Genomic DNA, 112,908 nt, shown 5'->3' with positions numbered 1-112,908 from the left:
CGAAGTAGGAATAGGTGCATTCCTTGCGGTCGAGGGTGACGGTGTCGAATTTGTCGTCGGCACGGTAGACCGATTCGGTACCGGCCCCGGTCAACAGGTTCTTCAGTTTCATCTTGACGACGGATGAGTTGCGGCCCGATTTCGAGAATTCGGCCTTTTGCACCACCATCGGGTCTTTGCCTATCATCACGACGTTGCCGGCGCGGAGTTCCTGTGCGATTTTCATGGGTGTGTCCTGCTGCGAGAGCGCTAAGAGTTTGAGAAAACTCGCCATTTTAACTTATTTTCCGCGAATTCCACCAGCTTGCCGGCGAGCGTTCCGGCCAGGCCGAGGCGGCCGCACCAGGCCTGTGCGTGCCGTTCGATCGCCGCCTGGTGCGCGCGCCAGGCGGTCCAGCAGGCTGCCATGCCGGGCGCGTCCGGCATGGCATTCCAGTTCCGCCATATCCCGCTCACCGCGTCCGCCGTCGCGCCGTCCAGGCCCGCCGTGTAACGCGCCAGCAGCGCGTCCAGCTTGTCCCAGTGCGCCCCTTCGGTTTGCGGATAGGCTTGCCACACCACTGGACGGGCCGCCCACTGCGCCCGCACGCAGGAATCTTCGCCCCGCACGAAATTGAGGTCGCAGGCCCACAGCAGGTGGTCATACCGATCCTGGTTCATGAACGGCAGAATGTGTACCTGCAAGGCGCCGCGGCTGCCGGTATCGCCCGCCCGCAAGCCGGGAGCCGCCAGCCAGGCGGCCAGTTGCGGCATCACCCGGCCTTCGGGGACGAGGCAGGTGACCGGATGCGAGTCGGCCGCCCAGGCATCGAGCAGCTCGGGCAACGCCGGGTTCTCGTAGGCGAACAGCGACACCCGCAATTCACCCGCCCGCGGCGCATCCAGTCCAAGTTCGCGCCAGAACGCCGGCATGCCATCCTGCACGAAAGCGGCGCGCCGTTCGGCCAGATCCGCCTCGGCCAGCAGGCCGCCGGTATCCGGCGTGTAACCCGGAAAGAAGAAATACTTGGTCAGCGGCAAGCGCGGGTGCGGCGAAGGCAGGCCATGGTGGGCCGCCACCCAGGGCTCGGCGCTCAGGTATTCGAGATTGATCCAGACCGGCGACGGCGACTGCTCGCTCATGGCGGCCAGATAGGCTTCCGGCAGCGCGCAGCCGAATGCCTCGACCACCACCTCGGCCGGCCGGCTCGCCGCAAACGGCGCCCGCCACGCGCAAACCGTCACGCCCTCGCAGACCTGCCGATCCGCATCCACGACGATGGCCGGCCAGATATGCCGGAACGCGCGCAGATCATCCACCCACAAGCGCACGTCCAGGCCGTGCTCGCCGGCCAGCCCGCGCGCCAGGCGCCAGGCTATGCCGATGTCGCCATAGTTGTCGACGACGTTGCAGAAGATGTCCCAGGTGCGCATGGCGCGCATGCTACCGCATCCCATCAAACGAAGAAGGCTCCGCGCGGAGCCTTCTTCGTGTGTTCCCGGACCGGCTCAGTTCGACTTGCCGGACAGGCAGGATTTCATGAACGCCTTGCGCGCATCGCCCTTCATCTGCTTGCCGGAGGCTTCGGCATTGCAGTCCTTCATGCGCTGCTGCTGGGCCGTAGCCTTGCTTCCCGGCGTTGCGCCACCTGACAGGCAGGATTTCATGAACGACTTGCGCGCATCGCCGGAAAGCTGCTGCTTGCCTGCGTCGGCGTTACAGGATTTCATCCTCTCCTGCTGGGCGGTTTCAGCCCATGCACCCGTGGCCAGCAGTGCGCCCGCCACCAATCCGATCAGCATCATTCTCTTCATCGCGACCCTTTCTTTGGTTGAATGGAAACCACAGTCTAGCCCAGCCCCTTGTTTTTTCTCGCTTTCCACTTGTAAAAACTCATGCGCGGTAGTAAAAAGCCAAAAGTTTGGTTTCAAGAACCGTACAGGTTTGGCATTACCACAGGGCATTACCGGGTAGCGCGCTTGAATTCAGACCGACGGCTAAAACAATCTCGCCGTCCTGTCATCCGCCAGAGTTTACGCCCCACGGGGTGGAGTCATGCTTATCGCGGTTATGTTTGTGGTTGTGTTTATGTTCCGCCAAGGAGGGAGTTGTAATGGCAACAGGTACTGTCAAGTGGTTCAGCGACGCCAAGGGTTTCGGATTCATCACCCCGGATGACGGCGGCGAAGATGTGTTCGCACATTTCTCCGCCATCCAGTCCAACGGTTTCAAGACCCTGAAGGAAGGCCAGAAAGTCAGCTTCGAAGTCAGCCAAGGCCCCAAAGGCAAGCAGGCTTCCAACATCCAGCCGCAAGGTTGAATTGTTGCGCTGAAACAAAAAACCCCGCTTCGGCGGGGTTTTTTGTTGTACGCGCTCCCCGCCTCGGCGGGGCTTTGTTGGCGACACGACGCTTACATCTTCGCGACCATCGCTTCGGCGAATGCCGAGCACTTCACTTCGGTCGCGCCATCCATCAGGCGCGCAAAGTCGTAGGTCACGGTCTTCGCCGCGATGGCCTTTTCCATGCTGGCCACGATCAGGTCGGCCGCCTCGGTCCAGCCCAGGTGGCGCAGCATCATCTCGGCCGACAGGATCAGCGAGCCCGGGTTGACGTAGTCCTTGCCGGCATACTTGGGCGCGGTGCCGTGGGTGGCCTCGAACATCGCCACAGTGTCGGACAGGTTGGCGCCGGGCGCGATGCCGATGCCGCCGACTTCCGCCGCCAGCGCGTCGGAAATGTAGTCGCCGTTGAGGTTGAGCGTGGCGATCACGTCGTATTCGTCGGGGCGCAACAGGATCTGCTGCAGGAAGGCGTCGGCGATCACGTCCTTGATGATGATGCCGTTCGGCAATTCCATCCACGGGCCGTCGCCGATCAATCTGGCGCCGAATTCGCGTGCGGCGAGCTCGTAGCCCCATTTCTTGAAGCCGCCTTCGGTGAACTTCATGATGTTCCCTTTGTGCACCAGGGTCACCGATTTGCGGCCATTGTCGATCGCGTACTGGATCGCCTTGCGGATCAGGCGCTCGGAACCTTCGACCGACACCGGCTTGATGCCGATGGCCGATGACTCAGGGAAGCGGATCTTCTTGACGCCCATTTCCTTCTGCAGGAATTCGATCACTTTCTTCACTTCAGGCGAATTGGCTTCCCATTCGACGCCGGCATAGATGTCCTCGGTATTCTCGCGGAAGATCACCATGTCGACCTTCTCCGGCGCCTTCACCGGGCTGGGCACGCCGGTGAAGTAGCGCACCGGGCGCAGGCAGACATAGAGATCGAGCATCTGGCGCAGCGCGACGTTGAGCGAGCGAATGCCGCCCGAGGTTGGCGTGGTGAGCGGGCCCTTGATCGAGATCACATAGTCCTTCACAGCCTGCACGGTCTCGTCCGGCAGCCACTGGTCGCCGCCGTAGACCTTGACTGCCTTCTCGCCAGCGAATACTTCCATCCAGGCGATCTGCTTCTTGCCGCCGTAGGCCTTGGCCACCGCCGCATCGACCACGCGGCGCATCGCCGGAGTGATGTCGACGCCGGTGCCGTCGCCCTCGATGAAGGGAATGATGGGCGTGTCCGGCACATTCAAGCTGTTGTCGGCGTTGACGGTAATTTTCTTGCCTGCGGCGGGAATCTGGATATGTGTGCTCATAATGTCTCGAAACGATAAAATGGGACTTTGTCCCCACCCGAAGTGTCGCGTCTTATTTTGTTCAACAAGCCCTATGGCGTGCTCAGCCAGTTCACCCCGGAAGGTCGCTGGCAGGGCTTGCGGGATTACCTCGCGCTGCCGGGCGTCTATGCGGCCGGTCGACTGGACGCCGACAGCGAGGGCCTGCTGATTTTAACCGATGATGGCGCGCTCCAGAGCCGCATTGCCGATCCCCGGCACAAGCTGCCCAAAACCTACTGGGTGCAGGTCGAGGGCGCGCCGACGGACGCCGACCTCGACCCCTTGCGCCGCGGCGTCGATCTCGGCGACTTCGTCACCCGCCCGGCCCGGGCGCGCCTCATCGACGAACCCGCCGGCCTGTGGCCGCGCAACCCGCCGATCCGCTTCCGCCAGGCCATCCCCACAAGCTGGATCGAACTCACGATCAGCGAAGGGAAGAACCGCCAGGTGCGGCGGATGACGGCGAAGATCGGCTTCCCGACGCTGCGGCTGATCCGCGCCGCTGTCGGCGAATGGCGCCTGGACGCGCTGCAACCCGGAGAATGGAAAGAGAGCCATGTCTAAGCCAGGCCTGGATACAACGCAGTGGATGCCTCACGTGGTCGCCGCCGCCATCGTCGAACGCGACGGCACATTCCTGCTGGTCGAGGAGCACACGGCCGAAGGCCTGCGTCTCAACCAGCCCGCCGGCCACTGGGAACGCGGCGAAACGCTGATCGAGGCCGTACGCCGCGAAGCGCTGGAGGAAACCGCACATCATGTCGAGCCGACCGCCCTGCTCGGCTGCTACACCACGCACTATCCACTGCGCGACATCACCTATCTGCGCTTTGCCTATGTCTGCGGCGTCACCGGCTTCGATGCCGAACGTCCGCTGGACCACGGCATCGTGCGCGCACTCTGGCTGACGCCGGACGAGCTCGCCGCCCACCCCACGCCGCACCGTAGCCCGCTGGTCATGCGCTGCGTGCGGGATTATCTGGCCGGGCGTCGCTTTCCGCTCGATTTCGTGAGCCACGCATGAGCACGCGCGTTGTCGTCGGCATGTCGGGCGGAGTCGATTCCTCCATCGCGGCCCATCTGCTGAAGCAGCAGGGCTACGACGTGCTCGGCGTCTTCATGAAAAACTGGAACGACGACGACAACACCGAGCAGTGCACCGCGACGCAGGATTTTCTCGACGTGCTGGCGGTGGCCGACGTACTCGGCATCGAGGTCGAGGCGGTCAACTTCGCCGCCGAATACAAAGCACGCGTGTTCAGCTACTTCCTCGCCGAATACCAGGCCGGCCGCACGCCCAATCCCGACGTGCTGTGCAATGCCGAGATCAAGTTCAAGGCCTTCCTCGACGACGCCATCGCGCGCGGCGCCGAGTTCATCGCCACCGGGCACTACGTCGGCAAGGGACAGGATGTGGCCAGCCGCGCCACGCTCTTGCGGGCAGCTGACGCCAACAAGGACCAGAGCTACTTCCTCTATCGTCTGAGCCAGGCGCAGCTCGCCCCTTCCCTGTTTCCGCTGGCGCACCTGCCCAAGCCCGAAGTACGCCGGATCGCCGCGCAGATCGGCCTGCCCAACGCCGCCAAGAAAGACAGCACCGGCATCTGCTTCATCGGCGAGCGCAACTTCCGCGAATTCCTCGAACGCTACCTGCCGCGCGATCCCGGCGACATGAGAACACCCGAAGGCCACGTCGTCGGCCGACATCAGGGCCTGACGTACTACACCCTCGGCCAGCGCCAGGGGCTCGGCATCGGCGGGCAGAAGGACGGCAGCACCGAGCCCTGGTTCGTCGCCGCCAAGGACATGGCGAGCAACACCCTGGTCGTGGTGCAGGGCCACGAGCATCCGCTGCTCAAGCGCTCGACGCTCGCCGCCGGCCAGCTCAACTGGATCAGCGGCGTCGCGCCCGATCCGGCCAAGCCCTACACCGCCAAGACCCGCTATCGCCAGGCCGACTCGCCCTGCCGCATCACCCGGCTCGACGACGACACGCTCGAACTCGCGTTCGACAGCCCGCAATGGGCGGTCACGCCCGGACAGTCCGTCGTGCTCTATGACGGCGAGGTCTGTCTCGGCGGCGGCATCATCATTTGAAGATCACCGTTTCGAGCCTTCTTTTGGTGGTTCGACCAGCGCGCCACGAACGGAATTAACACTGTGCCGTTCGCCCTGAGCCTGTCGAAGGGCCGCCCGAACCCGCTACAATCCACGCATCCCAGATTCCCATTCCATCATGTCGCACGAAGCCCCCGCACCCGCCGCCAACTTCATCCGCAACATCATCGACGAGCAGAACGCCGCTGGGAAATGGGGCGGCCGCGTCGAGACGCGCTTCCCGCCCGAGCCCAACGGCTACCTGCACCTGGGCCACGCCAAGTCGATCTGCCTCAACTTCGGCCTGGCGCGCGACTACGGCGGCGTCTGCCACCTGCGTTTCGACGACACCAACCCGGAAAAGGAAAGCCAGGAATACGTCGATTCCATCGTCGAGTCGGTGAAGTGGCTGGGCTTCGACTGGGGCGCGCACCTCTACTTCGCGTCGAACTACTTCGACACCATGTACGCCTGCGCCGAATACCTGATCAAGTCCGGCCACGCCTACGTCGATTCGCTGTCCGCCGACGACATGCGCGCCTACCGCGGCACGCTCACCGAGCCCGGCAAGGACAGCCCCTACCGCAGCCGCAGCGCGGAAGAGAACCTCGACCTGTTCCGTCGCATGAAGGCCGGCGAATTCCCCGACGGCGCGCACGTGCTGCGCGCCAAGATCGACATGGCCTCGCCCAACATCAACCTGCGTGACCCGGCGATCTATCGGATTAAACGCGCGCATCACCACAACACCGGCGACACCTGGTGCATCTACCCGATGTACACCTACGCCCACCCGATCGAGGACGCGATCGAGCACATCACGCATTCGATCTGCACGCTGGAATTCGAGGACCAGCGCCCGTTCTACGACTGGCTGCTCGACAAGCTCGCCGACGGCGGCTTCTTCACCCGCCCGCTGCCGCAGCAGATCGAATTCGCCCGCCTGAACCTGACCTACGTCGTGCTGTCCAAGCGCAAGCTGATCCAGCTGGTCGAGGAAAAGCACGTCAGCGGCTGGGACGATCCGCGCATGCCGACGTTGGTCGGCGCGCGCCGCCGCGGCTACACCGCGGAAGGCTTCCGCCGCTTCACCGACCAGATCGGCGTGTCGAAGTCCGACGGCTGGATCGACTACAGCGTCTTCGAAGCCAGCCAGCGCGACGTGCTCAACGACAGCGCACATCGTCGCGTCGCCGTGCTCGACCCGGTCAAGCTCGTCATCGACAACTATCCGGAAGGCCAGACCGAAGACTGCTTCGCGCCCAACCATCCGCAGCAGCCCGATCTCGGCAAGCGCGCCGTGCCGTTCTCGAAAGAACTATGGATCGAGCGCGAAGACTTCATGGAAACGCCGTCCAAGGGTTACTTCCGGCTCTTCCCGGGCAACTCGGTACGACTACGCTACGGCTACGTCGTCCAATGCACCGGCTGCGACAAGGACGCCAACGGCACCATCACCGCCGTACACTGCGACTACCTGCCCGACACCAAGTCCGGCACGCCGGGCGCCGACTCGGTCAAGGTCAAGGGCAACATCCACTGGGTGTCCGCCGCGCATGCCTATGAAGCCGAGGTGCGCCTGTACGACCGCCTGTTCACCACCGCGCAGCCGGGCGGCGAAAGCGGCGATTTCCTGAACGATCTGAATGCCGATTCAGTCAAGGTGATCCGCGCACAACTGGAGCCGGCACTGAAAGACGCCGCGCCGGAAGACCGCTTCCAGTTCGAGCGGCACGGCTACTTCGTCGCCGACCGCGTCGATTCGAAAGTGGGCGCGCCGGTGTTCAACCGGACGGTGACCTTGAAGGATTCGTGGGTGAAGGCGGAGAAGTAAAACTTCAGGAGAGAACGTCCGAAGTCACTGGACTGACCCTGACCGTCCGGTAATCGGCCGAAGCAGTCGCTGGAGATTTGGGCCGACTATTTCCGCTATGGGCTTCTGACCGGTCATTCGCAAATCAGTAACGCCGAGTGTCCGCTTCAGATTTCCGCGAATGCGTACTTCCGACCCGAAGCGGCTGATCATGGCGTGCTCATCGACCGTCCGTTGATGTAATAAAACCGGCCATCTGACAATCCGCGCCACTTAACTCCACTTCTGGCGACTGCTAAAAATGGGGGATTACCGCTTGACCTACGGCTTCTGGAAGAACCACATCGCCCCATGGAATCCCAGAAGTGCGTTCAGGCTGCCTTAAGTTTTGAAGTGCAGAGTACATGAACAGTCAGCGTTGACTGGAATCGATCGAAAGGAAGAATCATGAAGCCAAGCATTATTGCCGTGCGCTGAGCGTCGCAGCAACCATGATGAGCATGCCTTCGCATGCAGACGATTCTCGCAAGGAGGCAGGAGACAGTCATCGGATCGACTCAGGCTGCAAGCTGTCTCCAATGACTCAACCATCGGGCAGCCGGGCTATGGCTGGCCCTACTTTGTCGATGCATGCAAAGGCAGAGCAGTCGCGATCGCCCTAGTGGAGACTATTTCTACAGTCACGGGAAAGCCCCCACCCTAGTGTTCAAGGCAACCGGCGCCGACTAGCCCTTCCATCGAGAGGACGTGCCCCGGCAATCCGGGGCACGCCTCTCATGTCAAAAGTTGACCGCTTAGGAAGGTAGGGCGGACCTTCTTAATTGTTACCGGTCCTGGCCTATTGTGTGAGTTCGACGTGGTGCCCGTAAGCTGACAGAAGCGCTAACGTACTGAAAAGGAGTTTTCCATGAAACACCAGCACCGCAAATCGTTTGTCATGCATCCCTCCCTGCGCCGTGGCTTGCTGGCCCTGTCACTGGGCCTGACCGTCATGCCCGCATTGGCCGATGACGATTGCGATGCGCCGGTAGAGCGCTGGCAGTCACGCGAGGCCGTGCGGCAGATGGCAGCCCGACAGGGTTGGCAAATCCAGCGGCTGAAAATCGACGACGGCTGCTACGAAATTCGCGGCACAGACTCACAGGGCCGCATCTTCAAGGCCAAAATCGATCCGGAAACCCTGAAGGTATTGAAGATGAAGCAAGGGGACCGCCAGCGTTCCCGAGAACGCGACCGTGAGCACGCCGCGTCGCAACCAGACGGCGCCGCCGCACCATCGTCCCCATTCACCCCTGGCACCGCACCGCGCGGCCAGATCGATTAATCCCCCACTGGAGTATCACCATGTCCAAACTACTTTTGACCACTGTGGCCGCCGCCTGCGCGCTGGCCATTCCCGCCCTGGCGCACAGCCGCCAGCTCACGCTGACCGCCCAACTCAAGAACTACGGCGGCGACGGTGCCTACCTGGCCGCATACCTGACCAACGCCAAAGGAGCCTATGTGCGCACGCTGTGGGTGGCCGGCGGCAAGGCCAAGTACTACAAGCACCTGTCCGACTGGAATCGCCTCTCAAGCGGTGACACCAAACGCCTCGCCGGCGTGACCGGCGCCAGCGTGGGTGCGGGGCGCACGCTCAAGGTCACGGCCGACCTGGCCGCTGCGCTGATTGACGCGGGCTACGAAATTCGCATTGACGCTGCGGCGGAAGACATGCGCGACAGCCCGTCGGAAGTGCGCGTGCCACTGTCCACCGGCAACGCCGGCAAGCCGCAGGCCGGCAAGCAGTACATCCAGACGCTGACCTTCCAACTGCAGTAAAGGACGCGCACATGGGATGGAAGGCAATCCACCGCTGGCTGGGCCTGACGATTGGTGTGCTGGCCGTGGTACTGGGAATTACCGGCGCCATCTTGGCGTTCGATCCGGTGCAGCAGGCGTGGCAGGCACCCGCCGCGCCGGACGACCTGTCGGTGGCCACGCTGATGGAGCGCGTGACACGCACCGTCCCGGGTGCTGAGGAAATCCGCCACCTGCCCTCGGGTGCCATCGTGGTGTTCGGCTTTGTCGGCGACCAGGCGCAGGCGCACTACGTGGACCCGGCCGATGGTCGCGTGCTGGGTGCTTGGCAGCCTTCGGCACTGCCGCGCTGGGTGAAGAACCTGCACCGCTCGCTGCTCCTGGGCGACGCCGGGCGTTGGGGTGCGGCGGGCATTGCGCTGGCCATAGGGGTGTTGTGCGTCTCGTCCCTCGTACTGCTGCTGCGCCGCATGGGCGGCTGGCGGCGGCTGGCGGCAAGGGTGCGCGGCTCGCTGGCGCAGCGCATCCACGTGGTCACGGGCCGGGTGGTGCTGGCGGTGCTGTGCCTGACGTCGCTCACGGCGCTGACCATGAGCGCCTCGACCCTGGGACTGGTGGCGCTGGACGCCGGGACCGAGCCCGACGTGGTCTCCGTGGCGACCGGCCAGACAGCTCTGCCCGTGGGGCAGCTTTCCATGCTGCAAAACCTCTCCGTGCAGGACTTGCGCAAGCTGAATTTCCCCGACGCTGCCGATCCTGAAGACACCTGGAAGGTGGCCACCAGTCAGGGCGAAGGCTGGATCGACCGCTACTCAGGGAAAACACTGGCCTGGCAGGACGTCACCCTGGCGCAGCGCATCTACGACTGGGCTCTGGTGCTGCACACGGGTGAAGGGGCTTGGCCCTGGGCCGTGGTGCTCGCGCTCGTGGGCGCCAGCGTGCTGTTGTTCTGGCTGTCGGGCGTCTTCATCTGGTGGCAGGCACGCCGCCAGGCGCCGCACATCACGGGCAACAACCCGCTGGCACAGGCCGACGTGCTCATCTTCGTTGCCAGCGAAGGTGGCAGCACGTGGGGCTTTGCCCAAGCGTTGCACGATGCGCTGGGCCACAACGGTCACCGCGTGTACACCGGAGCGCTGGAGCTTTTCCAGACCACGGCCGCCACGCGGCAGGTGTTTGTGCTCGCCGCAACCTATGGCGAGGGCCAGGCCCCGACCCACGCCAGCCACGCCCTGGAGCGCATGGCAAAGCCCAGCGCCAACACCGTGCCGGTGACGGTACTGGGCTTTGGCGACCGACAGTTCCCGGCGTTCTGCGCCTTTGCCGAGGCGCTGGAGAAAACCCTGCGTGCACAGGGCTGGCCCGCGCTTCTGCCACTGGAATGCATCCACCAGCAATCGAGCCAGCAGTTCGCTCGCTGGGGTCAGGCCTTGGCGCAGGCGCTCGGCGAACCCCTGGTGCTGGAGCATGTGCCGCGCATGCCGCCCACCACTGTGCTCACGCTCGTGACGCGCCAGGACTATCCGGGGCTCGTCGACCAGCCCACAGCGATCCTGCGCTTTGCGTGGCCCGCGCAGAGCGGTAGGGAGCGCCTGCATGGGCACGGTCTGGCGCACTTTGCAGCAGGCGACCTCGTGGGCATCGTGCCGCCAGGCTCGGCCGTGCCCCGCTACTACTCGCTGGCGTCGGGCTGGGAAGACGGGTTTCTGGAAATCTGCGTACGGCAGATGCCCGGCGGCCTGTGCTCTACGCACCTGCTGGGCCTGCAGCCGGGCGACCACATCGCCGCGTTCATCCGATCCAACCCCGGCTTTGCGCTGCCGCGCACGCGGCGGCCCGTGCTGCTGATCGGCGCGGGCACGGGGGTGGCGCCCTTGGCAGGCTTCATTCGCCGCAACGACCGGCATACCCCTATGCACCTGTACTTTGGTGGGCGCAACCCTGAGCGGGATTTTTACTTCGGCCCCGAGATCCAGCACTGGCTCGGCGAAGGACGCCTGGCCAGTATGCAGACGGTGTTCTCGCGCATACCGGAGGGTGGTGGCTATGTGCAGGACGCCCTGCGCCGCGACGCCGAGCGCCTGCGCGACTTGGTGGCCCAGGGCGCCATCGTGCGTGTCTGCGGAAGCCGCGCCATGGCGCGCGACGTGGCCGCGACGTTGGACGCCGTGCTGGCGCCGCTGCAGTTGAGCGTATCGCAACTCAAAGCGAAGGAACGCTATGCCGAAGACATCTTCTGAACCTGCCGTGCTCTGCAAACGGACCACCCTGCATGGCCCGACCATGGGCACGCGCTGGTCCGCCAGTGTGGACGTCGACGCCAGCCTGGACTTGGCGGCCCTGCGCCGGGATCTCGCCGCCGCAGTGCAGCAGGTGGACGAGCAGATGTCTCCCTGGAAGCCCGATAGCGACCTCATGCGCCTGAACCGTGCGCCCGTGGACGCCTGGGTCGAACTGCCCGCCGAAATACTGGAGGTGCTGGCCTGCGCGCTCGATATCCACCGCCTCAGTGCCGGCGCGTTTGATCCGGGCGTCGGCGCGCTGGTCGATGCCTGGGGATTTGGCGCGGTGCGCGATGCGCCCGACGCTGGGGCGATCCGCGCGGCGCGCCAAATCGCGTCGCGCCCTACGCACGAGTGCCTGGAGCTCGACCGCCCCGCAGGCCGCGCCCGCAAGCACGCCCCCTTGCAGCTCGACCTGTGCGGCATTGCCAAGGGCTACGGAGTAGATCGCATGGTCGCCGTGCTGCAGCAGCACGGGGTGCAGCATGCGCTGGTGGCGCTTGATGGTGAGTTGCGCGCAGTGGGCAGCCAGGGCAGCGGTGCGCCCTGGGCCGTGGCGCTGGAGGAACCCGAGGTTGGGCGTCGCGCGGTGCACGGAGTCATCGACCTGCAGGACCTGGCCGTGGCCACATCAGGCGACTACCGGCGCTATCTACAGGTGGGTGATGCGCGCCTCGCACACACCATGGACGCGCGCCGCGCTGCGCCCGTGAACAATGCCGTCGCATCGGTCACCGTGCTGGCGCGCACCTGCATGCACGCGGACGCCTGGGCCACCGCACTGCTGGTGGCCGGCCCTGGAGAAGGCTTGGGCCTGGCACAGCGCATGGGGCTGGAAACACTGTTTCTGCTGCGCCGTCCCGAAGGGCTGGTGGAAATGGGGCTGGGACGGTTCGGCGCCTCCACCGTGCCGGGAGGCATTGGGGACTTCACTGAATAAGTACCCTCGAACAACGGCAAAGCATGACAACGCGATTTAGGGCAATGCTGAACCGCCTCCGGGCCTCGTGGAGGCTCGCCGTCAGTATTCGTCGCCTCGGGCCAAGGCAGGCTCCGTGGCAAAGCTCTGGCCTTGAATGGCCGCCTTGTGACGGCATGACTCGACACATTTCGTGGCTGCTTCGGGTCGGTTCTAACGTCTGAACCGGGTAAAGCGGTGAGAGGCATGTCAACGGCCGGTCTTGCGAGTACAGCGGTTGTAGCAGGTTAAGAGGCCGGTGGCGCCTTTGGCCGATTACCGGACAACCTTTCAACCCAGCTTTCGATCTCAATCAACAAGCTTATTTCAGCCGTCCCCCGAACTTCCCCTCCGCCTTCGCCACCTTCGGCGCCACCACGAACTGGCAATACGGCTGATGCGGATTCTGCTCGAAGTAGCGCTGGTGGTAATCCTCTGCGGGATAGAAGGTCGTCGCCTCGGTGACTTCCGTGACGATCGGCGCACCGAAGTGCCTCGATGCCGTCAGCTCGGTGATTGCGGCTTCTGCCTCGGCCTTCTGCTCGGGCGTGTGCCAGAAGATGGCCGAGCGGTATTGCGTGCCGACGTCGTTGCCCTGGCGGTTGCGCTGGGTGGGGTCGTGGAGGGTGAAGAAGACGTCGAGCAGTTCACGGAACGAAATCACCTCCGGGTCGAAGGTGACTTGCACGACTTCGGCGTGGCCGGTGTCGCCGTTGCAGATGTCCTTGTAGGTGGGATTCTCGGTGTGGCCGCCCATGTAGCCGGAGACGGCGGAGTCGACGCCGCGCAGCCGGTTAAACACGGTTTCGATACACCAGAAACAGCCGCCGGCGAGTGTTGCGGTTTGATGTGGCATGGTGTTGCTCCGTAATTGAGCTACTCAAGTCCTCCGACCAGGCCCTTCGACAGCACCCGCAAGGGGTACGCCGGGGGTCCCCGCCGCTACGCAGCGACCCTTCCGCAGCGACGGGCGAACGGCAGTATGTCGATACCGTTCAGACGACCGGCACCGTTTCCATGAACGATGCGCGGCTCGCCAGTTTCTCGGCGAGCCTGGCCAGGTTGGGATGCGCGGTGCGCCAGTCGATTTCGGGGAAGCGCAGGTCCAGGTAGCCCAGCGTGCAGCCGCAGGCGACATCGGCCAGCGTCATGCTGTTGCTGTTGCCGAGGAACCAGGGTTTCTCGCCCAGTGCTTCCGACAGTGCCTCGAGTCCGCGGAACAGGGTCTTCTCCTGCAGCGTCATCCAGTCGCTGCTCCGCTGCTCGGGTGCGCGCTTCCGTTCCAGGTTCACCGCCACGGCCGCATCGGTGACGCCGTCGGCCAGCGCCTCGACGCCGCGCACCATCATGCGGACTTTCGGTTCGCTGGGGATCAGGTGGGCGACCGGGCTGACGTGGTCGAGGTATTCGACAATGACACGCGAGTCGAACACGCTGATGCCATCCTCCAGCACCAGCACCGGCACCTTGCCGAGCGGATTGAAGCCGGGGACCGGGGTCTCCGGCGACCACGGGTTTTCGACCTGGAGGTGGAAGGGGATTTTCTTTTCCAGCAGGACCACGCGGACTTTGCGGCCATACGGGCTGGTGAGCGAGGTGATCAGTTTCATACGGGTTCGTATCCTGAATGCAGGTTGCTAGGTTGGACGATGTGCGCCGCCATTATCGCCTGTCGCACGCAGCGCTCCAACCCGTTCGCGCAGGGCCGGCAGCACGTCCTGCTCGAACCAGGGATGACGCTTGAACCATAGACGATTGCGCGGACTGGGATGCGGCAGCGGAAAATAGTCGGGAAGGAAATCGCGCCAGGCGTGCACCGTGTCGGCCAGCGTGCGGCCACGGCGCGTTCCCAGGTAATACGCCTGGGCATAGGCGCCGATCAACAGGGTGAGGCGGATGCCGGGCATGGCCGCGCGCAACGGCGGATGCCACAGCGGCGCACATTCCGGACGCGGCGCCAGGTCGCTGCCCTTGACCGTGCCCGGATAGCACAGGCCGGTGGGGACAATGGCGATGCGGGAGACGTCGTAGAACTGCTCGCGCGTCATGCCCAGCCATTCGCGCAGCCGGTCGCCCGAAGGGTCGTTCCAGGGAATGCCGGTTTCGTGCACGCGCCGCCCCGGTGCCTGGCCGACGATCAGCAGGCGCGCGGCGGACGAGACGCGTAGGACGGGACGCGGGGAATGCGGCAGGTTCGCGGCGCAGACCGTGCACGCCTCTACCTGTTCGACCAGCCCGGCAAGACTCGTGGGCTGGGGGAGACGGTCAGGTTTTTTCATCGCCGCCCGGCGCGCCGGTCAGCCCGCGTGGTCGACGATGAACTGCTTGACCGCATGGACGTCGGCATCCATGACGTGCTTTTTCTGCGGCTGCGCTTCGAGGTTGGCGAGTTCGGCCGGGCGCACCGGCTCGACGCCGAGCGCTTCGCGGATCGCATCCTCGAACTTGGCCGGTTGCGCGGTCTCCATGCAGATCAGCGGCACGCCCGGCTGGCGGTGCTCCAGGCCCACTTTCAGGCCGTCGGCGGTGTGCGGGTCGATCATCGTGCCGTACACCTCGTACACGGTGCGGATGGTGTCGATGCGGTTGGCGTGGCTGCTCGAACCGGAGACCATGCCGAAATCGGCGACGCGGTCGAACAGACCATCAGCATTTAAGTCAAAGTTGCCGCCGGATTCCACGGCGGCCCACAGGCTGCGGACCTTGGCGGCATCGCGCCCGGCGAGATCGAACACGAAGCGCTCGAAGTTGGACGCCTTGGAGATGTCCATCGACGGGCTGGAGGTGTGTTTCGTTTCTGGACGCGGACGGTAGACGCCGGTCTTGAAGAACTCGTCGAGCACGTCGTTTTCGTTGGTGGCGACGATCAGCTTGTCGATCGGCAGGCCCATCCGGCGCGCGATGTGGCCGGCGCAGACGTTGCCGAAGTTGCCCGACGGCACCGAGAACGAGACCTGCTGGCCGTTGTCGTGGGTTGCCGCAAAATAGGCCTTGAAGTAGTACACGCTCTGCGCCGCGACGCGTGCCCAGTTGATCGAATTGACCGCGCCGATGTGGTGCTTCGTCTTGAAATCGAGGTCATTCGACACCGCCTTGACGATGTCCTGGCACTGGTCGAATACGCCGCGGATCACCAGATTGTGGATGTTGGCGTCCTGCAGGGCATACATCTGCGCCTGCTGGAAGCGCGTCATGCCGTGCTCGGGCGACAGCATGAAGACGCGGATGCCGCGCTTGCCGCGCATCGCGTATTCGGCGGCGGAACCAGTGTCGCCCGAGGTGGCGCCAAGGATGTTCAGTTCGCCGCCGGTCTTCGCCAGCACATATTCGAACAGGTTGCCCAAGAGCTGCATCGCCATGTCCTTGAACGCCAGCGTCGGGCCGTTCGACAGCGCCAGCACGTGCAGGCCGGGCTCCAGCGTCTTCAGCGGGGTGATGTCTTCGGCGTTCTCGCCCGGGTTGGTATAGCGGTAGACGTCAGCGGTGTAGGTCTTGTCGATCAGCCTGCGCAGGTCGTCGTGCGGAATGTCGTCGATCAGGCGCGACAGCACGGTGAAGGCCAGCTCACGGTAGTTCATGCCGCGCATCGCCGCGAGTTCGGCCTCGCTGAAATGCGGGTAGGCTTCCGGCACGTAAAGACCGCCGTCGCTGGCCAGCCCGCCGAGCAGGATCTCGGAGAAGCGGAGTTGCGGTGCCAGCCCGCGCGTACTGAGGTAGTTCATTTGGCCGCCAGTTCTTCGAGGCGGATGCGCATCACCTTGCCCGCCACCGTATCGAGCGCCTCGATTTTCGCGATCGCCGCGTTGATGTTCTTTTCCACCGTGATGTGGGTCAGCAGGATGATGTTGACCTGTTCCTCGCCTTCGGCGGGTTCCTTCTGCACCATGGCGTCGATGGAGATGTTGCTGTCGGCCAGGATACGGGTGATGTCGGCCAGCACGCCGGGGCGATCGAATGCGCGCAGGCGCAGGTAATACGCAGTGCGCACCTCGTCCATCGGCAGGATCGGGGTGTCGGCCAGCTGGTCCGGCTGGAACGCCAGGTGCGGCACGCGGTGGTGCGGGTCGGCGGTGTGCAGGCGGGTGACGTCAACGAGGTCGGCCACCACGGCGGACGCGGTCGGCTCGGCGCCGGCGCCGGCGCCGTAGTAGAGCGTCGGGCCGACGGCGTCGCCTTTCACCAGTACGGCGTTCATCGCGCCGTCGACATTGGCGATCAGGCGGCGCTCGGGGATCAGCGTCGGATGCACGCGCAGTTCGATGCCGTTTTCGGCGCGACGCGCGATGCCCAAGAGCTTGATGCGGTAGCCCAGCTCTTCGGCGTACTGCACGTCCTCGCGCGTAAGCTTCGAGATGCCTTCGGTGTAGGCACGGTCGAACTGCATCGGGATGCCGAAGGCAATCGCCGACAGGATGGTGAGCTTGTGCGCGGCGTCGATGCCCTCAATGTCGAAGGTCGGATCGGCCTCTGCATAGCCCAGGCGCTGCGCCTCCTTCAGCACATCCTCGAAGGCGGCGCCCTTGTCGCGCATCTCGGTCAGGATAAAGTTGCTGGTGCCGTTGATGATGCCGGCCAGCCACTCGATGCGGTTGGCGGTGAGCCCTTCGCGCAGCGCCTTGATGATGGGGATGCCGCCCGCCACCGCCGCCTCGAACGCGACCATTACGCCCTTGGCCTGCGCCGCTGCGAAGATTTCGTTGCCGAACTTGGCGACCAGATGCTTGTTGGCCGTGACCACGTGCTTGCCGTTGGCGATCGCCCGCATCACCAGTTCGCGCGCTGGCTCCAGGCCGCCGATCAGCTCGACCACGATGTCGATGTCGGGGTCGTCGACCACGTCGAACGGGTTGGTCGTCAGCGACAGGTCGCCGGCCAGTGCCTTCGCCTTGTCGAGGTTGCGCACCGCCGCGCGCAGTACGCGGATTTCGCGTCCGGCGCGGCGGGTGATTTCTTCGGCATTGCGGCGCAGCACGGTGAGCGTGCCGCCCCCGACCGTTCCCAGGCCCAGCAGGCCAACGTTGATGGGTTTCATCTCGTAATCTCGTTCAAATAAAAATCAGCGATGCGCACGCTGGCGGTCGAGGAACCGGCTCATGCGCGAAATCGCCTCGGTCAGGTCTTCCTCGTGGGGCAGGAACACCACGCGGATGTGGTCCGGTTGCGGCCAGTTGAAGCCGGTGCCCTGCACCACCAGGACGCGCTCCTCTTCCAGCAGGTTGAGGATGAATTTCTGGTCGTCGTGAATGTGATACAGCTTGGGGTCAAGCCGCGGAAACAAATACATCGCTGCCTTCGGCTTGACGCAGGTCACGCCGGGAATCAAGGTCAGCAACTCATGCGCAAGATCGCGCTGGCGCGCCAGCCGGCCGCTCGGCGCGACCAGGTCGTTGATACTCTGGTAGCCGCCCAGTGCAGTCTGGATCGCATACTGTCCCGGCACATTGGAGCACAGACGCATCGACGCCAGCATGTTGAGGCCTTCCAGATAATCCTTGGCATGGCGCTTGTCGCCCGACACGATCAGCCAGCCCGAACGGTAACCGCAAGAGCGATAGTTTTTCGACAGGCCGTTGAAGGTGACGACCAGCACGTCGTCGGCCAGCGAAGCGATCGAGGTGTGCACCACGCCGTCGTACAGCACCTTGTCGTAGATTTCGTCGGCGTAGACGATCAGCTGGTGCTGACGCGCGATCTCCAGGATTTCCAGCAGCAGTTCGGTCGAGTACAGCGCGCCGGTCGGATTGTTCGGGTTGATGATGACGATCGCCCGCGTGCTGGACGTGATCTTGGCGCGGATGTCGTCCAGGTCGGGCAGCCAGCCGGCCCCTTCATCGCACAAGTAGTGACGCGGCTTGCCGCCGCCCAGGCTTACTGCCGCCGTCCACAGCGGATAGTCCGGCGCCGGCACCAGCACTTCGTCGCCGTTGTTCAGCAGTGCCTGCATCGACATCACGATCAGCTCGGAGACGCCGTTGCCAACGAAGATATCGTCGATCGTCACTCCGGCGATGCCCTTGCGCTGAGTCTCGTGCATGATCGCCTTGCGCGCCGAGAACAGACCCTTGGAGTCGCTGTAGCCCGACGCGTTCGGCAGGTTGAGGATCACGTCCTGGACGATTTCCTCGGGCGCCTCGAAGTTGAAGGGCGCAGGATTGCCAATGTTCAGCTTGATGATGCGCTGCCCCTCTTCCTCCATCTGCCGTGCGCGCGCCATCACGGGGCCACGGATGTCGTAGCAGACATTGTCGAGCTTGGACGATTTGTGGATGGTGCGTAAGCGTGGTCTGTTGTCAGCCGTCACGGCGGTCTTCCTGGTCAACCTGCGTAAAATCAAGGCAAAACAACACCTTGGGAAACGCCCGATTTTACCGGAGGCGCCCTCCCCCGGCAAACAAAACCGGGCGCCACGGCGCATGAACGGGCACGCGACGGCTTACCGCCCGGCCGGAATCTGCTAAGGTTTCAGCATGAAACTGCATCTCAACACCGATGCCGGCCAGTTGTTGTTCACCGGCTATGGCGAAGACCACGTCCTCATCAACGGCCATCGCCATGACGCCAGCCTGCTGCTGACTGCCCGCGGTATCGAGATCGCCCCCTGGGCCGGCCTCGGTTTCGACGCCCTGACCGCCGCGCATTTCGAATGGGTCGCACAACGCGAGCTCGACATCCTCTTGCTGGGCACCGGCACACGGCTGCGCTTTCCCCACCCTTCGTTGACGCGTGCGCTGATGGACGCGCGCATCGGGCTGGAGGTGATGGATATCGGGGCCTTGTGCCGCACCTACAACATTCTAGTGACGGAGGGGCGGAGCGTGGGGGCGGCGGTGCTGATCGAGCCTGCGGCTGGGAACTGAGCCGGTCATTGCGAGGCAGGAAGCACGCTGAGTAGTTAGGTTCTTACTTAGCGACTGACCGTTGGCCGGGGGTAGCCCGGCGGCTAGTCACTTTTCTTGTCTCGCCAAGAAAAGTAACCAAAAGAAGGCGACCCCGACAGTCCCGAATTCCCGAAGATCAAGCGCGTCGGGTGGGCGGCAAAGAACTCGCCCCGCCTTTGATGTTTTTAATTTGTTTTTTGTGGGCGGGGCTCAAACACCTTTGCCGCTGATCCACCCGACGCGCTTGGTCTTCGGCGGGTCTGTAAGGGGAAGAAGGTCAAAATCAGGTCGGCAACGGACTGAATGGTTGCGCGCTTTTGTTACAAAACCTAGCTGGAGGTTTACGAGTATTTCACCGTAACGTAGATCACGCTGACGATCAAAGCCAGGAACAGTAACCCCGCCACAGCCCTTGCAACTCGCACCCACCGTCTCTTTTTTGCTGCCCTGTCGATGGCTATGTCCGTAGCTGCAAGGCCAGCAAGTTCAACGAGATCGTCAATCATGTATCACCTCATAACCTGAATTAGCAGACCTCCAGTCATCGCTGACCTTGTTTTGACTTTTTTCCCCTCCAGACCCGCCGAAAACTGAGCCTGCCGGGTGGATCAGCGGCAAAGGTGTCTGAGCCTCGCTCACAAATTAATTAACACGACAAAAGCGAGGCGAGTTCTTTGCCGCCCACCCGGCAGGTTCAGTTTTCGGGAATTCGGGGCTGGCGGGGTCGCCTTTTCTTGGGTTACTTTCTTTTGGCGAGACAAAAGAAAGTGACTAGCCGCCGGGCTACCCCCGGCCAACGGTCAGCAGCCCCACGTGGGCTCTCCCATTGGCGATGCTTCGCGGCCGCGGCTCACCCATCCGGCATCACCTGCTCAAAACTCGTAATCGCCTGAAACGCCCCGCAATCCTTGTGCGGCTGCCGCGAATCCGGATTGCACACTGCCAACAGGTGCGCGATGCCGTAGGCCTGGGCGCTCTCCAATACCGGCAGGCTGTCGTCGACGAACAGGGTGCGCGTCTTGTCGAACGGTTCGATCGCCTGCAAACCTTGCCAGAAATCAGGATGCTCCTTGGGCAGGCCGACCTGGTGCGACGAGAGCAAGGCATCGAAATAGGTGTCGATGCGGGTCTCGCGCATTTTCAGGCCGAGGCTCTTGGGATGGGCATTGGTCACCATCACCATCCTGCGGCCCGCTGCGCGCACCGCTCGCAGGAATGCGGGCACGTCGGGGCGAACCGCGATCAGGTGCGCGACTTCCTCTTTCAGCTGCACGATGTCGAGCGCGAGTTCGCTGCTCCAGAAATCCAGGCAATACCAGTTGAGGGTGCCGGCGTGGCGCGCGTAATGCGCGTTGAGATGCGCGCGTGCCGTTTCCGGCGCAAGGCCATGGTATTCGGCATAGCGCCGCGGCATGTGCTCGAGCCAGAAATGGTTGTCGAAATGGAGGTCAAGCAGCGTGCCGTCCATGTCGAGGAAGACGGTGTCGATCTGCGCCCAGTCGATCATGGCAAGGACACGCCGGTCCGGGTCAGAACAGTTCGTCCTTGGATACGCCGCGTCGCCGCAGCAGCTGCCTCAGCACGCGCAGGGATTCCATCTGGATCTGCCGCACGCGCTCGCGGGTGACCTGCAGTTCGAGCGCCAGGTCTTCCAGCGTGCAGGCCTCGCAGTTGTTCAGTCCGAAACGGCGCTCGATCACCCAGCGCTGCTTGTCGTTGAGTTGGGTCAGCCATTCGTGGACGTGGTGCTCGATTTCCTCGAGCTGCAGCATCTCGTCCGGCAGGTGTGCATTGTCGTCGGCAATCGCCTCGCCCAGCGACAGCGTGGGGTCGACGTCGAGCGGCGCATCGAGCGAGGCGACCCGTTCGTTCAACTGCATGATGCGGCGGACGTCCTCGACCAGGTGCCCGGTCAACGCGGCAATATCGTCTGCGCTGGCATCGGTGACGCCATGTGTTTCCAGATGGCGCTTCGCCCGCAGATAGATGTTGAGTTCCTTGATGATATGCACCGGCAGGCGAATGGTGCGCGACTGGTTCATGATCGCGCGCTCGATGTTCTGGCGGATCCACCAGGTGGCATAGGTCGAGAAGCGGAAGCCGCGCTCGGGGTCGAATTTCTCCAGCGCATGGATGAGTCCGAGATTACCTTCTTCCACCAGGTCGAGCAGCGTCAGCCCGCGGTTGGAATAATGCTTGGCGATGTTCACCACCAGGCGCAGGTTGCGTTCGATCATGGTCTGCCGCGCCTCGAAATCCCCTTGCACGGTGCGCCGCGCCAGGGCGACTTCTTCCGCGGCGGTCAGCAGCGGCGCCAGCCCGATTTCGTTGAGGTACAGCTGGGTGACGTCGACCTGCGGTTCATCAAGGATGGCGGATGCCAATTCCTCATTGGTATCCGCGGCGGTCTGCGGCTCCATGTCGGCTTCAGATTGCTCGGGGGTCAGTTCATCGGATTCGTCGCTGGGTTCGCGGCTCATGAGCGCTCCGGCAAATAGGTCAAGGGATCGAGCGGTTTGCCATAACGGCGGATTTCAAAATGCAGTTTGACCCGGTCGGCATCGCTGTCGCCCATCAGGGCGATCTTCTGCCCGGCCGTCACCATATCACCCTCCTTCACCAGTATGGTTTCGTTGTGCGCATAGGCCGAGAGGAATTCGCCGGCGTGCTTGACGATGAGCAGGCGTCCATAACCGCGCAGCCCGCTGCCACTGTATACCACCTTGCCGCCCGCCACGGCTCTCACCGGCGTATTGCGCGCGCCGGCGATGTCGATCCCTTTGCCGCCCGCCGCACCGAAGCGGCCGATCAGCGTGCCGTCCACCGGCCACAGCCAGGTGTCGAGCGATGTGGCGGCGGATGTCGCCGGCGCAGGCGACGGCGCGGCTGCCGGGACAGGGGCTACCGGTGTCGGGCTAGCCGCAGTGGGCGCGGGCGGCGTGGCCGGACGGGCCCCCGATACCTGGGCCCAGTTGGCGGCGGAGTAGGTCAGCAATTGCGCCTGGGGTTCGCGCAGCACGGGCGGATCGGTCAGCGGCCGGGCGTTCGGCGCGGGTTCGTCGTCGAGCGGTTTGATCTCGACCGCGCCGGCTGGCGGCGTGAGCCGCAACACCTGGCCCACCAGGATGCGGTCGGCGGATTCAAGCTGGTTCCAGATGGCGATCTCGCGATAGTCGAGGCCGTTGGCAAAGGCGATGGCATACAGCGTGTCGCCGCGCTGCACGGTATGCAGGCCATTGGTGGACGGCGCGATCTGCGACGTGGCCGGTCGCGCGCTCTCGGGTTTCGCGGTGCGGTGCGTCGGCGACCGCTCATCCACCGGCGCCATCCCGGTTGACGTGCAACCCGCCAGTCCAAGCAGCAGCATGCCCAGCCAAACGGCACGGCGTCCTGCAGCCCCGTTCATTACGCCACTCCCGGCAGCAGGGGAACGAACTTCACACCTTCGAGCATGCGTTCGGTGAACGACTCGCCCTGGCGTTCCATCACACACAACGTCTGCGTGGCATTGCCGAGCGGCATCACCAGGCGCCCGCCGTCGGCCAGTTGCTCCAGCAGGACGTGCGGCACCTCCGCAAATGCGGCTGCGATCACGATCGCGTCGAACGGCGCAAAATCCCGGGCGCCCGTCATGCCGTCGCCGTGCTTGGGTTTGACGTTGTTGACCCGCAATTCCCGCAAACGCACCCGGGTCTTGCCGACCAGCGCCGCGATGCGTTCCATCGACACCACCTCGCGCGCCAGCTTGGACAGCACCGCCGCCTGATAGCCGCAACCCAGCCCGATTTCGAGCACGCGGCCCAGTTCGTGGCCGTGGCCGTTCTCGCCATGGCGCGCCAGTTCGGCCATGCGTGCCACGCTGTAGGGATTGGAAATCGTCTGCCCGAAACCGATCGGCAGCGCGGTGTCTTCGTAGGCACGCGATTCCAGCGCCTGGTCGACATACAGGTGGCGCGGCACGCTGCCCATCGCCGCCAGCACCATTTCGTCCTTGATGCCCTGCTCGCGCAGGCGTTCGACCATGCGACCGCGCGTGCGCGCCGAGGTCATGCCAATGCCGGCACGTGGGTTCAGGGTTTCAGCCATGCGTTCACGCTGTCCATCTGGCTGAAACGGGTGAGGTCCATTTGCAGCGGAGTGATCGAAACCTGATCATTGGCGACGGCATGGAAATCGGTGCCTTCGCCTGCATCCTGCGCCGCGCCGGCGGCGCCTACCCAGTACACGGTCTGACCGCGCGGATTGGTCGTCTTCACCACCGACTCTGCCTTGTGGCGCTTGCCCAGCCGGGTCACAGAGACGCCGTTCAGGTCGGCGGTGGCACAGTCCGGCACGTTGACATTGAGCAGCATCGGTTCGGCCGGCGGCCGCGTCTGGATACGTTGCACCAGGTCGGCGACCACGCGCGCGGCGGTGTCGAAGTGGCGAGCATTGTGGCTGGCGAGCGAGACCGCAATCGACGGGATGCCCAGTAGATAGCCTTCGGTAGCGGCCGCGACCGTGCCGGAATAAATCGTGTCGTCGCCCATGTTGGCGCCGTGGTTGATGCCGGAAATCACCATGTCGGGCATATGGTCCAGCATGCCGGTGACGGCCAGATGAACGCAATCGGTGGGCGTGCCGTTGACGTAATAAAAACCGGTCGGCGCCTGGCGCAGCATCAATGGCCGGTCGAGCGTAAGCGAATTGGAGGCGCCGCTGCGGTCGCGCTCGGGCGCCACCACGGTGATGTCGGCGAGCGGTGAGAGCGCCTGCGCCAGCGCGGCCAGGCCGGGGGCGAAGTAACCGTCGTCGTTGGATAGCAGGATACGCATCAGCGGCAGCCTCCGGATAGGGCAGGCAAACGGAACGAAATACTCATGGCAGCGATGCGGACTTCTAACATGCGCCCGATTCTACCATCGGGATTTGATCTGTTCAGTCGTATTCCCGGGTGTAGAACGCATCAAAGCTGCTGGGTTGCCCTGCCTGCGCTTCGAACCGCACATGCGTGGACAACTGGTAGAGCACCTTGACCACCTGGCTCAGGCCGTCGAGGCTCTGCTCGTAACTCAGCGTCGCGCGCGAGGACAAACGCTTGCCGACGCTGACCACGGTGCTGGTCAGGGATTCGCTGCTGCCCGCACGCACGTCGAAGCTGTCGATGCCCAGGGTTTCCGCCATCTTCGCCTGCAGGTTCACGGACTCGGCCTGGCTCAGCAAGGCGCCTGCCGCCACCTGCAGCAATACGAACTCCTGCTGGCCGCTGCTTTCCAGACCATGTCCCAGCACCAGCCAGGCGAGCTTCTCGGTGTCGGCCATGGCCGGATCGGAATAGAGCGTCACCAGCGGGCGCTGCACCGTGCCGCCGACCTGTACGCCCACTTTCACGTCCGCCGTCTTGCGTACTGCCAGCACGTCGAGCCCGGGATTGTCGATGGGTCCGGCAAAACGCAGGACGCCGCGCTCAATGTCCAGCGTCTGCGCATAGGCGGCGTAGCGCCCTTTCTCCACCTGGATCGTCCCCTCGCCGCGCAGGGTCTGATTCACGGTGAACACGCGCAGCTGGCCGCCCAGCCGCGCGTCGAGTCCGGCGCCCTTGAATAGGAAATCGTCGCCCAGCTTGAGCGTCAGATCGAGCGCCAGCGGAAAACGCTGCGTCACCGGTTTCTCGCGTGGCGGCCGGCCGACGACGACGACATCGCTCGACAATTCGGGACGGCTCGCCTCGGGTATTTCCAGGCGGGCCCGGTCGGCCGTGAGCTCGCCGGTGAGCTGCAGGCGTTTCTGGTCGAGGTTGAGCCGGGTCGTGCCGGACACGGTCACGCGGCGATCGCTGCGGTTGGTCGCCGCAAATTTCTCGAACGTGAGCGTGAGCCCGGCCTGCGGGTTTCTCAGCTGGGCATCGCCGCTCACCACGATGCGGCCGCCGGTGCCTTTCAGTACGCCTTCCTGCACCCGGACCCGATCGTCCGCCAACTGGAGCTTGAGCGTCCCGTCGGTGATCGCCACGCCCTGCTCGGGCATGGAAAAGCGGACGGCGTCGGCGGCAACCCGGCCGTCGATGCGCGGCGCCGCCAGGCTGCCGCTGCCGCTCAACTGCGCATTGACGCGGGCATCGGCGCGGATGCCGATCGGAATGAACGGCTTCAACAGGCGCAGGTCCGGCACGTCGAACTGGGCGTTCCACGTCAGCGGCGCACTGCGCGACAGGGTGAATGCGGCATCCGTTCGGATCAGCATGCCCCGGCCATCCAGGCGCAACTGTCCCGCTTCGTGCGTGTCGGCGGCGAACCGGACATGGGCCTGGCTGCCGACCGCATCGACGTCGAGCGTGAGGGCGGTCAACCCCATGGCCAGCGCCGGATCGGTCAGCCGCACATCGCCGGACTGACGGCGCAACTGCAGCCGGCCATCGAGCGACTCGCCCGCACGCAGGTCCCAGCCGCCGTTCACGCGCAGGTCGGTGGTGAAAGGTGGCGCCGTCTCCAACAGCACGAGCGCGGGTGCCAGCGGCAGATTGGCAAGCGTGCCGCGGCTGGCCAGATGCGCACCCTGGCGGTCGAAGCGTTCGACCGTCAGCCGGCCACCTGCCACGGTCAGCGCCAGATCGTTCACCTGCTGCCGTTCGCTCGACAGCAGCAGATGGGCGGGGGCCACCAGCTTCGTAGGCCAGTCGCCCTGTACCTCGGCCTGGTTCAATTGTCCGTGCCACACCTGGTTCGCATCCAGACCGCCTGCCAGGTTCGCGGTCAGCCGCCATGCCGGCAAGCGGGCATCGAGCGTCAGTGTGTGGGCATTGCGGCGCCCTTGCAGGATGGCCCGAAGGGTGTCCAGATGCTGCCCCGCCAGTTGCACTCCGCTCGCGTCGAGCTGCCCGTTGAATATGCCGCTGTCGGCGGCCTGCATGTTCATGCGCAGATCCAGGGACTCGGCGGCGATGCCGCCGGGCAGGTGCAGACCGCTGGCGGCGAGCTGCGCGTCGACTTCCAAGCGGGCAGGATCGCCGCTTGCGCTGCCGCGGCTGGTCAACCGCCCGGCCAACCCCAGGTTCAGGCGCGCCAGCGCCGGCGCATCGACGTCCCAGACGAGCCGGTCGCCCGCCCGGCCATACGCGCCTTTCAGCTTTGCCCGGTTGCCGGCCAGATCCAGATCGATGTCGGCGTCGACGAGATGCCGGTTCTCGTAACGCAGCCGTCCCTGTCCGCTCACCGGACGGCCTTCGAGATCGCCCGGCGGCAGGCTGAACTGTGCCTGCACGCGTGGCGTGGGCAACAAGGCGCCGCTGGCCTGGCCGCGCGCGTTGAGCCGTCCGCGCGGAAACTTGCCGAAACGTGCGGGATTGATTTGTGTGGCATCGAATGCAGCGCTGAAGGCACGCGTGGCGTCGAGATGTAGTGCGCCCTCTGCGGTCAGGCGCCCCGCCTGTCCGGCAAAACTCGCCGACTCCAGACGCAGTACCGCGTCGGCATGCGTCAACGTGAAACGACCCTGCCCCCAGCTTTCGCCGACATCGGCCCTGAGCGTCTGGCGCGTCGCGTCGCCGTCCAGCCGCAGGCTTGTCTTGAGTCGCGTGGCAACCAGCTGGCGATGCAGCCCGGCGAGATTGAGGCGGGGACCGTCCAGGTTCACGCTCAGGCGGCCGTTGCGCCATTGTCCGCTCCCGTTCAATTGTCCGGCGACGCCCAGATCGAGCGCCAACGCACTGAAATCGGCCCACGCGCTGTCACCCACCACCGCACCGGTGAGATTGGCGAGCGGCAGACGGTCCTGGTCGAGCCGCCCCGCCAGCCGGTTGCTGAGGCTGAAGCTGCCCAGCAGGCGCTCGCCCGGCTGGCCTTCGAACACGCCGGAAAACGCCAGGTCGGCGGCTGGCGCGCCCGCTGCGAACAGACGCGGGTCGATACCCTCCCCGGCCACCAGCAGCCTGGGCAAACGCGCGCGCGCGAAGGGCGCGGCTCCGCCGCTGGCCATCATGGTCATGTTTTTGGCCTGGGCATCGAAGCGGAAGACGATGGCTGCCAACCGCCCCTGCACGTCGAGCGTGGCGCCGATCGGGATGGGGTCGCGGCGCGCGGCGTCGAATCGCCCCTGCAGCTTGAACGGCGCGTCCTTGTCGAGTTCGAACCGGCCGCCGACATCCGCCCAGGGGGTAGTGGCCGTCATGCCGGTGAATCGATAGCGGTCGCCGTCGTCGTCGATGCGTCCGTGCAGGTTTTTGAAGTCGAGCGTGCTTCCGGCATCGACGACAACAAGATGCGCCACATCCCAGGCGGCCACGTGCATGTCGACCGGCAGGCGCAGGCTGGCGGGCAGCGTTGGCGGCGTCGGGTCCGGCTTCAGGATCTCGACCCGTACGGTTTGCGCCGCCAGCAGGCCGATGTCGAGCCGTCGCTGCAGCAGCGCGCGCGGCTGCCACTCCAGCCGGATCTGTTCGAGCGTGACGCGCTTCGTATCCGACGTGAAAATGAATTTCTCGATTCTGATGGGAACGCCGACATGTCCGTCCACACCCTCGACAGCCAGCCGCCCGCCGCTCAGGAAAACGGCCGCATCGCCCAGCCAGCGGAATCCCGTGTCCGTCGTCGCCATTCCGATCGCCACGACGACCAGCATGACCAGCGTTGCCAGCAGCGCGGCCAGTCCCCCAAGCACGCGCCTCAAAACGACACCCCGAGCGAAAAATGCAGGCGGAATTGACGGGTGGCTTCGCCATACGCCAGATCGAGATTCACCGGCCCCACCGGCGAGCGGTAGCGCGCACCGAAGCCGTAGCCGAACACCGGCGACAGTTGGCGCGGCGTATCGGCTGCGTCGCCCGCATCGACGAACAGCGCCATACCCCAGTCGCGGTTGAAGAAATAGTTGTACTCGACGCTTCCGGTGGCAAGGTAGCGCACCGACGCCACGCCGCCGGCAAGCGTGCGCCCCAGGCTCTGGTAGGCGTAGCCGCGCACCGAATTGTCGCCGCCGGCCCGGAACAGGAAATCGGTGGGAATGCCGTCGCGCGTATCCGCCAGCACGCTGCCGAGCTCGCCGCGCAGGACCAGCCGGCCGTTGGCGCCGGCCTGGAAATACTGGGTGTGGCGGCCGTAGAGGCGAATGAAATTGGTGTCCGACAGCAGGGCGGCGGCAGCCCCGCCACCCTGCAGCGTCAGCACATGCCCCTGGCGCGGATAGAACGCGCGCCCCACCGTGCGCTGGGTCCACGCATAGTTGGCGGTCAGCGCCTGGTTGCGCTCATTGACCACGTCGCCGATGCTCTGCTGTTCGGTCTGGTACTGCAATGAGACCGTGGTCTCGATCTGTCCGCGCGTGCGGCTGCGCTTGGCCACCGCCAGGGCGGAACGGGTCTTCTGACCCTTGATGTCCTCGTGCTTGACCTGTGTGCCGAGGCTGTTCTCGTAGCCGGCAGAGGTGCGTGGCCAGGCAAGTTCCACCGTACCGGACTGTTGTGTGGTTTCGATGCGCGCATCGAGCTTGAGACGCAGCCCGCGATCGGCGACGTCGCGCGCCAGCCACCCCATCTGCACCCGTGCGCCGGTATCCGTGCTCATCCCGGCACCCACGCTGAACCGTTTTTCCGGCCGCTCCACCACCTCGACCCGGATCGGCGCCGCCGCCGCCAGCGCGGGATCGGGCTCGACGCGGACCGTGGCGTGTGTGTAATAGCCGCTCGTTTCCAGCGCCATCTGGTAGTCGAGCAGGTCCTGTTGGCGAAACGGTTTCCCAGGCTTGACGGGACTGAGATTGCGGATGATCGATTCGGGATAGCGCCGGGCACCGCTGATCACCGGCTCGCCATAGAAAAATGCCGGTCCGCTGTCGATCGTCAGCGTCAGGTCGGCCGCCTGCGCGGCGGGATCGATGCGCGCCTCGCTTGCCACAAGTTGTGCCGCCGGATACCGGCTCGCCAACAAGGGCCGCAGCACGGCGAGTTTGGCCGCGTCCCAGTCCGCCTGGCGAAACGGCATGCCCTGCTTCAGCGAAAAGCTGCGCTCGATACGCCCCCGCAGGCCGGCCGCATCGGCACGAGTTTTCAGGGCGCCGTCAAAAACCAACGTCACATTGCGAACCGTGGTGCGCGCGCCTGGCTCGATCCGGTAATCCACCCGCCAGTCGTCGCCCACTTGTTCCACCGCGCTCTCCACCTGGGGCGAGAAATAGCCTTCGGTCGCCAGCAGGTCGCGCGCCGTCTGATCGCTCTGCCGCCGCAGCCGCGCGACCTCGTCAGCATCCAGCTTCTCGCCCGACCGTGCCGCCCGGGCCGTTTCGAGGTGCTGCATCAGCAGCGCCTTCAGCGCATCGGGCGCATTCACCTCCACGGTCAATGCGTGCGCCGGCGTCGCGCACAGCGCGGCAAGCAGCAGCAAGACTTTCAGAAAACGAGCGGGCAAGACGATCCTGACGGAAAGAGGTCAGGCCATTCTAGGGGGTGCGGCGCGTGGCGGGAACCCTGCAGCCCGGCTGCACGAGTGTGCCGCTCCATTCTGACGTGTATTTCGGCAGCCCGGGCTGCCAGGCCGTGTCGGCCGCCGGGCTAATCCGGGATGTCCGGCTCGACGAGGTTCGCCAGATGGACAAGCGATTCCTGCCAGCCGAGATAGCAGGACTCGACGGGAATGGCGCCGGGGATGCCTTCCTGCACGATGTTCAGTTCGGTCCCGCAGGATACTGGCTTCAGGCTGACCGTCGTCCGCATCTCGCCCGCCAGATTGGGGTCGTCGAATCTATCCGAATAGCAAATGCGCGCATTCGGCACGAGTTCGAGATAGGTACCGCCAAAATGGTGGCTATGCCCGGTGGTGAAATTCGTGAACGACATCTTGTAGGTGCCGCCCACTTTCGCCTCCAGGTGGTGGACCTTTGCGGTAAATCCGTTCGGTGGAAGCCATTTGGCCCGCGCGTCCGCGTCGAGGAATGCCCGGTAGATTTTTTCGGGCGTCGTTCGAAGCACACGGTGAAGCTGGACAGTATGTGGCGCCATGGGCCGTTCTCCTTTCAAGGTGAATGCGTGATATGCCAGGGTGGCATATAGGGTCGACGAACGAGTCGGCTCGATTTCGACAGCCTCTGGCACATTACCTCAAAAAAAAGAGGGCGGAATCCGCCCTCTTTTCCCGTCAGTCAAACGGTCAGGCTGCTTGAGCAACGGCCGCCTTCTCGAAACTGAACACCCCGCCCTGCGCATCCACCCGAATGGTGTCCTTGGGACCGAAGTGCCCGGCCAGGATTTCCTTCGCCAGCGCGTTTTCGAGTTCGCTCTGGATCGCTCGCTTCAGCGGCCGTGCGCCGTAGACCGGGTCGAAGCCGGCCTTGGCGATTTCGGCCAGCGCCGCGTCGCTGACGTCGAGCTTCATCTCCATCTGCGCCAGACGCTGTTCCAGACCCTGCAGCTGGATGCGCGCGATGCTGGCGATGTGCGATTCGGACAGCGCGTGGAAGACGACAACCTCGTCGATGCGGTTGATGAACTCGGGGCGGAAGTAGGACTTCACTTCACCCAGCACGGCGAGCTTCACCACCTGGTAGTCGTCGCCCGTCATCTGCTGGATCATCTGCGAGCCGAGGTTGGAGGTCATCACGATCACGGTATTGCGGAAATCGACGGTGCGGCCCTGGCCATCGGTCAGGCGGCCGTCGTCGAGCACCTGCAGCAGCACGTTGAAGACGTCCGGATGCGCCTTTTCCACCTCGTCCATCAGGATGACAGAATAGGGCTTGCGGCGCACCGCCTCGGTCAGATAGCCGCCCTCCTCGTAACCGACGTAGCCGGGCGGCGCGCCGATGAGGCGTGCGACCGAATGCTTCTCCATGAATTCGCTCATGTCGATGCGGATCATGTGGTCGGCGGAGTCGAACAGGTATTCGGCCAGCGTCTTGCACAGCTCGGTCTTGCCGACGCCGGTGGGGCCGAGGAACAGGAAGGAACCGAGCGGCCGGTTGGGATCACTCAAGCCGGCGCGCGAACGGCGGATGGCGTCGGAGACGACGCGCACGGCCTCGTCCTGCCCCACCACGCGACTGTGCAGCTTGTCTTCCATGTGCAGCAGCTTGTCGCGCTCGCCCTGCAGCATCTTGGACACCGGTATTCCAGTCGCCCGCGACACGACCTCGGCGATTTCCTCGGCGCCAACTTCAGTGCGCAGGAGCTTGAATGCTGGCTTGCCTTCACCGGCCACCTCCGCCTGTTTCAACTGCGCTTCCAGCTGCGGCAGCTTGCCGTACTGGATCTCGGCAACCTTGTCGAGCTTGCCCTGGCGTTGCAGCTCGACCATCTCGCCGCGCAGCTTGTCGATCTCTTCCTTGATGTGCGCGCTGCCCTGCACCTGGGCCTTCTCGGATTTCCATACTTCCTCGAGGTCGGCGTATTCGCGACCGAGTTTTTCGATCTCGTCTTCCAGCAGGGCCAGGCGTTTTTTCGACGCCTCGTCGGTTTCCCGCTTCACCGCCTCGCGCTCGATCTTCAGCTGGATGATGCGTCGGTCGAGCTTGTCCATCACTTCCGGCTTGGAGTCGATTTCCATCTTGATGCGCGCAGCAGCCTCGTCGATCAGGTCGATCGCCTTGTCGGGCAGGAAGCGGTCTGTGATGTAACGATGGCTCAATTCGGCCGCAGCGACGATCGCCGGGTCGGTGATGTCGACGCCGTGGTGCAGTTCGTAGCGTTCCTGCAGACCGCGCAGGATGGCGATGGTCGATTCGACGCTGGGTTCGTCGACCAGAACCTTCTGGAAGCGGCGCTCAAGCGCGGCGTCCTTTTCGATGTACTTGCGGTATTCGTCGAGCGTGGTCGCGCCGATCAGATGCAGTTCGCCACGCGCCAGGGCCGGCTTCAGCATGTTGCCGGCGTCGATCGCGCCTTCGGCCTTGCCGGCGCCAACCAGGGTGTGCAGTTCGTCGAGGAAGACGATGTAGCGGCCCGGATCCATTGCCAGCTCTTTCAACACCGCTTTCAGGCGTTCTTCGAATTCACCACGGTATTTCGCGCCGGCCAGCAAGGCGGCGAGGTCGAGCACCAGCACCTTCTTGCCCTTGAGCGTTTCCGGCACTTCATCATTCACGATCCGCTGTGCCAATCCTTCGACGATGGCGGTCTTGCCGACGCCGGGCTCGCCGATCAGCACCGGGTTGTTCTTGGTGCGGCGCTGCAGGATCTGGATCGACCGGCGGATTTCGTCGTCGCGTCCGATCACCGGGTCGAGCTTGCCGTCGCGGGCACGCTGGGTAAGGTCGAGCGTGTACTTGGTCAGCGCCTCGCGCTGGCCCTCAGCTTCCTGCGACTGCACGTTCTCGCCGCCGCGCACGGCCTGGATGGCCTGTTCCAGCGCGCCCTTCTGGGCGCCGTGCTGCTTCAGCAGCCGGCCGGTCTCGCCCTTGTCGTCCAGCGCTGCCAGCAAAAACAGCTCGGAGGCGATGAAGGCATCGTTGCGCTTCATCGCCTCCTTGTCGGTCAGGTTCAGCAGGTTGTTGAGCTCGCGCGAGATGCTCACCTCGCCGCCCTGGCCTTCAACCTTGTGCATGCGATCCAGCGCCTGGGTCAGCGAGGCCTTCAGCGCGGGCACCTGCACGCCGGCACGCGACAGGATCGACGCCGCGCCGGCGCCCTCCTGGTTCAGCAGAGCCAATAGCAGGTGCTGTGGCTCGATATAGGCATGATCGCCGCCGACGGCCAGGCTTTGCGCGTCGGAAAACGCCTGTTGGAACTGGGTGGTGAGCTTGTCGAAACGCATAAGTAACCTCGTGCTGGGTTATATTCAATGGCAACCAAATAGAGGCGTTTCCGCCCATTTCAACCCGTCATGTCTTAATTAAAGACCAGTCATGTCCGATTTGCTCGCTTCCGCCGTCGAAACCGATGTGAACCGCGCGCTGGCCGAAGATGTCGGCAGTGGCGATCTCACCGCCCTGCTCATCCCGGCGACGCAGACCGCCCGTGCCCGCGTCATCACCCGCGAGCCCGCCGTGATCGCCGGCCGGCCCTGGTTCGACGCCTGCTTCCGGGCGCTCGACCTTGGCTGCGTCATCGACTGGCGGGTCAACGAAGGCGCACCGGTCGCGGCCGGCAGCGTACTGGCCGAACTCAGCGGCAATGCGCGCGCGCTGCTCACTGCCGAGCGCCCGGCGCTGAACTTCCTGCAGACCCTGTCGGCGGTGGCCACCGCGACACGACCCTACGTCGAGGCCGTGCGCGGCACCCATGCCGCCATCCTCGACACCCGCAAAACCCTGCCCGGCTTGCGCATGGCCGAGAAATACGCGGTGCGGGTGGGGGGCGGGCAGAACCAGCGCGTTGGGCTATACGACGGCATCCTGATCAAGGAAAACCACATTGCGGCGGCGGGCGGCATCGCGCAGGTGCTCGATGCCGCATTCGAGCTGGCCGCAGGTAAGGTCAGCGTCCAGATCGAGGTGGAAAGCCTGGACGAACTCGAACAGGCGCTGGCAGCCGGCGCATCGCTGATCCTGCTCGACAATTTCAGCCTCGACGACATGCGCCGCGCGGTTGGGCTCGTCCACGGCCGCGCCTTGCTCGAAGCCTCCGGCAACATCACGCTGGACACCGTGCGCGCAGTGGCCGAAACCGGGGTCGACCGCATTTCCGTCGGCAGCCTGACCAAGCATATCCGCGCGGTGGATCTGTCGATGCGCATCGATACCCTGTGATGGCGCCGTCTTCAATCCACATCGTGCGCGTCCGCTACGACGATCCGACGCATGCCACCGCGCTGGTCGGCCTGCTGGACGTCTACGCGCGCGACCAGGCGGGCGGCGGCGAACCGCTGGGCGACTTCGCCCGCGCCAACTTGGTCGACGAACTTGCCGCGCGGCCCTTCATCTTCAGCGTGCTGGCCTTCGACTGCGATACTCCGGTCGGCCTCGTCAACGCCATCGAAGGCTTTTCCACCTTCGCCTGCCGGCCGCTGGTCAACGTGCACGATGTCGTCGTGCTGCCCGGCCATCGCGGCCGCGGCATCGCCGCACGGCTATTCGCCGAGACGGAAGCCATCGCGCGTGAACGCGGCGCATGCAAGCTGACGCTGGAAGTGCTCTCCGGCAACCTCGCCGCACGCGGACTCTACGAAAAGCTGGGCTTCGACGACTACCGGCTCGATCCGGCCATGGGCCACGCGCAGTTCATGCAGAAGTGGCTGGACTGAGCCGCATCCTGTCCGCGCTGTGGCTGGCGCTATGGCTGCCGGTCTCGACGCCGGCCTGGAGCGACCCCGCTCCGGCGATGCTGCTGGCCGAGGTTTACGCCGCCGACGTCGATGTCACGCAATACTGGGTAAGCGAGAAATACGACGGCGTGCGCGCCCAGTGGGACGGCGAGGCACTGCGCTTTCGCGGCGGCGGCCGCGTACCGGCGCCGGCATGGTTCACGGCCGGCTTCCCGGCGACACCGCTGGATGGCGAACTCTGGATCGGTCGCGGGCGCTTCGACGTGCTCTCGGGCATAGTGCGCAGGATCGAACCGGTGGACGCCGAATGGCGGCAGGTGCGCTATCTGGTTTTCGAATTACCTGGCGCAGTCGGCGACTTCAGCGCGCGCGCCCGGCAGATACGGACGCTCGTCGCGCAGGCCGGCGTGCCCTGGCTGCAGGCCGTCGAACAGACGCGCGTGGCCGACCGCGCCGCGTTGATGAAGCAACTCGATACCGTGGTACGGACGGGCGGCGAAGGCCTGATGCTGCATCGCGCCGACGCGCCCTATCTCACCGGACGCAGCGACGCGCTGCTGAAGCTGAAACCCTGGCTGGACGCCGAGGCCGTCATCGTCGGATACATCCCTGGCAAGGGAAAATACCAGGGCCTGACCGGCGCGCTGCTGATGGAAATGCCGGACGGCAGACGCTTCCGCCTCGGCAGCGGCCTCTCCGATTCATTGCACCGTCAGCCGCCGCCCGTCGGCACGCGCATCACCTATCGCTACCAGCACCTGACGAAACGCGGCGTGCCGCGCTTTCCACGCTACCTGCGCGTGCGCGAGGATTTCCAGGGAATGCCCGAGTAGGGTAACCACATGAACCGGAGCGCCGGACAGGATGGCGCCATGCGATTCAGTATTGCGCGATGAACGTACCGACCACGGCACCCATGCCCTGACGCCAGCGTGCGATCAACTGGGGGGTCGCCCCGGGATCCATTTCGCTGACGGCCTGGACCAGACTGTCCACCCAATAACGGTAAAGCTCGGGCGGCACCGGCGCATGGCCTGCGCGGGAATGCGTGTTGGCCATTTGATCGATCGTGCGCTTGGTCAGCGAACTGCCGGCCGCATGCGAGATCGCCGCGCTGATGCCCCGGCGCAGGGCCATACGCTGCTTCTGGAAGTCGGTCGCGGCAAACATCGGCGCGATGTCCGGGTGGCTGGCCAGAAAGATCTCGTAGAAACGCTCGATGAAATTCTTCCCGCGTAGGCAGCGTCCGTAGCTCTGCTGCAAATCGTCGTAGGGGTCTGCCATGACTCAAATTTGATCTATTAAGATTTTTAAGTATTTTATTACAAATCGATCGAAGGAATGGTGCCCGGCTGCATGGCCGGGCACGCTTAGCGGTTCAGGATTCCCCTCGATGCAGCGCCCGTTCGATACGGGGATCGGGCACCAGCCAGAGGATCGCGACGAATACATAAATCGCCTGCGCAACCCAGGGGAGGCCGAAGGTGGCGACGATGGCGATCCCATAGAGAACGGGGGACAGCTTGCCCTTCCAGTCCCGCCCCACGGCGCGCTTGAGCACAGAACCTGCGCCTTCGGATGCGATGATCGTCTGCTCCAGCAGCCAGTAGGCGATCGCCGCCATCAGCAGCACCAGACCATACAGCGCCGTGGGGACGGCCGCAAAGTGGTTCTCGCCCATCCAGCCCGTGACAAACGGAAACAGCGACAGCCAGAACAACAGATGCAGGTTCGCCCACAGCATGGGTCCGCTGACCTTGGTCGCGGCATGCAGCATGTGGTGGTGGTTGTTCCAGTAGATGCCGATGTAGACGAAGCTCAGCACATAGCTGAGAAAGGCCGGTAGCAGCGGCAGCAGGACATCCAGTTGCTCGCCATGCGGCACCTTCAGCTCCAGCACCATGATGGTGATGATGATGGCCAGTACGCCATCGCTGAAGGCTTCTAATCTATTTTTCCCCATGGGCTTCCCTAGCCGGACATTTTTTCCATCGTAGCGCAGGACGGCGCCGGCCAGCCAGGGCGTTTGCGTTCAGCCCCGCCAGATCAGCGAGGCCATGCGCCCGGTCACGCCATCGCGGCGATAGGAATAAAAGCGGTCCGCTTCGGCGAAGGTGCAGCGCCCTCCTCCATAGACATCCTGCACGCCAACGTGCTGGAGTCGGATGCGCGCCAGCCGGTAGATGTCGGCCAGCCATTTGCCTGGCGCATGCGGCGCGAAGGCGGCAACGGTTTCGGGATGCGACGCCACGAAGATCTCGCGCACGTCATCGCCCACCTCGAATGCGTGCGGACCGATGGCGGGCCCCATCCAGGCCAGAATGTCTCCAGGTGCCGCCCGCATCGCAGCGATCGTGGATTCCAGCACGCCTCCAGCCAGGCCACGCCAGCCGGCATGGGCGGCAGCCACGACGCTGCCGGCGCGGTCGCAGAACAGCACCGGCAGGCAGTCCGCAGTCAGCACCGCGCAGACCTGCCCGGGTTCGCGCGTGAACGCCGCATCGGCTTCGGGGTTCGTCTCGCGTCCAAGCTCGACCACCCGTACGCTGTGCACCTGCCTGAGCCAACCCGGCTCCGCAGGCAGGTGCTGGCGAAGGTGCGCACGGTTGGCGGCGACGTGATCCGGATCGTCGCCGACGTGGTCGCCGAGATTGAAGCTGGCCCAGGGAGCCCGGCTCACGCCGCCAGCGCGGGTGGTCAGGAGACTCTTGACCTGCGCGGGCGCGGGCCATTCGGGGACGATCAGGTTCACTTGACCCAGTCGGTGTTTGCCCGCAGCGCCGCCAGGAGCGAGGCGAAGTCGGGTGGCAGCGGGCATTCCCACTGCATGAATTCCTGGGTGACCGGATGGATCAGGCCCAGTCTTTCCGCATGCAGCGCCTGACGCGGGAAGGGAATCTTGAGATGACTGCGGCGGCTGGCGCTGTAGACCGATTCGCCCACCAGCGGATGGCCGATGTGCTGCATGTGTACGCGGATCTGGTGGGTGCGTCCGGTTTCGAGCTTGCAGCGCAGCAGGGTGATCCCGGGAAAGCGCTCGACCACGTCGTAGTGCGTGACCGCCTCCTTGCCCATGGTATGCACGGTGCGCTTGGTGCGGTTGTGCGGATCGCGCGCCAGCGGCGCGTCGACCGTGCCTGCATGGTCGACCTCGCCGTAGACCAGGGCCAGGTATTCGCGCTTGACGGTGCGTGCCTGCAACTGGCGCACCAGGTCGGTATGGGCCCTGAGCGTTTTGGCGACAACCAGCAGACCGGAGGTGTCCTTGTCGAGCCGGTGCACGATGCCGGCGCGCGGCAGTTCGGCCACCTGCGGCACGCGATGCAGGAGGGCATTGAGCAGCGTGCCATGACGGTTGCCGCTGCCGGGATGGACCACCAGGCCGACCGGCTTGTTGATCACCATCAGCATGGCGTCCTCGAACACCACGTCGAGCGGAATCGCCTCGGGCGCATCGGGTGTGGCGTTCGGATCGGGCTCGATCTCGACCCGTACCGACTCGCCGCCGCTGACTTTCATCTTGGTTGTGGCCCAGGCGTCGTCCACCGCGATCTTGCGGGCACGGATCCAGTTCTGGATGCGGTTGCGCGAAAATTCCGGCAGCAGGGCCGATAGGGCCTGATCCAGGCGCTGGCCGCCCTGCTCGTCGGGGATTACCAGCTCGCGGACGCCGTCCCCGGTATTTCCCTTATAATCGTCCGACAAATTTTCTGTGTCTTTTCCCATGCTTAAGCAATGTTCATCCGGTTCCACCGCATTCAATCGGGTTTTGGGTTGTGTGCTGCTCGCTGCCACGCTCACCCTGGGCGGCTGCGGTCTGTTGCCCGAGGTCAAGGACGAAACCTCGGGTTGGTCGGCGCAAAAACTCTACTCCGAAGCCAAGGATAATCTCAACAGCGGCAACTACGAACGCGCGGTCAAACTGTTCGAGACGCTGGAAGCGCGCTACCCCTTCGGACGCTATGCGCAGCAGGCGCAACTGGAAGTGGGTTACGCTTACTACAAGGATAACGAACCGATTTCGGCCATAGCCGCATGCGATCGTTTCATTAAGCTGCACCCCAATCACCCTAACGTCGATTACGCCTACTATCTTAAGGGCCTGGCGAATTTTAATGACGATCTGGGACTGCTCGGTAACCTGGTCGATCAGGACATGAGCGAACGCGATCCCAAGGCTGCGCGCGATGCGTTCCTGGCCTTCAAGGAATTGGTCACCCGCTTCCCCGACAGCAAATATGCCGAGGACTCGACCGCCCGCATGAAATATCTGGTCAACGCGCTGGCTGGCAATGAGGTCCACGTCGCCCGGTATTACCTGAAACGCAAAGCCTGGGTGGCTGCCGCCAACCGTGCCAAGGTCGTGCTGACAGACTATCCTCAGGCTCCCGCGCTGGAAGAGGCGCTGGGCATCATGGTCGTGTCCTACGACAACCTGCACCTCACGGGGCCGCGCGACGATGCGCTGCGGGTGCTGAAGCTCAACTTCCCCCACAGCAAGTATCTCAAGGGCGTGAACGTCAAGGAAAAAGCCTGGTACCGCTTCTGGTGAGCCGGAATCCGGATTGAGTCCGGCTGATCCCGGTCCGTGTTCGGATCGGGATCAGACCGCCGCCTCGCCCGATTCGCCGGTGCGGATACGCACCACCTGCTCAACTGCCGTCACGAAAATCTTGCCGTCGCCGATCTTGCCGGTGCGCGCGGCAGTGGTGATCGCTTCCATCGCGCGTTCCAGCAGGCCATCTGCAACGACCACTTCAAGCTTCACCTTGGGCAGGAAATCCACTACATATTCGGCGCCGCGATACAGTTCGGTATGGCCCTTTTGGCGGCCGAAGCCCTTGACTTCCGTGACAGTCAGGCCGGTCACGCCGATTTCGGACAGCGCTTCGCGCACTTCGTCCAGCTTGAACGGCTTGATGATGGCTTCGATTTTTTTCATGGCAGGTCTCCTTCGGGTCGGTATTTCGAGGTAATCGGGTAGCGCCGGTCTTTTCCAAAGTTCCGCGGCGTGATGCGCGGACCGGGCGGGGCCTGGCGGCGTTTGTATTCGGCGAGATCGACCATGCGGATGACCTTGCGCACGACGGCGGCATCGTATCCCGACGCGACGATGTCGCGTGCCGACAGATCGCGTTCGACATAGGCGGCCAGAATCGCGTCGAGCACGTCGTAGGGCGGCAGGCTGTCCTGGTCGGTCTGGTCGGGACGCAACTCGGCCGACGGCGGGCGGTCGATGATACGTTGAGGAATGACCTGGGACAGGCTGTTGCGGTAATTCGCCAGCCGGTAGACCCGCGTCTTCGCCACATCCTTCAGCACTGCAAAGCCGCCCGCCATATCGCCGTACAAGGTGGCGTAGCCGACCGCCATTTCACTCTTGTTGCCGGTGGTCAGCACCAGCGTGCCGAACTTGTTGGACAGCGCCATCAGCAGCGTGCCGCGCGCGCGCGCCTGCAGGTTCTCTTCTGTCGTGTCGGCTGCCCGTCCGGCAAACTCGCCGGCCAGCTGCGACACGAAAGCCTCATATATCGGCTTGATGGCGATTTCGGAATAGCGCACGCCAAGCCGCTTCACCATGTCGCGCGAATCCTCGACGCTGATGCCGGCCGTGTAATCCGACGGCATCATCACCGCGTGCACCCGGTCGGGACCGATCGCATCCGCCGCAATCGCCAGCGTCAATGCCGAGTCGATCCCGCCCGACAAGCCCAGATGCACGCCCTTGAAGCCGTTCTTGCCCACATAGTCGCGCACCGCCAGCACCAGTGCATCGTAGACGGCCGCATCCTCGTCCGGCAAGGCATGCTGCGGCCCACTGCAACGGTGGCCCGCAAGGTCGACATAGAACAGGCCTTCCTGCCAGGCCTGGCACTGCGCCGCGACCTTGCCGTCGGCATCCAGCACAAAGGACGCGCCGTCGAAGACCAGTTCATCCTGTCCCCCCACCATGTTCGCATACACGATCGGCAGGCCGGCTTCAAGCTGGCGCGAGCGCGCCACGGCAAGCCGTTCGCGCTCCTTGTTGAGATGATAGGGCGAAGCGTTCGGAACCAGCAGCCATTCGGCGCCGGCTTCCATCGCACGCGTCGTCGGCCCCGGCTCCCAGATGTCGCCGCAGATGTTGAGACCGAACGACACGCCGCCACAGCTGAATACGCACGCCGCAACACCGCTGTCGAATACGCGCCGCTCGTCGAATACGGAATGATTCGGAAGATGGTGCTTGCGATACACCCGCTCGACATGGCCACCGCGCAACAACGCCGCAGCATTGAACAACCCGTCGTCGCTGCGTTCAGGGTAGCCCACGATCAGCGCGAGGTCGGGTGGTGCATCGGCAGCCAGCTGCCGAACGGCCGCCTCGCATGCTGCAGTGAAATCGTGGCGCAACACCAGGTCTTCGGCCGGATAGCCGCAGACGGACATTTCGGGGGTGAGCAGCAGATCGGCGCCGGCAGCATGCGCGTCCTTCGCCGCGGCCAGCAGCCGTGCCGCGTTGCCGTCGATGTCGCCGACCGTAAGGTTGAGTTGCGCGATGCCGAGCTTCATCGGATGGGGTTCATCGCGCCGCGAGTGCCTGTTGCACCGCATCGCCCAGCGCGGCAGGGCTGAGCGCAACGACGACGCCCGCCGTTTCCAGCGCGCGGATCTTGGCATCGGCCGTGCCGGTGCCGCCGGCGATGATCGCACCCGCATGGCCCATGCGCTTGCCCTTTGGCGCGGTGCGTCCGGCGATGTAGGCCGCCACGGGTTTCTTCATGCTCGAACGGATGTACTCGGCGGCCTCTTCTTCGCGGCTACCGCCGATTTCGCCGACCAGGATCACCGCTTCGGTCTGTGGATCGGCTTCGAACAGTTTGAGGCAGTCGATGAAATCCAGCCCCTTGATCGGGTCGCCGCCGATACCGACGCAGGTCGACTGGCCCAGCCCCAACTGCGTGGTCTGGTGCACTGCTTCGTAGGTGAGCGTGCCGGAGCGCGAGACGATGCCGACCTTGCCTTTCTGGTGGATCACGCCGGGCATGATGCCGATCTTGCATTCGCCCGAGGTGATGATGCCGGGGCAGTTGGGTCCGATCAACCGGGCGCCGTTGGCACGCAGCGCGGCTTTCACGTTCAGCATGTCGAGCACCGGAATGCCCTCGGTGATGCAGACGATCACCTCGATGCCGGCGTCTGCGGCTTCCAGGATCGAGTCGGCGGCGAACGCGGCCGGTACGTAGATCATCGTCGCCTGCGCACCGGTCTGCCGCACCGCGTCGCGCACGGTATTGAAAACAGGCAGGCCAAGATGCGTCTGCCCGCCCTTGCCGGGCGTGACGCCGCCGACCATCCGCGTGCCGTAGGCAATCGCCTGCTCGGAATGGAAACTGCCTTGCCTGCCGGTGAAGCCCTGGCAGATGACCTTGGTGTCCTTGTTGACGAGGATGCTCATGCTGCTTGCTCCACGGCGAGTTTTGCTGCCTGAGTAAGGCTTTCCGCTGCCAGAATCGCCAGCCCCGATTCGGCCAGCAACCTGCGGCCCAGTTCGGCATTGGTGCCTTCCAGCCGCACGATCACCGGTACTTTCACGCCGACTTCCTTCACCGCCTGGATGATGCCTTCGGCGATCACGTCGCAGCGCACGATGCCGCCGAAAATGTTGATCAGCACTGCGCGCACGTTGGGGTCGAGCAGGATGATCTTGAAGCCCTGCGCCACCGTCTCCGGCGTGGCGCCGCCGCCGACGTCGAGGAAATTGGCGGGCGTGCCGCCCTCTAATTGAATCAGATCCATCGTCGCCATTGCCAGCCCGGCACCGTTGACCATGCAGCCGATATTGCCGGTGAGCGCGACGTAGTTCACGTTGGCCGCATTGGCGGCGGCTTCCTTGGCGTCGATCTGGCTGTCGTCCCGCAGCTCGCTCAGCGTCTTGCGGCGGTAGAGCGCGTTGTCGTCGACGCTCATCTTGCAGTCGAGCGGTAGCACACGGTTGTCAGCCGTTACCACCAGCGGGTTGATCTCGAGCAGGGAGAGATCATTGGCGATGAACACCCGGTACAGCTGCGGCAGCAGGCGGCAGAAATCCTTGTAGGCCTCGCCTGTCAGTTCCAGCGCGAAGGCCAGCGCGCGGCACTGGAAGTCCTGCACGCCCAGCAAGGGATCGCAGGCCTCGGTCAGGACCTTTTCCGGCGTGGCATGCGCCACCTCCTCGATGTCCATGCCGCCGGCGGCGGAAGCCACGATGGCGACGCGCTCGGTCTCGCGATCCACCAGCAGCGACAGGTACAGCTCACGCGCGATCGGCAGCGTCTCTTCCACCAGAACCTGGTTCACGGGCTGGCCGTCGGGGGCATTCTGGTTAGTCACCAGTGGCTTGCCGAGCAGCGAACCGGCCATCGCGCGCACATCGTCGAGGCTTTTGACCACCTTGACGCCGCCTGCCTTACCGCGCCCGCCGGCGTGGATCTGTGCCTTCACCACCCAGGCGTCGCCGCCCAGTTCGTTCGCGGCGTCAACCGCGGCCTCGGCGCTCGCTGCTGCAAGGCCGCGCGGCGTGTTAATGTTGCCCGACCGCAGGATTTGTTTGGCCTGATATTCATGCAGGTTCATTTGTTTTTCGATGGAAGCTCGCCAAAACGTGCATTTTGAAGCAAACCCCTCCGATGCGGAAGTTGTCATCCGCGTCATTCCGCGCATTGCGGAACTGTCCGCCGACGCCTGGAATACCCTGGCCGGCGATTCGCCTTTCCTGCAGCACGCCTTTCTGCATGCCCTGGAAGCCACCGGCTGCGTGGGGCCCGACATCGGTTGGGAGCCGGTGCACCTTGCGCTGTTCCGCAATGGCCATCTCGACGCCGCGATGCCGCTTTACGTCAAGCACCACTCCTGGGGCGAGTTCGTGTTCGATTGGGCATGGGCTGATGCCTACCGCCGGCATGGCTTGAATTATTACCCCAAGCTGGTGTGCTGCGTCCCCTTCTCGCCGGTCCCCGGGCCGCGCCTGCTGGCAAAGAACGATGCTGACCGCACGACGCTGATCCAGGCAGCCTTGAAGCTCACCCGTGACCTGGGATTCTCGTCCTTTCACATCCTCTTCCCGACCGCGCCAGACCACGCCGCGCTCGAAGCGACGCCGCTCATGCATCGCAGCGGCTTCCAGTTCCACTGGAATAACACGGGCTATGCCGATTTCGACGCGTTTCTCGCCGCGATGACACACGACAAGCGCAAGAAAATCCGTCAGGAAAGAAAGAAGCTCGCCCACCTCGGCGTGACGTTCCGCTGGGTCGATGGCGCGGAGAGCACGGATGCCGACTGGGACCATTTCTATCGCTGCTATGCCGACACCTACGCCCGCCACCGCAGCGAGCCGCACCTCAACCGGGCTTTCTTTGCCGGACTGCGCGCGACCCTGCCCGACAATCTGGTGCTCATCATTGCGGACAAGGACGGCGAGCCTGTCGCCTGCTCGTTCTGCATGAAAGATGGCCAGCGTCTGTACGGCCGCCACTGGGGCACGCTGGAATACCTGCCCGGACTGCATTTCGAGACCTGCTACCAGCAGGGCATCGAATATGCCATCGCGCACGGGCTTTCGGTATTCGAAGGCGGCGCACAGGGCGAGCACAAGCTCGCGCGCGGCCTTGTCCCCACTGCCACGCATTCCTGGCACTGGCTGGAGAATACTGAATTCCGCGAAGCGGTCGACCGTTTCCTCGAACGCGAGACCGATGCCATCGGCCACTACATGGACGAACTCGAGACCCCGTTCCGTCGCGAGCCGCCGGCCGCCGCTGCGCCGAAAGACGCATAATCGGGCCGCTGAATCGCTGGTCGGTCTCCTGCGCTTGTTTTACACTCGTGTAAAACGATAAGCGGATGTGTATCAACCGATCCACCCGAGGGGGAAACATGCTTACAAGAACCTTGGCCAGCCTGAGCCTGCTGGCCGCCGCGCAATCCGCGCTAGCGAATATCGATATCCAGTTCGACTTCAGCTACGACACGTCCAATTTCTTTTCGTCCAACCCCGACAGCGTCGCCACGCTGAATGCCGCCGCGTCCGTGTTCGAGACGCGTTTTGCGGACAATCTGACCGCGATCACGTCGTCCGGGCCCAACCATTTCAGTACGGTATTCTTCAATCCTTCCACGCCCGGGGCCGATGTCACGTTGAGCAACCAGAGCGTGGCCACCGATGTCATCCGCATCTATGCCGGCGCCGCCAATCTGGGCGGCTCGACCCTGGGAATCGGCGGTCCGGGCGGCTACAACTGCTCCGGCTTCAGCAGTTTCTGCAACACCGACACGCAACGCGGGCAGGGCGAAACGCAGAACCTGTACGACAGCAACGGCGCCTTGCTGTCCCGCGACGCCGTCGATGTCGCGCCGTGGGGCGGCTCGATCAGCTTCGATAACGCTTCGACCAACTGGTACTTCGGCCAGACCGCGGCCGGCCTCAATTCATCCGAATACGACTTCTACTCGGTTGCCGTGCACGAACTGGCCCACGTCCTCGGGTTCGGCACCTCCGATTCCTTCGCAGCCCTGACGTTCGGCACCGACTTCATTGGCGCAAGCACGGGCTCGGTCGCGCTGTCCGCCGATCTCGGCCACTGGGCGGACGGCACGCTCAGCACCGCCAATGGCGTCAGCCAGGAAACCGCGATGAGCCCCGCCATCTACAACGGCCAGCGCAAACACTTTACTGACCTCGATTTCGCCGCCATGCAGGACATCGGCTGGCAGGTCACCGCTGTACCGGAAGCCGATACCTGGGCGATGCTGCTGGCAGGACTGGGACTGGTCGGATTCGCCGCACGCCGGCGAACGGTCTGAGCGTTGGTTGCAACCAATGAACAACGGCGGGGAGTCCCGCCGTTTTTTTATTGCACGCGCCGATTTCTCAGACCAGCACTGCCGTCAGATAGGCGACATACAGTGCTCCGTTGACGAACAGGTGCCACACGCGCAAGCCGCCGTTCAAGGCAGCCCAGCGCAGCCAGAATGCCGCGACCAGCGTGATCACCACACCCAGCAGGACTTCCTTTTGCGGCGCCCATGGCGTCAGCGAAATCCCGATGGCGGGAAGCAGCGTGCCCTGGAACACCATGGCGCCGGTGATGTTGCCGAACGCCAGCGTGTCCTTGCGCTTGCGTATCCACAGGATCGAATTCACCTTTTCCGGCAACTCGGTCGCGATCGGGATGATCATCAGCGACAGCAGCAGCGCGGAGATACCGATGATGGGTGCGGCCAGCTCGACGCCGTGGATGAAACCCTTGGCCCCCCCGACCAGCAGCGCCAGCACCAGCGCCAATTGCACCACGATGAAGAACAGGTTCTGCGGAAAACCCAGGCGCGACAGCAGCATCGGCGACCCTGCCTCGGTCGCATGCCCGTCTTCGACCAGTTTGGCCGATGCACGCAGGGTCAGCATCACGTAGAAGAAATAGATCATCACCATGACGAAGGCGAGCGCAACGCGCACCCACCCGTCGCCGTGCGGAACGAACATGGCGACAAACGCCAGCAGGAAAGCCATCAGGAAGAAATCCAGATCGCGCTTGAGCCCGGTCTTCTCGGGCGTGAGATGGCCCTGGATACCGCGGCGTTTCAGCACGGCCACGCTCATCAGCGACAGCGACAGGGTCGACAGCATCAGCGGCGCCCCCAGGATGGCGCCGACGCCGATTTCTTCGTTGGTGACGGTGTTCCCGGTGCCGCCAAAGATCGCCAGCAGCGGCACCAGAGTTTCGGGCATGGCAGTGCCGATCGCCGCGAACAGCGAACCGGTCACGCCTTCCGAGATGTGCAGCTTCTCGCCCAGGTGTTCGAGCGCGTTGACAAAGACTTCCGCCGCCACGAGGATGAGCAGCAGATAACCGAAGAGTTCGAGAAACAGCATGAGCGTCAGCCGCGAGGAAAACCGCGATTCTACCAGTCGGGATCTGCTTGCCGCGGCTGAGTTTTCACGCCTGGCCGAAGGCAGTTACCATGCTCGTCTCGCCGGCTCTTCCGGTATCGGGATCGTGTTGTTCACCTCGCCGCACTGCGGCGCATGCCGGGCATGGAAACAATTGTTGCCGCAGGCGCTCGCCGGCCTGGCCGCCGAATTCCACGAAGTGGACGTCAGCGAGGCCACCGGGGTGGCGCGCTACTTCGGCATCTTCCACCTGCCCACGATCTACCTCTATCGCGACGGCCGGTTTCACGCCGAACTGCAGTGCGAGGCGCGACCCGCAACCATCCGGCAAGTTGCGCGACAACTGCTCGCAGCGCCGCCGCAGGACGAACCCTGAAAGCCACGACGTGCCGAAGTACGCGTGGAATCGTGGTCTAGTTCAACATCAGCGCGCGCCCGACAAACACGACCGCAATCGTCAGCAGCCCGATGGCGAGATTGATGCCGATCAGTTTGCGTATCTGCGCCAGCGCCGCGCCGCCCGCTTTCCAGTCCTGTGCGCCCACCGCACGCTTGAGTTTCTTGTATGGCGCGAAGAACACGTGCGCGAAAATCAACATCATCGCCACGCCCAATACCAGCATGGTCAGCGCATAGTGCGGCGCTGCGGCACCGCCGAGCTTCACCAGCATGTGCAAGCCGCTCAGCAGGATCAGAACAACCGAAGCCCACACCCACGGAAAGAACTTGCCGAACACGCCGGCCCACAGCGTCAGGCGTTGCGGCGGCTCCAGCACACTGGCCGCCACCGGGCGCAACGCCATGTAGGCGAAGAACATGCCGCCCACCCAGACGACGATGCCTAGGACATGCAACAACAAGGTCAGGTTCACGCGATTTCCTTTCAGAACAAAGGGGGTTGGTCGAGGACAATGGAGCCTGTTCAAATAGAAACCATGCCCCGCGCCGACTGCCGGCGGGATGCAGTGCAAGGCGCAGGGAACGAAGTGGAGTCATTCTCCACGAGTCACCCGTAACACCGCAATGCACCCGGAGGGCATAAACGCCCGCAGGCAACTGGCCCTTCGGGTTGAGACCAGGATGCGACCGCGCAGGGCGGAGCAGTGCCTTGCGGAGCAAGGTGCGACCCCTGAGCGGGATGCAGGCGCCCCGGGGCGCGTCGCCGGCATACCTACGCTGTCCGATCGCCACAAACGGGGCTCCTCGGACGGCACTTCGGGGCGCCGTCTGCGGTGTTGCAGCGCTTGGCAATGGATGGCCATTGCCTGCGCACTGCGCCTTGCATCCATCCGATCCTGGTCTCAACGCGGAGCATGATTTCTACTTGAACAGGCTCTTAACCGGGGCGAAGCTCCTGCGGTGCTGCGGGCAGGCGCCGTGGGCCTTCAATGCATCGAGATGGGTGGCAGTGCCGTAGCCCATGTGCCGGGCGAAGCCATAGACGGGATATTCGTCATGCAGGCGACACATGAATTGATCGCGCACAGTCTTGGCAAGTATCGAGGCAGCGGCGATCGCCGCCACCTTGTCGTCGCCCTTGACCACGGCTTGCGAACGCCATGCCCAGTCGGGGCAGCGATTGCCGTCCACCCACACGTCGTCCGGGACGCGTCCCAGCCCGAACACGGCGCGTTGCATCGCCAGCATGGTGGCATGCAGGATGTTCAGCGTGTCGATTTCGGCAACACTGGCTTCGGCCACGCACCAGGCAATGGCCCGTTCGCGAATCTCGTCGGCCAGGCGTTCGCGCGCAGCGGCGGACAGTTTCTTGGAATCGCGCAAGCCCGCTATGGGGTCATCAGGATCGAGCATGACGGCGGCGGCCATCACGGGTCCCGCCAGCGGCCCGCGGCCCGCCTCATCGACGCCGCACAAGCCAAGCGGTCCAACATGCAGAACGACGGATGAACGCGATTTCATGTCCCCGCCGCCAGGTAAGGTGCAATCGCCTCGGCAATGCGTGCGCTGGCATCCTGCCTTAGGCTCAAGTGAATGCCGCGAAACGTCTCGACGACTGCACGCCGGCGCGGCGCATCGTCGAGCCACGCCAGAGTGTCGTTTGCCAGGTTTTCGGGCGTCGCGTCTTCCTGTACCCGTTCCGGCACCACGAAATCGTGCGCGAGGATGTTCGGTAGTCCGATCCAGGGCAGCAGTGCCTTTTTCCGCATCAGGTGAGCGGTCAGTGCGGGTACGCGGTAGGTGATGGCCATCGGTTTCTTGAACAATGCAGCTTCGAGCGTGGCCGTACCCGACGCCACCAATGCCACGTCGCAGGCCGCCAGCGCGGTATGCGACTGCCCGGCTAGAATATGCAGCGGCACGTCCAGTCCCTGCCCGGCCTGTCGAATCAACCGGCTGGCGGCTTCGCTTGCGGCAGGCAGCACGAACTGTGCATCGGGATGATGACGCAAGACGCGCACGGCGGTCTCCAGCATCAGCCGTGCATGACGCGTCACCTCGGACAGCCGGCTGCCTGGCAGCAGCGCGACGACCGGCCCCGTCTGCAGGCCCAGCGCCACCCGTGCGCCGGCGGTATCGGGTTCCAGTGGAATGACGTCGGCCAGCGGATGGCCGACATAGGTGACTGGGACGCCCGCATCCCGATAGATTTTTTCCTCGAAGGGGAACACCACCAGCATGTGCGACACCGCCTGCTTGATGCGATGAATCCGCTCGGGTCGCCACGCCCAGATCGACGGGCTGACGAAATGCACGGTGGGGATGCCGGCCTGCTTGAGCTTCGCTTCCAGCGTGAAATTGAAGTCCGGCGCGTCGATGCCGACGAAGGCACGCGGCCGTTCACGCAGGAAATAACGGGTGATGCGCGAACGGATCCACAGCAATTCCGGCAAATGGCGCAGCACCTCGACATAGCCGTTGACCGCCAGTTTCTCGCTCGGGTAGATCGCCTTGACGCCGATCTCGATCATGCGCGGGCCGGCAATGCCGGCAGCCTGCAAATCGGGGCGGCTTTGCTGCAGCGCGGCAATGAAGTGCGCACCCAGGAGATCGCCGGACGCTTCGCCGGCGACCACGCCCAGATCGATCACCGAATGATGCCGCGCTCGGCGCGTGCGAGGAAATCGAGCAACTGCTGTACTTCGGCATGCTTCACGCCTTCTGGCGCGAGCTTGGCCTGTGCTTCGGCCAGGGTGTTGCCCTCGCGATAAAGCGCCTTGTAGGCGCGCTTGAGAGCGGTCAGCGCTTCGGCGGAAAACCCGCGCCGCTTGAGGCCTTCGCTGTTGAGTCCGTGCGGTGCGGCTGGCTGGCCCGACGCCATGACGAAGGGCGGAATGTCCTTGAACACCACGCTGGAGATACCCGTCATCACATGCGCGCCGATCTTGCAGAATTGGTGCACGCCGGTGAAGCCGCCGAGGATCGCCCAGTCGCCGACTTCGGCATGGCCCGCCAGCGAGGCGTTGTTGGCGAAGATGGTGCGGTCGCCCACCAGGCAGTCATGCGCGATATGGACGTAGGCCATGATCCAGTTGTGGTTGCCGATGGTGGTGACGCCGCGATCCTGCACGGTGCCGGTGTTGAAGGTACAGAACTCGCGGATGACGTTGTCGTCGCCGATTTCCAGGCGGGTCGGTTCGCCGGCGTATTTCTTGTCCTGCGGCGCCTCGCCGAGCGAGACGAAATGGAAGATCGTGTTGCGTGCGCCGATCCGGGTGTGGCCGGTGATGACGGCATGGGCGCCGACCGTGGTGCCGGCGCCGATCTCGACGTGCTCGCCGATGATCGTGTAGGGGCCGATGTCGACGTCGTCGGCAAGCCGTGCGCCCGGCGCGACCAGCGCGGTGGGGTGTATCGTCGCCATGTCAGGGCTTGTCGCGCAGCGTGGCCATCAGTTCGGCTTCGGCGACCAGCGCGCCATCCACTTCGGCCCGGCCGGTGTACTTCCAGATGCCACGCATCTCGCGCACGATCTCCGCCTTGAGGACCAGCTGGTCGCCCGGTCTGACCGGTTTCTTGAAGCGCGCATTGTCGATGCCCGCGAAATAGATGATGCCGATCTGATCCGGCGTGTAATTCTTGGTCTTGAACGACAGGATCCCCGCAGCCTGCGCCATCGCTTCCAGGATCAGCACACCCGGCATCACCGGCGCCCCCGGGAAGTGGCCCGGGAAAAAGGGCTCGTTGATGGTGACATTCTTGATCGCGGTGATGCTTTTACCGAGTTCGAGTTCGATGACCTTGTCGATCAGAAGGAAGGGATAGCGATGCGGCAGGTACTGCATGACCTGCTCGATGTCCATGATCATGATTTGCTTTCCAGTTCGGTTAGGCGTTTTTCGAGCTGCTTGATGCGGTTCACCAGCTTGTCGAGATTGCGCATGTGGACGGCGTTCTTCTGCCAGACCTCGTGTTCGGTGAACGGCGGCGCCGAGGTGTAGGTGCCCGCCTTCGGCAGCGATTTGGTGATCAGCGTATTGGTCGAGATGCGGGTGCCGTCTGCGATCTCGATATGGCCGAAGATCATCGCCGCGCCGCCGATGGTGCAGTGGCGGCCGATCTTCGCGCTGCCGGCGATGCCGGTACAGGCGGCGATCGCCGTATGCGCGCCGATCGTCACGTTGTGCGCCACCTGGATCAGGTTGTCGAGCTTGACGCCCTCCTCGATCACCGTGTCCTCCAGCGCGCCGCGGTCGATGGTGGTGCAGGCGCCGACTTCGACGTCGTCGCCGATCAGCACCCGGCCGATCTGCGGGATTTTTTCCCAACGGCCGTCGTTCGGCGCAAAACCAAAGCCGTCCGCGCCGATCACGCAGCCCGCATGCAGGATGGCACGGTCGCCCACTTCGCAGCGGTGATACAGCGTGACGTTGGCGTGCAGCAGGCAGTCGTCGCCGATGCGCGCATGGTCGCCGACGACGCAGTTGGGCCCGACCACCGTGCGTGCGCCAACCACGGCCCCGGCGCCGATCACCGCGCCGGGGCCAATGCTGGCGCCGGCAGCAATCCTGGCGTCACCTGCAACCGTCGCCGCGGGATGGATGCCCGCAGGCGGGTGCGGCGGCGGATTCAGCAGGGCCGAGACGCGCGCGAAATACAGGTAAGGGTTGGGCGTGAGAATGCGCGGCAGCGTAGTCGCGTCGCGCGCCTCCAGCGGCAGGATCACTGCGGCGGCATGCGTGTCGGCCAGCTGAGCCAAATACTTGGCTTGCGAGACAAAGCCGATCTCGTCCGCCTGCGCCTGATTCAGCGGCGCAACCTGGCGAATCGTGATACTGCCATCGCCCAGCAACTCCCCGCCAAAACGCGCAACCAGTTCGGTCAGCGTAGAGGCCATTGGCTGCTTATCTTCCGTGGCCGAGTTTATTTTCCACGGCCACGTTTATTTCCCACCCAGAGCCTTCATCACGCGATCGGTGATGTCGTTCCTGGGATCGACGTATACGGCCTGCTCGACGATCAGGTCGAATTTCTCCGTCTTGGCGATGTCCTGGATCGCCTTGCGTGCACGTTCCTGGATCTGGCCCAATTCTTCGTTGCGGCGCAGGTTGAGGTCTTCGCGGAATTCGCGCCCCTTGCGCTGCAACTCGAGGTTGAGATTGTTGAGGTCGCGTTCCTTCGACTTGCGGTCGCTGTCTGACATGGTCACGCCATCCTTGTCGAGCTGCGCCTGCAGGTCACGGGCCTGCTTGGCCAGTTTCTGCAGTTCCTGGTCGCGTCCGGCGAACTCGCGCTCCAGCTTTTTCTGCGCGGCAATCGACAGAGGCGCCTCGCGCAGCAATCTCTCGGTGTTGACGAAGCCGATCTTGGTGTCAGCCAGGACGGGCGCGGCCGCGAACGCAGACGCAAGGATCAGGGAAACTACCAGCTGCTTGAACTTCATCATGAATACTCCAGTAACGGCTTACCCTCAGAACACATTGCCAAGGGTGAATTGAAACATTTCAGCTTTGTCGCCCGTCTTCTTGACGATCGGTTGCGCCAGGCTGAATTTGAGCGGGCCGAGCGGCGAAACCCAGAGTACGGCAATCCCCGCCGAATAGCGCAAGTCGCCGAATGCGAACGTCTTGTACAGGTTGTCCCTGTCGTCGGGGCCGAAGGTGGCGCCCGCATCGACAAACGCCGACATGCGCAGCGACTGGTCGTCCTTGAGACCCGGTAGCGGGAAGAAGATTTCCGCATTACCGACCACGCGCTTGTCGCCGCCCAGCGCATCCCCGTTCGCGTCCTTGGGCCCCAGGGTACCCGTCTTGAATCCGCGCACCGAACTGTTGCCACCCGCATAGAAGTTCTTGAAGAACGGCAAGGGCTTGCCGGACAGGCCGTCGCCTATCCCCACCTCGCCATTCAACATCAGGGTGAAGCTCTTGCTCAGCGGGATATATTGCTGGTGCTGGAACGACAGTTTGTAGTACTGCAGGCTGCCGCCCGGTGTGCCCACCTCGGCCGCCACCCGCTGCATCAAGCCCTTGGTCGGGAACAGGTAGCTGTTGCGGGTATCGCGCGCCCAGGACGTATCCAGACGCACGGTATCGTTGTCCTTGCCGAACTCGTTGACGAATCGCGTGTACTGCACCGGGCTGTCCGAATAGGTGGTCAGCGAAGTCTGCTCGTAGGTCAGGCCGAGCGAGACGAAATCGCGCTCGTTCACCGGCAGGCCGAATCGCACGCCCGCGCCATAGGTCGAAGTCTTGTAGGCGCCGACATTGGAAAGCGAGGTGGCATCGACGTCGCGGCGATACAGGTCATAGCCCAGGCTGACGCCATCGATGGTGTAATAAGGATTGGTGAACGACAGCGCATACACGGTGTTGACGCTGCCCGAGTTGATCTGCGCCGACAGCCGGTTACCGGTTCCGAACACGTTGCTCTGCGAGACCGAGCCCGACAGCACCACTCCCTCGGACGACGAAAAGCCGGCGCCTAACATCACGCTGCCAGTAGATTTCTCGGTCACGCCCACGTTGACGTCGACCTGGTCGGTGGTGCCCTGCACCGCCGGGGTCTCGATATTCACTTCGTTGAAGTAACCCAGGCGATTGAGACGGTCGCGCGACAGGTTGATCTTTTCGGCGTCGTAATACGCGCCTTCCATCTGGCGCACTTCGCGGCGCACCACTTCGTCGCGGGTCTTGGTGTTGCCCGAGACGTTGACGCGATTCACGTACACGCGGCGGCCCGGATCGACGAACAGGGTGAACGCGACCGTGCGCTTGTCCTTGTCGAGGTCGGGCACCGCGTTGACGTTGGCGAAGGCATAGCCGTCGTTGCCAAGACGGTCGCCAATGGCTTTCGTGGTCTCGGTCAGACGGTCGCGCGCGAATACCTCGCCTGGCTTGATGGTGATGAGCTTTTTCAGTTCGGTTTCCGGCACCAGCATCTGCCCGGCCAGCTTGACGTCGGATACCTTGTACTGGGGTCCCTCGGTCACATTGACGGTGATGTAGATGCCCTGCTTGTCCGGAGAAATCGACACCTGGGTGGAATCGACATTGAACTCGAGGTAACCGCGATTGAGGTAGAACGAGCGCAGGGCCTCGATGTCGCCGGCCAGGCGCGTCTTGGAATACTGGTCGTTCTTGGTGTACCAGGTCAGCCAGCCCGGCGTGGTCGAGGTGAACTGCTTCAGCAGTTCCTTTTCCTTGAACGCCTGGTTGCCGACAATGTTGATTTGCTGAATCTTTGCGCTGTTGCCTTCCACCACGTCGAACTGCACGGCGACGCGGTTGCGCTCCAGCGGCGTCAGGGTGGATTTGATTTCGACCGCATACTTGCCGCGGTTGAAGTATTGCCGCTGCAATTCCTGCTCGGCCTTGTCCAGGAGAGAGCGGTCGAGCACACGGCCTTCCGCCAGTCCGGTGTCCTTGAGCCCTTTCTTCAAATCATCCTGCGAAAACTCCTTGATGCCGGTGAGGGTGATCGTGGCGATCGAAGGACGCTCCTCGACCGTGACGATCACCACACCGTCGCGCGCTTCCAGCCGTACATCCTTGAAAAAACCGGTGGCGTAAAGCGCCTTGATCGCCGCGGCGGTCTTCTCGTCGGTCATCGTGTCGCCGACCTTGACCGGCAGGTAGCTGAATACCGTGCCCGCCTCGGTGCGCTGGATCCCTTCGACCCGGATGTCCTTGACGACAAAGGGCTCTGCTGCGAATACGGGCTGCGCGGCGAATACGACGGCAAGGGCAAGCGTCAAACGGTTCAGGATCATGGTTGTTATCATCCGCCTATCAGGCGTTGCAAATCGTTGAACAGGGCAAACGACATCAGCAGAAGCAGGAGCATCATGCCGACTCGGCTCCCTATTTCCATGGTGCGCTCGGACACCGGGCGACCGGTCAAAACTTCGGCAACATAATACATGAGGTGCCCCCCATCCAACAGCGGGACGGGCAGCAGATTCAGCACCCCCAGACTCACGCTCACCAGCGCCAGAAATCCGACAAAACTGATCCACCCGAGCGTGGCGCTCTGGCCGGCATAGTCGGCAATGGTCAGCGGACCAGACAGGTTTTTCCAGGATACCTGTCCCAGCACCATACGCCCCATCATCTCCAGCGTGAACAGGCTCATGTCCCAGGTTTTTTCAGCGCCACGTCCCAGCGCCTCGACCGGGCCGTAACGCACCTCGGTCATCAGGTCGTCCATCAACGAAGGATCGACCTTGGGACCGGCGCCGATCTTCCCGACACGCTGGCCATTCTCATCCACTGTATCGGGCACGACCGTCAATTCGCGCATTTTCCCCTCGCGTTCGTATTCGATACGCAAGGATTGCGACGGATGCTGGCGAATCAAGTTCACCCAGTCCTGCCAGGTCGCCACGGCTTCCCCGTTGGCGGCGATCAGCCGGTCTCCGCTCTGGAAGTCTGCCCGCGCCGCCGCGCCGCCGGGCAGCACCTCGCCGATGACCGGATCGATCTCGGGGTCGTAACGCACGATCCCGAGCGGGCGCAGGGTGTCCCGTTCCAGGTTCTCGGTATCCATGGGCGGTGCGTCAAGCCGTACGCTGCGGCCATCGGCCAATTCCAGCGCAAGCGGATCACCCGCCACACCGGCACGCAGCAGTTCCAGCCGCAGATCCTGGAAGGATGGGGTGTCGGCGCCATTGACGCGGCGGATTTCATCCCCTGACACCAGTCCCGCCTGCGCGGCCGGCGTGCCGGCCGGCGGCTCGCCGATCAGCGGCTTCATCGCAGGCATGCCATGCAGGAACAGCGCCCAGTAGAACACGATGGCCAGCAGGAAATTGGCGATCGGGCCCGCCGCGACGATGCCGATGCGGCGCCAGACACTCGCCCGATTGAAGCTGCGATGCGCCTCAGCGGCCGGGACCTCGCCTTCGCGTTCGTCGAGCATCTTGACGTAACCGCCAAAGGGTAGCGCGGCAAGCGCCCATTCGGTCTGGTCGCGGCCGAAACGGCGACTGAACAGCGGTTTGCCGAATCCAAGCGAAAAACGCAGAACCTTGACGCCAGCCAATCGGGCCGCCAGATAGTGGCCGAATTCGTGTACCACCACCAGAATGGCGATAGCGACCAAAAACCATACAACGGTATGTAGCACGCTCATGCGCAAGTCTCCAGATAGGCGCCCGCCACACGGCGTGCCTGGCGGTCGGTCTCGAGCAGGTCGTCCAGCGTGGCCGCCGGGCCACCCGCCAGCGTGTCCAGCGCGTGGGCAATGCTGGCGGCGATGGCGGGGAACGGAACTACGCCGTCGAGAAAACGTGCTACCGCGACTTCGTTGGCAGCATTCAACACTGCCGCGGCGTTGCCGCCCGCGGCGAGTGCGTCGAAGGCCAGTTGCAGACAGGGGAAGCGCGCCGTGTCGGGCGCCTCGAAGGTCAGCTGCCTGCCCATCAGTTCGAGCCCCGACACACCGGCGTCGATGCGCTCGGGAAAACCCAGCGCGTACGCGATCGGCGTGCGCATGTCGGGCGTGCCCATCTGCGCGATCACCGAGCCGTCGGCGTATTCGACCATCGAATGCACGATGCTCTGCGGATGTACCACCACCTTGATCTGCTCGGGGCGCGCATTGAACAGCCAGCGCGCCTCGATCACCTCCAGGCCCTTGTTCATCAGGCTGGCCGAGTCAACCGATATCTTCCTGCCCATCACCCAGTTGGGGTGGGCCACCGCTTGCGCGGGGGTGGCGGCGGCGATCGCCTCGGCCGACAGCGTGCGGAATGGGCCGCCGGATGCGGTCAGCCACAGCGCCCTCACCCCGGCACGCTGGAAGTCGCCATCGAAGTCGCGCGGCAAAGCCTGGAAGATGGCGTTGTGCTCGGAATCGATCGGCAGCAGCTCGGCGCCGCTGGCGGCAACGGCGTCCATGAACAGCTGGCCGGACACCACCAGGGTCTCCTTGTTGGCCAGCAGAATCCGCTTGCCGGCCTGGGCCGCTGCCAGCGTCGCTGGCAGGCCTGCCGCGCCCACGATCGCCGCCATCACGGTGTCAACCTCGGGTGCGATCGACACCTCGGCCAGCGCGGTCGCGCCCTCGAGTACCTCGACCGCCAAACTTTCGGCAGTCACCCGATCGCGCAGGGCAGCGGCGGCGGCAGGCTCGCTCATCACCGCGAAACGTGGACGGTGCGTGCGAATCTGCTCCACCATGCGTTCGACCTGGGTCGCGCCGCTAAGGGCGAACACCTTGAAACGATCGGGGTGACGCGCCACGACATCGAGCGTGTTGACGCCGATGGTGCCGGTGGCGCCCAGGATGGTGAGGACACGCGGTTTCATGCCGCTTTCATTCATGTGGAATGTTCCAGCCACATCCACATGCCCGTGGCAATCGGCAAGGTGGAAGTCAGTGCATCGATCCGGTCGAGCACGCCGCCGTGACCCGGCAACGTGTCGCCACTATCTTTCATGCCCGACATACGCTTGATCCACGACTCGAACAGATCGCCCAGTACCGACAGGTAGAGCAGCCCCCACACCATGAAAAGCAGGGGCCGCACAGGCAGGGCACTCCACAGACTCAAGGCGACGGCATACACGGCCAGTGCCACGAGCGCCCCTCCCACGCCTTCCCAGGTCTTGCCGGGACTGATGGCGGGTGCAAGCTTATGACGTCCGAACAGGCGCCCGGAGAAATAAGCAGCGGTATCGGCGATCCAGACGACCGCCATCACGCCCAGTAGTACGGCAGGCCCGCGCGCACGCAAATAGAGCAACGCCGCCCAGGTCGGCAGCAGAATCACGACCCCGATCGCGGCACGCACGAACACGTGGGATGCCTTCCAGCGTCCCAACAGCCACAGGGGGGCAACCAGCAACCAGAAAACGATGGCCAGAACAATCAGGGCGGTCTGGAAAGCTGGCCAGCCTCCGGCCAGCCCATACGGCAACACCAGCGCGCACAGCGTCAGCAAGATGGCATAGACACGCGCAGACAGCGGTGGAAAATGGCTCAGGCGCGCCCATTCGTAAGCCGCCATCCCCACCACGCCTGCCATCAGGACCCCCCACAACCATGTGGGCGCCCACCATGCGGCCGGCACGAACACGGCCAGCAGCAATACGGCGGTGCCTATCCGGCGGAGAAGCGGCGTCATCGATGGCGTCTCCGGAATGGCCGTCACGACGCGGACCGCACCTGCTCGCTGGTGCGGCCAAAACGGCGTTCACGGGTTCGATAGGAGGCGATCGCTTCGTCCAGCGCCGCGGGATCAAAGTCAGGCCACAGTGCATCGGTGAAATAAAGCTCAGTGTAGGCCAGCTGCCACAACAGGAAATTGCTGATGCGCTGCTCGCCGCCGGTGCGGATGAACAGGTCCGGCTCGGGCATGTCGGCGATACTGAGTTTCTGCGCCAGCGCCGCTTCATCCACCTCGTCCGGCGACACGCCGGCCGCCATCAATTTCTTCATCGCCTGCACAATGTCCCAGCGTCCGCCGTAATTGGCCGCGACGGTGAAGGTTAGGCGGGTGTTGTCGCGCGTCAGCGCCTCCGCGTCACGGATCAAGGCCTGGATACGCTCGGAAAAACCCGACAGGTCGCCGATGACGCGGAAACGGATGCCATTTTCGTGCAGTCGCGCAACCTCATTTTCCAGTGCGCGCATGAACAACTCCATCAACAGGGTGACTTCTTCCTGCGGACGCCGCCAGTTCTCGGAACTGAAAGCAAATACCGTGAGATGCGACACGCCGCGCTCGGCGCAGGCGCGGATCACACCGCGCAGCGCTTCGACCCCCTTGCGATGCCCGGCGACACGCGGCATCAACCGGCGCTTCGCCCAGCGACCGTTGCCATCCATGATGATGGCGATGTGCCGCGGCACGTCAGTGCCGGCAGGTGTCGCTTGTTTCTTGCGGGTAGACACGCCGGATATGCTCGCCTGACTGCTCAGACCGCGAGCAGGTCCTTCTCTTTGTCGGCCAGCATCTTGTCGATCTCGCCGATGAACTTGTCCGTCAGTTTCTGCACTTCGTCCTGGGTACGGCGCTCTTCGTCCTCGGTCGCGGTCTTGGCCTTGACCATGTCCTTCAACGTGCCATTGGCGTCACGGCGGATGTTGCGTACCGCGACGCGCGCGTTTTCCGCCTCGCCGCGCACGACCTTGATCAGATCCTTGCGACGTTCCTCGGTCAGCGAAGGCATCGGCACGCGGATGATGTCGCCGTGTGTCGCCGGATTCAGGCCCAGATCGCCATCGCGAATCGCCTTCTCGATCTTGCCGACCATGTTCTTTTCGTACGGCTGCACACCCAGCGTGCGCGAATCGATCAGCGATACGTTGGCCACCTGCGGCACCGGCGTCGGGTTGCCGTAGTAGTCGACCATGACATGGTCGAGAATGCCGGCATGCGCACGCCCGGTACGCACCTTGGCCAGATCGTTCTTCAGCGCTTCCAGCGACTTGCCCATTTTCTGTTCGGCAGACTGCTTGATATCGGCAATGGTGGTTTCAGCCATTTCAGCTCCTCAATGGTTGCTTACCCGCGTACCCTCGTCCTCGCCCATCACCACGCGCTTCAGCGCGCCGGGTTTGAAGACGTTGAACACGACGAGCGACAGTTTCTGTTCGCGGCACAAGGCAAAGGCGGCGGTGTCGAGCACGCCGAGATTGTTGGCGATCGCCTCGTCGAAACTCAGAGTCTCGTAGCGGCGGGCATCCGCATCCTTCTTGGGGTCGGCGGTATAGACGCCGTCGACCTTGGTCGCCTTCAGCAACAGGTCGGCGCCGATCTCGGCCGCGCGCAGGGCAGCGGCGGTATCCGTGGTGAAAAACGGATTGCCCGTGCCACCGCCGAAAATCACCACCCGCCCGGCTTCCAGATCTCGCACCGCTGCATCGCGTTCGAAATCCTCGCCCAGGTGTGCAATGTGCACGGCCGTCTGCACGCGTGCCTCGACCCCGGCCTGCTGCAGTGCATCCTTCAGCGCCAGCGCATTCATCACTGTCGCCAGCATGCCCATCGAGTCGGCGGTGGCACGGTTCATTCCGGACAGCGCGCCGGTGGCGCCGCGGAACAGGTTGCCGCCGCCGACCACGATGCCGACCTGCACGCCCAGCGCAACGACTTCACGAATCTGTCCGACAAAGCCGGCCATCGTTCCGGCGTGATAACCAAAGCTGTCCGGCCCCATCAGGGCCTCGCCGGACAGCTTCAGCAGGATGCGTCGCACCGGCGCCATGCCTCGTCAGACCTTGGAGGCGGCCGCAACTTCAGCGGCGAAGTCGGACACCTTCTTCTCGATGCCCTCGCCCACCACGTACATCACAAAGCCGTGGCACTGCGAGTTCTTCGACTTCAGCACCTGCTCGACGGTCTGCTTGTCATCCTTGACGAAGGGCTGCGACAGCAGGGTGACTTCCTTGAGGAATTTCTGCACCGTGCCTTCGGCAATTTTTTCCAGCATGGCTTCCGGCTTGCCGGCTTCCTTGGCCTTCTCGATCGCGACGCGGCGCTCCGTCTCAATGAGCTCCGGCGCCACGCCCGAGGCATCCAGCGACTTCGGTTTGGACGCCGCGATGTGCATCGCGATGTCGCGCGCCAGTGCTTCGTCGCCGGTCACGTCGACCAGCACGCCGATCTTGCCGCCATGGATGTAGCTGGCGAACTTGCCCTGGCCGCTCAGACGCACGAAGCGGCGTACCGACATGTTCTCGCCGATCTTGCCGACCAGTTCGGTGCGGAAGGCTTCCACCGTGGCACCCTTGTAGGGCAGCGCGGACAGCGCGGCGACGTCGGCCGGATTCTGTTCCAGCACCATGCCGGCGAGCGCATTGGACAGCGCCATGAAATCGTCGTTCTTCGCCACGAAGTCGGTTTCGCAGTTGACCTCGACCATGGCGGCCGACTTTCCGTCGGCGCTGATGGCAATGGTCACGATCCCTTCGGCGGCCACGCGGCCGGCGCTCTTGGCGGCCTTATTGCCGAAACGCACGCGCAGGATTTCCTCCGCCTTCTGCATGTCGCCGCCGGCTTCCGACAGCGCCTTCTTGCAGTCCATCATCGGCGCATCGGTTTTCTCGCGCAGATCCTTGACCATGCTTGCAGTGATTTCTGCCATTTCGAACTCCCAATCCAGTTTCAAACAATTCAATACGGAAAGAGGGGCAGACGCCCCTCCTCGAATACGCTCGCCGGGAAACGACCCCGGCGATGTTGCAACGCGTCGCGTTTACTCAGCGGCGACGTCGCCTTCTTCTTCCACCTCGACGAACTCTTCGCCGCCGGTGATTTCGCTGATGACCTGGGCCCGGCCTTCCAGCGCCGCATCAGCCATGCCGCGGGCGTACAGGCGAATCGCCCGCGCCGAGTCGTCATTGCCGGGAACGATGTAGTCCACGCCTTCCGGGCTGTTGTTGGTGTCGACCACGCCGATCACCGGGATACCCAGTTTCTTGGCCTCGACCACGGCGCCCTTCTGGTAGCCGACGTCGATGATGAAAATCGCATCGGGCAGGCCGCCCATTTCGCGGATGCCGCCCAGGCTGCGGTTCAGCTTGTCGACTTCGCGCTGCACCGTGAGGATTTCCTTCTTCGACAGACGGCCCGGTTCGGCCAGAGAGGCTTCCAGCTCGTTCAGGCGCTTGATCGACTGCTTGACCGTCTTGAAGTTCGTCAGCATGCCGCCGAGCCAGCGCTGGTCGACATAAGGCATGCCGGCGCGCTGCGCTTCTTCGCGCACGATGTCACGTGCGGCGCGCTTGGTGCCGACGAACAGCACGTTGCCCTTGTTGGCGGCCAGCTGACGGACGAATTTCTGCGCCTCCTGGAACATCGGCAGCGACTTTTCCAGGTTGACGATATGGATCTTGTTGCGATGGCCGAAAATGAACGGGGCCATCTTGGGGTTCCAGAAGCGGGTCTGGTGGCCGAAATGGACACCGGCCTCCAGCATTTGGCGCATGGTGACAGACATGAAAATCTCCTAAAGGGTTGAGCCTCCACCCGTCAGCAGCCGCGTGTGTACGTTTGAACACGCCGCCACCCTTTAATGACAGGTGTGCGAATTTGTCCGAACCATTTCGGACAGCCCGCGATTCTAATTCGAACGGACACTTATATCAAGGCGCCCGGCTGCGGCAGAGCAATCTGCAGCCACACCGCCAGCCCGCCGCCGGGCCGGTCCTGCAGGCTGACCTCCCACCCTTGCGCGGCCGCCAGCTGGCGCACGATCGCCAGGCCTAGCCCGGAGCCGCCTGTGCCGACGTTACGTGAGGCTTCGAGCCGGTAGAACGGGCGGAATACGGCCTCCTGTTCCGCGACAGGAATCCCGGGGCCGCGGTCGAGCACGCCGATGCGACACGCGCCTTCCGCCGCCTCGGCACGCAGCGTCACCGGCTGCCCGCCGCCATAGCGCAGGGCATTTTCCAGCAGGTTGGCCAGGATGCGGCGCAAGACACCAAGGGGTACCTCGAGCGTGATATCGGCCGCCTTGATCTCCACCCGCTCTGCCGCACCGGGCGTGGCTCGCACCAGATCGGCCAGCAGATCGGGCAGCACCACCTGCTGGGCCGCTTCATGGCCGAAACTGCGCGCCAGCGTCAGGACATCGCCGATCAGGCGGTCCATCGCCTCGATGTCGCCCTCCACCTGCGCCGCCAGTTCCGCACTCGGCCTGCGCACCAGCATTTCCACCGCCAGCCGCAGCCGTGCCAGCGGCGTGCGCAGGTCGTGCGACACGCCGGCCAGCAGCACGGTACGGGCAGCCAGCAGATCCTCCACCTGTTTCGCCATTTCGTTGAAACGGCGGCTGAGGGCGGCGATCTCACGCGGCCCGGTCTCGGGCAGGCGCTCCGGTGTCTGCCCGAGCCCCACGGAAGTGACCGCCTGCTGCAGTCGTTGCAGCGGACGGATGGCGCGACGCGCCAGCCACCAGGCCGCCAGCAGGGTCAACAGCGCACCGCCGGCCAGCGAGGCCAGCAGGGCATGAACCGGACGCGGGCCGATGCGGCTATGGGGAAACCCCACCGAGAGGTGCCCGTCGCCGGCAGGCAGCGACACCCAGAACCATTCCTCGCCCCGGATTTCCTCGCGCGAAGTCGTGACCGGCTCGCCCGCCCGCGCGCTCAGGGACGCCACCAGAAAGCGCAGATAGGGTTCCCGCCACGAAGGCGGCGCGGGATTGTGCGGCGGCTCGGCGCGCAGCGCCAGCGCGTGCGAACGCACCAGTTCGATTTCGAAAGCGGGGCGGGTGACCGGCGGCAGCTCGCTCCAGGTCTGCACCGACAGCGTCATCAGGCCCGCGAGATCGGACGCTGACCGGCGCGCCATCGGCAGCATCAGGAAGTAGGTGATGGCCGACGCCACCAGCAGTTCGAAAATGATGAAGAACACCACCAGCAGCAAGGCATTCTGCTGCGTCAGGCTGAGGCGCGACGACAGCCTCACGCCGCGCCGCCGCGCGGATTGAACAGGTAGCCCTCGCCGCGCACGGTGCGGATGTAGACCGGCTCGGCGGAATCGGGCTCGATCTTGCGGCGCAGCCGGGTGACGCGGGTATCGACGCTGCGGTCGAAGGGATCGCGCTCGTAGCCCTTCAGCATGTCGATCAGGGTATCGCGCGACAGCACCCGCAGCGGGTGCTCGATGAAGATGCGCAACAGGGCGAATTCGGCGGTCGACAGTTTCACCTCGACGCCGTCGCGAGTGAGCCGGTGGCTCGCCGCATCCAGCCGATACGGCCCGAAGCTGGGCAGCGCCGGCTGCGGGACAGCCTCGGCCTGTCCCTGGCTGCGCCGCAGCAGCGCACGCAGGCGGGCCAGCAGTTCGCGTGGACTGAAAGGCTTGGCCAGGTAGTCGTCGGCCCCCATTTCCAGGCCCACCACGCGATCGATCTCCTCGCCGCGCGCCGACAGCATGAGGATCGGCACGTTCGACTGGCTGCGCAGACGGCGCGCCAGCGACAGTCCGTCCTCGCCCGGCATCATCAGGTCGAGCACGATAGCATCCGGCATGCTGCGCTCCAGCGCTTGCCACATGGCCGTTCCGTCCATTGCCGTCTCTACCGCAAACCCGCTGTCGCCCAGGTATGCCTCCAGCAAAGTGCGCAGCCCCGGGTCGTCGTCCACCACCAGGATGCGTGCCGCGGCGAGTGCCGTCACAACGCACTCCGGGCAGGGTTGGGCACAACAGGCTTGAACGATTGCATCATGCGACATCCGGATTGGAGGCGGGTTACGGTTTTCGGGCCTTGCGCCCGATGTTTTTATCCTACTCCACAACAGGGCCTTTCCGGCCCGCCTGTCACAAACGGACACACACTGGCACGCAGTGCCATCCAGCCGACATTGCACAGCGACACAACCGACCCATACTGCATTCCAACCGCAATCCCGCGGCCTCAACGAAACCGAACCGCACATGACCCTGCCCCGCCTGAGCCTGCTCCTTGTCCCGTCCGTTCTGGCCCTTGCCATGCCGACACTGGCCGAGGCACGCCAGGGCAGCGCGAACATCGTGCAGCCTCGCCCTCTCAACCTGTCGTTGCCGCGCGACCCCCCACACCCTCCCGGTACAAGTCCGGTCGACGAGGCGGTACAGCGTAATCTGCGCGCGCCAACGCCAACCCAGGACAGTCGGCAGGCTCCCGTCCGTCTGCCTTATGGCGCGGGCTACGAGCATCGCCACCCGGAAATGGGTGGCGCGGCGCCAGGCATCAGTCCCGGTACCGCCCCTGGCGCCGGCACCGGACGACGGGGTCGTTAATCCCACCCACTTTAAGGAGTGCACCATGAAATCGACAAAAATCCTTTCCGTCATCCTGCTTGCCGCCGGTCTGGCCAGCGGCACAGTCCACGCCAAGGGCGGCCACGCCGGCATGGGGGGCGGCATGGGAATGGGCAATACCGGAATGTCCTACCCTGATTCGACACAACGCAAGGAAACGCGCACCCAAAGCCGCAATGAAAAGCGCATCCAGACGCGCGATGGCGCCCAGGCCAACAGTGCGCAGCGTAACCAGAACCGCGACCAGATCCGCACCGAAACCCGCGAACAGGTTCGTAGCAGCGGTGCGTCATCCGCGGGCCAGTAGGGACGGCGCAGATAGCCGGCGCAGTTTCCGGCCAGGCATGCAAGCGGGAATGCAGCAGTGCGTCCCCTGCTTGCATACCCCCATGACGTAAGCATGGTTTTTCCGGCACCTGTCGGGCGCGCTAGAATGCTGCTTTAAGCCCCGCATCCAGCCCAAACATCATGACTGTCACCATCAAAACCGGCGCCGAAATCGAAGGCATGCGCGTCGCCGGACGACTTGCTTCGGAAGTGCTCGACTACATCACGCCCTTCGTCAAACCCGGCGTCACCACGGGCGAGCTCGACCGCCTGTGCCACGACTACATGGTCAACGTGCAGGGCACGATCCCGGCGCCGCTGAACTACGCGCCGTCGGGGCACGCGCCTTATCCCAAGTCGATCTGCACCTCGGTCAACAACCAGGTGTGCCACGGGGTGCCGGGCGACAAGGTGCTGAAGAACGGCGACGTCGTGAACCTCGATATCACGGTCATCAAGGACGGCTGGCACGGCGATACCAGCCGCATGTTCGCGGCGGGCGAGGCGTCGATCCAGGCCAAGCGCCTGATCCAGATCACCTACGAAGCGATGTGGGTCGGCATCGATCGTGTCAAGCCGGGCGCTCGTCTGGGCGACATCGGCCACGCCATCCAGCGCTTCGCCGAAAACCATGGCTACAGCGTGGTACGCGAGTTCTGCGGCCACGGCATCGGTCTCAATTTCCATGAGGACCCGCAGGTGTTGCACTACGGCAAGCCCGGCACCGGCCTCGTGCTGGAACCTGGCATGACCTTCACTATCGAGCCGATGATCAACGCCGGCCGCCGCGACATCCGCCAGATGCCCGACGGCTGGACCATCGTCACCAAGGACCGCAGCCTCTCTGCGCAGTGGGAACACACGATCCTGGTGACCGACAACGGCTACGAAGTCCTGACCGTCTCGGCCGGCACCCCGGCCGTTCCCGACCACATCCGTCACGCTGCGTGAGCAAACGGCCGTTCGCCGATCTTCGCGAGCGGCTCAAATCGGGCCGCGCCGATCTGGCTGCGGCTTTCCTGCGCAAATCCACCGCCCACTACCTGAGCCGCCACGCTGCGTTGGTCGACAGCGTGCTGATCGAACTCTCGGCACGGCTCGCCCTCCCCCCCACGTTCTGCCTCGCGGCCGTCGGCGGCTACGGACGCGGCGAACTGTTCCCCGGTTCCGACGTGGACGTGCTGATGGTTCTGCCCCATGACCCCACCCCCGACCAGCAGGCCACGCTGGAAAACTGGGTGCAGGCCTGCTGGGACGTCGGATTGGAGATCGGCCACAGTGTACGCACGGTCGACGCCTGTCTGGCCGAGGCCGCGGACATCACGGTGGAAACCAACCTGCTGGAGGCGCGCTTCGTGTGCGGAGCTGCGGACCTGTTCGACGAATTCGGCCGCCGCTTCCAGGCACGTTTCGACGCCCAGCATTTTTTCGACGGCAAGCTGGCCGAGCAGCAGGCCCGCCATGCACGTTTCGACGACAGCGCCTACAAGCTCGAACCCAACCTGAAGGACAGCCCCGGCGGCCTGCGCGACCTGCACACCATTCATTGGCTGGCGCAGGCCTGCGGCATCCAGGGCAGCTGGAGCGGCATCACGCGCGCCGGACTGCTCACCTCTGCCGAGGCGCGCCGCATTGTGCGCGAGGAATATTCGCTGTCGGCCTTGCGCATCCATCTGCATCTCCTGGCCGGACGACGCGAAGACCGCCTCGCCTTCGATTACCAGACCGAGCTCGCTGCGCGGCTGGGGCTCGCCGCCACTGCACACAAGCGCGCAGGCGAACGCCTGATGCAAGGGTATTACCGGGCCGCCAAGCTGATTCAGCGCGTCAATGACATCCTCATCCAGTCGCTGCGCGTACGGCTGTTCCCGGTGACCGCGCCGCCCGAGCCGATCGATGCCGATTTCCAGTTGCGCGCCAACCTGCTCGAAGCGCGCGCAGCCGACCTGTTCGAGCACAAACCGGATGCTCTGCTGCGCGCCTTCATTGTCTATGCCCAGCACCCGACGCTTGCCGGTTTCGAGCCGGCAACATTGCGCGCGCTGTGGCGCGGCAGCACCCGCATCGACGCCGCCTTTCGCGCCGATCCGCTGCATCGCGCCCTGTTCATGACGCTGCTGCGCCAGCCGCTGGGCCTCACCCGGGCGCTGCGCGCGATGCATCGCTATGGCCTGCTCGGTCGCTACATCCCGGCATTCGGCCGCGTCGTCGGACAGATGCAACACGACCTCTTCCACGTCTACACGGTCGACGAACACATCCTTACCGTACTGCGCAACGTGCGGCGCTTCACCGTGGCGGATCTGGCGCACGAATTCCCGCTTGCCAGCCGGCTGATCGCCGCGTTCGACAAGCCCGAACTGCTCTACCTGGCCGCCCTGTTCCACGACATCGCCAAGGGGCGCGGCGGCGACCATTCCGAACTGGGCGCGGTCGCCGCGCGGCGGTTCTGTCGGCAGCACGGGCTCGAAAAGGCGGACAGCGAGCTGGTCGCCTGGCTGGTGGACATGCATCTGGTGATGTCGCGTACCTCGCAGAAAGAGGACATCAGCGACCCCGCAGTCATCGCCGCCTTCGCCGCCCGGGTCGGCGACGCGCGCCGGCTGGACGCCCTGTATCTGCTGACCGTGGCCGACATCCGCGGCACCAGCCCCAAGGTGTGGAACGCGTGGAAAGGCAAGCTGCTGGAAGACCTTTATCACGCCACCCATGCCCGGTTGGCCGGCAGCGACGCCGCGGTGGCGGACATTGCCGCCCGGCAGAACGAAGCACGGGTCAATCTCGCCCTGTATGGCCTGCCGGCCAGCGCCGCCGATGCGTTGTGGCAGCATCTCGATGAACGCTATTTCGTCCGCTTCGACGCCCGCGACATGGCCTGGCAGGCGCGCATGCTGTGGCGCCGTACCGACAGTACTGACGCCATTGTGCGGGCGCGGCTGTCGCCGGCCGGCGAGGGCATCCAGGTGCTGGTCTACGCACCCGACCGGGCCGACATCTTCGCGCGTATCTGCGGCTTTTTCGCCCGTATCCAGTACACCATTCTCGAAGCCAAGATCCACACCACACGCAATGGTTATGCCCTGGACAGTTTCCAGGTGATGGACCTGGCCAATCGCGGCATCCATTACCGCGATTTCCTGAATTTCGTGGAATACGAACTGGCGCGCGATCTCGACCCTACGCGTCCGATACAGCCTGTGCCGCGCGGCCGCCTGTCACGCCATCAGCGTCACCACCCCTACCCCACCACGGTACAGCTGGAAGCCGACGCACAGGGCCACGGCCATATGCTGTCGATCACCTGCGCGGATCGCGGCGGCTTGCTATTCGCGGTGGCAGAAGTGCTGATGCGACATGACGTGAACGTCTATGCCGCCAAGATCGACACCCTGGGCGAACGGGTGGAGGATACGTTTCTGATCCGGGGCGCCGCCTTGCAGACGCCCGCGGGCCGCGAGGCGTTGGAAGCCGAGACGATCGAAGTGCTGAAGTGAACTGCGTCGGACCCTAGACGGCCGGGCGCGCGTATTCGTCGACGTAACGGCCGCGCGACGGTGTTTTGCGGGCAGGCGGTGATTTCTTGCGTACGCCGTCGGCCGGCTTCTTGACCTTTTCATCCACGTCGGGCTTGACGCGATTGCGCCCGCGCCCGGGGCGAACCGACGTACTGACCCCCGCCACATCGGCGAGACTCAGGCCGGAATACCGTTCGTAATCTTGAAACAGGCTCATGCCGCCTCCCGCCATTCCTTGAGGCTGCCGGCCAGCGTGCGCGTCAAGGCGATGAGGCTGCCCAGGGTATCAACGTCAGGCGTGGCCTCGCACAAACCGATCTTGCAGTCGGCATACACCGACAGGATCAGCAGGTTGTGCTGCATGTCCAACGGCAGCGCCAATGTGCCTTCGGCCAGTCCGGTCTGGATCGCGTGCCAGACGCTGCGGCTGGCTTCCAGCGCGGCCATGAGGCGCAGCGGGCGGTTGGGATCGGTCCAGTGCCGCTGCACGGCCATCAACTGGACAGCAATGTCGTCGAGCTGGGCTGCTTCGTCCATCATCACGTCGGCGTGGTGGATGTGACGCTGGGCCTGCTGGATCTGATGTTCCGGGATCATTGGGTGTCCTTGCTGCGTGTGCCGGGGCACATCGCCCACGGTTACGCTACAAGTTAGCGGCGAGGACCGTCGCAACTTTAGGCAAGCTAAATGCATGCCCGAAAGCGTCGAAAACCCGTCAATCGTCCTGCAGGGTTTGTCCCGGGAACAAGGTCTCGGTGAAGCCGAAAGCGCGCAGGTCACGGATACGCATCGGATACAGAATGCCGTGTAGATGGTCGACCTCGTGCTGCACCACACGGGCATGGAAATCGTTCACGCTGCGATCGATCGGCTGCCCGGTGGCATCGAAGCCCTGGTAACGCAGGGATACGTGGCGCGGCACGAGCCCGCGCATGCCCGGCACCGACAGGCAGCCTTCCCAGCCCTCTTTCATGACATCGGACAGGGGTGTCAGCACAGGGTTGATCAGCACCGTGAAAGGAACGTTCTCGGCTTCCGGATAACGCGGATTGGCGGCAACTTCGAATATCACCACCTGCAGGCCGATGCCGATCTGTGGCGCCGCCAGCCCGGCCCCGTTCAGCGAGCGCATGGTGTCCTGCATATCGACAATCAATTGCGTCAGTTCGGGCGAGGAAAAATCCTCCACAGGACGCGCCTGCGCAAGCAGGCGCGGATCACCCATTTTCAGGACCTCGCGGATGGCCATGGCTGCTCCAGCTGTTGCAGGTCTGCGGGCGCCAACCAGCGCCAGCCGCCGGGCGGCAGGTCTGCGGGCAGGGCGTGGCTGCCGATGGCTTCGCGATGCAGCGTCTCGACCCGATTCCCTGTCGCCGCGATCATGCGTTTGACCTGATGGTATTTGCCTTCGGCGAGTGTCAGGCGCAACGTGCACGCATCGAGTCTGTCGCAGGCCAGCGCGGCGATCGGCACCGGTTCGTCGTTCAATGCCACGCCTTGACGCAAGGCATCCAGCATGGCGTCGGTCACGGATTCAGCACAGGTGGCGCGATAGACTTTGGCAATGCCCTTTCTGGGCGAAATCATGCGGTGGATGAACTGGCCGTCATCGGAAAACAGCAGCAGGCCGGTGGTGTCCTGATCGAGCCGTCCCACGCACTGTACCCCGCGCTGCAGCAACGGCGCCGGCAACAGGGAAAACACGCTGGGGTGATGGCTGGGATGATGCGAGCACTCGTAGCCGGCCGGTTTGTGCATCAGCACATAGGCTTGCTCGCGAAACATCCAGGTCACGCCGTCGAGGGTCAGTTCCAGCCCTGCGGGATCGACCTCGGTCTCCGGATCGTCGCAGACCGCACCGTTGACCCCGACCGCGCCCGCACGCACTTGGGCCACACAGCTCTTGCGTGAACCGAATCCCTGCGACTGCAGGGCGCGATAGAGTTTCATACGGTTCGCTTCATTCCAAGCTCAGTACGTGCACAAGCCGGCCGCGTCGTCGGTCACGAGTTGTTCCAGCAGATGCCGCACCTGCAGCATCACTTCGCCCAGCACGGCCTGGATTTCACCCATCTGGATGCCTTCGGACGATAGTCCTCGGCCGGCCGCATGATTGACCACTGCGCCCACCGTCGCGTAGCAGAGCGCCAATTCGCGCGCCAGATAGGCTTCCGGCATGCCGGTCATGCCCACCATGTCGGCGCCATCGCGCTCCATACGGTTGATTTCGGCCGCCGTTTCCAGGCGCGGCCCCTGCACTGCGCCGTAGACGCCGCCGTCGCGCAGGCTGATGCCGGCGCGGACGGCGGCTTGCAGCAGCGCCACGCGCATGGCACCGCAATAGGGCGTCGTGAAATCGAGATGGGTCACCGGTTTGTCGCTGCCGACAAAATACGTGGCGGCACGGCTGTGCGTGTAGTCGATGATCTGATCGGGGATGACCAGCGTACCGGGGATCAGCTCGGGGTGTATGCCGCCGATCGTGGCCACCGACACCACACGGTCGACGCCATGTTCCTTCAGCGCCCACAGGTTGGCGCGATAATTCACATCGTGCGGCGGAATGGTATGCCCATAGCCATGACGCGCCAGGAAGATTACCTCCTGCCCGCAAATGCGGCCGAAGGTGAGTGCGCCCGAGGGTTCGCCGTAGGGCGTACGCGCCACCTGACGATGGGTGATTTCCAGATTGGCCAGTTGCGTAAGACCGGTACCGCCGATGATGCCCAGCATGTTATTTGTCCTTTAAAGCATAAATGGCTGGAAGATTGCGCCACAATCCATACGCATCCATGCCGCAGCCGAACACGTAGCGATTGGGCACGTCCAGCCCCACAAAATCGGCCCGGATCGGTTTGTCTAATCCGTTGTCCTTGTTGGTCAGCACCGCCGACCAGACGTGCGCCGCGCCCATGCCCACGAGTTTGTCGCGGATCGCGGCCAGGGTTTCGCCTTCGTCCAGGATATCGTCCAGCACCAGCACGTTGCGGCCGACCACATTCTGCCCCGGCAATACCCGCCACTCCACCTCGCCTCCCTCGGTCTTGCCGCGATAGCGGGTGACATGCAGGTAATCGAACTCCAGCGGAAAGCGCAGCCGCGGCAGCAACTGGCCGGCGAATACCACTGCTCCACCCATGACGGCCAGCACCAGCGGAAACGTGTCCCGCAGTCCCAACGCGATCTCGCCTGCCAGGCGGTCGAGCACGGCCTGCACTTCGCCCTCCGATGCGATGCACTCGGCGTGGTCCAGCAGTTGTTGCGCGTCCAAGCTTGTCATGTCGCACCCGGAATTCCTGGAAAGTCGGCAGTCTAAGGGGTGTCAGCCGATGTTTCCAGAGTTTGCGCGGGTCGAGTAAGCTTGCGCCATGTCGATTTCAGCCTCTGATCCCAGCGACCTCGATGCCTCCGGCTGGCTGTCCGGCGCGCGCCACCTGCTTTCGCCGAATTGCGATGCGCGGCCGGAAGGTGCGGCGATCGAGCTCATCGTCATCCACAATATTTCGCTGCCGCCGGGCGTATTCGACGGCGAAGCGGTGATCGACCTCTTCACCAACCGGCTCGACTGGGACGCGCATCCGTATTACCAGGGTATTCGCGGTCTCGAAGTGTCCGCGCACTTCTTCATCCGCCGCGACGGCAGCCTGATCCAGTTCGTGCCGTGCGCGCTGCGCGCCTGGCACGCGGGCGCATCGAACTGGCAGGGACGCGAGCGCTGCAACGATTTTTCCATCGGCATCGAACTGGAAGGCAGCGACGATCTGCCTTTCACCGATGCCCAGTATGCGACCCTGATCCCGCTGCTGGCCATGCTCAAAACGGCCTACCCGATCCAGGCCGTGGTGGGCCACAGCGACATCGCGCCGGGCCGCAAGACCGATCCCGGCCCCCATTTCGCCTGGCATCGGCTGGATGCGCATACGGTCTGATCCGCTCGTCTGCATCGGCCTGCTTGCGTTGCTGCTTGCCGGCTGTGCGCCCACACTCAATCTCGACGCCCGACGCCTGCCCTCGCAGGCACTGTCCAGCCAGGCCGACAGCCCTCTGAAAACCCAGCTGGCGGCCTGGATTCCGCCTGGCGAATCGGGTTTTCATCTGCTGCAGAGCGGCCAGGCGGCATTGGCGGCCCGCCTGGCACTGGCACAGCGCGCCACCCGCACGCTGGATGTGCAGTACTACCTGTTCCACAACGACACCACCGGCAAAATGGTCGCCGCTTCGCTGCTGGCCGCAGCCGACCGCGGCGTGCGCGTGCGCGTGCTGATCGACGATATCGACACCGCCGACAAGGAACTGGGGCTCGCCACGCTGAATTCCCATCCCAATATCCAGGTGCGGCTGTTCAACCCCTTCCACACCCGCAGCACCAGCCTGTTGGTCAAGGGCTGGCAGGCATTGCGCGAAAGCGTCCGCCTCAACCGCCGCATGCACAACAAGGTCTTCATCGCCGACAGCCAGGTCGGCATCACCGGCGGGCGCAACATCGGAGACGAATATTTCGGTGCCGACCGTGACCTCGCCTTCATCGACCTCGACGTCGTCGCTGCCGGCGCCATCGTCAACGCGCTGGCGCAGTCGTTCGACACCTACTGGAACAGCGAGGCCGCCGTACCCGCCTCCGCCCTGCCGATCACGCCTAGCGACAAGCGGCTGCAGCGCACCGCCCGGCGTTTATATGAATTCCGTGCCCGGCAGTTCGACAGTGCGTATGGCCACGCCTTGACCGTGGCCGATCCCATTCCCCGGCTGTTGAAAGGCGACACGCCCTGGCGCATTGCACCTGCGGATTTCATCGTGGACCCGCCGGAAAAAGTGCTCAAGCACAGCAAATCGCCTTCCAATCTGTTGGTCGGACAGCTCGCCGGGCTCTGGGTCAACCCCACCCGGCATGCCCTCATCGTATCGCCCTATTTCGTGCCCGGCGCCGCGGGCATGGCCTATTTCGAATACTGGCGCAGCCAGGGCGTACAGGTCGACGTCCTGACCAACGCCTACGCCGCCAGCGACGTACCGATTGTGCACGCCGGCTATGCCAACTACCGCATTCCGTTGCTGGAGGCCGGCGTCAATCTCTACGAACTGAAACCGGTGGCCGAACCCATCGGCGGCCGCCTGCGCGACCTGCGCAGCGGCTCGTCGCGCGCCAGCCTGCACGCCAAGACGTTCGTATTCGACGACGAACACGTGTTCATCGGCAGCTTCAACTTCGATCCGCGTTCGACCCTGCTCAACACCGAAATGGGCCTGGTGATCCATTCGCCCGAACTCGCCCGCGAGGTCACCGACATGGCCGAAGATGCGATGCGGCCTGAACGCAGCTTCCAGCCACGACTCGTCGTCGAAACCGTCAACGGAAAGATCGACAGACACCTGCAATGGACCGACGTGCACCAGGGCAGGCCACGCACGTTCGACCGCGAACCCGACACCACCCCGATCCAACGCGGCCTGCTGCGCGTATTGCAGGCGCTGCCGATCGAGGAATACCTGTAAGCCACGGTAAAATCGGTTTTTCTGGTTTTGCTGGATTTACTATGCGACTCGGCACCCCGCTTTCCCCTTCCGCCACCCGTGTCATGCTCCTGGGCGCAGGCGAGCTCGGCAAGGAAGTCATCATCGCCCTGCAGCGCCTGGGCGTCGAAGTCATCGCCGTCGACCGCTACGTCAATGCGCCCGGCCATCAGGTCGCGCATCGGGCCTATGTGACCGACATGAGCGACCGCTCGGCGCTGCGCGCGCTGATCGAGGCCGAGAAACCGCAGCTGGTCGTGCCCGAAATCGAGGCCATTGCCACCGAGACCCTGTTGGAGATCGAGGCCGAAGGCTTGGCCGAGATCATTCCCACCGCACGTGCCGCCAATCTCACCATGAACCGCGAGGGCATCCGCCGGCTCGCCGCCGAGACCCTGAACCTGCCAACCTCGCCCTATGTCTTCGCCGACAGCCTCGCAGCGATGTCGGCCGCCGCGGAAAAGCTGGGCTACCCGGTAATCGTCAAGCCGGTGATGTCGTCGTCCGGCAAGGGCCAGTCGCGGGTGGACGACGCCAGCCAGTTGCAGGCCGCATGGGACGATGCCGCCAGCGGCGGCCGGGTGGACAAAGGCCGCGTCATCGTCGAGGGCGTGATCGATTTCGATTATGAAATCACGCTGCTGACCGTGCGCGCACGCGGGCCTTCGGGCGAGATCGAGACCCATTTCTGCGCACCCATCGGCCATGTGCAGGTAAAAGGCGACTATGTCGAATCATGGCAGCCGCAGGCGATGTCTGCCGCTGCGCTGCAACGCGCCCAGGAGATCGCCGCCGCCGTCACCGGCAACCTCGGCGGGCGCGGGCTTTTCGGCGTGGAACTGTTCGTCAAGGGCGACATGGTATGGTTCTCCGAAGTCAGCCCGCGCCCGCACGACACCGGCATGGTGACGATGGCTACGCAGCGGCAGAACGAATTCGAACTGCACGCGCGTGCCATCCTCGGCCTGCCGGTCGACGTCAGCCTGCGCGAGCCCGGGGCCTCGGCGGTGATTTACGGCGGCATGGACGCGACGGGCATTGTGTTCGATGGCGTCGCCGATGCGCTCGCCATGCCCGGTGTCGATATTCGGCTGTTCGGCAAGCCGCAGGCCTTCGTCCGCCGCCGCATGGGCGTGGCGCTTGCCACGGCCAAGACCACCGATAGTGCCCGCGACCGCGCCAAGGCCGCCGCCGCCGCAGTCAAACCCGCGAAAGGCTGAACGATGCAAACGCATTACGAACGCCTTGGCGGCAGCGAGGCCATTCGCCGCCTGGTCGATCGATTTTACGACCTGATGGACGAAGACCCGGATTACTACGGCATCCGCAAGCTGCATCCGGCCGATCTCACCGAATCGCGCAACAAGCTGTTCTGGTTCCTGTCCGGCTGGACCGGCGGTCCGCCGGAATATATCGACCGCTTCGGCCATCCCTTCCTGCGCCGCCGCCATATGCCCTTTGCCATCTGCGAGGCCGAACGCGACCAGTGGATGGGCTGCATGATCCGTGCCATGCAGGACGTGGGCGTGGATGCCGCCATGCAGCAGGAACTGACGGCCGCATTCTTCAAGACCGCCGACTTCATGCGCAACCAGCCTGGATGAACATGAAGCGGCTGACCGGCTGGGGAGGGCTGTTCGTTGTGCTGGCCGCACTTACCCTGCTGCCGTGGCTGGCGCTGGATGACGCACCCGCCATCGAGCCGCCGGCGCAATTCCGCCGCACCGACCTCGCCTGGATCAAATCGCTGTTCGAGAAACACGACCCGCGCGGCCAGACGCCCGACGTCGTCCAGAGCATCCAGCTCGACGAGGCCGAACTCGACCGGTTGCTCAACTACGCCGTCGAACTGCGCCGCGTCAGCGGCATTGCCGCCGAACTCACCCCGGGGCTGGCCACGCTTACTGCCACGCTCACCGTCCCGCCCAACCCGTTTGGGCGCTATCTCAACATCACCGCCGAAGTGGCGGATGTGCCCGGCGGCATCCGTATCCGGAGCCTGCAACTCGGCAGCCTGCCGCTGCCGGGCGCACTGGCCGACTGGACCGCGCGTCTGGCGCATCGCTGGCTGCGGCGCGACAAAACCTATGCCACGCTGGCCGATGCGTTCACCCGGGTGAGCTTCGACGAGAACCAGGCCACCCTGGATTACCGCTGGCGTCCCGAACTGCTGACCCGGATCGAGCGCAAAAGCGCCGAACTGCTGATCGCGCCGGAAGACCAGGCCCGCATGCTGGCCTATGCCGCCAGGCTGGACGCCTTGCTGAAGCCCCACCCGCGCGGCAGTACGGTGCCGCTGGTGAGCATCATGGGCCCGCTATTTACGTACGCCCTGCAAACTGGCAACGACGCACGCGAGGAAAACCGCGCCGCCCTCACTGCTCTGGCGGCATACTTGGGGGGGATCAGCCTGCCCAAGCTGCTGGAGGGCGACAGCCATTCGATCCGCCGGGCGCCGCGCGTACTGCTGTCGATCCACGGGCGGCGCGACTTTGCTGAGCATTTCGTGATTTCCGCCGCGCTGTCGGCCAACGGCGGCAGCCGTCTGGCCAATGCCATCGGCCTGATGAAGGAAGAAGAAGACGCCGACCGGGGCTCGGGCTTCAGTTTTACCGATCTGGCCAACGATCGTGCTGGCGTGAGGCTCGGCACCCACGCGACCGGCGATGCTGCGGCCCGGGTGCGGCAACTGCTGGCTGTCTCCCACAGTGACACCGACTTGCTGCCTGATTTTCGCGACCTGCCGGAATTCATGTCGCAGACCGAATTCGACCGCCGGTTCGGGCCTATCGGCAGCGCACGCTACGAGCAGATGATCGACCGCATCGATGCCCGCCTGGCCGCGCATCCGCTTGCCCAATAAATAGTCAAAAAACCCTGTTATAATGCCGGGTTTCCCGCAATCCGGCACCCCATCATGTCCCGCAAGCTCCGCAACATCGCCATCATCGCGCACGTCGACCATGGCAAGACCACGCTGGTCGACCAGCTCCTCAAGCAGTCCGGCACCTTCCGCGACAACCAGGCGGTTGACGAGCGCGTGATGGACTCCAACGACCTGGAAAAGGAACGCGGCATCACCATTCTGGCGAAGAACACCGCGATCACCTACGGCGACTACCACATCAACATCGTCGACACCCCCGGCCACGCGGACTTCGGCGGCGAGGTCGAGCGCGTGCTCGGCATGGTCGACGGCGTGGTGCTGCTGGTCGACGCCGTCGAAGGCCCGATGCCGCAGACGCGCTTCGTCACCAAGAAGGCGCTGGCCCTCGGCTTGCGCCCCATCGTCGTGATCAACAAGGTGGATCGCCCCGGCGCGCGTCCGAACTGGGTGGTGGACCAGACCTTCGACCTGTTCGACAAGCTCCACGCAACGGACGAACAACTCGACTTCCCGATCATCTACGCTTCCGGTCTCAACGGCTGGGCCTGCATGGACCTGAAAGATGCGCCGTCGAACGGCGGGAGCGCGGCCGACATGAAGCCGCTGTTCGACACTGTGCTCGCCCACGTGCCCACGCCGCCCGGTTCGGCCGACGCGCCGCTGCAACTGCAGATCGCCGCGCTGGACTATTCGACCTACACCGGCCGCCTCGGCGTCGGCCGCGTGCTGAACGGACGCATCAAGCCTGGCATGTCGGTCGTGGTGATGAATCACGAGGAACAGGTCGCCACCGGCCGCATCAACCAGGTGCTCGGCTTCCAGGGACTGGATCGCATCCCGGTGAGCGAAGCCGAAGCCGGCGACATCATCATCATCTCGGGCCTCGACGACATCGGCATCGGCGTCACCATCTGTGACAAGGACAATCCGGTCGGCCTGCCGGTCCTGCCGGTGGACGAACCGACGCTGAACATGGACTTCATGGTGAACACCTCGCCGCTCGCCGGCACCGAAGGCAAGTTCGTCACCAGCCGCCAGATCCGCGACCGCCTGGCCAAGGAACTGCTGGTCAACGTCGCGCTGCGGGTCGACGAAACCGGCGACGCCGACGTGTTCCGCGTCTCCGGCCGTGGCGAACTGCACCTCACCATCCTGCTGGAAAACATGCGCCGCGAAGGCTTCGAGCTGGCCGTCGGCAAGCCGCGCGTGGTGTACAAGGAAATCAACGGCGAGAAATGCGAGCCGTACGAAAACCTCAGCATCGACCTGGAAGATGACACGCAGGGCGCGGTGATGGAAGAAATCGGCCGCCGCCGTGGCGAACTCACCAACATGGAGTCCGACGGCAACGGCCGCACCCGCCTCGAATACCACATCCCCGCGCGCGGCCTGATCGGCTTCCAGTCAGACTTCATGACCATGACGCGCGGCACCGGCCTGATGAGCCACGTGTTCGACGACTACGGCCCGGTGAAAGCCGACCTGCCCGGCCGCCACAACGGCGTGCTGGTGTCGCAGGACAACGGCGAGGCCGTCGCCTACGCACTGTGGAAACTGGAAGACCGCGGCCGCATGTTCGTCTCGCCCGGCGACAAGCTGTACGAAGGCATGATCATCGGCATCCACAGCCGCGACAACGATCTGGTGGTCAACCCGATCAAGGGCAAGCAGCTGACCAACGTGCGCGCCTCCGGCACAGACGAAGCCGTGCGCCTGACCACGCCGATCAAGCTGACGCTGGAGTCCGCGGTGGAATTCATCGACGACGACGAACTGGTGGAAATCACACCGAAGTCGATCCGCATCCGCAAGCGCCACCTGCAGGAACACGAGCGCAAGCGCGCCAACCGCGCGGCGGCGTAATCCGAAACCCGGCTTCGCGCCGGGTTTTTTTATGACGGCACGGGTAAAATCCGCGCATGCAACCTGTCGAAATCGGCCTCCTCGCCGGCCTTGCCGCCCTCGTCCTCATGATCGCCATCCTGCTGCTTCGCCTGGGCGCGCTGCGGCGGGAGCAACTCGGATTGCCCGCGCTATTGGCTCAGGACATGGAAGCCCGCCACCGCGCGGTGCTGACCGACCTGCATACCGGCTTGTCACAGCAATCCGACCGCATGCAGACCCAGCTCGCCGCCTTGCAGGTCGCGCAAAGCGAACGGCTGGCGGAAACACGCGAAACCGTCACCGGCCAGTTCACCCTGTTCCAGACCGCGATGCTGGAAAAGCTGATCGAGCAGGGACGCGCCGAGCAGAGTCTGTTGCAGGACACGCTCAAAGGCATGACCGCGCACTTCAACGAGCGCGTGCAGCAACTGTCGCAGACGGTCGACGGCCGGCTGAACGAAATCTCCGGCAAGGTCGCCGAGCGGCTCGACGAAGGCTTCAAGAAAACCAACGAAACCTTCACCTCGGTGATGTCGCGGCTGGCGGTGATCGACGAAGCGCAGAAGAAGATCGAAGGACTGGCGTCCAATGTCGTCAGCTTGCAGGAAATATTGGGCGACAAGCGTTCGCGCGGCGCCTTCGGCGAAGTGCAGCTGGAAGCGCTGGTGCGCAACAGCCTGCCGCCCGACGCCTACGCATTCCAGCACACCTTGAAGAGCGGTGCGCGCGCCGACTGCGTACTGATCCTTCCCGAACCGACCGGCTCCGTCTGCGTCGATTCCAAGTTCCCGCTGGAAAACTACAGCCGCATGTTCGACGACAGCCTGCCGCCGGCCGAGCGCGACGCCTCACGGCGACAGTTCAAGGCCGACGTCAAAAAGCACGTCGACGACATCGCCGCCAAGTACATCGTCGAGGGCGAAACCTCCGATGGGGCCGTGATGTTCCTGCCGGCCGAAGCGGTGTTCGCCGAGATCCACGCCTACCACCCCGACCTCGTCGAGCACGCGCAGAAGAAGCGGGTGTGGCTGACCTCGCCGACCACGCTGATGGCCGTGCTCAATACCGCGCGTGCGGTGATCCGCGATTCGGAAACCCGGCGCATGGCCCACGTCATCAAGGACGAGCTGGGCAAGCTGGCGAAGGATTTCGCCCGCTTCGACGAGCGCATGAAAAAACTCGCCACCCACATCGAGCAGGCCAACAAGGATGTGAGCGAGGTGCGCATTTCCAGCGACAAGATCAGTCGCCGCTTCCAGCAGATCGAACGGGTCGAGCTCGAGCACCCGGACGCCGCCAGCGCGCGCCTGCTCGACGACGACGAGTGAGGACAAGTGGATGAGCTGGTTTGGCCGCTGGCGCCGGGCCCGCATCCTCGCGCGGCACGCCATCCCGGTCGATGCCTTCGAGGCCGCGCTCGCCAATCTGCCGATCCTGCACCGACTGGATGCCTCGGAGCGGACACGCCTGCGGGAGTCCGCCAGCTTGTTCATCCACGACAAGACCTTTTCCGCAGCGGGCGACTCAGGGATCGATGATTCCATCCGGCTTGCCATCGCGTTGCAGGCCTGCTTGTTGACGCTCAACCTCGGCGAGGACAGCTACCGCAGCTGGAGCGAGATCATTCTCTATCCCGATGAATTTCTGCGTTCTCGTGAGGAAATGGACGAGGCCGGGGTGGTGCACCACTCGCGCGATATCCTGTCCGGCGAATCCTGGCTGGGCGGCCCTCTGGTGCTGTCGCGCGCCGACGTCGAAGCCAGCGGCCAGGCCGACGGTTTCAATGTCGTTCTGCACGAATTCGCGCACAAGCTGGACATGCTGAACGGCAACGCCAACGGGTTCCCGCCGCTGCATCGCGGCATGGATGCCGCTGCCTGGGCACAGGATTTCAGTACGGCCTACGAGGATCTGTGCAGACGCGTCGATTCAGGCGAGGACACGGCCATCGACCCCTACGCCACGGCCGATCCTGCCGAGTTCTTTGCGGTACTAACTGAAGTATTCTTCGAGACGCCGCACCTGCTCGATGCGGAATATCCGGCAGTTTACCAACAGCTGCAGCAGTTCTTTCGCCAGCATCCACTGGCAGCCATGCCCTCCGGGCAACGACTGGAATTCCATGAGCACGACTAAGCCCAATATCGCGGCACGCATGGATGGCATCGCGCCCTTCCACGTCATGGCCATCCTGGCGCAGGCCCAGGCACTCGAAGCCGCCGGGCGCGACATCATCCACCTCGAAATCGGCGAGCCCGACTTCGCCACCCCCGAGCCCATCGTCGAAGCCGGCATCGCCGCGCTGCGCGCCGGCCACACGCATTACACCGGCGCCCTGGGTTTAACGGCGCTGCGCGAAGCCATCGCGGGGTTTTATGCCACGCGCTGGCAGGCCACGGTCGATCCGGCGCGAATCGTGGTGACCCCCGGCGCCTCCGGTGCCCTGCTGCTGGCGCTGGGCCTCCTGGCCGGGCCAGGCGACGAGGTACTGATGGCCGATCCGGGCTATCCGTGCAATCGCCATTTCGCCGGGTTCTGCGATGCGCGCGCCGTCAGCATCCCAGTCGATTCCGACAGCGGCTTCCAGCTCACCCTCGAAGCCATCGAGCGCAACGCCACCCCGGCCACCCGTGCCGTATTGATTGCCAGCCCGTCCAATCCTACCGGCACCGGCATTTCAGCCGACGAGCTTGCACGCATCCACGACTGGTGCCACGCGCAGGGCGTGGCCTTGATTGTCGACGAGATCTATCTGGCGCTGACCTACGACGGCGATGAGCACACGGCCGCGCGCTGGGACGACGTGTTCGTCGTCAACAGTTTTTCCAAGTATTTCCTGATGACCGGCTGGCGGCTCGGCTGGCTGGCCGCACCTGCCTGGGCCATGCCGGCGCTGGAACGTCTGGCGCAGAACCTGTTCCTGGCGGCGTCCACCCCGGCCCAGCATGCCGCGCTGGCGGCCTTCTCGCCCGCGACGCTGGATCAACTCGAAACCCGCAAGGCCGAACTCCGGGCCCGCCGCGATTTTCTGCTGCCCGCCTTGCGCGAACGAGGCTTCGCCATTCCGGTGACCCCACAGGGCGCGTTTTACCTGTATGCCGACTGCAGCCGTTTCACCCAGGACAGCCACGCCTTCGCCGGCCAGTTGCTCGATCAGGCGGGCGTTGCGGTGACGCCAGGGATCGATTTTGGCCATTTTCACGCCGCGCGCCATGTCCGCTTTGCGTATACCCAGCCCCTGCCCCGGCTGGCTGAAGCCCTGACCCGGCTCGATCGTTTCTTGCAGGCATAAAAAAACCGGCCCAAAGGCCGGTTTTACGTTCCTGAACCTGGAATTACTTGGCAGCAGGAGCAGCAGCGTCAGCAGGAGCGGCCGGAGCAGCAGCGTCAGCAGGAGCGGCCGGAGCAGCAGCATCAGCAGGAGCGGCCGGAGCAGCAGCTTCCGGAGCGGGAGCGGGCGCAGCAGCTTCCGGAGCAGGAGCAGCAGCAGCGGGCGCTTCAGCGGGAGCAGCAGCTTCTTCTTTTTTGCCGCAAGCGGTCATGGAAACAGCCAGCAGAGCAGCCAGGAGAACGGAATATTTCATTTGATTTCCCTTTATTACGAATATAAAAACCCACACCAGAGATCGGTCCGGGACTTGAGATCCAGCCGACGCGCGGAATTCTAACAAATCGGCAAAAGAAAACCACAATCTATTAATTTTCTTCCATTGCGAAAAATTTGCGTTGTGTAATTACCACAGCTCCTGGGCCATGCCCTGGTTACGTTCGCGCAACTCATGGGATTTCAACATATTCGCTGTGCCCGCCGATTGCTAGTCGGCGAGTTTGGCGCGGACAAATTCCTCGAGCGTATCCGGCAGATTGCCTGCCATGCGCGCGCGCCGGTAGGCGGAATGCGCTTTGTCGTTTTTTCCCTGGGCGGCCAGGGCGAGTCCCAAGCCCACCCACCAGATTCCCGAGCCCGGTTGCATCTCAAGCGCCAGCTCGTATTGCCGCACGGCATCGGGATATTGCTTGAGCTGCACCTGCAGCGCCGCCAGCGTCGCATGGTAATCGGCATCGACACCGCGCCCACCCATCCCGCTCTGCAAGCTTGCAACCGCGCCTTCCGTATCCCCGCGTGCCGCCTGCAGGCGGGCAAGGCTGAGTGCAAACCACGCATGTTCCGGGCTCGCTGCGCGCCCGATGCGCAAGATCTTTTCGGCCTCCTGATTGCGGCCGGCATCGCTCAACAACGCCGCCAGCGCTTCGCGCGCAGCAACATGCTCAGGAGACAATACAAGCGCCTCTTCCAGCAGCGCCCGGGCCCGATCCGCCTGCCCTGTCCGGATGAGCGTCAATGCCTTGCGATAGCGTTCGTCGGCCGCTTCCCGGGGTGTGGGTTGATTGACTTCCTTGCGAATGGCCGGCTGCTGCGCCACAGCGTGACCTGACATGCTCACCGTCGCGATCGCCGCGGCGGGTTCGGGCAGCTTGGGGGGATTGGCCGGCGCCAACCGTTTCTTTTCTTTTTCCGCATCCGCCGATCCGGCCTGATATGCAACGACAACGGGAGAGGTGGGTGCCTTGACTGGAGTTTGCGCGAAGGACACCGCCGGCGACATCGGCGCAGACACGGCCACAGACCGGATCGCGACACGTCGCTCGCCCGCCGCATGCGGCTGCAGGGGACGTACGGCAGCCAGCCATATCCCCAGTCCGGCAAGCGGCAATAGCAGGGCGACGGCGCCCCATAGCGGCATCCTGCGCCGCTTCGCCACGACGAGTGGGGATGGCGGTGTCCGGTGGGAAGCGTGATCGGTCTGGCGCGCGTCCAGCGCACGCAACGTCTGGTTGATGATACTCATACGTTCAATCGAAATCCGGCATGGAACGGTCTACGCAATCAGGTACAACCAGCCTGCGGTTGCGGCGCCCGCCCCCAGCGTCGCCAGAACGAGCAGCACCCATCGTGCAGTGCGATTGATTGACTTGGCCGCCAGGGTGTCGCGTGCGGCCTCTCGCATCTCGCGCCCGCCGACACGATGCAGGCCTTTTCCATACGCCAGCATGAGCGCCTTGTGGGCAATGACATTGACCACGCGCGGAACGCCAGCGCTGGCCTCGTACAAAAACCCGACGGCACGCGGGCTGAACGGCAAGGCGGCGGATTCGAAACCCGCGCGCGCCAGGCGATGGGACAGATAGGCAACAAGTTCCTCGCGCTGCAGAGGGCGCAGGCGATCATGGAAACTGATCCGGGTCTTGAGTTGCGGAATGGCCTGCAGCCGCTCATCCAGTTCCGGCTGGCCGAACAGCACGATTGTCAGCAATTTTCGCTTCTCGGTTTCCAGGTTGGACAGCAGCCGGACCGTTTCCAGGCTCTCCAGCGAGATCGCCTGGGCCTCGTCGAGGATCAGTACCACGCGCGTGCCACGCCTGGCCAGCGCGATCAGCCGCGTCTGGATCGCCTTGTGGACGCGGTAATAGCTTTCCTTTCCCGTCAGCTTGAGGCCCAGTTCCTCGGCGACGGCAAACAGGATGCCGAGCGGATCGAGCGCGGGGTTGGGAAGATAGAGCGCACGGCAGCGCCTAGGCAGTTCGGCCAGCAGGGTCCGGCACAGCAGGGTTTTTCCGGTCCCGACCGCGCCGACGATCTTGATGAAGCCCTCGCCGCTTTCCAGTGCATAGAGGAGCGTGTCCAGCGCTTCCTGATGCGGTGGCGAGGCAAAAAAGAAATCGGTATCGGGGTCAGTCCAAAAGGCGCTTCGGCAAGTCCGAAATGGGCAAGATAGGAGAGGGAATGGCGGCCGTTGGTCGAAGGCATCGGCTTTCCGCCACCGTAAAACTCGCCGGCTGCACCCAGCGAATTTTCGGAGTTGGAGAAAGCCACTGCCGTCATGGTGTCGCCGGTTGTCGCTCGAGTTTGTCGAGGCGTGCCTGGGTCGCTTCCGCATCCGCCTGTCAATCTTCCTGGCGATCGATGACGGTCGGCTTGATGAGGATCACCAGTTCGCTCTTCTTCGAACTCTGGTTGGTATTGCCAAAGAAGTACCCCAACAGCGGCACCTGGCCCGGCCCGGGCACACGGTTGGCGCTACCGTCGAAGGATTGCTTCATCATTCCGCCGATGGCGACGATGCGGCCATCCTCCACCTGCACGACGCTGTCCGTCTCCGAGACCGCACTGGACGCAAACGCCAGCGCCTGGGCAATGTCGTTTTCGCCTGCCAGCCCGCTTTCGACGATGATGCGGCCCAGGCGGCGCCCGCTTTTCTTCTGCGCCGCCAGTGCGATGTCCAGGTCGGCGCTGGAGATGACCTTCTGCTCGACGAGCAGGTCGCCCAGGCGGATTTTCTGGCGTCCAGCCTGGGGGGAAGCGGGTTGGGGGGCTGACTCGGTCTGCATTTTTCTCGGATGGGTGCGCAAGTATGAGCACATATCGGCCCGGACAGGCTTCGCCTTAAGCCATAGGTCGTCCGCCGCCCCGCCCAAGACCGGGCGCCAGGCGAAGCCGCACGTTCACTTGGCCTTCTGTTCGATGAACTCGCCCGCCTGATTGCCGGGGCGCAGCTTGCCCTGATAGATGAAGCCCGTGCCATAACGGCGGTGGCCATCCGGCGCAGTAATGAGTTCGTTCTCGCTCCAGATCCATACATGGCCGTCGCGGGTATCGAGAATGAGCGCCCGCCCGCCACCCTTGCCGCCCTCGGCCCCGGCCAGCGGCAAAGCCTGGTAGCGTCCGTCCTCCGCCTGTGCCCCGTTCGCGAAAATCAGCAGCCCTGCCAGTATCCATTCTGTCCGCATCGCTCATCCTTTCATTCAAACAAGGCCGTCACCGCGGCCGCATCCAGCACGTACTCGTGGTTGCAGATGTCGTCGTGCACCCGTATTTCACCCTGCTCGGCAAGAATGGCTTCGCATTCTGCACGCCCGACGCTGCGCAACATGGAATAGATCTTGTCCGGATCATACGGGCAGTGATAACTGACCGGGCGCGGGTCGTACACGCGCACATCCTCTTCCGGAAACAGGCGTTCGATCAGCTTGATCGCGCCGAGGTCGAGCAATTCGTCGGCACGCACCGTGCCGGCCAGGATCTGCACCCGATTCCAGCCATCGGCATCGCGCGCGGCCGCGCCCGGCAACGCCTGCAAAAACAGGCCCGCCGCCACCTCGTGATTGGCCGCCAGCCACAACCGGGTCGGCGCCTGCTCGGACTGCGCGAGGTAATGCTCGAATACGGCGGCGAGCGTCTCGCCCTGCAGCGGTACATGGCTCTGGTAGGGCTGGCGCATGTCGGCCGTGTCGAGTATCAGCGTCAGCGAACCGTCGCCCAGCAGGGCCGGCAGGCTGCCTGAAGAGAGCTCCGACGGTGCATGCGCCATGCCGCGCAGGCGTAACTGCTCGTCGCAGTCAATCACCAGCAGCGATACGTCGCCGTCGCCGCGCAGCTGGAAGGTCAGTCGCCCCGCTTGCTTGAGGTTGGCAGTGATCAGCGTGGTCACCGCCGCCAGCTGGCCGAGCAGTTCGAGGACCGGCTCAGGGTAATTGCGGCCCGCCGTCATCTCGCGCCAGGCGCCGCCCAGTTGCACCCACGCGCCCCGGATGTCGAGTTGCTCGAAGAGGAAGCTGCGGACGCGGTCGGGCGGCGCGCTCAATTCAGCTGCACCCGTTCGCCCCAGGGCACCACGCCCTTGCCCTTGACCAGCCAGATCACCGGGTAATTCGGCGGAACTTTGGGGAAATCGCCTTCGGCATCGGTGAAATATACCAGCATGTTGGGGCTGCGATTCTCGTGTTCGACCCAGGCGAACACCGGACGGAAGTCGGTACCGCCCCCCCCTTCGAGGTCGGTCGGCAGTTGCATGGCGTCCCAAGGCTCGAATTCCCACGGCGCCTGTTCCGCCACATGGTTGTCGCATGCCAGCAGGGTGACGCGCGCGCGCACCTGGCCTTTCAGAGCGTCGAGCTCGGTGACGAACTCGCGCAATTCCTCGTCGCTGATCGAGCCGCTGGTGTCGATCGCCGCCACCACGTCGATGCCTTCGCTCGACAGGCGTGGCAGCAGCGCGTCGCCCTCGCGCCGGGACGGCCGGCGCCACGAATAGTCGTCGCGCTGGTTGACCGCGAAGAAACGCGCCAGCAGCGCGCGCCATGGCAGGCTGGGAGCGAGCAGATCGTCGACCCAGCGCATCATCGACTGCGACAGCTTGCCTGCCTGGCGAGCGGCCTGGGCGGCGGCGGCCAGGCGATTCTTCCACTGCTCGGCGAGTTCCTCGCGTTCGCTGGGCGACAACTCATTGGGCTTCTGTGAGGCCTGGCTGCCGCTGCCCTCTTTTTCCTCAGCCTGGCTCTGGCCTTCCTTGCCCTGCCCCCCCGATTCGCCGGCGTCCGGGTTGTCCTGGCGCTGGTTCTCGTCGGGGCTGGCGCCGGAGTCGTTGTCGTTGTCGAACATGTGCTGGTCGAAGGACTCTTCCGGCGTGTCCTCGGGGATCAGCGGATAGATTTCCTCCGCCGACAGCGTCATGTAGTTCTGGTCGGCGAGGATGCCATGCAGCGGCGGCTTCAGGCCTTCCTCGATCAGGATGAGATTGACCGCGTGGTCGCAGGCCACGTCCCAGCGCCGCTTGACGCGATGGTTGCGGCGGTGGGTATGGCCCATCGCACAGTGCATCGCCTCGTGCGCCAGCACGAACTGCGTCTGCGCGAGATTGAGGTTGTCGATGAATTTCGGATTGAAATAGAAGGCCTGCGCGTCGGTGCCGGTAGTCGTGCATCCCTCGCCGCCGACTTTCAGCGGTAGATGCATCACCAGCGCGCCGAGAAACGGGCGCTCCATGATGAGCCGCGTGCGCGCCGCGGCGAGTTTGGTGAGGATGGGTTCGAGCGCGGCGTCGTTGGCTTCAGCCATGGGACCTCAATGCTCGTATAAAACCAGATCGGTGATGCTGTTGGCCCATTCAGAAAACGCCGGCACGGCGAACAGCGGACGCCCCACCGCGCGGTGCAGGTCGCTCACCAGCATTACGCCCATTTCACGCTGCGGGAAACGCTGCGCGTACTTGAGGATGTTGCCGTACACTGCCGTGGCATTGCCGCTGTCGGCCGCCTTCAGCGCACGCCGGACCAGTGCGGCCGCGACGCCATACTGCAGGTCGATACCGTCAGGGACGTCCGCCGCCTCGCCGGCGATGATGGCATCGATATCGGGCATCTGCGCCATGTTGTCAACGAAGGTCTTGAGCTCCAGGCCGGCCGACTGGCCGACGCAGGCCATCAGCGCATCGGCCAGCAGATCGGTCTTGTCGAATTTCTGCAGCGCGCGGTGCGCGTATTCCCACGAGCGCGGGCTGGGAAAGGCGATCGGCGTATGCGCCGGGTCGAAGCTGAACAGCAGGTCGGGGCGGAAACGCAGGAAGGCGATCACGCGCGGGTCGATGTCCTCGCTGTGCGCCCAGTCCACCCAGTCGTCCAGGTTCACCTCGACCTCGTAATGGGTGAAGCGGTTGGCCAGCGGCGCCGGCATCGCATAGGTCACACCGCGGTCGCCCTGGCGATTGCCGGCGGCAAAGATCACCCAGCCGTCCGGCACTCTGTATTCGCCCAGGCGACGGTCGAGAATCAACTGGTAGGCTGCGGCCGACACCGACGGCGGCGCCGAGGTGATCTCGTCGAGAAACAGGATGCCCGACGGGCCGTGGCGCTCGGCATCCGGCAGCACCGAAGGGATCGACCATTCGACTAGCTGGCCGCTGCGGAACGGGATGCCGCGCAGGTCGGTCGGCTCCATTTGCGACAGGCGGATGTCGATCAACGGCACGCCATGCTGCTGGGCGATCTTGGCGACGATCTGTGATTTGCCGACGCCCGGCGGGCCCCACAGCATCACTGGCGTGTGATGGCCGTCGGCGGCGCTCTCGAATTCACGGTTGAGAATGGTTTCTATGTGGGAAGGGCGCATGGGCTTGACAACAACGCTGAGTGAGACCAAATGATAATCGCTCAGGCACGCGCATTCCAGTTTCGCCCTTGATCGATGTGGGGGGATTTTGCTACCGTGGGGCCAACTGGACTGAATGGATGCAGCATGAATTTTTGCAGTGAATGTGGCGGCACCGTGGTGCTGCGCGTGCCCAGCGGCGACCACCTGCCACGTCATGTGTGCCCCGACTGCGGCACCATCCACTACCAGAACCCCAAGATGGTCGTCGGCTGCATCCCCGAATGGGAGGACAAGGTACTGCTGTGCCGGCGCGCCATCGAACCCAGATACGGCCTGTGGACCCTGCCTGCCGGTTTCATGGAGAACGGCGAAACCACGCTCGAAGGCGCGGCGCGCGAAACCTGGGAAGAAGCCGGCGCGCGCATCGAAGTGGGCGGGCTGTATACCTTGTACAACCTGCCGCATATCAATCAGGTGTATTTCATGTTCCGCGCTCGGCTGCTCGATCTCGACTTTCAGCCCGGCATCGAGTCGCTCGAAACCCGGCTCTTCACCGAAGCCGAGATCCCCTGGGACGACATCGCTTTCCGCACCGTGCGTGCGACGCTGGAACAGTATTTCAACGACCGCCGCGCCGGCTCATTCGACTTTCATTTCGGGGACATCCGCACGCGCTGAATCCGCTATACGCTCAGGCGGCGGCGACGAACTGCTCCCGTCCGACCACGTCCATGCCGACACGCAGCCAGCCTTCGTGGCCCTCCTGCACTTCGCCCAGCCGCAGCCGATAGACGACGTCGCCGTCGCGCAGCATCAACGGCGCGCCCAACTGGTAATGCGTTTTCGGAATCAGCAGATTGCTCACACCCTGCTCGGTGTGGGTCATCGGCAGGAATACGGCCCAGGTCGGCTCCCGGGTCACGCCCTGCACCTCCGTCTCGAAATAGACTTCCACCCGCTTGGGATGGCGCGACAGGCGCTGGGTGCCCACCAGATGCTGACCGCCTTCCTCACGGTCCCAGCGTATCGCCAGCAATTGCCACACGTTCTCCGACGGGTCCCAACTCACGGCCACCAACCGGCCATGCGGTAACGCTGTCGACTCGGCCAGGGAGAATCCCATGCCCTCGGTGCTCTCGTCGCGCAGCATCCACGGTTCGAGGTCAGGACTGCCCTTGGCCGAATCGGAATGGGACAGCGCGCTCAGAATCTTCTCCATGCCCGCCGCCACCCACACGCGCCCGAAACGGTTCGTACGCTGGCGTCCGCGTCGGATGCCGCCGCGCTCGATCAGGCTCGCGACCTGGCGGGTCAGTCCGCTGTCGACCTCCGTCGCGGCCTCATCGAGCGACTTCAGGTAATCGACCAGCGGGCCGAGCGCAAAGTAGCGCAGGCGGCGACCCTGCACCCACTCGCTTTCCAGCACGGCTGCTCCCTCACTCAGCGAGAGATCCACCAGGTGGGTATGCACATCGCGCAGCGGTACGGTGGCAGGCAACGACAGAGGCTCATAGCGCTCGAGAAGCTGGGCGATAGATTCGATTTCCTGCGCACGGTAGCCGAGCGGATGCACCAGCCCCATCAGCACGACCAGCGTGTATTCGCGAGCGCAGTGCGTGGACTGTCCATCGATCTGCACCGCCTGGGTGGCAAACCCGTCACGCTCGATCAGGCGATATATCTTGTGCACGCGGCGCCACGCCGATGCGGCCGGATTGCGTGCCTGATGGTAGTCCCAGCGCATGACCCGCCCGGCATAGCGCACCGCACGAGCGGCCATCTCGGCGGCAAACGGTTTGAGTTCGGCGCTGGCCGGATTGCGGTACGCCTGCTTCAGCATGCAGAGCCAGGCTTCGGCCAGCATCGACCAGAACACCCATGATTCGCGCCACAGCGCCTGGCGCGCCAGGCGGAACGCGGCCTGGTTGCGCACATATTGCTCGATGATGCGGGACTGCAGGGGCAAACCCGCCTCTTCCAGCTTCATCAGCGATTTCATCCGACCGAGCGTGGCCGGCTCATTTTCCGCGTTGAAACGCTCTAGGCCTTCGACCAGCACGTGGTGCGCATCGTAGTCCGAATCCGCATGCAGGTTTTTCAGCCATTTCTCGGTCGCCTTCACGGAGGCGAACGGCGATCCCGCCTCGGCTTTTCTGCGGCGGGTGATCGTACTCAACATCTCAAATAAATCGCTCATGGCGGACGTCGACTTGTTTCTGACGTCTGCAGACCAGCACCATTTATGCCAAACAAGCGGCCGCACGGTGCCATGGTCAATGCCTTGGTTTTGTTCAGCTTTGAACGGCCCGCGCCTGATTCGCGCAGCATGCGCTAACGAAAATCCGACATCTCGTGTTGAAGCCACGTCAACCCGTTCCTGACGGGGCGTGTCGCGCACAAGGCCGGACGAACCCGCTACAATGCGCGCCGTGGAGGTGTGGCCGAGCGGTTTAAGGCACCGGTCTTGAAAACCGGCGATGGTGCAAGCCATCCGTGAGTTCGAATCTCACCGCCTCCGCCAGACACGTATGCCGCGGTTTGCGGCATTTTTTTTGCAGATTTTCCATTTCAATCATAAGGAAACGTCATGACTCAAATCACTATCGATCACAACCCGTCACAAGAAAAACTGAAAGAACTGGGCGTAACCAGCTGGAGCATCTGGGACTGCGCGCCATCCAAATTTCCTCTGGATTTCGCCATGACTGAAAAAGCCTACGTACTGGAAGGCGAATTCACCGTCACACCTCAAGGCGGCGAAACCGTGACGATCAAGGCGGGTGACTATGTGGAGTTTTCTAAAGGCCTGAAGTCGCAGTGGGAAGTCGTGAAGCAATTGAAAAAACACTACAAACATTTCTGATCGATTGAAAGAATTAGTGTTTTATGAAATCCCGTCGATTTGACAGGATTTTTACTGGCTGGATTTTCCGTAATCGGCTGGACGATGTAAAAATAAAAAACAGAACGTGTAGAAATACAGTCCCTCTCACCCAGGCTGTATTGCAATAAGGCGTACGCTGGAGGAGTGGCAGCGTAGTCGATTGCACAGGTCTTGAAAGTACGTCAAGAGTAGTCCGTCGTGAGTTCGAATCTCACCGCCCCCGCTAGACTCCAGATTCGCGTCGCCCGCCTGCCTCTTTCACCACGGGTGCCCACCGGCCCTGCAGCGGCCCGACTTCAAGCCGGGCAGATTCCAGTAACGCGGAAAATGACTCGCCCGACAACGCCCGGTATTCCCGATTCCTGGCATCCTGCAGCGGATCCTGGCCCGGCCATGGCAAAGACGGATGACACATCAGTACGTCGCCGTCACCTGCGCATGCGAGCCATGCTTTCATTCTCAGCAGATAATCCGTTTCCGAAAGCCCGAATCCGTATACGCCGACGAGATGACTGTTTTGCGGATAGCCCCGCCGGCGGGCCAGCGCGTGCAATGACTTTGCGCCAAGTCGGCCGATCAGCCACGCTTTGAATGCGGTGGACGGCGGGCAACCCTCTGCCGGAAGCGTCGAGCGCAGCCAGGGCCGGGCCGAACCATAGCGTTGATCCATGACCGCAATGAGTTGGTCGCGTATCACGGGCAACTGATGCACATGCTGATGCCCGTCGACAAAATCCGGCAGCCGCCCCATGGCCTGCTCGAAACGATCGAACTGCCGACCAACCGCCATGCGGATCCGGACGCGATCGAGCTGGCGGCCATAGGCACGCGCAATCAGACCGGCCAGCGCATGGCACCCCCCCTGACCGAAATCCTCGGTAAAGTTGAGATGCAGGCCCATCTCCACGCCATTCGTACGCTCCCGCAACGCACGTGCGCCCGTAGGCCAGGCTGGTCCGTCTACAAGACAGCTCACGGCGGAAACGCGGCGCCGGTCCGCCAGTTCCAGCGCGGCCCGGTTGATGCCTTCGTGCTGGCCGAAGTCGTCCACGCACACGCTGATGACGCGTCGTGCGGATATCGGTTCAGGTTGTAGCAGGGTAGTCATCCCGTAGAATGCCGGGAATCTTCCCTGGCGAATTCCCCATGTTTCTGCTTCGTCACCGCCCGGTTGTCTTCATCCTGGTGGGCAGTACCGCCGCACTCGTCCATCTCCTCACGGTCATCCTGCTGGTGGAAAAGATGCACATCGCCCCCCTGGTCGCCAACGTCGGCGGCTGGCTGTGTGCATTCACCGTCTCGTACGGCGGCCACCAGCTGCTCACGTTTGCCGATCACGACGCACCTGTGCTGCAATCGGCCAGCCGTTTCCTGCTGTTGTCCGCTGCGGGATTCGCCATCAATGAATCGGCCTATGCCATTCTGCTGCACACCAGCCGGGTTCCCTATCATTTCCTGCTGGCGATCATCCTGCTGTGCGTAGCGGTGGTGACTTATCTGCTGAGTCGTCGCTGGGCGTTTGCCGGCATCCGCCCCTAGACGACACCTCGCTGCGCGTCAGCCGCCAGACCACGGTCGACTTGTGGGTCGCCAGCGGTGCGATGTTCCGTAGGTAGGGATATTCCCCCTCCGTCCCTTTCGGCGCGACCAGCCATGAGACCGGGTGGCTGCACACGAAATGCTCGAGCCGGCTGTGGTCGATCAGCAACCGGTTCGCCCTTTCCGGGTCGAATTTTCCCGCGTCGGCCATGACCTTGCGCCAGTTATCGTTTTTCGAGGTATTGGCCACACTCCAGTCGTCGAATATTTCGACCGGCTCCGTCAACCCAAGATAGAACGGCATGTCGAAATACTGTTCCCGCAGGAACATGACGGGTTCGCTTGCCTGCCGCTGCGCGGCGACCAGGCTGCTCAAGTGGCGGTCCGTCTTGTGGTTGAACAGGTTGTTGGCCACGATCGCGGATAGGCACGCCACACCGGCGACGAGCGCGAACCCCTTCAGAAAACGCGGGTTCGGCACATTCCCCCATTTACGTACCAGACCCTCGGCTATCAGATAGGCCAGCGGCGGCAGCACGGGCAGCACGTAGCCCACCAGCTTCGAGGACGGAATGGAGAAGAAGCCCACGATCACGGCCGGCCAGATCCACATCAGGGAGCGGATCGTCGGCTTCGTTTCGGCCTGCAGCCGTGTGCGTTTCAACGCGGCCGGCAGCCACCAGGACCAGGGCAGGATGAGGAGAAGGATGGCGGGCGGATAAAACCAGAACGGCAAGGGATTGTTGAATCCGCCTTCGGCAAATCGCTGGAACTGCTGGTAGACGAAAAAGTAATTCAGGAAATCGGGGAACCGCGCCTGCATGGCGACAAACCAGGGGACGGCAACCAGCAGGAAAATAGCCAGGCCGGGCAGCCAGACCAGCTTGCGCATCAGGACCAGCCGGCGATTCCACGTCAGCCAGACGACCAGCACCATTCCCGGCAGCACGGCGCCGATCAGCCCTTTGGCCAGAACGCCCAGCGCCGCGCCCAGATACGCGCCTGCAAGCAGGCTCTTGTAGGGCAGATCCCTTTCCGCATTCAGTCCCGCTTCAGCCGCCAGCAGGATGGTCGTGACGATCAGGCCGGCCACCAGCATGTCGAGATTGGCGAACTGGGCTGCGCCGAAGAAGAAAGGCTGAGTCACCAGGATCAACAAGGACCAGCGCGCGACCGTCGTGCCTTTTTGCCGCAGGGCGAAGCCATACAAGGTGAAGGCCGCGATCCCGGCCCCGAACAGCGGCGCCATGCGGGCTGCCCACTCGTGGAGGCCGAACATCCCCAGGCTGCTCGCCGTGATCCAGTAAAACAGGGGCGGTTTGTGGAAGAAGGGCAGGCCGTTCAGGGTGGGGTACAGCCAGTTTCCCGAACTCAGCATTTCCCAGGCGACGCTGACGTAGCGACCCTCGTCAGGCAAGGCCAGCGGCCTGACTCCCAATGTCAACGCAAGCCAGGCCAGCGCCAGCAGGAACAGTCCTGCTTCCTTCCTGTTCCATCCCGCGATCATGGCTGTGCATCCCGCAAGCCCCGTCCAGCGCGGCGCCGGACCACGTACAAGGGGCGCCCCTTGACCTCCTCGAAGATGCGGCTGACATACTCGCCCAGCACGCCCAGCCCGATGAGCTGTATCCCGGAAAACAACATCAGGCCCACCACGATCGTGGTCCACCCCGGAACGGCAATCCCCCGCAGGAAATAGTCGACGACCAGGTAGCCGCCATAGGCGAACGCCAGCAACGCCAGGATGAAGCCCAGCAGACTGGCGATACGCAACGGCCAGGTGGTGAACGCCGTCAGGCCGTCGAAGGACAGCCGTAGCAGATGAAACGGGTTGAAGGTGCTGCGTCCGCTGCCCCGGACGTCCGGCACGTAGGAAATTTCAGCGGTCTTGAATCCCACCCACGCATACAAGCCCTTCATGAAACGGTTGCGCTCCGGCAGGGCGAGCAGCGCATCGACCACCGTCCGGTCCATGAGACGGAAATCACCCGCATCCGCAGGCACCTGGAAGCGCGCGCCGGCATTCACCAGCCGGTAGAACCAGCGGGCGCCCAGACGCTTGAACATCCCTTCGTCGCGGCGGTGCTCGCGCACGGCGTAGACCACGTCATAACCTTGCTGCCATTGCGCCAGCATCGCGGGAATCAGCTCGGGCGAATGCTGCAGGTCGGCGTCCATCATCAGGCAGGTTTCGCAACGCGACGACTCCAGGCCTGCCGTGAGCGCCGCCTCCTTGCCAAAATTGCGCGACAGCTGGATGACCTGGAATCCCGGCTGGGCCGACCAGAAGGCGAATACTTCGTGCGTGGCGTCGCGGCTGCCGTCATCCACCAGGATGACTTCCCAGTCCGTCACCAGCGACTGCAGCACGCTTTGCAAACGGGGCAGCAGGCGGTTCAGATTCTCCGCTTCGTTGTAGCACGGGATGACGATCGATAGCCCGGGGATCCAGTCGCGCGGCTGGACGGAAAAATGCTGTCGATCGGCCATGCTCTTCTCGGCCGTCGACGGGAAGGTTTTCCATTCCGCAACAGGCAGAACGGAAAGATCGTGGGGATGAAGCTTGTGTGGGCGCATCGGTTCCGGTTTCGCATCCAGTATGGGTTGATGCAGAATGCGCCTGACTGCCTTTCAAACTCCTTACACGATTTCCGACACGCCTCGATGCGCATCCTGCTGACCGAAGACGATCCTGCGCTGGCGGATCTGCTCCTGCGCGCATGCAGACAGGAAGGCTACAGCGTCGACTGGGTCAGCGACGGCGTGGCGGCCGATCTTGCCCTCAGCAGCGAAACCTACGATGCCCTGGTGCTGGACCTTGGCCTTCCGCGCATGGACGGACTAGACGTGCTCAAGCGCCTGCGCAAACACGGCAGTCACCTACCCGTGATGATCCTGACCGCGCGCGAGGCGATCGCCGATCGGGTGGCGGGGCTGGACAGCGGCGCGGACGACTACCTGTCCAAGCCGTTCGCCCTCGCGGAATTGCAGGCCCGCCTGCGCGCGCTCGTCAGGCGCCATCACGGCGGCGCGGCGTCGGCCAGCCTGGAACTGGGCAGACTGCGCTACGACACCGTGAGCCGGCAGGTTTTTCTGGACGACGCCGAAATCGAATTGTCCAGCCGCGAGCGGGAAGTCCTGTCCAGTCTGCTGCACAAGGCGGGAAAGGTCATCTCCAAGCAGGCGCTGACCTCCGCCATTTCCAGCTGGGACGCGACCGTGGGATCAAACGCGATCGAAGTCTATATCCATCGCCTGCGCAAAAAACTGGAGCCTGCAGGCATCACCATCCGAACCGTGCGCGGGCTGGGCTACCTGATCGAGTCATCCGATGGCTCCTCTGACTGAAACGCGCCGCGCCGGCCCCACATTGACCCGCGCCCTGTTGGGATGGCTGCTGATCCCGCTTGTGGTCCTGCTGTCGGTCAGCGCCTATACCACCTATCGCAATGCCTCCCATCTTGCGGAAACGGAACGCGACCTCGTCCTGGAAGAGATCACGGACGACTTGGAGGAACTGGTGGCGGCAACGCTGGAAAGCAATGGGAAGATCGAACCGGATTCCCTGGGATTCAGCCTGCTCATCCGCGACGCCCGGGACCAGCGTTATTTCGCCATTTACGACGCCCGCGGCACCTTGCTTGCCGGGGATCGCCGCCTGACCTACGGACCCACGGGCAGCGGCGGCGACAAGCGCGCGGCATTCGACACCATTTCCCTGGACGACAGGAAGCTGAGACGCGCCGTATTGAAAGGCGAGCGGGGGGAGCTTCCGGGCTTCGAAATCCAGGTGGCGGAAACCACGAACCGGCGCGACCGACTGACCCTGCATCTGCTTCGCGGCGTACTCGTGCCGCAGGCATTTTCCCTTATCCTCTCGCTCCCGCTCATCTGGCTTGGCATCAGCAAGGGACTGCGCCCGCTCGAGGACCTGCGCCGCCGCATTACCCACCGATCAGCCCAGGACCTCGATGCGATCCCGGTCGACAATATCCCGAGGGAACTGCTGTCCGTCGTCACCGCCCTCAACGATCTGCTGATGAGATTCAGGGCGGTACAGGAAGAGCAACGCCGCTTCACGGCCGATGCGGCTCATCAGATCAAGACCCCGCTCGCCGTGCTGATGGCGGAAATCGAACTGGCCCGTTCGGATACCGCCTGCCCGTGCGCGCAGCCCACCTACGACCGCCTGCAGAAAGCCGCCTCCCGGCTCACCCATCTGGTGCGCCAACTGCTGGCGTTGGCACACTCGGAAGCGCATGAAAGCGCGACCCATGCGCTGTTCGACCTGTCCGAACTGGCGCGCGAGGTGACGGCCGAGTTTGTCGCGGCAGCGGCGCGCCGGCGGATCGATCTCGGTTTCGAGGGCACGGAACAGGCAATCCCGGTGCGGGGCAACGCCGTCCTGATCCAGGAGGCCATGAAGAACCTGCTGGAGAATGCACTCAAGTTCACCCCGGAAGACGGGACGGTCACCGCATCCGTCCAGGCATTCCCGCCGACCTTTTCCGTGGCCGACAGCGGGCCGGGCATCCCCGAAGCGGAATTGCCGTTCATCTTCAAACGTTTCCATCGGGCGCCGGAAAGCAGCACGGCGGAAGGCAGCGGCCTGGGGCTGGCCATCGTGCAGGAAGTGGCGCGCAAGCACGGCGCGGTCGTCACCGCGGGAAAAAGCGCGCTGGGCGGCGCACTGTTCGAATTCCGGTTCGAAGACGAAGCTGTAAGCCAATCGTAATCCGGGATCCGGATACTGCGCCCGACTTCCAGATCGCGCTGCTCCGGCATCCCCGTGTTGAACGCTCACCTCGATTACGCCTCAGCTCGTCGCACCCTGCTATACATCCTGGCCTTTTGTCTCGTCTGGTGGGGCGTTTTCGCTGCGACCCGCCATTACCTGGACGGCGCCGACATGGTGGAAAACTACGCCTGGGGCATGGAATGGCAATGGGGTACCAACAAGCATCCGCCGCTGTTCGGCTGGATCACCGCGGCCTGGTTCAGGCTGTTTCCGGTCGGCGACAACGCCTACTATCTGCTCAACCAGGTCAATCTGGCCATCGCGCTGGGGCTGCTGGCACGGGCGATGAAGCGCCTCCTCAGCTGGGATGCGGTGCTGGTTGCCGTGGTGCTCACCACGCTGGGCACCCATTTCGGCCCCGACAGCGGATTCAAGTACAACGCCAACACCGCCTTGCTGCCGTTTGTCGCCGGCTTCGCCTGGAGCCTGCTGCATGCGGTCGAGCGGAGCCGCGCCCGTTGGTTCGTCCTTGCAGGTGCGTTCGCCGCCGCTGCCCTGCTCACCAAATACTATGCGCTCGTGCTCATCGCGGCGATCGGGCTGGCCATCCTGATCAGCCTGCGCCCCCCGCTGATCCCGCTGCTCAAAGGCACGGCCATCGCCAGCGCAACCGCATTGTTGCTGGTCTCACCGCATATTGCCTGGTCTATCCGGCACGGCTGGCCCAGCCTGCATTACATGCACGAAGCGCATGAAGTGCTGGGCGCAACGGATGGCGCCAGAGCCTATGGCGTCGCTCTGGTGGGCGTACTGGCATTCAGCAGCATCGCCTTGCTGGCCTGGGGCGCAAGCCTCGTTCGACTTCCCACCGTTCCGCTTGATCAAGCGCTGCGACCGCCCCGGCTGGGCTTGAACATTCTGTCCATAAGCGTCGCACTGACCCTGCTGGCCGCGCTCGCGCAGGGAATCAGTCCCGTGTCGTCCTGGCTGATTCCAGCCCTCATGTTCCTCGGCTGGGCCCTGGTCGATCTCACGCCCCCCCGTTTCGACAGCGGACGGCTCGCACGACGAATCTATCGGGTCGGGTTGATCTATCTCCTGGCGACGCTTGTTGCGGCCGCGATCTGGGACAGACAGTACCGCGCCTATCCCGCGCAACCGGCCTACGCGCTGCCGCAGCGCATTGCCGAGGACGCGACGCGCCTGTACCACGATGCCTATGCCGAACCCGTCGAGTACGCAGCCGGGACGTTTCCCCTGCCCTATATCCTGAGCTTCTACTCGCCCGATCATCCGCATGGCCTGTATGGGTTTGATCTCGCCGGGCCCGATCTCGCCCAGTCTCCCTGGATCGACGCCCGCGCACTGGAATCGGGCAACCGGGTTGCCGTGTGTGGAACCCTGCGTTTCGGCGTGACCGACGCGCTCGCCTGTCCTGCCGCCGCCCGGACCCTGTTCGGCCCGCCCGACCAGACCCGGCAACTGGTCTACTCCGTATATGACCCGAAAACCCGACGGCTGGGCCAGCAACGCTACGCCGTGCTGATGTGGAAACCCCACCAGTTGCATTGATTTGCAGGCCTTCACGTGCAACGGATCGAAGCCCGGTTCGACATCGGCTCAAGTAGAATGGGCGCTCGTACATTCCCGCCCCGCAACGTGTCTGCCCAGCTCACCTCCACCAACCACGACCGCGACAGCGCGGGTATGACATACGCCTATCCCGTCGTCTCGCGCCGCGCCGGTGGCGTGTCGGTCGGGATCAATCTCAACCCCAACAACGCATGCAACTGGGCCTGCGTCTATTGCCAGGTACCGAATCTGACGCGCGGTACCGCGCCGGACATCGATCTGGCGCAACTTGAAAACGAGTTGCACGCGCTGCTCGCCGATATTCTCCACGGCGATTTCATGCAGACGCGCGTGCCCGAGGGCGCACGACGCCTGAACGACATCGCGTTGTCGGGCAACGGCGAACCGACGAGTGCCCGGGAATTTCCGCAGGTCATCGAATGCATCGGCCGGGTGATGGCGGACTTCGACCTGATCGAGAAAATCAAACTGGTGTTGATCACCAACGGCAGCCTGGCCGACCGGCCGCGCGTCCAGGAAGGTCTGCGGAAAATGGCCGCATTGAACGGCGAGGTGTGGTTCAAGTTCGACAGCGCGACCGCCAGCGGCATGCGCGCCATCAACCAGACGCGCATCGCGCCGGACAGGCAATTCGAACGCCTGATCACAACCGCGCGCCTGTGTCCGACCTGGTTGCAGACCTGCATATTCGCACGCGACGGCGCGCCCCCATCCGCCGCCGAACAGGCGGCCTATCTGAATGCAGTGGAACGCATCCGCGTGCAGCGGATTCCCGTCCGAGGCGTGCTGCTCTATGGCCTCGCACGCCCCTCGATGCAGCCGCAGGCCGACCGGCTGTCCGCCCTGCCCGCCGCATGGCTCGACACCTTCGCAGACGCTATCCGGGCTGCCGGCTTGCCGGTCAAGGTGTCGCCATGATCCACGGCATCGGCACCGATCTCCTGGACGCCGAGCGCATCCGCAATGGGCTGGCCCGCTTCGGCACGCAGTATGCGGAGCGCATTCTTGCCCCGGCCGAACAGGCCGGCTATCGTGCCAGCCGTGATCCGGCGCGCTTTCTGGCCAAATGCTTCGCCGCCAAGGAAGCCTTCGCCAAGGCGGCGGGAACCGGCCTGCGTGCACCGGTGACGCTGCGCAACATCGCCGTGCTGCGCGACGCGCACGGCAAGCCCTTCCTGCAATGCGCGCCCGAACTGGATGCCTGGCTGGCGGCACGCGGAATAAGCGCTCATCATGTGTCCTTGTCCGACGAAAGCGATCTCATCCTGGCTTTTGTGATTCTGGAGACACCGTGACACTGTTCTTACTGGAGTGGACATGACGCTGGGCCCTTTGATGCTCGACGTGGCAGGCACCGCGCTCAGCGACGACGACCGCCGCCGCCTGAGCCACCCGCTGGTCGGCGGGGTGATCCTGTTTTCCCGCAACTACTGCGACCCGGCCCAACTGGCCGCACTGACCACCGAGATCCACGCGCTCAAGCCCGCGCCGTTGCTGATCGGCGTCGACCACGAGGGAGGGCGGGTGCAGCGCTTCCGCGAAGGGTTCACCCGCCTGCCGCCGATGCGCACCTTCGGGGAAATATGGAATACCCATCCGCAACAGGCGAAACACCTCGCACGCGAAACCGGTTTCGTGCTGGCGAGCGAACTGCGTGCACACGGCGTCGACTTCAGCTTCGCGCCGGTGCTCGACCTCGATTACGGCGCCTCGTCGGTCATCGGCGACCGCGCCTTTCATGCCGACCCACATGCGGTGTTCGCATTGGGCCAGGCCGTAATGCTGGGCCTGAAGGACGCCGGCATGGCCGCTTGCGGCAAGCATTTCCCGGGTCACGGCTTCGTGGTGGCGGATTCGCACGTCGACGTTCCGGTCGACCCCCGCACCCTGGCCGATATCGCTGTGGCCGATCTGGTGCCTTTCCGCCTGATGATCGAGGCCGGGCTGGCGGCGATCATGCCGGCGCATGTGATCTACCCGAATGTCGACGACAAGCCGGCCGGGTTTTCGCGCGTCTGGCTGCAGAAACTGCTGCGGCACCAGCTGGAATTCGACGGAGCCGTGTTCAGCGACGATCTCTGCATGGCTGGCGCCGCCGTGGCCGGCGGCGTGGTCGAGCGCGTGACGGCGGCGCTGGAAGCCGGCTGCGACATGGCGCTGGTCTGCAACCGGCCCGACCTGGCCGACGACGTGCTGGCCAACCTGAAGGTCGACTGGCCCGCCCCGTCCCGTGCACGCCTGGCCCGGATGCACGGCCACCCGCACCCGCAGACCTTGACCCAGCTGCGCGAGTCGGCGCGCTATGTCAATGCGTTGCACCACATCGCCGGGCTGGGGCTGGACAGCGCGACCCTCAACCTGCAAGTCGACCCGACGGATTACTGTGGCCGCTCATAATCACGCCCACAGCGCGCATGACCACGGTCATGGCCACGGCGTGCATCATGCCCATGCGCATGCGTCCTATGAAGGAGGCAACGGCAAACTGATCCTCGCCTTGCTGCTGACGCTGTCGTTCACCGGCGTCGAGGCCCTGGCCGGCTGGTGGTCGGGTTCGCTCGCGCTGCTGTCCGATGCGGCGCACATGTTCACCGACTCGTCCGCGTTGGGCCTGGCCGCGGCGGCGGCCTGGCTGGCACGTCGGCCGCCCAGCATCCGGCACTCCTATGGCCTGGTGCGGGCCGAGGTACTGGCTGCGCTGTTCAACAGCCTGATGATGCTGGTCCTGCTCGGCTATATCGTGCACGAGGCCATCGACCGTTTCAGTTCCCCGCACGCGATCGCCGGCGGTACCGTTATCGGTGTCGCCGTCATTGGCCTCGGCATCAACCTGCTCGTCGCATGGATCCTGAGCCGCGGCGAACACACCCTCAACAGCCGCGCCGCGATGCTGCACGTGCTGGGCGATGCGCTCGGCTCGGTGGCGGCAATCAGCGCCGGCATCGTGATCGTCACCACCGGCTGGACGCCGATCGACCCGCTGCTGTCCTTGCTGGTGGCAGTGCTGATTCTGGTCTCGGCCTTGCGGCTGCTGCGCGAGGTGGTACACGTGCTGATGGAGGGCGTACCCCTGCAGATCCAGCTCGAATCCGTCGGGCACGACCTCGCCGCCCTGCCTGGTGTACAGCGCGTGCACGACCTGCACGTGTGGACGCTGTCGTCGGGCACCGTCGCCCTGTCCGCGCACCTCGATATCCGCGATCTTGCAAACTGGCTGCACATTCTGGCCGCAGCCCGCGACATGCTTGCGAAGCAGCACGGCATCGCCCACGTCACGCTACAGCCCGAGGTGTTGAACATCGCACCGCTGGTGCGGGGCGAATGGACACCCCACGCCGGCGTCGATGACAGAATCGCGCCCCTGACCCATGCAGTCAGGCCTGATTGATCGATCAGGCTCGTCTCTACCGATCAGGATTTGACCAAGCCGTAGACGTAACGACCCGTCGTACAGCACCCATCAAGCCCGCATGCGCGGGCTTTTTTCGTTTCAATGCCGAGTTTCTTCCCGTGAGCGCTTGACATATAAATGAGAATCGTTATTATTCGTAACACACTGATTAGCGATTCCTCGAATGAACCCCAAACCAAACGCACAGGATCCTCACGCCATGCCGAATGCGCCCTCCTCCTCCATTCGTCTTCCGGTCGAGCCTGGAACGCGGACTTGTCCGCCCGGGATCATCCCGGCGGATTTTTTATTCCAGGGCAGTCAGGAAATCCTGATCAGCCACAAAGGCGAGCACTACCGCCTGCGCATCACCAAGAACGGCAAGCTGATTCTCACCAAATAAACCGTTCGCAGGCCCGGCCTGCAGGCCACGAGGCCGCCCCAATCCCGCCCGCCCGCGCATCCGCGCCAGCCAGCCCGCACCTGCAAGGAGACTGGCAATGAACACACCGCAGCAGCACGACACCCACGAAATCGTCATCGCCGCCACGCTATGGCTGATGCACCGCTACCGGCAAACCGGCTGTTGCAAGCTCGCGCGCATGATCGAACAGCATCTCGCCTGGATGCACGACCGAGCGGACAGCCCCCGCCTGGCCGATGCCTGCCGGCGACTGTCGTTCGAATGGCGCGCGGTCTCGACCGCCACGCCCATGCGTCCCACGCACCACATCCTGCACTGATTGACTAGGAGCCCACATGATCTCGATTGGCAACACGATCCCCGACGTCACCTGCGAAGCCTACTTGCCCGACGGCCGCGTCGATTCCGCGCACGCCCATCGCGCCTGGGTGCGGCACGGGCTTGGCGCAGTGAAATTCCCCATACTCGGCGACGTCTCGCGAAAGCTTGCGCAGGGTTTCGGCGTGCCTGCCGACAGTGGCGTGGCGGTACGCACCATCTTCATCGTCAACCCCGAAGGCCAGGTCATGAGCATCGCCGTCAACGACCTCAATGTCGGCCGCTCGGCGCAGGAAACTCTGCGCCTGCCGCACGCCCTGCAAAGCGGCGAGCTCACCGCCTGCGAATGGCAGCCCGGCCAGCCCTTCGTCGCTGTCGCCTGAGGAATCCGCCATGACACCTTCGCCCGTTGCCTCCCTCCTCGTCGCTGCGCTGGTCGTGCTGCGCCAGCCCTGCGCGCGCAACAAGGCCGCCGCCCGCCTGCTGCTCGAACGCGCCGCCGAGTACGACAGCCTCAGCCCTGCCGAGCGCGAAGCCTGCCGCAGTCTCGCCGACGATCTCGACATCGAACGCGCCGAACCCACTCCCGTGAGTGCACCCATCAATACGACGCAGCGCAGGCATACCTCGTCCAATCCTGAACGACGGACAACGCAGCGTTCCAGACGCTTCCTGGCGCACGGCTTGAAGGGCGGGCCGGCATGAATCGCAACCGCATGCGCGCTTCCCGATCGTTTTCGTCATTCCACAGGGAGGGTGTCTGATGCTCACCATTGCCTACCGTTTTCACGTACTGCCGCGCCATCGCGATACGTTCCGCCACGCCTGGCAGGCTGCGCGCGATGCACTGGCCCATACCGCCGGCTTGCGTGCCCACGATTTCGTGGAACCGCGCGACCGGCGCGACGCCTTCACGCTGCTGCTGGCCTGGGATGACCAAACCAGCTTCGAGCGGTTCACCCGTACCTGGGTCGGCGTCTGGATGTTGAACGGCATGGGCCTTGCGCGTGATGCGTTCGCCAGGCCGATCGAGACCCACATCGACAGCGCGGAACCCGCCCTTCGAGCGGACAATCACGCCGCCTGCCCCACGCACGGCAAGAACCGCTCCGCCGCATCCTAAACGCAGGTCCGGCTACGTACCTGGGTCCCGCCAAATATCGCTTCCTGGCGGTTGGGGAAGATTAGCCGCAACGAATCAATTGACTTGTTTAATGCGAATTATTATCATTCTTTGCATTGTTACCACATCGCCGAAACTTGATTCGCCCGAACGTGTCGTGGGGAGGAAGCAACCGCGCAGCCCTTGGGATGATCGCTCGGCGAGACCCTGAATGGAACTGAATTTATCCGGGATGACACCCTCGTTGACCGCCCCCTCCGCCATGAAAGCCGATCTGCGGGACGCAGTGCGTTTCGCGGCTACCGCGCTACCTTATTCGGCCCGGCTGTCGCGTGCGTCGCTTGCCGGTGTGGCGCTCGCGCATGCCGGCCTGCTGGCTGCGCTGCTGTTCGTTGCCAGCACACCCGAACCGGTCACGCCGCCGCGACCGATTACAGTAAGCCTGATCGAGCCCGAGGTGAAAGAGCCCGACCCGCAGCCCAAACCCGAGCCCCGGCCGCAGCCGCCGAAGCCGCTCGTCAAACCGCTGCCGCCGCCTCCGGTGCTGATCGCCGAGAAGCCGCTTCCCGCGCCGCAACCCGTCGTCGAGGCGCCCAAACCCGACCCTGAACCCGTGCCGGTGCCCGAGGTGGTACCGCCGCCCGCACCGGTCGTGGCGGAAGCGCCGAAACCCGCGCCGCCGCCGATACCGCCCCGGCCCGCGGACTATCTGGACAACCCCAAGCCACCCTATCCGGCGCTGTCGAAGCGCCTCGGCGAGGAAGGCGTGGTGCGGCTGAACATCCTGGTCAACCCGGACGGCAGCGTCGCCCGACTGGAAATCGTCAAGAGCAGCGGGTATGCGCGGCTCGACGAATCGGCCCGGAAAACCGTCCAGTCCAGCTGGAAATTCGAACCGGCCCGCCAGGCCGGCAAACCGGTGGCCGCGTGGGTCATCGTGCCGATTCAGTTCACCCTCAGGAGCTAAACCATGGAAACCGCCACTCACCCCGCTCAACTGGGGCTCGCACACTTCATCGCCCAGGCCGACATGCTCGCGCATTTTCTGCTCGCCATCCTGCTGGTGATGTCGGTGATCACCTGGTACCTCATCGTGCCCAAGAGCATCGCCAACTGGCGCATGAAAAAGAACGCGCAGGCCTTCCTGGAACGCTTCTGGAATGCATCCGGGCTGGCGGCCGTGGGCGACTATCTGCAGAAGAACGGCATCAACGATCCGTTCTCGCATCTCACCCATCACGGCCTCAAGGCAGCCGAGCAGTTCCGCGGCAAGACCGGCGCCCGCCTGATCGAGTCGGGTTCTGAAGACGAATTCCTCACCCGTGCCCTACGCCGCGCGATCAACCAGGACACTGCGCGCCTGGAATACGGTCACACCATGCTGGCCTCCATCGCTTCGTCCGCGCCCTTCGTCGGCCTGTTCGGCACGGTGTGGGGCATCTACCACGCGCTGGTCAACATCGGCATGAGCGGCTCGGGCAGCCTCGACCAGGTGGCCGGACCGGTGGGCGAGGCGCTGATCATGACCGCACTCGGCCTGGCGGTCGCCATCCCGGCCGTGCTCGCCTACAACTTCTTCAACCGCGCCAAGCGCCAGATGCTGTCCGAGGTGGACGGCTTCGCGCACGACCTGTTCGCCTTCATGTCCACCGGCGTGCGCAACAACACCCGCGTCGACAACGACGTACCGCGCGTCTACGTCGCCCCGGCCGTCAGGAGCGCATGATGGCCTTCGGTGGAATGCTCAATGACGCCGGCGACGGCGACAACGCGGAAATCAACATGATTCCGCTGATCGACGTGATGCTGGTTCTGCTCGTCATCTTCATCATCACCGCGCCGCTGATGACGCATGCGGTCAAGGTCAACCTGCCCGTGGCATCCAGCCAGCCCAACGAGGACAAGCCGGAGACGGTCAACCTGTCGATCAAGGCCGACGGCTCGGTATTCTGGAACGCCGAACCCGTGGACGCGACCGCCTGGCAGGCGAAGATGGACCTCGCCGCACAACAGACGCCGCAGCCGGAAATCCATATCCGCGCCGACGGCGACCTCGCCTATCGCAACGTCGCCCAGATCATGTCCGACGCCGCACGCGCGGGACTCAGCAAGCTCGGGTTCGTCACCGAACCGAAAACCGCTGCCCATTGAACCGTTCCGGGATTCTCAGACATGTTCACTCTTGACCGTTCGGACGATTTCCAGCTTTGCCGCATCGAGCGCATCCACACGCCCGAGCACGCGCCGGAATGGCACGACTGGCTGCAGGAGCTGGGTTTCATCCCCGGCGAGAAAGTGATGCTGATGGCGCGCGCGCGGCCAGGCGGCGATCCGCTGGTGGTACGCGTCGGCTCGTCCACCTTCGCCCTGCGCTGCGCCGAGGCTGCCTGCATCGAAGTCACGTTGCTGGATAACGCGACGGGGGCTGCATGAGCGCCTGCCACGATTCGGTCCGCCGCGACCACGCCCAATCCGCCGTCGTTCATGTGCATCGCGGCGGGCCGCTGGTCGCCCTGGTGGGCAACCCAAACTGCGGCAAGACCGCGTTGTTCAACGTCCTGACGGGCAGCCGGCAGAAGGTGGCGAACTACGCCGGCGTCACCGTCGAACGCAAGGAAGGCCGCTACCTCACGGCGGCGGGCAAGGCGCTGCGCGTGCTCGACTTGCCGGGCACCTACAGTCTCAATCCGCGCTCGCCCGACGAGCAAGTCACGGTCGACGTGTTGATGGGTCGCGCGCGCGGCGAGAAACGCCCGGATCGCGTCGTCTGCGTGGTCGACGCCACCAACTTGCGGCGCAATCTCCGCCTCGTCCTGGCCGTGAAACGCCTCGGCCTGCCCTGCGTGGTGGCGCTCAACATGACCGACCTGGCGGCGCGGCGCGGCATCCACGTGGATGTGGACAAACTGTCCCTCGAACTCGGCGTGCCCGTGGTCAAGACCGTCGCGGTCAGGAAGGACGGCGCAACCGCCCTGCGTACGCTGCTCGATGCGCCGGCCGAGGCCTGGCGCGGCGATGCCGTGCACACCCCCGCACCGGAAACCGACGCCCCGGCCGTCACGGTGGAAGCCGACCACGACACGGTACAGCGCATCCTCGTCAGCCTCGGCCTCGACGTGCACGCGCCGCACACGCTGTCTGACCGGATCGACCGCGTGGTGCTGCATCCGGTCATCGGCATGGTGCTGCTCATGGTGGTGCTGTTCCTGATGTTCCAGGCCGTGTTCGGCTGGGCCGAGGCGCCGATGGGCTGGATCGAATCGGCCACCACATGGGTGGCCGACGGCGTCACCGCTGCGCTGCCCAATGGATGGATGCGCAGTCTGCTCGTCGACGGGGTCATCGCGGGTGCCGGCGTGGTGCTGGTGTTCCTGCCGCAAATCCTCATCCTGTTTTTCTTCATCCTGATCCTGGAGGAGTCGGGCTACCTGCCGCGCGCTGCCTTCATGCTCGACCGCCTGATGGGCAGCGTGGGCCTGTCGGGCCGTTCGTTCATCCCGCTGCTGTCCAGCTTCGCCTGCGCGATCCCCGGCATCATGGCCGCGCGCACCATTGCCAGTCCGCGCGACCGCCTCGTCACCATCATGATCGCGCCGCTGATGACCTGCTCGGCGCGGCTGCCGGTATATGCGCTGCTGATCGGCGCCTTCATCCCCAAGCGCGACGTGGCCGGCGTGTTCGAGTTGCAGGGCCTGGTGCTGTTCGGGCTCTACGTCGCCGGCGTGATCAGTGCGATGGGCATCGCATGGCTGGCCAAGCGCCTCACCACCCGCGGCTTGCCGCGGCCGCTGATGATGGAACTGCCGACCTACCATTGGCCAACACCGCGCAACATCGCCATCGGCCTGTGGCAGCGCGCGTCCATCTTCCTCAAGCGCGTCGGCGGCATCATCCTGGCGCTCACCGTCGTCATGTGGTTCCTCGCCAGCTTCCCCGCTCCGCCCGCAGGCGCGACCGGTCCGGCAATCGAATACAGCCTCGCCGGCACGCTCGGCCGCGGCCTCGCCACGATATTCGAGCCCATCGGCTTCAACTGGCAGATCAGCGTGGCGCTGGTTCCCGGCATGGCTGCGCGCGAAGTGGCGGTCAGCGCGCTCGGCACCGTCTACGCCCTGTCGGCCAGCGGCGACGACACCGCACAAGCCTTGACACCGCTGATCGCGCACAGCTGGAGCCTCGCCACCGCGCTGTCGCTGCTGACCTGGTTCGTCTTCGCGCCGCAGTGCCTGTCCACGCTCGCCACCGTCAAGCGCGAAACAGGCGGCTGGAAAATGCCGCTCGTCATGGCCGGCTATCTGTTCGGCCTGGCCTGGCTCGCGTGCTTCATCGTGTATCACCTCGCCGTCGCGGCGGGTTGGGGATGACCCATGCCCGCCGCCTTCCGTTTTTTTCAACCGCCAGCCAGCCAAGCGTTTGCTCCGCCAGCCAGTCGATCATTCAGACCAGGAGCAAACCATGTCCCACGTACGACCGCGCCCGCCCTCGGGCATCCTGCGCCAGCTGATGGCGCGCCTGCAACCCGCAGCCGCCATGCCGGCTGCCGCTTCGCTCGCTTTCATGATGCTGGCCCCCGCCGCACTGGCACAGACTGCGGATCCGGCGAATACCGCCCAAACCACGCTGCCGACCGTCAAGGTGGAAGACACATCCGACCCCATGGAGGTCAATAATGGCTACCAGGGCACGCAGACCCGCGTCGGCAAAACCAAGCAGGACCCGCAGGACATCCCGCAGGCGATCACCGTCGTGACCCAGCAGCTGATGCAGGAGCAACATGTCGGTTCGCTGCGCGATGCCTTGCGCAACGTGTCGGGGCTCACCTTCAACGCCGCCGAAGGCGGCCGCGCCGGCGACAACATGATGCTGCGCGGCTTCTACACCTTCGGCGACGTCTACCTCGACGGCATTCGTGACACCGCGCAATACAACCGCGAAACCTTCTTCCTCGAGCAGGTCGACGTGCTGCGCGGCTCCGCCTCGATGCTGTTCGGCCGCGGCCAGGCCGGGGGTGTCATCAACCTCGTCTCCAAGACCCCCAAGCTTGCCGATGCCTACAAACTGACCGGCAGCGTGGGAACCGACAACTACACCGAAGTCACCGCCGACCTCAACAAGCAACTGGGTGAGCACAGCGCGGTACGCGTGAACCTGATGAAACGCGACGAAGGCAGCTGGCGCGAAAACCCCGCCAGTGGCGCGGAACCCGACGTCAACCGCGGCGGTGCACAGGTCAGCCTCGCGCTCGGCATGAACACCGACGACGAATTCACCTTCTCGCACCTGTACATGCGCAACCGCGACACGCCCGACTACGGCTTCTCGTTCGACAACGCCACCCACCGCCCCAATACCACGTTCCCGGTCGATTATTTCTGGGGCATCGACCGCAACTTCGACAACAGCGACGTGAATGTCTCCACCGGAATCTGGACGCACCGCTTCGCCGATGACAGCCAGTTGCGCACCACAATCCGCTACGGCGACTACGAACGCAGCTATTGGGCGCGCAAGCCGAGCGCCACCGATGCGCCCGGCACGACCGGCCTCAACGGCGCCAGTCCTAACGCAGGTACGACGCGCTCGACGGACTACGAAACGCTCACGCTCCAGTCCGACTACAGCCGGAAATTCGAGGCGTTGGGCATGAAGCACGAATTCCTCACCGGAGTCGAGTATCTGCACGAGAACAGCCACCGCTCAGGCCTGCAGAATCTGGGCGGTACCACGGCCGGCAATCCGCCTGTCTTCCTCCCTTACGTCGAGTCATATACAGGCGCACAGCTGAACAATTTCACCGGCAATTCCTACGCCCTCTATGCACAGGACACGGTCGAGTTCATCCCGGACTGGAAAGCCACGCTGGGCGTGCGCCGCGACGAGCTTGATGCCGATTATTCCAGCGCCGCCTCGCCGCACCTGGAATACGGCGAGTGGAGCTATCGCGCCGCCTTGTCGTACCAGCCTACGAAGGAAGCGCACTACTACGTGGGCTACAGCGATTCGTTCAGCCCCACGGCCGACCTCTACCAGCTGACCGCCACGCCGCAGCCGCCCGAGACCAGCCAGGTCTACGAGGTCGGCGCGAAGTGGATGTTCTTCGACGGCGATCTCTCCTTCCGCACCGCGCTCTACCGTGCGATCAAGAACTGGGAACGCAACACCGACCTCGAATCGACCGCGTCCATCCTGACCAAGAAGCGGCGCACCGACGGCATCGAATTCGAAGCCGCCGGCCGTATCACGCCGAATTGGGAGATCTTCGCCGGACTGGCGCTGATGGACGCCACCATCCTCGAAGTCGCCGAGCAATCCAACGGCAACGTCGGCGATCCGCGCTTCGTCGGCAAGCGGCCGCGCAACACACCGCCGTATACCTTCAACCTGTGGTCCACCTACAAGCTGGGCGGCGGCTGGAAGGTCGGCGGCGGCGCCGAGGCCAAGGGCGAACGCTACGGCTACAACCCGTCGAATGCCTCGGCCAATGCGCAGTTCACCACCAACGGACAGCCCAGCGGCTTCAATCCCAATACCGCGCCGGCTTACGTGCGCTGGGATGCCATGGTGTCCTACGACCAGAAAACCTGGGGCGTCCGCCTGAACGTGCAGAACCTGTTCAACAAGACGTACTACGACTCGATCTACGACAACGGTTCGTTCACCGTGCCCGGTCAGAAGCGTCGCTTCATCCTCACCGGCGAGCTGAAGTTCTGAGCCTGCCTTCCCTGCCAACCATTGGCAGGGATAGGGCGTTGCCTGCGCAGCGCCCTATCCCTGACAGGAGACCCGACCATGCTGCTGCACATTCCCAACGTTCTCGACGCCGCCACGCTCGCGCACTGCACTGCACTGCTGAAACAGGCCGACTGGACCGACGGCCGCGTCACTGCCGGCACGCAGGCCGCCACGGTGAAGAACAACCGGCAACTGCCCGAAACCAGCCCGGTGGCGCAGCAGCTGCGCGCCATCGTGCTGGAAGCCTTGTCGAAGAACCCCACCTTCTTCAGTGCCGCCCTGCCCAAGCGCATCTATCCGCCGCTGTTCAACCGCTACGGCGACGAAGCCAACGCCTTCGGCAATCACGTGGACAACGCCATCCGCACCCACCCGGCCACCGCACAGCATGTGCGAACCGACATGTCGTTCACGCTCTTCCTCAACAACCCAACCGATTACGACGGCGGCGAACTCATCATCGAAGATGGCTTGGGTGGCCGCGCGGTCAAGCTGCCGGCGGGCCATCTGATCCTGTATGCGTCGTACAGCGTGCATCGCGTCGAGCCGGTGACGCACGGCGTGCGTCTGGCGTGCTTCACCTGGCTTGAAAGCATGGTGCGCGAACCGCAACGGCGCGAATTGCTGCACGAAATGGACTTAAGCATCGCCGCCCTGCGCGGCGAACACGGCGAAACGGATACGGCCGTGCGCTTGACCAGTTGCTACCACAACCTGATGCGGATGTGGGCGACGGTCTGAATCCCCCTGTTTCATTCATCTTAGAAAAGGAGCTCTCATCATGACTGGTCTGCGATTCACCCTTGCCACCCTGGCGCTCGTTCCCATTCTGGCGCACGCCGCCGCCGACTGCGAGGCCCATCCCAAGGAACAATGGATGAAAGAGGAAAACCTCAAGGCCGCCCTGAAGGACGCCGGCTACACGATCAAGAAATTCAAGGTCGATGGCAATTGCTACGAGATGTACGGCCACAACGAGAAGGGCCAGCGCGTCGAAATCTACATGGACACCGTCACCGGCAGACCGGTGAAGGCCTATCTCGACTGATGCCTGCTGAGCACGTCGTGGAACGCGCGTACGTCTGGGACCGCTTTGTCCGCCTGCACCACTGGAACCTCGCCGCCCTGGTACTGCTCAACGCGTTCATATTCGACGGCGGCGGCCCGTGGCATCGCTGGGCGGGTTACGCGGCGCTGGGGCTGGTGGGTACACGCCTCGTCTGGGGTGCCATCGGCTCGCGCCATGCCCGCTTTTCCGGTTTTTTCCCCACGCCGGCGCGCATCCGAGCCTACCTCGCCCGGCCCGGCGTCGCCATGCGCGGACACAATCCGCTCGGCGCCGCGATGGTGTTCGCGATGCTCGGCTTCGTCATCGCGCTGGGCGTGACGGGCTGGCTGATGGGAA

The 112,908-nt window shown here is 64.2% G+C and carries 118 protein-coding genes and 1 tRNA gene (2 of these 119 cut by a window edge); 55 read left to right on the top strand and 64 right to left on the bottom strand.

The genetic code is table 11. From position 1 onward, the window contains the following. From efp to B058_RS0106515, 3 genes are all read right to left on the bottom strand, one after another. A protein-coding gene (gene efp, locus B058_RS0106525) for an elongation factor P (RefSeq protein ID WP_018507675.1) crosses the window boundary here: on the bottom strand, positions 1-226 show its 5' end (the start). 335 nt of this gene lie to the left of the window's left edge; 226 of the gene's 561 nt are visible here — the first part of the coding sequence; it begins with the start codon at positions 224-226; its stop codon lies off the left edge, out of view. Positions 227-249: 23 nt separating this feature from the next. Next, a complete protein-coding gene (gene earP / locus B058_RS0106520) occupies positions 250-1,422 on the bottom strand; it encodes an elongation factor P maturation arginine rhamnosyltransferase EarP (RefSeq protein ID WP_018507674.1) in 1,173 nt (390 codons plus the stop codon). 66 nt (positions 1,423-1,488) lie between these two features. Further along, entirely contained in the window at positions 1,489-1,911 is a 423-nt protein-coding gene (locus tag B058_RS0106515) for a PsiF family protein (protein ID WP_245539269.1), read from the bottom strand. A 182-nt stretch (positions 1,912-2,093) separates the two neighbouring features. Between B058_RS0106515 and B058_RS0106510 the strand changes: the two genes are divergently transcribed. Next, positions 2,094-2,300: a cold-shock protein gene (locus B058_RS0106510; RefSeq protein WP_018078929.1), complete on the top strand. Its 207-nt coding sequence runs from the start codon at positions 2,094-2,096 to the stop codon at positions 2,298-2,300. Between the two features lie 92 nt (positions 2,301-2,392). On the opposite strand, the gene icd is transcribed toward B058_RS0106510, so the two are convergent. Next, positions 2,393-3,631 (bottom strand): NADP-dependent isocitrate dehydrogenase, encoded by a 1,239-nt coding sequence (gene icd, locus B058_RS0106505; RefSeq protein WP_018507672.1) that lies wholly within the window; start codon positions 3,629-3,631, stop codon positions 2,393-2,395. Positions 3,632-3,673: 42 nt separating this feature from the next. Between icd and B058_RS0106500 the strand changes: the two genes are divergently transcribed. The 8 genes from B058_RS0106500 to B058_RS0106465 all read left to right on the top strand — a co-directional run bounded on the left by B058_RS0106500 (position 3,674) and on the right by B058_RS0106465 (position 12,584). Next, on the top strand, positions 3,674-4,216 hold the full coding sequence (locus B058_RS0106500; protein WP_026240706.1) for a pseudouridine synthase: 543 nt from the start codon (positions 3,674-3,676) through the stop codon (positions 4,214-4,216). Beyond that, positions 4,209-4,676 carry an NUDIX hydrolase gene (locus tag B058_RS0106495; RefSeq protein WP_040723591.1) on the top strand — a complete coding sequence of 156 codons (468 nt, stop codon included), beginning with the start codon at positions 4,209-4,211 and terminating at the stop codon, positions 4,674-4,676. Before B058_RS0106500 ends, B058_RS0106495 begins: the two co-directional genes overlap by 8 nt. Continuing rightward, positions 4,673-5,749: a tRNA 2-thiouridine(34) synthase MnmA gene (gene mnmA, locus B058_RS0106490; RefSeq protein ID WP_018507669.1), complete on the top strand. Its 1,077-nt coding sequence runs from the start codon at positions 4,673-4,675 to the stop codon at positions 5,747-5,749. The genes B058_RS0106495 and mnmA overlap by 4 nt, the downstream gene beginning before the upstream one ends. A gap of 139 nt (positions 5,750-5,888) precedes the next feature. Continuing rightward, positions 5,889-7,583: a glutamine--tRNA ligase/YqeY domain fusion protein gene (locus B058_RS0106485; protein WP_018507668.1), complete on the top strand. Its 1,695-nt coding sequence runs from the start codon at positions 5,889-5,891 to the stop codon at positions 7,581-7,583. A gap of 886 nt (positions 7,584-8,469) precedes the next feature. After that, positions 8,470-8,886: a PepSY domain-containing protein gene (locus B058_RS0106480; RefSeq protein ID WP_018507667.1), complete on the top strand. Its 417-nt coding sequence runs from the start codon at positions 8,470-8,472 to the stop codon at positions 8,884-8,886. A 20-nt stretch (positions 8,887-8,906) separates the two neighbouring features. Beyond that, complete coding sequence (locus B058_RS0106475; RefSeq protein ID WP_018507666.1) at positions 8,907-9,383, top strand: DUF2271 domain-containing protein; 477 nt, start codon at positions 8,907-8,909, stop codon at positions 9,381-9,383. 11 nt (positions 9,384-9,394) lie between these two features. Next, entirely contained in the window at positions 9,395-11,602 is a 2,208-nt protein-coding gene (locus B058_RS0106470) for a PepSY domain-containing protein (RefSeq protein ID WP_018507665.1), read from the top strand. Between the two features lie 7 nt (positions 11,603-11,609). Continuing rightward, positions 11,610-12,584, top strand: a complete 975-nt coding sequence (locus B058_RS0106465; protein ID WP_018507664.1) for an FAD:protein FMN transferase — start codon at positions 11,610-11,612, stop codon at positions 12,582-12,584. A 340-nt stretch (positions 12,585-12,924) separates the two neighbouring features. Here B058_RS0106465 and msrA read toward each other — a convergent pair whose 3' ends face one another. The 6 genes from msrA to B058_RS0106435 form a co-directional block, all read right to left on the bottom strand. Beyond that, complete coding sequence (gene msrA / locus B058_RS0106460; RefSeq protein WP_018507663.1) at positions 12,925-13,458, bottom strand: peptide-methionine (S)-S-oxide reductase MsrA; 534 nt, start codon at positions 13,456-13,458, stop codon at positions 12,925-12,927. 139 nt (positions 13,459-13,597) lie between these two features. Beyond that, positions 13,598-14,212: a glutathione S-transferase C-terminal domain-containing protein gene (locus B058_RS0106455; protein WP_018507662.1), complete on the bottom strand. Its 615-nt coding sequence runs from the start codon at positions 14,210-14,212 to the stop codon at positions 13,598-13,600. A gap of 27 nt (positions 14,213-14,239) precedes the next feature. Next, positions 14,240-14,881, bottom strand: a complete 642-nt coding sequence (locus tag B058_RS0106450; RefSeq protein ID WP_018507661.1) for a uracil-DNA glycosylase family protein — start codon at positions 14,879-14,881, stop codon at positions 14,240-14,242. 18 nt (positions 14,882-14,899) lie between these two features. Further along, on the bottom strand, positions 14,900-16,324 hold the full coding sequence (gene thrC, locus B058_RS0106445) for a threonine synthase (RefSeq protein WP_018507660.1): 1,425 nt from the start codon (positions 16,322-16,324) through the stop codon (positions 14,900-14,902). Then, positions 16,321-17,634 carry a homoserine dehydrogenase gene (locus B058_RS0106440; RefSeq protein WP_018507659.1) on the bottom strand — a complete coding sequence of 438 codons (1,314 nt, stop codon included), beginning with the start codon at positions 17,632-17,634 and terminating at the stop codon, positions 16,321-16,323. The genes thrC and B058_RS0106440 overlap by 4 nt, the downstream gene beginning before the upstream one ends. A gap of 24 nt (positions 17,635-17,658) precedes the next feature. Continuing rightward, positions 17,659-18,903 (bottom strand): pyridoxal phosphate-dependent aminotransferase, encoded by a 1,245-nt coding sequence (locus tag B058_RS0106435; protein WP_018507658.1) that lies wholly within the window; start codon positions 18,901-18,903, stop codon positions 17,659-17,661. Positions 18,904-19,069: 166 nt separating this feature from the next. Between B058_RS0106435 and B058_RS0106430 the strand changes: the two genes are divergently transcribed. Continuing rightward, a complete protein-coding gene (locus B058_RS0106430; protein ID WP_018507657.1) occupies positions 19,070-19,459 on the top strand; it encodes an Mth938-like domain-containing protein in 390 nt (129 codons plus the stop codon). A 362-nt stretch (positions 19,460-19,821) separates the two neighbouring features. Here B058_RS0106430 and B058_RS17820 read toward each other — a convergent pair whose 3' ends face one another. The 10 genes from B058_RS17820 to clpB all read right to left on the bottom strand — a co-directional run bounded on the left by B058_RS17820 (position 19,822) and on the right by clpB (position 33,192). After that, entirely contained in the window at positions 19,822-19,986 is a 165-nt protein-coding gene (locus tag B058_RS17820; protein WP_018507656.1) for a hypothetical protein, read from the bottom strand. A gap of 344 nt (positions 19,987-20,330) precedes the next feature. Further along, positions 20,331-20,987, bottom strand: coding sequence for a GMP/IMP nucleotidase (gene yrfG, locus B058_RS0106420; RefSeq protein ID WP_018507655.1), 657 nt, complete (start codon positions 20,985-20,987; stop codon positions 20,331-20,333). A 22-nt stretch (positions 20,988-21,009) separates the two neighbouring features. Further along, the gene (rpoS, locus tag B058_RS0106415) at positions 21,010-21,960 is read right to left on the bottom strand and encodes an RNA polymerase sigma factor RpoS (RefSeq protein WP_018507654.1); all 951 of its coding nucleotides are present in this window, start codon (positions 21,958-21,960) and stop codon (positions 21,010-21,012) included. After that, positions 21,957-22,886, bottom strand: coding sequence for a peptidoglycan DD-metalloendopeptidase family protein (locus B058_RS0106410; protein ID WP_018507653.1), 930 nt, complete (start codon positions 22,884-22,886; stop codon positions 21,957-21,959). The genes rpoS and B058_RS0106410 overlap by 4 nt, the downstream gene beginning before the upstream one ends. Continuing rightward, positions 22,886-23,566 (bottom strand): protein-L-isoaspartate(D-aspartate) O-methyltransferase, encoded by a 681-nt coding sequence (locus tag B058_RS0106405; RefSeq protein ID WP_018507652.1) that lies wholly within the window; start codon positions 23,564-23,566, stop codon positions 22,886-22,888. Before B058_RS0106405 ends, B058_RS0106410 begins: the two co-directional genes overlap by 1 nt. Beyond that, positions 23,551-24,294, bottom strand: coding sequence for a 5'/3'-nucleotidase SurE (gene surE, locus B058_RS0106400; protein ID WP_018507651.1), 744 nt, complete (start codon positions 24,292-24,294; stop codon positions 23,551-23,553). The genes B058_RS0106405 and surE overlap by 16 nt, the downstream gene beginning before the upstream one ends. A 103-nt stretch (positions 24,295-24,397) precedes the next feature. After that, on the bottom strand, positions 24,398-28,114 hold the full coding sequence (locus B058_RS0106395) for a translocation/assembly module TamB domain-containing protein (RefSeq protein ID WP_018507650.1): 3,717 nt from the start codon (positions 28,112-28,114) through the stop codon (positions 24,398-24,400). Between the two features lie 5 nt (positions 28,115-28,119). Then, positions 28,120-29,856, bottom strand: coding sequence for an autotransporter assembly complex protein TamA (locus B058_RS0106390; RefSeq protein ID WP_026240703.1), 1,737 nt, complete (start codon positions 29,854-29,856; stop codon positions 28,120-28,122). 143 nt (positions 29,857-29,999) lie between these two features. Then, positions 30,000-30,446, bottom strand: coding sequence for an SRPBCC family protein (locus B058_RS0106385; protein ID WP_018507648.1), 447 nt, complete (start codon positions 30,444-30,446; stop codon positions 30,000-30,002). 148 nt (positions 30,447-30,594) lie between these two features. Beyond that, the gene (gene clpB, locus B058_RS0106380) at positions 30,595-33,192 is read right to left on the bottom strand and encodes an ATP-dependent chaperone ClpB (protein WP_018507647.1); all 2,598 of its coding nucleotides are present in this window, start codon (positions 33,190-33,192) and stop codon (positions 30,595-30,597) included. Between the two features lie 91 nt (positions 33,193-33,283). Between clpB and nadC the strand changes: the two genes are divergently transcribed. From nadC to B058_RS0106365, 3 genes are read left to right on the top strand one after another with little or no spacing between them, the layout of a single operon-like run. Beyond that, the gene (gene nadC, locus B058_RS0106375; protein WP_018507646.1) at positions 33,284-34,126 is read left to right on the top strand and encodes a carboxylating nicotinate-nucleotide diphosphorylase; all 843 of its coding nucleotides are present in this window, start codon (positions 33,284-33,286) and stop codon (positions 34,124-34,126) included. Continuing rightward, complete coding sequence (locus B058_RS0106370; RefSeq protein WP_018507645.1) at positions 34,126-34,620, top strand: GNAT family N-acetyltransferase; 495 nt, start codon at positions 34,126-34,128, stop codon at positions 34,618-34,620. The genes nadC and B058_RS0106370 overlap by 1 nt, the downstream gene beginning before the upstream one ends. Further along, positions 34,608-35,474, top strand: coding sequence for a DNA ligase (locus tag B058_RS0106365; protein ID WP_018507644.1), 867 nt, complete (start codon positions 34,608-34,610; stop codon positions 35,472-35,474). Before B058_RS0106370 ends, B058_RS0106365 begins: the two co-directional genes overlap by 13 nt. Before the next feature lie 46 nt (positions 35,475-35,520). Here the strand turns inward: B058_RS0106365 and B058_RS0106360 are convergent, their stop codons facing one another. From B058_RS0106360 to rluD, 4 genes are all read right to left on the bottom strand, one after another. Next, positions 35,521-35,925: a globin gene (locus tag B058_RS0106360; RefSeq protein ID WP_018507643.1), complete on the bottom strand. Its 405-nt coding sequence runs from the start codon at positions 35,923-35,925 to the stop codon at positions 35,521-35,523. A 94-nt stretch (positions 35,926-36,019) separates the two neighbouring features. Next, the gene (locus B058_RS0106355; protein WP_018507642.1) at positions 36,020-36,604 is read right to left on the bottom strand and encodes a TMEM175 family protein; all 585 of its coding nucleotides are present in this window, start codon (positions 36,602-36,604) and stop codon (positions 36,020-36,022) included. Positions 36,605-36,673: 69 nt separating this feature from the next. Continuing rightward, entirely contained in the window at positions 36,674-37,393 is a 720-nt protein-coding gene (gene pgeF / locus B058_RS0106350) for a peptidoglycan editing factor PgeF (RefSeq protein WP_018507641.1), read from the bottom strand. Next, positions 37,390-38,367, bottom strand: coding sequence for a 23S rRNA pseudouridine(1911/1915/1917) synthase RluD (gene rluD / locus B058_RS0106345; protein ID WP_018507640.1), 978 nt, complete (start codon positions 38,365-38,367; stop codon positions 37,390-37,392). Before rluD ends, pgeF begins: the two co-directional genes overlap by 4 nt. On the opposite strand from rluD, the gene B058_RS0106340 reads away from it, so the two are divergent. Beyond that, the gene (locus B058_RS0106340; protein ID WP_081616744.1) at positions 38,366-39,193 is read left to right on the top strand and encodes an outer membrane protein assembly factor BamD; all 828 of its coding nucleotides are present in this window, start codon (positions 38,366-38,368) and stop codon (positions 39,191-39,193) included. The genes rluD and B058_RS0106340 overlap by 2 nt on opposite strands. A gap of 51 nt (positions 39,194-39,244) precedes the next feature. On the opposite strand, the gene B058_RS0106335 is transcribed toward B058_RS0106340, so the two are convergent. The 4 genes from B058_RS0106335 to sucC are packed head-to-tail and all read right to left on the bottom strand — an operon-like array spanning position 39,245 to position 43,236. Further along, positions 39,245-39,583: a P-II family nitrogen regulator gene (locus B058_RS0106335; RefSeq protein ID WP_018507638.1), complete on the bottom strand. Its 339-nt coding sequence runs from the start codon at positions 39,581-39,583 to the stop codon at positions 39,245-39,247. Continuing rightward, a complete protein-coding gene (locus B058_RS0106330; protein ID WP_018507637.1) occupies positions 39,580-41,193 on the bottom strand; it encodes an NAD+ synthase in 1,614 nt (537 codons plus the stop codon). Before B058_RS0106330 ends, B058_RS0106335 begins: the two co-directional genes overlap by 4 nt. 10 nt (positions 41,194-41,203) lie before the next feature. Then, a complete protein-coding gene (gene sucD, locus B058_RS0106325; RefSeq protein ID WP_018507636.1) occupies positions 41,204-42,079 on the bottom strand; it encodes a succinate--CoA ligase subunit alpha in 876 nt (291 codons plus the stop codon). Continuing rightward, positions 42,076-43,236 (bottom strand): ADP-forming succinate--CoA ligase subunit beta, encoded by a 1,161-nt coding sequence (gene sucC, locus B058_RS0106320; protein WP_018507635.1) that lies wholly within the window; start codon positions 43,234-43,236, stop codon positions 42,076-42,078. The genes sucD and sucC overlap by 4 nt, the downstream gene beginning before the upstream one ends. A gap of 10 nt (positions 43,237-43,246) precedes the next feature. On the opposite strand from sucC, the gene B058_RS0106315 reads away from it, so the two are divergent. Together B058_RS0106315 and B058_RS0106310 are read left to right on the top strand one after the other, a co-directional pair. Then, entirely contained in the window at positions 43,247-44,440 is a 1,194-nt protein-coding gene (locus tag B058_RS0106315) for a GNAT family N-acetyltransferase (RefSeq protein WP_018507634.1), read from the top strand. Between the two features lie 98 nt (positions 44,441-44,538). After that, the gene (locus B058_RS0106310; RefSeq protein WP_051082045.1) at positions 44,539-45,465 is read left to right on the top strand and encodes a PEPxxWA-CTERM sorting domain-containing protein; all 927 of its coding nucleotides are present in this window, start codon (positions 44,539-44,541) and stop codon (positions 45,463-45,465) included. A 67-nt stretch (positions 45,466-45,532) separates the two neighbouring features. Here B058_RS0106310 and B058_RS0106305 read toward each other — a convergent pair whose 3' ends face one another. Next, entirely contained in the window at positions 45,533-46,534 is a 1,002-nt protein-coding gene (locus B058_RS0106305; RefSeq protein ID WP_018507632.1) for a sodium:calcium antiporter, read from the bottom strand. On the opposite strand from B058_RS0106305, the gene B058_RS0106300 reads away from it, so the two are divergent. Next, positions 46,533-46,928, top strand: coding sequence for a thioredoxin family protein (locus tag B058_RS0106300; RefSeq protein ID WP_018507631.1), 396 nt, complete (start codon positions 46,533-46,535; stop codon positions 46,926-46,928). The two genes, B058_RS0106305 and B058_RS0106300, sit on opposite strands and share 2 nt — an antisense overlap. Before the next feature lie 37 nt (positions 46,929-46,965). Here B058_RS0106300 and B058_RS0106295 read toward each other — a convergent pair whose 3' ends face one another. The 18 genes from B058_RS0106295 to B058_RS0106210 all read right to left on the bottom strand — a co-directional run bounded on the left by B058_RS0106295 (position 46,966) and on the right by B058_RS0106210 (position 64,084). Further along, the gene (locus B058_RS0106295) at positions 46,966-47,424 is read right to left on the bottom strand and encodes a DUF4149 domain-containing protein (RefSeq protein WP_018507630.1); all 459 of its coding nucleotides are present in this window, start codon (positions 47,422-47,424) and stop codon (positions 46,966-46,968) included. 448 nt (positions 47,425-47,872) lie between these two features. After that, positions 47,873-48,472: a ribonuclease HII gene (rnhB, locus tag B058_RS0106290; RefSeq protein ID WP_018507629.1), complete on the bottom strand. Its 600-nt coding sequence runs from the start codon at positions 48,470-48,472 to the stop codon at positions 47,873-47,875. Next, positions 48,469-49,602: a lipid-A-disaccharide synthase gene (lpxB, locus tag B058_RS0106285; protein ID WP_018507628.1), complete on the bottom strand. Its 1,134-nt coding sequence runs from the start codon at positions 49,600-49,602 to the stop codon at positions 48,469-48,471. Before lpxB ends, rnhB begins: the two co-directional genes overlap by 4 nt. After that, complete coding sequence (lpxA, locus tag B058_RS0106280) at positions 49,599-50,375, bottom strand: acyl-ACP--UDP-N-acetylglucosamine O-acyltransferase (RefSeq protein ID WP_018507627.1); 777 nt, start codon at positions 50,373-50,375, stop codon at positions 49,599-49,601. Before lpxA ends, lpxB begins: the two co-directional genes overlap by 4 nt. 1 nt (position 50,376) lies before the next feature. Beyond that, the gene (gene fabZ / locus B058_RS0106275; protein WP_018507626.1) at positions 50,377-50,820 is read right to left on the bottom strand and encodes a 3-hydroxyacyl-ACP dehydratase FabZ; all 444 of its coding nucleotides are present in this window, start codon (positions 50,818-50,820) and stop codon (positions 50,377-50,379) included. Next, positions 50,817-51,848: a UDP-3-O-(3-hydroxymyristoyl)glucosamine N-acyltransferase gene (lpxD, locus tag B058_RS0106270; RefSeq protein WP_018507625.1), complete on the bottom strand. Its 1,032-nt coding sequence runs from the start codon at positions 51,846-51,848 to the stop codon at positions 50,817-50,819. Before lpxD ends, fabZ begins: the two co-directional genes overlap by 4 nt. 45 nt (positions 51,849-51,893) lie before the next feature. Beyond that, positions 51,894-52,397, bottom strand: coding sequence for an OmpH/Skp family outer membrane protein (locus tag B058_RS0106265; protein ID WP_018507624.1), 504 nt, complete (start codon positions 52,395-52,397; stop codon positions 51,894-51,896). A gap of 24 nt (positions 52,398-52,421) precedes the next feature. Then, a complete protein-coding gene (gene bamA, locus B058_RS0106260) occupies positions 52,422-54,722 on the bottom strand; it encodes an outer membrane protein assembly factor BamA (protein WP_018507623.1) in 2,301 nt (766 codons plus the stop codon). Positions 54,723-54,730: 8 nt separating this feature from the next. After that, entirely contained in the window at positions 54,731-56,083 is a 1,353-nt protein-coding gene (gene rseP, locus B058_RS0106255; RefSeq protein ID WP_018507622.1) for an RIP metalloprotease RseP, read from the bottom strand. Next, complete coding sequence (gene ispC, locus B058_RS0106250) at positions 56,080-57,261, bottom strand: 1-deoxy-D-xylulose-5-phosphate reductoisomerase (RefSeq protein ID WP_040723672.1); 1,182 nt, start codon at positions 57,259-57,261, stop codon at positions 56,080-56,082. The genes rseP and ispC overlap by 4 nt, the downstream gene beginning before the upstream one ends. Positions 57,262-57,272: 11 nt before the next feature. Then, positions 57,273-58,079 carry a phosphatidate cytidylyltransferase gene (locus B058_RS0106245; protein WP_018507620.1) on the bottom strand — a complete coding sequence of 269 codons (807 nt, stop codon included), beginning with the start codon at positions 58,077-58,079 and terminating at the stop codon, positions 57,273-57,275. A 23-nt stretch (positions 58,080-58,102) separates the two neighbouring features. After that, entirely contained in the window at positions 58,103-58,849 is a 747-nt protein-coding gene (locus B058_RS0106240) for an undecaprenyl pyrophosphate synthase (protein ID WP_157265629.1), read from the bottom strand. 23 nt (positions 58,850-58,872) lie between these two features. Then, complete coding sequence (gene frr, locus B058_RS0106235; RefSeq protein WP_018507618.1) at positions 58,873-59,442, bottom strand: ribosome recycling factor; 570 nt, start codon at positions 59,440-59,442, stop codon at positions 58,873-58,875. 9 nt (positions 59,443-59,451) lie between these two features. After that, positions 59,452-60,165: a UMP kinase gene (gene pyrH / locus B058_RS0106230; RefSeq protein ID WP_018507617.1), complete on the bottom strand. Its 714-nt coding sequence runs from the start codon at positions 60,163-60,165 to the stop codon at positions 59,452-59,454. Between the two features lie 6 nt (positions 60,166-60,171). After that, positions 60,172-61,044, bottom strand: a complete 873-nt coding sequence (tsf, locus tag B058_RS0106225; RefSeq protein ID WP_026240698.1) for a translation elongation factor Ts — start codon at positions 61,042-61,044, stop codon at positions 60,172-60,174. Between the two features lie 111 nt (positions 61,045-61,155). Next, positions 61,156-61,899 (bottom strand): 30S ribosomal protein S2, encoded by a 744-nt coding sequence (gene rpsB / locus B058_RS0106220; RefSeq protein WP_018507615.1) that lies wholly within the window; start codon positions 61,897-61,899, stop codon positions 61,156-61,158. 140 nt (positions 61,900-62,039) lie between these two features. Next, positions 62,040-63,371, bottom strand: a complete 1,332-nt coding sequence (locus B058_RS0106215; RefSeq protein ID WP_018507614.1) for an ATP-binding protein — start codon at positions 63,369-63,371, stop codon at positions 62,040-62,042. Continuing rightward, complete coding sequence (locus B058_RS0106210; RefSeq protein WP_018507613.1) at positions 63,368-64,084, bottom strand: response regulator; 717 nt, start codon at positions 64,082-64,084, stop codon at positions 63,368-63,370. The genes B058_RS0106215 and B058_RS0106210 overlap by 4 nt, the downstream gene beginning before the upstream one ends. Positions 64,085-64,343: 259 nt before the next feature. Between B058_RS0106210 and B058_RS18010 the strand changes: the two genes are divergently transcribed. From B058_RS18010 to B058_RS0106190, 4 genes are all read left to right on the top strand, one after another. Then, positions 64,344-64,688, top strand: coding sequence for a hypothetical protein (locus tag B058_RS18010; RefSeq protein ID WP_169335082.1), 345 nt, complete (start codon positions 64,344-64,346; stop codon positions 64,686-64,688). A gap of 25 nt (positions 64,689-64,713) precedes the next feature. Beyond that, positions 64,714-65,016 carry a hypothetical protein gene (locus B058_RS0106200; RefSeq protein ID WP_018507611.1) on the top strand — a complete coding sequence of 101 codons (303 nt, stop codon included), beginning with the start codon at positions 64,714-64,716 and terminating at the stop codon, positions 65,014-65,016. A 161-nt stretch (positions 65,017-65,177) separates the two neighbouring features. Continuing rightward, positions 65,178-65,987, top strand: coding sequence for a type I methionyl aminopeptidase (map, locus tag B058_RS0106195; protein ID WP_018507610.1), 810 nt, complete (start codon positions 65,178-65,180; stop codon positions 65,985-65,987). Beyond that, complete coding sequence (locus B058_RS0106190) at positions 65,984-68,530, top strand: [protein-PII] uridylyltransferase (RefSeq protein ID WP_018507609.1); 2,547 nt, start codon at positions 65,984-65,986, stop codon at positions 68,528-68,530. Before map ends, B058_RS0106190 begins: the two co-directional genes overlap by 4 nt. A 13-nt stretch (positions 68,531-68,543) precedes the next feature. Here the strand turns inward: B058_RS0106190 and B058_RS0106185 are convergent, their stop codons facing one another. The 6 genes from B058_RS0106185 to B058_RS0106160 form a co-directional block, all read right to left on the bottom strand. Beyond that, complete coding sequence (locus tag B058_RS0106185; protein ID WP_018507608.1) at positions 68,544-68,768, bottom strand: hypothetical protein; 225 nt, start codon at positions 68,766-68,768, stop codon at positions 68,544-68,546. Then, positions 68,765-69,148, bottom strand: a complete 384-nt coding sequence (locus B058_RS0106180; RefSeq protein ID WP_018507607.1) for a flagellar biosynthesis regulator FlaF — start codon at positions 69,146-69,148, stop codon at positions 68,765-68,767. The genes B058_RS0106185 and B058_RS0106180 overlap by 4 nt, the downstream gene beginning before the upstream one ends. A gap of 118 nt (positions 69,149-69,266) precedes the next feature. Beyond that, positions 69,267-69,800 (bottom strand): peptide deformylase, encoded by a 534-nt coding sequence (gene def, locus B058_RS0106175; RefSeq protein WP_018507606.1) that lies wholly within the window; start codon positions 69,798-69,800, stop codon positions 69,267-69,269. Continuing rightward, a complete protein-coding gene (locus B058_RS0106170; protein ID WP_018507605.1) occupies positions 69,779-70,501 on the bottom strand; it encodes a 16S rRNA pseudouridine(516) synthase in 723 nt (240 codons plus the stop codon). The genes def and B058_RS0106170 overlap by 22 nt, the downstream gene beginning before the upstream one ends. 21 nt (positions 70,502-70,522) lie before the next feature. Then, positions 70,523-71,284: an S-methyl-5'-thioinosine phosphorylase gene (locus B058_RS0106165; RefSeq protein ID WP_018507604.1), complete on the bottom strand. Its 762-nt coding sequence runs from the start codon at positions 71,282-71,284 to the stop codon at positions 70,523-70,525. Position 71,285: 1 nt separating this feature from the next. Beyond that, the gene (locus tag B058_RS0106160) at positions 71,286-71,831 is read right to left on the bottom strand and encodes a hypoxanthine-guanine phosphoribosyltransferase (RefSeq protein ID WP_018507603.1); all 546 of its coding nucleotides are present in this window, start codon (positions 71,829-71,831) and stop codon (positions 71,286-71,288) included. Positions 71,832-71,919: 88 nt separating this feature from the next. Between B058_RS0106160 and ampD the strand changes: the two genes are divergently transcribed. From ampD to B058_RS0106115, 9 genes are read left to right on the top strand one after another with little or no spacing between them, the layout of a single operon-like run. Beyond that, entirely contained in the window at positions 71,920-72,480 is a 561-nt protein-coding gene (ampD, locus tag B058_RS0106155; protein WP_018507602.1) for a 1,6-anhydro-N-acetylmuramyl-L-alanine amidase AmpD, read from the top strand. Beyond that, the gene (locus B058_RS0106150) at positions 72,464-74,044 is read left to right on the top strand and encodes a phospholipase D family protein (protein WP_018507601.1); all 1,581 of its coding nucleotides are present in this window, start codon (positions 72,464-72,466) and stop codon (positions 74,042-74,044) included. Before ampD ends, B058_RS0106150 begins: the two co-directional genes overlap by 17 nt. A 41-nt stretch (positions 74,045-74,085) precedes the next feature. Next, positions 74,086-75,282 carry a formate-dependent phosphoribosylglycinamide formyltransferase gene (gene purT / locus B058_RS0106145; protein WP_018507600.1) on the top strand — a complete coding sequence of 399 codons (1,197 nt, stop codon included), beginning with the start codon at positions 74,086-74,088 and terminating at the stop codon, positions 75,280-75,282. A 3-nt stretch (positions 75,283-75,285) separates the two neighbouring features. Continuing rightward, on the top strand, positions 75,286-75,666 hold the full coding sequence (locus B058_RS0106140) for a group II truncated hemoglobin (RefSeq protein ID WP_018507599.1): 381 nt from the start codon (positions 75,286-75,288) through the stop codon (positions 75,664-75,666). 2 nt (positions 75,667-75,668) lie between these two features. Next, positions 75,669-76,925: a hypothetical protein gene (locus B058_RS0106135; protein WP_026240696.1), complete on the top strand. Its 1,257-nt coding sequence runs from the start codon at positions 75,669-75,671 to the stop codon at positions 76,923-76,925. 54 nt (positions 76,926-76,979) lie between these two features. Next, positions 76,980-78,812: a translational GTPase TypA gene (gene typA / locus B058_RS0106130; RefSeq protein WP_018507597.1), complete on the top strand. Its 1,833-nt coding sequence runs from the start codon at positions 76,980-76,982 to the stop codon at positions 78,810-78,812. A gap of 56 nt (positions 78,813-78,868) precedes the next feature. Continuing rightward, positions 78,869-80,161 (top strand): DNA recombination protein RmuC, encoded by a 1,293-nt coding sequence (locus tag B058_RS0106125; protein ID WP_018507596.1) that lies wholly within the window; start codon positions 78,869-78,871, stop codon positions 80,159-80,161. 10 nt (positions 80,162-80,171) lie between these two features. After that, a complete protein-coding gene (locus tag B058_RS0106120) occupies positions 80,172-80,969 on the top strand; it encodes a M90 family metallopeptidase (RefSeq protein ID WP_018507595.1) in 798 nt (265 codons plus the stop codon). After that, positions 80,956-82,125, top strand: a complete 1,170-nt coding sequence (locus B058_RS0106115; protein ID WP_026240694.1) for a pyridoxal phosphate-dependent aminotransferase — start codon at positions 80,956-80,958, stop codon at positions 82,123-82,125. The genes B058_RS0106120 and B058_RS0106115 overlap by 14 nt, the downstream gene beginning before the upstream one ends. 523 nt (positions 82,126-82,648) lie before the next feature. On the opposite strand, the gene B058_RS0106110 is transcribed toward B058_RS0106115, so the two are convergent. From B058_RS0106110 to B058_RS0106080, 7 genes are all read right to left on the bottom strand, one after another. Further along, positions 82,649-83,683 (bottom strand): tetratricopeptide repeat protein, encoded by a 1,035-nt coding sequence (locus B058_RS0106110; RefSeq protein ID WP_018507593.1) that lies wholly within the window; start codon positions 83,681-83,683, stop codon positions 82,649-82,651. Between the two features lie 30 nt (positions 83,684-83,713). After that, positions 83,714-84,772 (bottom strand): ExeA family protein, encoded by a 1,059-nt coding sequence (locus B058_RS16540; protein WP_245539268.1) that lies wholly within the window; start codon positions 84,770-84,772, stop codon positions 83,714-83,716. Positions 84,773-84,779: 7 nt separating this feature from the next. Beyond that, positions 84,780-85,223, bottom strand: coding sequence for a cyclic di-GMP-binding domain-containing protein, MshE-related (locus tag B058_RS17815; protein WP_018507592.1), 444 nt, complete (start codon positions 85,221-85,223; stop codon positions 84,780-84,782). A 114-nt stretch (positions 85,224-85,337) separates the two neighbouring features. Continuing rightward, positions 85,338-85,622 (bottom strand): hypothetical protein, encoded by a 285-nt coding sequence (locus tag B058_RS0106095; protein WP_018507591.1) that lies wholly within the window; start codon positions 85,620-85,622, stop codon positions 85,338-85,340. An 11-nt stretch (positions 85,623-85,633) separates the two neighbouring features. After that, complete coding sequence (gene hslO, locus B058_RS0106090; protein ID WP_018507590.1) at positions 85,634-86,476, bottom strand: Hsp33 family molecular chaperone HslO; 843 nt, start codon at positions 86,474-86,476, stop codon at positions 85,634-85,636. After that, positions 86,473-87,729, bottom strand: a complete 1,257-nt coding sequence (locus B058_RS0106085) for a vWA domain-containing protein (RefSeq protein ID WP_018507589.1) — start codon at positions 87,727-87,729, stop codon at positions 86,473-86,475. Before B058_RS0106085 ends, hslO begins: the two co-directional genes overlap by 4 nt. Before the next feature lie 6 nt (positions 87,730-87,735). Continuing rightward, positions 87,736-88,779, bottom strand: coding sequence for an AAA family ATPase (locus B058_RS0106080; RefSeq protein ID WP_026240693.1), 1,044 nt, complete (start codon positions 88,777-88,779; stop codon positions 87,736-87,738). 126 nt (positions 88,780-88,905) lie between these two features. On the opposite strand from B058_RS0106080, the gene B058_RS0106075 reads away from it, so the two are divergent. Continuing rightward, positions 88,906-89,439 carry an NUDIX hydrolase gene (locus tag B058_RS0106075; protein WP_018507587.1) on the top strand — a complete coding sequence of 178 codons (534 nt, stop codon included), beginning with the start codon at positions 88,906-88,908 and terminating at the stop codon, positions 89,437-89,439. Positions 89,440-89,452: 13 nt separating this feature from the next. Here the strand turns inward: B058_RS0106075 and B058_RS0106070 are convergent, their stop codons facing one another. Beyond that, the gene (locus B058_RS0106070) at positions 89,453-90,958 is read right to left on the bottom strand and encodes a hypothetical protein (protein WP_245539267.1); all 1,506 of its coding nucleotides are present in this window, start codon (positions 90,956-90,958) and stop codon (positions 89,453-89,455) included. A 234-nt stretch (positions 90,959-91,192) separates the two neighbouring features. Between B058_RS0106070 and B058_RS0106065 the strand changes: the two genes are divergently transcribed. Next, positions 91,193-91,282, top strand: a tRNA-Ser gene (locus tag B058_RS0106065). 66 nt (positions 91,283-91,348) lie between these two features. Next, positions 91,349-91,624: a cupin domain-containing protein gene (locus B058_RS0106060; protein WP_018507585.1), complete on the top strand. Its 276-nt coding sequence runs from the start codon at positions 91,349-91,351 to the stop codon at positions 91,622-91,624. Positions 91,625-91,868: 244 nt separating this feature from the next. Here the strand turns inward: B058_RS0106060 and B058_RS16535 are convergent, their stop codons facing one another. Beyond that, positions 91,869-92,753 carry a ChbG/HpnK family deacetylase gene (locus B058_RS16535; RefSeq protein WP_081616742.1) on the bottom strand — a complete coding sequence of 295 codons (885 nt, stop codon included), beginning with the start codon at positions 92,751-92,753 and terminating at the stop codon, positions 91,869-91,871. A 38-nt stretch (positions 92,754-92,791) separates the two neighbouring features. On the opposite strand from B058_RS16535, the gene B058_RS0106050 reads away from it, so the two are divergent. Further along, positions 92,792-93,184: a GtrA family protein gene (locus tag B058_RS0106050; protein ID WP_018507583.1), complete on the top strand. Its 393-nt coding sequence runs from the start codon at positions 92,792-92,794 to the stop codon at positions 93,182-93,184. Here B058_RS0106050 and B058_RS16530 read toward each other — a convergent pair. Both B058_RS16530 and B058_RS0106040 read right to left on the bottom strand, forming a co-directional pair. Then, positions 93,111-94,691 carry an ArnT family glycosyltransferase gene (locus B058_RS16530; RefSeq protein ID WP_018507582.1) on the bottom strand — a complete coding sequence of 527 codons (1,581 nt, stop codon included), beginning with the start codon at positions 94,689-94,691 and terminating at the stop codon, positions 93,111-93,113. The two genes, B058_RS0106050 and B058_RS16530, sit on opposite strands and share 74 nt — an antisense overlap. Continuing rightward, positions 94,688-95,761: a glycosyltransferase gene (locus tag B058_RS0106040; RefSeq protein WP_018507581.1), complete on the bottom strand. Its 1,074-nt coding sequence runs from the start codon at positions 95,759-95,761 to the stop codon at positions 94,688-94,690. The genes B058_RS16530 and B058_RS0106040 overlap by 4 nt, the downstream gene beginning before the upstream one ends. A gap of 87 nt (positions 95,762-95,848) precedes the next feature. Between B058_RS0106040 and B058_RS0106035 the strand changes: the two genes are divergently transcribed. The 21 genes from B058_RS0106035 to B058_RS17490 form a co-directional block, all read left to right on the top strand. Next, the gene (locus B058_RS0106035; RefSeq protein WP_018507580.1) at positions 95,849-96,532 is read left to right on the top strand and encodes a response regulator; all 684 of its coding nucleotides are present in this window, start codon (positions 95,849-95,851) and stop codon (positions 96,530-96,532) included. Beyond that, positions 96,516-97,919, top strand: a complete 1,404-nt coding sequence (locus B058_RS0106030) for a sensor histidine kinase (protein ID WP_081616741.1) — start codon at positions 96,516-96,518, stop codon at positions 97,917-97,919. Before B058_RS0106035 ends, B058_RS0106030 begins: the two co-directional genes overlap by 17 nt. Before the next feature lie 54 nt (positions 97,920-97,973). Continuing rightward, a complete protein-coding gene (locus B058_RS17250) occupies positions 97,974-99,494 on the top strand; it encodes a glycosyltransferase family 39 protein (RefSeq protein WP_157265623.1) in 1,521 nt (506 codons plus the stop codon). A gap of 57 nt (positions 99,495-99,551) precedes the next feature. Beyond that, entirely contained in the window at positions 99,552-100,433 is an 882-nt protein-coding gene (locus B058_RS0106020) for a radical SAM protein (RefSeq protein WP_018507577.1), read from the top strand. Beyond that, on the top strand, positions 100,430-100,810 hold the full coding sequence (acpS, locus tag B058_RS0106015) for a holo-ACP synthase (RefSeq protein WP_018507576.1): 381 nt from the start codon (positions 100,430-100,432) through the stop codon (positions 100,808-100,810). The genes B058_RS0106020 and acpS overlap by 4 nt, the downstream gene beginning before the upstream one ends. A 22-nt stretch (positions 100,811-100,832) precedes the next feature. Further along, on the top strand, positions 100,833-101,912 hold the full coding sequence (nagZ, locus tag B058_RS0106010; RefSeq protein WP_018507575.1) for a beta-N-acetylhexosaminidase: 1,080 nt from the start codon (positions 100,833-100,835) through the stop codon (positions 101,910-101,912). Further along, positions 101,899-102,903: a cation diffusion facilitator family transporter gene (locus B058_RS0106005; protein WP_018507574.1), complete on the top strand. Its 1,005-nt coding sequence runs from the start codon at positions 101,899-101,901 to the stop codon at positions 102,901-102,903. The genes nagZ and B058_RS0106005 overlap by 14 nt, the downstream gene beginning before the upstream one ends. A 187-nt stretch (positions 102,904-103,090) precedes the next feature. Beyond that, positions 103,091-103,309, top strand: coding sequence for a hemin uptake protein HemP (gene hemP / locus B058_RS0106000; protein WP_245539266.1), 219 nt, complete (start codon positions 103,091-103,093; stop codon positions 103,307-103,309). A gap of 97 nt (positions 103,310-103,406) precedes the next feature. Beyond that, on the top strand, positions 103,407-103,649 hold the full coding sequence (locus B058_RS0105995) for a hypothetical protein (RefSeq protein WP_018507572.1): 243 nt from the start codon (positions 103,407-103,409) through the stop codon (positions 103,647-103,649). A gap of 16 nt (positions 103,650-103,665) precedes the next feature. After that, a complete protein-coding gene (locus B058_RS0105990) occupies positions 103,666-104,031 on the top strand; it encodes a redoxin domain-containing protein (protein WP_018507571.1) in 366 nt (121 codons plus the stop codon). A 10-nt stretch (positions 104,032-104,041) separates the two neighbouring features. Continuing rightward, positions 104,042-104,353, top strand: coding sequence for a hypothetical protein (locus B058_RS0105985; protein WP_018507570.1), 312 nt, complete (start codon positions 104,042-104,044; stop codon positions 104,351-104,353). A gap of 58 nt (positions 104,354-104,411) precedes the next feature. After that, positions 104,412-104,771, top strand: a complete 360-nt coding sequence (locus B058_RS0105980; RefSeq protein ID WP_018507569.1) for an antibiotic biosynthesis monooxygenase — start codon at positions 104,412-104,414, stop codon at positions 104,769-104,771. A gap of 211 nt (positions 104,772-104,982) precedes the next feature. Then, the gene (locus B058_RS0105975; protein WP_245539265.1) at positions 104,983-105,738 is read left to right on the top strand and encodes an energy transducer TonB; all 756 of its coding nucleotides are present in this window, start codon (positions 104,983-104,985) and stop codon (positions 105,736-105,738) included. Between the two features lie 3 nt (positions 105,739-105,741). Then, positions 105,742-106,497 (top strand): MotA/TolQ/ExbB proton channel family protein, encoded by a 756-nt coding sequence (locus tag B058_RS0105970; RefSeq protein ID WP_018507567.1) that lies wholly within the window; start codon positions 105,742-105,744, stop codon positions 106,495-106,497. Then, positions 106,497-106,922 carry an ExbD/TolR family protein gene (locus tag B058_RS0105965; RefSeq protein ID WP_018507566.1) on the top strand — a complete coding sequence of 142 codons (426 nt, stop codon included), beginning with the start codon at positions 106,497-106,499 and terminating at the stop codon, positions 106,920-106,922. The genes B058_RS0105970 and B058_RS0105965 overlap by 1 nt, the downstream gene beginning before the upstream one ends. A 21-nt stretch (positions 106,923-106,943) precedes the next feature. Further along, positions 106,944-107,204, top strand: a complete 261-nt coding sequence (locus tag B058_RS0105960) for a FeoA family protein (protein ID WP_018507565.1) — start codon at positions 106,944-106,946, stop codon at positions 107,202-107,204. Beyond that, positions 107,201-109,135, top strand: coding sequence for a ferrous iron transporter B (gene feoB, locus B058_RS0105955; RefSeq protein WP_018507564.1), 1,935 nt, complete (start codon positions 107,201-107,203; stop codon positions 109,133-109,135). Before B058_RS0105960 ends, feoB begins: the two co-directional genes overlap by 4 nt. 91 nt (positions 109,136-109,226) lie before the next feature. Next, positions 109,227-111,482: a TonB-dependent receptor gene (locus tag B058_RS0105950; RefSeq protein WP_018507563.1), complete on the top strand. Its 2,256-nt coding sequence runs from the start codon at positions 109,227-109,229 to the stop codon at positions 111,480-111,482. Positions 111,483-111,560: 78 nt separating this feature from the next. Beyond that, positions 111,561-112,244 carry a Fe2+-dependent dioxygenase gene (locus B058_RS0105945; protein ID WP_018507562.1) on the top strand — a complete coding sequence of 228 codons (684 nt, stop codon included), beginning with the start codon at positions 111,561-111,563 and terminating at the stop codon, positions 112,242-112,244. A gap of 40 nt (positions 112,245-112,284) precedes the next feature. Next, a complete protein-coding gene (locus B058_RS0105940) occupies positions 112,285-112,551 on the top strand; it encodes a PepSY domain-containing protein (RefSeq protein WP_018507561.1) in 267 nt (88 codons plus the stop codon). Then, a protein-coding gene (locus B058_RS17490; protein ID WP_018507560.1) for a cytochrome b/b6 domain-containing protein crosses the window boundary here: on the top strand, positions 112,551-112,908 show its 5' end (the start). Its footprint extends 440 nt past the window's final position; only the first 358 of its 798 coding nucleotides appear in the window; its start codon is at positions 112,551-112,553; its stop codon lies beyond the right edge, outside the window. The genes B058_RS0105940 and B058_RS17490 overlap by 1 nt, the downstream gene beginning before the upstream one ends.

The sequence above is a fragment of the Thiobacillus thioparus DSM 505 genome, assembly GCF_000373385.1.
GTDB lineage: Bacteria > Pseudomonadota > Gammaproteobacteria > Burkholderiales > Thiobacillaceae > Thiobacillus > Thiobacillus thioparus.
This window is presented reverse-complemented; position numbering and strand designations above follow the sequence as displayed.

Coding starts and splice junctions, on each gene's coding strand:
- B058_RS0105970 (WP_018507567.1), top strand. CDS start 105,742: ATGGAAACCGCCACTCACCCCGCTCAACTGGGGCTCGCACACTTCATC.
- B058_RS0106115 (WP_026240694.1), top strand. CDS start 80,956: ATGAGCACGACTAAGCCCAATATCGCGGCACGCATGGATGGCATCGCG.
- B058_RS0106405 (WP_018507652.1), bottom strand. CDS start 23,566: ATGGCTGAAACCCTGAACCCACGTGCCGGCATTGGCATGACCTCGGCG.
- B058_RS18010 (WP_169335082.1), top strand. CDS start 64,344: ATGACCCTGCCCCGCCTGAGCCTGCTCCTTGTCCCGTCCGTTCTGGCC.
- B058_RS16535 (WP_081616742.1), bottom strand. CDS start 92,753: ATGACTACCCTGCTACAACCTGAACCGATATCCGCACGACGCGTCATC.
- nadC (WP_018507646.1), top strand. CDS start 33,284: ATGTCCGATTTGCTCGCTTCCGCCGTCGAAACCGATGTGAACCGCGCG.
- B058_RS0106085 (WP_018507589.1), bottom strand. CDS start 87,729: ATGGCTGAAGCCAACGACGCCGCGCTCGAACCCATCCTCACCAAACTC.
- B058_RS0106495 (WP_040723591.1), top strand. CDS start 4,209: ATGTCTAAGCCAGGCCTGGATACAACGCAGTGGATGCCTCACGTGGTC.
- B058_RS0105990 (WP_018507571.1), top strand. CDS start 103,666: ATGATCTCGATTGGCAACACGATCCCCGACGTCACCTGCGAAGCCTAC.
- B058_RS0106330 (WP_018507637.1), bottom strand. CDS start 41,193: ATGAAGCTCGGCATCGCGCAACTCAACCTTACGGTCGGCGACATCGAC.
- sucD (WP_018507636.1), bottom strand. CDS start 42,079: ATGAGCATCCTCGTCAACAAGGACACCAAGGTCATCTGCCAGGGCTTC.
- B058_RS0106265 (WP_018507624.1), bottom strand. CDS start 52,397: ATGATGAAGTTCAAGCAGCTGGTAGTTTCCCTGATCCTTGCGTCTGCG.
- B058_RS0106485 (WP_018507668.1), top strand. CDS start 5,889: ATGTCGCACGAAGCCCCCGCACCCGCCGCCAACTTCATCCGCAACATC.
- pyrH (WP_018507617.1), bottom strand. CDS start 60,165: ATGGCGCCGGTGCGACGCATCCTGCTGAAGCTGTCCGGCGAGGCCCTG.
- B058_RS0106180 (WP_018507607.1), bottom strand. CDS start 69,148: ATGATCCCGGAACATCAGATCCAGCAGGCCCAGCGTCACATCCACCAC.
- B058_RS0105945 (WP_018507562.1), top strand. CDS start 111,561: ATGCTGCTGCACATTCCCAACGTTCTCGACGCCGCCACGCTCGCGCAC.
- lpxA (WP_018507627.1), bottom strand. CDS start 50,375: ATGGCGACGATACACCCCACCGCGCTGGTCGCGCCGGGCGCACGGCTT.
- B058_RS0106070 (WP_245539267.1), bottom strand. CDS start 90,958: ATGAGCGATTTATTTGAGATGTTGAGTACGATCACCCGCCGCAGAAAA.
- surE (WP_018507651.1), bottom strand. CDS start 24,294: ATGCGTATCCTGCTATCCAACGACGACGGTTACTTCGCCCCCGGCCTG.
- typA (WP_018507597.1), top strand. CDS start 76,980: ATGTCCCGCAAGCTCCGCAACATCGCCATCATCGCGCACGTCGACCAT.
- B058_RS0105980 (WP_018507569.1), top strand. CDS start 104,412: ATGCTCACCATTGCCTACCGTTTTCACGTACTGCCGCGCCATCGCGAT.
- B058_RS0106140 (WP_018507599.1), top strand. CDS start 75,286: ATGCAAACGCATTACGAACGCCTTGGCGGCAGCGAGGCCATTCGCCGC.
- feoB (WP_018507564.1), top strand. CDS start 107,201: ATGAGCGCCTGCCACGATTCGGTCCGCCGCGACCACGCCCAATCCGCC.
- B058_RS0106300 (WP_018507631.1), top strand. CDS start 46,533: ATGAGCGTCAGCCGCGAGGAAAACCGCGATTCTACCAGTCGGGATCTG.
- B058_RS0106035 (WP_018507580.1), top strand. CDS start 95,849: ATGCGCATCCTGCTGACCGAAGACGATCCTGCGCTGGCGGATCTGCTC.
- B058_RS0106310 (WP_051082045.1), top strand. CDS start 44,539: ATGCTTACAAGAACCTTGGCCAGCCTGAGCCTGCTGGCCGCCGCGCAA.
- B058_RS0105975 (WP_245539265.1), top strand. CDS start 104,983: ATGGAACTGAATTTATCCGGGATGACACCCTCGTTGACCGCCCCCTCC.
- B058_RS0106125 (WP_018507596.1), top strand. CDS start 78,869: ATGCAACCTGTCGAAATCGGCCTCCTCGCCGGCCTTGCCGCCCTCGTC.
- acpS (WP_018507576.1), top strand. CDS start 100,430: ATGATCCACGGCATCGGCACCGATCTCCTGGACGCCGAGCGCATCCGC.
- B058_RS0106160 (WP_018507603.1), bottom strand. CDS start 71,831: ATGACAAGCTTGGACGCGCAACAACTGCTGGACCACGCCGAGTGCATC.
- earP (WP_018507674.1), bottom strand. CDS start 1,422: ATGCGCGCCATGCGCACCTGGGACATCTTCTGCAACGTCGTCGACAAC.
- ispC (WP_040723672.1), bottom strand. CDS start 57,261: ATGAAACCGCGTGTCCTCACCATCCTGGGCGCCACCGGCACCATCGGC.
- B058_RS0106080 (WP_026240693.1), bottom strand. CDS start 88,779: ATGCGCCCTTCCCACATAGAAACCATTCTCAACCGTGAATTCGAGAGC.
- B058_RS0106040 (WP_018507581.1), bottom strand. CDS start 95,761: ATGCGCCCACACAAGCTTCATCCCCACGATCTTTCCGTTCTGCCTGTT.
- msrA (WP_018507663.1), bottom strand. CDS start 13,458: ATGCCACATCAAACCGCAACACTCGCCGGCGGCTGTTTCTGGTGTATC.
- B058_RS0106360 (WP_018507643.1), bottom strand. CDS start 35,925: ATGGCAGACCCCTACGACGATTTGCAGCAGAGCTACGGACGCTGCCTA.
- B058_RS0106480 (WP_018507667.1), top strand. CDS start 8,470: ATGAAACACCAGCACCGCAAATCGTTTGTCATGCATCCCTCCCTGCGC.
- B058_RS0105940 (WP_018507561.1), top strand. CDS start 112,285: ATGACTGGTCTGCGATTCACCCTTGCCACCCTGGCGCTCGTTCCCATT.
- B058_RS0106305 (WP_018507632.1), bottom strand. CDS start 46,534: ATGCTGTTTCTCGAACTCTTCGGTTATCTGCTGCTCATCCTCGTGGCG.
- B058_RS0106470 (WP_018507665.1), top strand. CDS start 9,395: ATGGGATGGAAGGCAATCCACCGCTGGCTGGGCCTGACGATTGGTGTG.
- B058_RS0106030 (WP_081616741.1), top strand. CDS start 96,516: ATGGCTCCTCTGACTGAAACGCGCCGCGCCGGCCCCACATTGACCCGC.
- B058_RS0106120 (WP_018507595.1), top strand. CDS start 80,172: ATGAGCTGGTTTGGCCGCTGGCGCCGGGCCCGCATCCTCGCGCGGCAC.
- B058_RS16530 (WP_018507582.1), bottom strand. CDS start 94,691: ATGATCGCGGGATGGAACAGGAAGGAAGCAGGACTGTTCCTGCTGGCG.
- lpxD (WP_018507625.1), bottom strand. CDS start 51,848: ATGGCCTCTACGCTGACCGAACTGGTTGCGCGTTTTGGCGGGGAGTTG.
- map (WP_018507610.1), top strand. CDS start 65,178: ATGACTGTCACCATCAAAACCGGCGCCGAAATCGAAGGCATGCGCGTC.
- B058_RS0106355 (WP_018507642.1), bottom strand. CDS start 36,604: ATGGGGAAAAATAGATTAGAAGCCTTCAGCGATGGCGTACTGGCCATC.
- def (WP_018507606.1), bottom strand. CDS start 69,800: ATGGCCATCCGCGAGGTCCTGAAAATGGGTGATCCGCGCCTGCTTGCG.
- B058_RS0106050 (WP_018507583.1), top strand. CDS start 92,792: ATGTTTCTGCTTCGTCACCGCCCGGTTGTCTTCATCCTGGTGGGCAGT.
- rpoS (WP_018507654.1), bottom strand. CDS start 21,960: ATGAGCCGCGAACCCAGCGACGAATCCGATGAACTGACCCCCGAGCAA.
- B058_RS0106450 (WP_018507661.1), bottom strand. CDS start 14,881: ATGAAAAAACCTGACCGTCTCCCCCAGCCCACGAGTCTTGCCGGGCTG.
- B058_RS0106020 (WP_018507577.1), top strand. CDS start 99,552: ATGGGCGCTCGTACATTCCCGCCCCGCAACGTGTCTGCCCAGCTCACC.
- rluD (WP_018507640.1), bottom strand. CDS start 38,367: ATGGGAAAAGACACAGAAAATTTGTCGGACGATTATAAGGGAAATACC.
- ampD (WP_018507602.1), top strand. CDS start 71,920: ATGTCGATTTCAGCCTCTGATCCCAGCGACCTCGATGCCTCCGGCTGG.
- tsf (WP_026240698.1), bottom strand. CDS start 61,044: ATGGCAGAAATCACTGCAAGCATGGTCAAGGATCTGCGCGAGAAAACC.
- B058_RS0106510 (WP_018078929.1), top strand. CDS start 2,094: ATGGCAACAGGTACTGTCAAGTGGTTCAGCGACGCCAAGGGTTTCGGA.
- B058_RS0105985 (WP_018507570.1), top strand. CDS start 104,042: ATGACACCTTCGCCCGTTGCCTCCCTCCTCGTCGCTGCGCTGGTCGTG.
- mnmA (WP_018507669.1), top strand. CDS start 4,673: ATGAGCACGCGCGTTGTCGTCGGCATGTCGGGCGGAGTCGATTCCTCC.
- B058_RS0106335 (WP_018507638.1), bottom strand. CDS start 39,583: ATGAAAAAAATCGAAGCCATCATCAAGCCGTTCAAGCTGGACGAAGTG.
- B058_RS0106170 (WP_018507605.1), bottom strand. CDS start 70,501: ATGAAACTCTATCGCGCCCTGCAGTCGCAGGGATTCGGTTCACGCAAG.
- B058_RS0106185 (WP_018507608.1), bottom strand. CDS start 68,768: ATGAGCCTGTTTCAAGATTACGAACGGTATTCCGGCCTGAGTCTCGCC.
- clpB (WP_018507647.1), bottom strand. CDS start 33,192: ATGCGTTTCGACAAGCTCACCACCCAGTTCCAACAGGCGTTTTCCGAC.
- fabZ (WP_018507626.1), bottom strand. CDS start 50,820: ATGATCATGGACATCGAGCAGGTCATGCAGTACCTGCCGCATCGCTAT.
- icd (WP_018507672.1), bottom strand. CDS start 3,631: ATGAGCACACATATCCAGATTCCCGCCGCAGGCAAGAAAATTACCGTC.
- B058_RS0106475 (WP_018507666.1), top strand. CDS start 8,907: ATGTCCAAACTACTTTTGACCACTGTGGCCGCCGCCTGCGCGCTGGCC.
- rpsB (WP_018507615.1), bottom strand. CDS start 61,899: ATGTCTGTCACCATGCGCCAAATGCTGGAGGCCGGTGTCCATTTCGGC.
- B058_RS0106245 (WP_018507620.1), bottom strand. CDS start 58,079: ATGACGCCGCTTCTCCGCCGGATAGGCACCGCCGTATTGCTGCTGGCC.
- B058_RS0106410 (WP_018507653.1), bottom strand. CDS start 22,886: ATGAACGGGGCTGCAGGACGCCGTGCCGTTTGGCTGGGCATGCTGCTG.
- B058_RS0106385 (WP_018507648.1), bottom strand. CDS start 30,446: ATGGCGCCACATACTGTCCAGCTTCACCGTGTGCTTCGAACGACGCCC.
- B058_RS0106370 (WP_018507645.1), top strand. CDS start 34,126: ATGGCGCCGTCTTCAATCCACATCGTGCGCGTCCGCTACGACGATCCG.
- rnhB (WP_018507629.1), bottom strand. CDS start 48,472: ATGAAATCGCGTTCATCCGTCGTTCTGCATGTTGGACCGCTTGGCTTG.
- B058_RS0105995 (WP_018507572.1), top strand. CDS start 103,407: ATGAACACACCGCAGCAGCACGACACCCACGAAATCGTCATCGCCGCC.
- B058_RS17815 (WP_018507592.1), bottom strand. CDS start 85,223: ATGCAGACCGAGTCAGCCCCCCAACCCGCTTCCCCCCAGGCTGGACGC.
- B058_RS0106165 (WP_018507604.1), bottom strand. CDS start 71,284: ATGCTGGGCATCATCGGCGGTACCGGTCTTACGCAACTGGCCAATCTG.
- yrfG (WP_018507655.1), bottom strand. CDS start 20,987: ATGATCGACTGGGCGCAGATCGACACCGTCTTCCTCGACATGGACGGC.
- bamA (WP_018507623.1), bottom strand. CDS start 54,722: ATGATCCTGAACCGTTTGACGCTTGCCCTTGCCGTCGTATTCGCCGCG.
- B058_RS0105965 (WP_018507566.1), top strand. CDS start 106,497: ATGGCCTTCGGTGGAATGCTCAATGACGCCGGCGACGGCGACAACGCG.
- B058_RS0106315 (WP_018507634.1), top strand. CDS start 43,247: ATGGAAGCTCGCCAAAACGTGCATTTTGAAGCAAACCCCTCCGATGCG.
- B058_RS0106430 (WP_018507657.1), top strand. CDS start 19,070: ATGAAACTGCATCTCAACACCGATGCCGGCCAGTTGTTGTTCACCGGC.
- sucC (WP_018507635.1), bottom strand. CDS start 43,236: ATGAACCTGCATGAATATCAGGCCAAACAAATCCTGCGGTCGGGCAAC.
- B058_RS17820 (WP_018507656.1), bottom strand. CDS start 19,986: ATGATTGACGATCTCGTTGAACTTGCTGGCCTTGCAGCTACGGACATA.
- B058_RS0106075 (WP_018507587.1), top strand. CDS start 88,906: ATGAATTTTTGCAGTGAATGTGGCGGCACCGTGGTGCTGCGCGTGCCC.
- thrC (WP_018507660.1), bottom strand. CDS start 16,324: ATGAACTACCTCAGTACGCGCGGGCTGGCACCGCAACTCCGCTTCTCC.
- B058_RS0106095 (WP_018507591.1), bottom strand. CDS start 85,622: ATGCGGACAGAATGGATACTGGCAGGGCTGCTGATTTTCGCGAACGGG.
- B058_RS0106455 (WP_018507662.1), bottom strand. CDS start 14,212: ATGAAACTGATCACCTCGCTCACCAGCCCGTATGGCCGCAAAGTCCGC.
- nagZ (WP_018507575.1), top strand. CDS start 100,833: ATGACGCTGGGCCCTTTGATGCTCGACGTGGCAGGCACCGCGCTCAGC.
- hemP (WP_245539266.1), top strand. CDS start 103,091: ATGAACCCCAAACCAAACGCACAGGATCCTCACGCCATGCCGAATGCG.
- B058_RS16540 (WP_245539268.1), bottom strand. CDS start 84,772: ATGCGGAAGCGACCCAGGCACGCCTCGACAAACTCGAGCGACAACCGG.
- B058_RS0106200 (WP_018507611.1), top strand. CDS start 64,714: ATGAAATCGACAAAAATCCTTTCCGTCATCCTGCTTGCCGCCGGTCTG.
- B058_RS0106340 (WP_081616744.1), top strand. CDS start 38,366: ATGCTTAAGCAATGTTCATCCGGTTCCACCGCATTCAATCGGGTTTTG.
- B058_RS0106150 (WP_018507601.1), top strand. CDS start 72,464: ATGCGCATACGGTCTGATCCGCTCGTCTGCATCGGCCTGCTTGCGTTG.
- B058_RS0105950 (WP_018507563.1), top strand. CDS start 109,227: ATGTCCCACGTACGACCGCGCCCGCCCTCGGGCATCCTGCGCCAGCTG.
- B058_RS0106135 (WP_026240696.1), top strand. CDS start 75,669: ATGAAGCGGCTGACCGGCTGGGGAGGGCTGTTCGTTGTGCTGGCCGCA.
- B058_RS0106060 (WP_018507585.1), top strand. CDS start 91,349: ATGACTCAAATCACTATCGATCACAACCCGTCACAAGAAAAACTGAAA.
- frr (WP_018507618.1), bottom strand. CDS start 59,442: ATGGCTGAAACCACCATTGCCGATATCAAGCAGTCTGCCGAACAGAAA.
- purT (WP_018507600.1), top strand. CDS start 74,086: ATGCGACTCGGCACCCCGCTTTCCCCTTCCGCCACCCGTGTCATGCTC.
- B058_RS0106440 (WP_018507659.1), bottom strand. CDS start 17,634: ATGAAACCCATCAACGTTGGCCTGCTGGGCCTGGGAACGGTCGGGGGC.
- B058_RS0105960 (WP_018507565.1), top strand. CDS start 106,944: ATGTTCACTCTTGACCGTTCGGACGATTTCCAGCTTTGCCGCATCGAG.
- rseP (WP_018507622.1), bottom strand. CDS start 56,083: ATGAGCGTGCTACATACCGTTGTATGGTTTTTGGTCGCTATCGCCATT.
- B058_RS0106110 (WP_018507593.1), bottom strand. CDS start 83,683: ATGAGTATCATCAACCAGACGTTGCGTGCGCTGGACGCGCGCCAGACC.